Genomic DNA, 109858 nt, shown 5'->3' on the forward strand with positions numbered 1-109858 from the left:
CGTCCTTCGACCTCGAGCTGGCAGCCCGTGAAGATCGGACGACGGTCGCGCTGCTCCTCCTTGAGACAGGCAAAAGCAGATTTCTTGACAAGACGTGCAAGGACACGATCTTTGATGGTAAATTGCAGTGTTCCGTCCATACGCTGCAATACAGGAAAGTCCGTAACCTCCATGGTACGAAGGGTGAATCGTACCGTACCCGAGCGGATCTCGGCGAGCCCGTCGGAGCTCTCCGTGTTGATCGAGACCTCCTCAGCGGGCAGTTTGCGTGCGAACTCTGTGAGATACTTTCCGGGGAGAACGGCGGTGCCGGTGCCGTGAATCTCGGCCGGGATGGTCATGATAAAGCCCAGCTCATAGTTCGTGGTCTGGAGTTCGAGCTGTCCTTCTCTGGCGTTCATGTAGACACCGGAGAGAATCGGGGTCTGGGGCTTGGTCGAGAGGCCTTTGCTGACGATCTGCAGCGCGGCGATCAGGTCGCTCTTGGGCAGGGTGATGTTCATGATGAGTCCTTTCGCTTTCTGTGCGGCGTGGGGTTTTCGATGGCCACGTGGTGTATATAAATATAGTAACGGTAGTAGTAGGCGCTGTGGATATGTGGAAAATGGGAAAATCTCTAGTTGTGGCGGGCCTGTGGCTGTGGATTATTGAGGTCGAGTTATGCCTGACTTATCCACAGTTTACACAGATCGGTAGTGGATGAGTCATTTTTCCACAGTACGTCCACATGTCATGAGACGTCTCCTGCACAGTGTTGTCCACAGGGGGACGTACGGTCGATGGGGTAGAAGGAGCACGGATCGATTCGGCGCGACGGATCAGCGATTCGTTAAATCCCGCGGACCTGGATGGAGAGCGACTTGATGAGTGCATCGGTGGCAGGATCGCTCTCTGTGAGACTCTGGATCTTCTTGTGCGCGTGGATGACCGTCGAGTGGTCGCGGTTGAAGAATCCACCGATCGTCGGCCACGATACCTCCGTCATCTCGTGACAGAGATACATGGCGATCTGGCGTGGATAGGCGATGTCGTTGCTGCGCTTCGAGGAGCGGATGTCCTCGCTCGTCACTTTGAAATGCGTGCAGACGATGCGCTCGATCATCTCCATCGTGATGCGGCGCCCCTTCTCCCCGCGCAGATAGTTGCCGAGCGCGGCGACGCAGGTCGTCTCGTTGATCGGCATACGCATCATGGAGGCGTATTTGATGAGGCGCGTGAGGGCACCCTCGAGCTCGCGGATGTTGCTGTCCACGCGGCTCGCGATATAGGTCACCACATCGGCGGGGATATCGACGTCCTCGCTCTGTGCTTTTTTCTGGAGGATCGCGACGCGTGTCTCGAACTCCGGCGGCTGGATATCGACGGGCGCACCGCCTGCGAAGCGCGAGATCAGACGATCCTCGAGCCCCTTGACATCCTGCGGCTGGCGATCCGAGGTCAGGATGATCTGGCTGCCGTTGTCGCGCAGCTTGTTGAACGTCTGGAAAAACTCCGTCTGCGTCTGCTCCTGCCCCGCAAAGAACTGGATATCGTCGATCAGCAGCACGTCGATATGGTAGTATTTCTCGCGGAATGCGTCCATGTTCTTCTCGCGGATGGAGCGGATGAATTCATTCGTAAAGTCCGTGCTCGCGATATAGAGGACGCGTTTTTTTGGATCGTCGGCGAGGATCTTGTGGCCGACCGCGTGCATGAGATGCGTCTTGCCGAGCCCCACGCCGCCGTAGATGAAGAGCGGGTTGTGCGAGGGGAGCCCCGGCGCGTCAGCGACGGCCTTTGCCATGGCGTAGGGGAACTGGTTCGAGCGACCCGTGACGAACGCCTCAAAGGTATACTTCGGGTTGAGCGTCGTCGCGTCGTCCGGCGCCGGCGCGTGCGTTTCGGGCGGCGTGAGCGGGAGACTGCCCTGCGTGGGGTATGTCGCCTGCTCGTCCGCGGCGATATGCCCGGCGGCGGCCTCCTCTGCCATGGCGGGTTCCACCGGGATTTCCTTCGCCGCAGGCGGCTCTTTCTGGGATGCTGCCGCCGGATCAATAACGATCCGGAACGTATAGCCGGCACCGAGCGCCTTTTGTATGACATCACCGAACAGTGCACCCAGACGTGATTCTACGTATTGCTTCTGGATATCTTCGCCAACGGCAAGCAGCAGTTCCTTATCGTTGAGTGAAACGGGCACAATGGGCAAAATCCACTTCTTTACTGCGTCTTCGTGAATGATTCCGCTGGTCTTATCCAGCACTTTTTGCCACAGGTCGGCGAGGTTCTTTTCTTCGGACATACAATTTTGTCCCTTCGTAAAAATTTGTTATCAACAGAGTTATTCACACTTGTGGATAACTCTTCCGATGTGAAACGCTAGGTAATCCGTGAAGATCGAAAATTATGCACGATGTTTTCACAGGTTTTCCACAATGAACCAAGAGATATTTTATCAAAAAAAAGCGGACTTATCAACAGGTGCTTTGGTCTTATCCACCAAAAAAAGGGCGAAATCATGCCCGTGTGCCTTGACATACGCGCGTTTTTTCGTCTATAATGTGACCTGATTCACACGCGAGACTACCTGCGCGGCGGTATGTGCCGCGCGTTGCAGCAGAAAAGGAGGTGACGAGAGGTGAAGAGAACATTTCAGCCGAACAATCATTGGAGAAAAAAGACGCATGGATTCCGTGAGCGCATGAAGACGAAAGGCGGCCGCCTCGTACTCAAGAGAAGGCGTCAGCGCGGAAGAAAGAAACTTTCGGCGTAATATCGCTGGACTTTGGGCAGGAGGTCACCGCAGGTGGCCTCTTTTTTACGAATATGGAACAGAAAAGATATACACTGCCGCGCAGCAGGATGATCAAGCGCCGCAGCGACTTTCAGTGCGTCTATCAAAAGGGGCGCTCGGTCGCGGGGCGGAGCATGATCCTCTATGTCCTGCGCGACCCGCGTGTCGCGGGAAAGGTCGGCTTTGCCGCCGGGAAAAAACTGGGCTGTGCCGCCGTGCGCAGCCGCACGAAGCGCCTCCTGCGCGAGGCGTACCGCTGTCTGCAGCATGAGCTGCGCGGCGATGTGGGGATCCTCCTCATCGGGCGCGCGGGACTCGCGGACGGCAAGATGCAGGACGCCGCCGAGGACCTGCGCCGCCTCATCCGTCGTGCGGGGATCTTTGCTGACGGCGCATCGGAAAAACATCGGAGGGAGCACGGATGAAACGCCTGCTGCTCTTCCTCATCCGCTTTTATCGCGCGGCGATTTCGCCGCTCTTTCTGCCGCATTGCCGCTACTACCCGACCTGCTCAGCGTATGCCTTGGAGGCGGTCACGCGCTACGGCGCATGGCGCGGCGGGTGGATGGCACTGCGGCGCATCCTGCGCTGTCACCCCTTTCATCGGGGCGGCTATGACCCCGTACCGTAACGAAACGATTCCGAACATCCGAAATACAGACGACTTCGACTACCAAACGTCCCAATCGTAGGAGGAACTATCCTTGATCGAATTTTTCAGCAATCTGTTTGCGCCCATCATCCATATATTGCAGACGATCCTCGGCGCATTCTACTCCGTTACCAGTGCCGCCGGCCTTGAGAGCTACGGCTTTCCCATCATCCTGCTCACCATCCTCATCAAGCTCGTGACCTACCCGCTCACCGTCAAGCAGGTCAAATCCATGAAGGCGATGCAGGACATCCAGCCGAAGATGAAGAAAATCCAAGAAAAATACAAGCACGACCCGCAGATGCTCCAGCAGAAGACGGGCGAGCTCTTCCGCGAGGCGGGCGTCAACCCGCTCGCCGGCTGTCTGCCGCTCCTCGTACAGATGCCGATCCTCATGGGCATGTACTACGCGCTCTTTAACTTTACCTTCCCGAGCGCGGAGGCGGCGGCGTTCTTCTGGCTGCCGAGCATGAGCGAGCCGGATCCTTACTACATCCTCCCCGTCCTCTCGGCGGCGACGACCTTCCTCCAGCAGAAAATGACCTCCAGTGAGATGACGGGTCAGATGAAGATCATGATGACCGTCATGCCGCTCTTCATCGGCTGGATCAGCCTCACCTTCCCATCGGGACTCGTCCTCTACTGGGTCACGATGAACATAGTCCAGATCGCCCAGCAGTGGTGGATGTACCGCGGTGAGGACAAGACGGCAAAGGGGGCGGCGTAATGGCGGAGATCATCGAGACGACAGGCAAGACCGTCGAGGATGCCCTCGCAGCAGCACTGGAAAAACTCGGCTGCGGCCGCGAGGAGGTCACCTACGAGGTGATTCAGGAGCCGTCAGGCGGCTTCCTCGGGCTCTGGGGCAAACGCGAGGCGCGCATCCGCGTCACGACGCGTCCCATCATCCGTCCGCATCATCAGGAGATCCCGACCCCGCCGTCGCCGACCATCACCGCTGCACCGCGCGAGGAGAGTGCGCCCGCGCGCAGCGAGGACGACGGCTTCGACCCGCGCGCCAAGCGCTACCACACTGATCTGCGCTCCTCCGCACGCCGCGCTGCGGCAGGCGATGGATCGCGCATGGAGACCGAGCGGCGCGAACCTGCCCCGCGGCGAGAGCGTCCTGCACGGGACGACGCGCCGCGCGGCTACGGCAATGCGCGTCCGCGCTACGAGGGGCCGCGCGAGCATGAGGGCGGCTATCCGCCGCGCCCGCGCCGCGAGCGCAGTGACGTACCGCTCCTCCCGCTCACCGATGAGATGGCGGCGGCAGCAGAGGGCTTCCTCGGCAAGATCTTTGCCGCGATGGGACTCTCCGTCACACTGAACCGCGCGGATACGCCCACGGGCACGATCTTCAACATGCACGGGGAGAACCTCGGCATCCTCATCGGCAAGCATGGTGCGACGCTCGACGCGCTCCAGTACCTCACGAACCTCGTCGTGAATAAAATCCCGGAGACGGGCTTTGCGCGCATCATCCTCGACGTGGAGGACTACCGCGCCCGCCGCGAGGAGACGCTCATCCGCCTCGCGGGACATCTCGCGGACAAGGCGTGCCGCATCGGCGAGGAAATTCATCTCGAGCCGATGAGCCGCCACGAGCGCAAGATCATCCACATGGCACTGCAGGACAATCGCCGTGTCACGACCTACAGCGCGGGCGAGAATCCGCGCCGCTACGTTGTTATCGTCCCGAAGCGCCGCCGCTACGGCCGCAATGAGGACGGCTATGAGCCGTACGAGCAGTGACTGCCTCGCTCCACTGAGAAATGGGGACGGCAATACTCCTAGGGAATCGCTGATCATAAGCGTACAAGCGCACGCCCGCTTGTGCAACAAGGTGTTTGCGTGGAGTATGCAGTCTTGATATTTTGATGCAGATACTTATAGGGTTGTTATACGGAGGGAACTTCGTGCAGCAGCCTTTTTTTGCACAGTGCACCAAACAACGACAGAAAGGACGCGTGTCATGACCGAGGACACCATCAGCCAGATCGCGACCCCGCACGGCGCGGGCGGCATCGGCATCATCCGCGTGAGCGGAGAGGATGCGCTCGGCGTTGCGCGCCGCGTCTTTCGGCCTGCGGCGGGCGGCACGCTCGGTGACATCGCGCCCTATACGGCGCGCTATGGACACATCGTCGCGGCGGACGGCACGGTGATCGACGAGTGCATCCTCCTCTATATGCGTGCGCCGCACTCCTATACGGGCGAGGATACGGCAGAGCTGCAGTGTCACGGCGGCGCGGTCGTCCTGCGCGAGGTGCTCCTCAGGACATGGGAGGCGGGCGCGCGTCCCGCAGAGGCGGGAGAGTTCACGAAGCGCGCCTTTCTCCATGGGCGGCTTGACCTCGCGCGCGCCGAGAGCGTCATGGAGCTGATCGCGGCAAAGAGCACACGCGCCGCGCATGCCGCACGGGAGCGGCTCGCAGGTGCATTCTCCCATGCAGTGACGGACATCCGCACACAGATTCTCAGTGCCGTCGCGCACATCGAGGCAGGGATCGACTTCCCCGAGGACGACATTCCCGCTGCGTCCGCCGAACGCCTTGCCGCGGAGATCGACGCCGCCTCTGCCGCCGTCCGCCGTCTGCTTGCGGGCGCGGATACGGGACGCGTCCTGCGCGATGGGGTCAAGACCGTCATCGTCGGCCGTCCGAACGTCGGCAAATCGAGCCTCCTCAACGCCCTCCTCGGCATGGAGCGCGCCATTGTTACCGATGTGCCGGGCACGACGCGTGACGTCATCGAGGAGGAGATCAGCGTGGCGGGCATCCCCCTGCGGCTTCTCGATACGGCAGGACTGCGCGCGGCAGAGGACGCCGTCGAGCAGATCGGCGTCGCACGCACCGAGCAGCACCTCATGGATGCAGAGCTGATCCTTGCCGTCTTTGACGCGTCAGAGCCGCTGACCGCGGAGGATCACGCGCTCCTTGCGCGCCTTTCGGCGGCAGCGGCAGATACCATCATCCTCTGCAGCAAAGAGGATCGCCCCTCCGTACTGAGTGCGGCGGACTTTGCCGCCGTCGCTGCGCCCGTCCTCCGCATCTCGGCGCAGGAGGGCACGGGGCTCGATGCCCTGCGGGAGGAGATCGCCGCGCACATCGTTCAGCGGGAGGGCGACCTCAGCGATGGGGCGCTCCCAAACAAGGAGCGCGAGACCGAGGCACTGCGCCGTGCGGAGGCGCATCTCGCGGCGGCGGCAGAGACCCTCGCCGCAGGTCTTGGGACGGACTTCGTCTCCATCGACCTGCGTGCCGCCTACGACGCGCTCGGCGAGATCCTCGGCGAGACCGTCGATACCGACCTGATCGACCGCATCTTCAGCGAGTTCTGCATCGGGAAGTAAACATAACACGAATAAAATCAGGTTTATGTTATAAAAATAGGGGAAAATATATACGTGAACAGCAGTACAAACTACGACATCATCGTCATCGGCGCAGGCCATGCGGGCATCGAGGCGGCGCTTGCCGCGGCACGTATGGGACAGCGTACACTCATTGTCACACTGTCGCTGGACAATATCGCCATGATGCCGTGCAATCCGTCGGTCGGCGGCCCCGGCAAGAGCCACCTCGTCCGCGAGATTGACGCGCTCGGCGGCGAGATGGGGATTGCGGCGGACCGGGCGAGCATCCAGCGGCGCCTGCTGAACACGGGCAAGGGACCTGCCGTCCATGCCCTGCGCATGCAGGCGGACAAGTTCCTCTATCAGCGCATCATGAAGGAGACGCTCGAGAACACGGAAAACCTCGACGTGCGCCAGCTGCTCGTAACGGAGCTCATCACGGAGGAGAGCACGGGAGAAAAGCGTGTGACCGGCGTCGTCTGCGAGACGGGGGAACGCCTGACGGCACACGCCGTCATCCTCGCGACGGGGACCTATCTGCGCGGGCGCATCATCCTCGGCGAGACGATCTATGACGGCGGCCCGAACGGCCAGCGCCCGGCGATGTCGCTCTCGGACTCTCTGCGTGCTGTCGGACTGAAGCTGATGCGGTTCAAGACGGGGACGCCCGCGCGCGTTGACCGCCGCACACTCGACCTCGCGGAGACGGCACTGCAGGAGGGTGACACTGATGCACCTGCCTTCTCCTTCCTGACGGATACGATGCCCGACGCGCAGACCCCCTGCTACCTTACCTACACGAACGAGGCGACCCATGCCGTCATCCGTGCGAACCTCCACCGCGCGCCGATGGCGAACGGCGTCATCGAGGGCATCGGTCCGCGCTACTGCCCCTCGATCGAGACGAAGATCGCGCGTTTCCCCGACAAGGAGCGGCATCAGCTCTTTCTTGAGCCGGAGGGACTGCATACCAATGAAATATATGTACAGGGTATGTCTACCAGTCTGCCGACAGATGTGCAGGAGGCGTTTCTCACGACGATTCCAGGCCTCGAGCATGCACGCATCATGCGCCCCGGCTATGCCATCGAGTACGACTGCCTCGACCCGCTGCAGCTGGAGGCGAGTCTCGCTGTCAAAGAGATCGCAGGGCTTTACTCTGCGGGACAGGCGAACGGGACGAGCGGCTACGAGGAGGCGGCGGCACAGGGCCTCGTCGCGGGCATCAACGCTGCGCGTGCCTGCATGGGAGAGGAGCCGCTCATCCTGCGGCGCAGCGACGGCTACATCGGCGTTCTCATCGATGACCTCGTGACGAAGGGAACAGAGGAGCCGTACCGCATGATGACGAGCCGCGCCGAGTACCGTCTCGTCCTGCGGCAGGACAACGCCGACCTGCGGCTGACGCCCATCGGACGCCGCATCGGACTCGTCTCGGATGCGCGCTGGACGCGCTTTACGGCAAAGCGCGTCGCGATCGATGCGGCGCTCCGTCTCCTGCGGGAGCGGCGGCTCAGCCCGAGCGCCGAGACGGAGGCGCTGCTCGCAGGCGCGGGCATCTCTCCGCTGCGGACACCCATGACCCTCTTTGCCCTGCTTGCACGCGAGGGCGACTACCGTGCACTCGCCGCCGTCTTTGACCTCCCGCCGCTTGCCGACGACGTGCGCGAGGAGGTCGAGATCACGGCGCGCTACGACGGCTACATACGGAAACAGGAGGAGCAGATTGCGCGCATGGAGCGGCTTGAGGCACGGCGCATCCCCGCCGATACAGACTACGCGGCAATCGGCAGCCTGCGCCTCGAGGCGGCAGAGAAACTCTCCGCCGTCCGCCCGCGCTCCATCGGACAGGCGTCGCGCATCAGCGGCGTTTCGCCGGCCGACATCTCCGTCTTGCTCGTATACCTCGAGAGGGCGCGGCGCACATCGTAATTTCAGATCAAAAGAAAGAGCCTGTCTGCGGATAGGCTCTTTTTGAGTGAAACTATGTTTGTATTCGAATCACAGGAGACAAAATTGAAGACCCTGCGGAGCACCAGACCATTTTAATCTCATATCAATTCCTCTGAGCGCACGCCAATGATATACTGTATAAGATTATATGATTTTGCGGAAAGGAGAGCGCTGCATGAAGATGAAGATGGCACGGATCGTTCTGCTCCTTCTCGCGCTTATCCTGCTCGCTGTATTTGCCTACCGCGAATACGCGGCGCAGGAGCTGCGCGCGCAGCTCCTCACGGGGACGGTCGAGGCGACGCGGGTGGAGGTCAGCACGAAGGAGAGCGGCTGCATCGAGGAGCTCTTTCTGCAGGAGGGGATGACGGTGCGTGCCGGCGATCCAGCGGCACGCATCGGCCGGCGTGATCTGGACGCCGCAGTTCTGCGCGATGAGGCGGCGCTCGCTCATGCCGAGACGAGCCTCCAGCGGACGCAGAGCGGCAACCGTGCGGAAGAGATTCGCGCAGCGGCGGAGCGGACGAATGCCGCACGCGCTGCCGCGGAGAAAGCAGATGCCGACTATGCGCGCGGCGCGGAGCTCATCGCGGGCGGAGCAATCTCCCAACAGGCATTTGACGGACTGCGCGAGGCGCGCGACGCGGCGAATGCGAACCTGCGTGCGGCACAGCAGGAACAGGCGCTCACGGAGAGCGGCAGCCGTCCCGAGGATATCCGCATGGCGGAGGAGGATGTGCGGCGCCAGCAGGCAATCCTCGAAATCGACGCCTCTGCGGTCAGCGATCTCACGGTCCGCGTGCCGAAAGACGGCATCGTCCTGTCAAAGAACTATGAACGGGGTGAGTTTGTCCGCGCGGGCATGCCGATTGCAACGCTCATCGATCCGCAGGACGTTTGGGTCAAGGTCTATGTGCCGACCGACGTGCTCGGCGATCTGCGCATCGGGGATCCGGCGAAAGTCTACATTGACGGACAGGCGGATCCTTTGGACGGCACGATCAAGGAGATCAGCGATGCGGCAGAGTTTACCCTGCGCCAGAGCATCACGAAGAACGAGCGCGCGAACCTCGTCTTTGGCGTAAAGGTCGCGGTGGATAATGCCGCGGGTATTCTAAAGCCCGGCATGCCCGCGGATGTGGACTTGGAGCCCCGGAATGGAACGTGAGCCGCGCGCGGACGACGCGCCCGTGATCGAGACGCACGACCTCACGCGCGTATTCGGCAGCTACACTGCGGTGGACCGGCTGAATCTCTCCGTGCCGCGCGGGGCGATCTACGGCTTCATCGGCTCGAACGGCTCGGGGAAGTCCACGGCCATCCGCATGATCTGCGGTCTCCTCCCGCCGACGAGCGGCACGGCATTTGTGCTCGGCTGCAATACCGCCGTGCATCCGGAGCGCGCGCGGCAGGCGCTCGGCTACATGTCGCAGCGGTTCAGCCTCTATACGAATATGACCGTTCGTGAAAACATGATGTTCTACGGCGGTCTCTATGGTCTGTCGCGGGAGGAGCGGCGCACGCGCGTCGCGGAGGTGATCGCACGGATGCAGCTCACGGACCGCGCCGACGTGCTCGCGGGCGGCCTCTCGGGCGGGCAGAAGCAGCGCCTTGCGCTCGGCTGCGCCATTCTCCACCGTCCCGCGCTCCTCGTGCTCGACGAGCCGACCTCCGCCGTTGACCCGACCTCGCGGCGGCTCTTTTGGAACCTGCTCTCGGAGATGGCGGGGACGGAGCGGACGACGATCTTTGTCACGACGCATTTTATGGATGAGGCGGAGCACTGCGACGAGATTGCCTTCCTGCAGCGCGGAAAGAAGATCGCCTCCGGTTCCCCGTCTGCGCTCAAGGAGGAGCTGCCCGCGCGGCTCTACGTCCTGCCGCAGGACAGTGCGGAGGAGGGGGAGGCGGCGCTGCGGGCGGCGGGTGTGCCCTGCGATGAGGTCTATGTATTCGGACGGCAGGTGCGTGCACTCGTTCCGCGGGATACTGTGCTGCCGGAGCAGCTGCACGCGGCACCGTGGGATCTCACGATGGAGGACGTCTTTATCTACTACGACCGGCGGCAGAGGGAGGCACAGGGATGACGCGCATTCTTGCACTGCTCGCGAAGGAGCTCATTCAGATGCGGCGCGACCCGATCACGATCGGCGTGACCTTCCTCCTGCCCGTCATCTACCTCGTCGTGTTCGGCTTTGCCATCAGCACCGACGTGCGGCACCAGTCCACGGTCGTGTTTGATCAGTCGCGGAGCGAGGAGAGCCGCAGCTTCCTTGCGGCGATGACGGCGAGCGGCTATTTTGACCTGCGCTATATCGCGTGGAGCTACGATGAGCTGAACGAGCGGATCGAGCGCGGCGATGCAAAGATCGGCGTCGTCTTTCCGCCCAATCTCGTGCAGGAGGCGAATGCCGGACGCACCGTGCCGATCCAGATGATCGTTGACGCCTCAGACTCCATCGCCTCGACCTCCGCCATCGCGGCGGCAACAGGGCTCGGAATGCAGGTCCGTCCCACGGCCGCACACGGCGCATCTGCCGCGGCGCCGGCCTATGACGTGCGCATCCGCGCGTGGTACAACCCCGACGCCGTCACCTCGTACTACATGCTGCCCGCGCTCATGGGCATCATTCTCTCGATCACCATGGTGGTCATGGTCTCCATGTCCATCGTGCGCGAGCGCGAGGCGGGCACACTTGAGCAGCTTCTTGTAACGCCGCTGCATGTATGGGAACTGCTCATCGGCAAGATCCTGCCCTACATCATCCTCGGCTACATTCAGACGACGATCTGCGTCCTCATCGCCCTTGCGGTCTTCGGCGTGCCCCTGCGCGGGAGCATCCTGCTCCTCTACGGACTCACGACCCTCTTCCTCCTCGCCTCGCTCACGATGGGGCTTATGATCGCATCGCTCGCACAGAACCAGCTGCAGGCGGGGCTCATGAGCATCGCGACCCTCCTGCCGGGCTTCCTCCTCTCGGGCTTCATGTTTCCGCGCGAGGCGATGCCCACATTCTTTCAATACCTCAGCCTTGCCATCCCCATGACGCACTACATCGAGATCCTGCGCATGATCTTCCTCAAGGGCGGCGGCCTCACGGCGCTCTATCAGCAGACCGCCTTTCTCGCCCTCTTTATCCTCGTCTTCTTCGGCACCGCTGTGCGGAAATTCAAGCGGTCGGTGATATAAAAAAGCCCTTGGGCGTGATGCATCCAAAGGCGAGAATACGTTTGTATTTTAAATTCGACTGTGTTGCCATGTACTTGAACATCCGGGGCGGGAGCAATCCCGCGGCGGTGTCTTTCCCCCGAAAGGGGGTGAGCGGATATGTCTGAAATCGGTGCGATTCTCTTGTTGGTCGCTGCCACAGGCTATATTTTAGCGATAAAAAAACCGCCCAGCTTTTGACCGAGTGAGCGGTTATTCGAAAGGATATTAAGCAATCTTGGAAAGATGCCGTCAAGGACGTTTCTTTCTATGCTTACTATAACAGCCCGCCTGCCCCGATGCAGGCGGATTTTTTCTTTATAACACCGCAGTCAGCCGCTCCACGTCCCGCGTGCGTTCCCTCCATATAGCCCGAGGCAAAGGAAAGCCGTTCGCCCATTTCATCGGCTCCTTTTTTGCACGATTCTATACCATCGGACAGCATACGGGGATTCAAGGAGATTTGTTAAGAAAGGGAATTTTTTTCCGATAGAAATGGTAAGGACAATCGTACAGCACAGGATGCAAGAAGGGAGAGATTGAAATGGAACTTGAGAAAATCTATGGCAGCGGCGGAGCAGTGCCCGCATCATCTGCGCGGCGCACCCATGCGAAGGAGGACACCTCCGGCACATTTGCACGGATGCTGCAGAACATGCGCGAGGCCAAGCCCGTCAACAGCTATGGACGTGAGGACCTTGAGGGCGATACCGTCGTCACGCGCGTGCTCGCGGACGGCTCGGTCATCACACAGATCTATAAGGGAACGACGCTGATCTCTGAGACGACGACGCCCGGGACGAACCCCGAGGCGGGCAAGGCACTCATCTCCGAGCGTGTCGAGCAGCTGAAGCTTGACGAGGATGCGGCGCAGAACCCCCTGCTTGACTCGCACGCAGCGCAGGGTGCACAGGGCATCGCGGCACTCATTGGCACTGCGGTATCATCCGACTGATCCATGCAGCTGACCTCCTATCCTATGCGGACGGGAGGTCGCTGTGTCTCCCCGCCCCACTTCTCTGTTTTCCATCTGTGAAACAATACGCGTTTTGTTACATGGACGTGACAATTCCTTAGAATTTAACTAAAGTTTCTGAATCTACTTAAGAATCTCTGCGTCATTCCGATAACAGTGATAGGAGGTTACTATCTCGCAGGGAGCGCGAAAGGAGGGAAGAATATGAAATTCGATAAAATATATGTCGGGCGAGGTATTGCAGCACCGACTCCTGTGCGCCGCACCACGCATCTCGGCGAGGATACGGGCGACACTTTTGCGCGTATCCTGCAGGAAGAACGCGACGCGGCAGAAGCGGAACTCCAAAACCCCGAGAACAGCGAGCCGGATACGATTGTCACGCGTGTGCTCGCGGATGGGTCCGTTGTTACCCGCGCCTACAAGGGCGCGCGTCTCATTTCTGAGACAACGACACATGGCAATCGTCTCACTCCGAGCAAGGCGCTCATCGCGGAGCAGGCGACCTATCTGTCCGGTGCAGCACAGTCCGCCGCTGCGATGCTCGCATCGTTGACACCGCAGGGGGCGGCCGAACACACGGAACACATCAGCAATACGTTATAACATATAACATTGCCAAAACGACCTCTCACCCAGTGGAATGTGTGAGAGGCCGTTTTGTGTATGGGGGAGCATGGATCAGTCAGATCAGATCAAGACTTCTGCATCCCTGCCGTGTGTTTTATCCGCTGTAGTACGTTGACGATCCCATCATCCACAACACGTCGTATCGCAGTACCGCACTATACTGTGGGGAGACGACAATGCTGCCGCTTCGATCAATGAATCCCCACTTGCCGTCCTTTATGATCGGTGCAATTCCGGCGGAGAAATGCCACGGGAACTCCAGCCCTGCAGGGAGATGAAAGGCGATCTGTCCGGTCTTGTCAATGATGAGGACATCGTCTGCCGCACGTACGCGCGTGAGCCCCTCATGGAAATCATCTGCTTCATCGTAGGCAGGAGGGATGTGCATGATGCCGTCCCTGCCGACGTAGCCCCACTTCCTGCCGTCGCACACAGCGGCTAGATCATCGCAGAAATAGTGCATTTTGCTGTACTGCGGATGGACGATATAGGTACCGCTTCGATCAACAGCCCCCCATTGTCCATGCACCTTGACGAGGGCGATGCCGTCCTTGAACATGGTGGTATAGTCGTTCGTGGATGGGATAACCTCCGTGCCGGAGGTATTGATGTACCCGCGTCGAGCCCCATCGTCGATGATGCTGCCGTCATCTTCATAGAGCGGCGCTCCTGCGGCAAGAGAGAGCGCGCTTGTCACTGCTGAACCCAAATTGGCCAGTGTTCTTGTACCACGGGAATGGGACACTTCGGCAAGCCCGTCATAGAAGGAGCAGGCGGTGGACCACTGCATTTTGAACGGCGTCTTTCCTGCCTTGTCGATGAAGGTGATCTTTTTTCCTTTCATGACCAAGGCATACCCCTCATGAAATCCTTTCGGATGGCCCAGTTTGCGAAACTGCGGCGCGATCACCATTGCACCGCTCCTGTCGATAAAGCCCCATTTCTTGTCGATATTGACGGCGGCACGATCCTCGTGGAACGGCTCTGCGCGATCGTACGATGGGGGGATGACCATATTACCCGTCTCGTCGATGTAGCCGTATTGCTCCCCTTTCTTTCGGATGACAGCGGCACGCCCCTCGGAGAATGGCTCGACGCTGTAGAATATCTCATCCGTCAGGCGGCTCCCGTCACGGCGGCAGAGACGGTATTGATGATATTCTTCACCGATGCAGAGAATGCCGTGCCCCATCGGCTGGATTGACGCGTATGCGGCCGGCAGCAGCAGTGCTCCGCTGAGGTCGTATGCACCGACCTTGCCCTTCTCGTCGCGTACGACGATGATGTCATCCATGAGTGGCTTGATATTCACGTAGGCCGTGGGGACGATCTGCGTTCCATCCGCACGGATGATGCCCAGTCTGCCGTTCTTCTGGACGATGAGATAACCCTCTGCATAGGTAAAGATGCTGTCATACACAAGGGGGACGACCTCCGTTCCATCGGTAGCGACGGCACTCCATTTTCCGTTTTTCTGTACTTGGAATACGGTACGTGCGGTGTTCGGCATGATGACGGCGGAGGACAGCTCCTCCTGCGGTTTTTCTGCCGCCTGTCCGATGCCTGTGCTGAGGAGGAGGGCGGTGCTGAGCGCGGCGACGGCGGTGCACAGGCGTGTCATGTTCATCCGTGTCATTTCGTTCTCCTTTGTCATGGCGCAATCGTTTCATTTTGTTCTATTTCGCGGAAAAGATGCGCTTTCCTGCATAGGGCACAGGGGGGCTTCTCCAGTTTTTCCTGCGATCCTCCACAGCGCTTCACGCATCACTTTTCCATCGGCGCGATGAACGGCGGCGGTTGGATTCATCAAAAAAGCACGGCAGATGGCAAGGCCGTGCTTTTTCATTAGACGAATCTAATCCGTCGATGCTATCATGATGGTCAAAGCAATTCGGTCACAGGTATTCCCTAGGAGGTATGGCGAAAGATGATGACATCGATGATTGTCCTGATCCTGTTTGGCGTGGTGGCATGCGGCGCAGCGCTGTGGTCGATGTACTGCGGATTGCGCGGCGGAGCGACCAAAAAATTCCTCCATTTTGAGAACGGACGCCTGACCGTATACTATTACTCCTTCCCGGGGATGCACGAGAAGACATACGCGCTCGATCAGATCCGTGAGGTGCGCTTTACCCATCACTGGGTGCGCAGCCCTGTCTCGCATACGGGCAAGATGCAGATCGTATTGCACGACGGGACGGAGAGCCGGTCGTTCTTCTACGACGGAAGTGTCCACATGAAAAAGATGGTGCTCGCCACCTCGCTGGCGCTGATGAGCCTCACAACGAAGGAACTCGCCGAGGAGTTCCGCCGGCATGGCGTGCGCCGCATTATCATCGATCCGCACCTTTTGGAGTGAGGCAGGGCGGCGGAGACAATCAAAAAGCACGGCTTAGCGATAAAGCCGTGCTTTTTTAGCAGGGAGTCTGTGTATTTGAGGAAAGTTGCAATATGGGGACAATCAAATCTCGATCCGCTTATCCGTTGATTTGCTTTAAGATGCGCTGGTCTGCAACGGCATCTGGGAGAAATCGGTAGATGACGATGTAGACGATAAAGGAGACAATCATCGCAAAGACACCGGATGGGAACTCGCCGGGCAGCGTTACGCCATATGAGCAGTAGAGGGCGATTGCGGCACCGATGGCAAAGGACAGGAGGCCTGCCCAACGGATGGCGGGCTGGTATGCCAGTGCTGCGGCATTGTATTTCCGATGGCGTCCGGATACGAAGTAATCCGCCAGAATCGGAGATGCAATGGGCGGGCCCATAATGCCGAGCACATTGATGAAGTCTGCGAAGAAGAGCTGATAGAATGCAAGACTGCCGAGAATCGACCCGAGGACACCGATGACAATAACGACCTGCTTGCGCTCCACGTTGAACCCATATGAGCGGAGCACCGGCCCCGTATAGAGTGCATTGCAGTAGAGCTCGCCGTTGTCCGTCGTCCAGAGTGCGGATGTCCATACAATGACGCCAAGAATTGCTACCGGAATGCTGACCTGCAGCATATACATCACATAGTTAAAGTCGCCCGTCTGAACGGCGCCAATATAGCCGACGACGTTCAGAATCGGATTGGTGAAGATAAAGCATGCTGCTGCGCACCACCAAACGGCGCGGATGTTCTTATTGAAGCGGAAGAGCTCGGTTCCCATGATGGCACCCGCAATCCAGCTTCCGACGACCGCCGTAATCGCAGTACCCATGCTCATGCCGCTGAGCATGCCCGCCTTGCTGAGGAATGGAGACAGCCCGCCCGCCTGCGAGATATAGACGAACCCCATGACGATGGCGACGATCATGATGAACGGTGCGAAGATGTTCGCGACCTTCTCTATTGCGCCCATTCCGCGGACAGCCGTATAAGTAAATATGAGACCCCAGACGAATGTAGAGAGGAACTCCTCCAGTGTAATTGCTGCAACCCCGTGAAAGCCGTGGGCGTTCGGGTCAAAGACAACCACGCCGGACGGATTCCCGATCCATGCGCCCCAAATCTGCCCGATCATCCCCGCGATGCTTGCGAACCAGCCGAGTGTCATCAGCGACATCATGGCGAGCGGCAGGTTAGAACCGCGTTCACCATAGCTGAAGCGGCAGAGCAGGGACAGATTGTATCCGGTCTTTTGCGAGGCGATCCCGAGGAAGGAGGTCAGGAAAAACAGAAAGCCCATCCCCAGTGCAACGGAAAGAAATGCCGTGAGCGGAGGCAGTCCCGCACCACCCTGTCCTCCAATCTGTCCGCCGACGACGAGACCTGTTACAACGTAGCCGAATCCAATCCAGACCATGATCTGATCTTTGGTTGAATGCCGCTTATCCATCGGAACGGGTTCAGACATGAACTCCTGATCGTCCGGAACATTGTGCGGGTCATTCTCTTTTACAGAGGATTGTTTGTCCATCATTGTACCTCCTTATTCTGTCTTTCTGAGAGATGTCGTTCAGAGGATCGGTGATCCCGAGCGATCAATATCTCCTGAGTATACGAAAAATATTTTAGTGGTATATTTTTCGTAATATTTATGATACGTAAAAATTACATGAATGTCAATAAGAGAATGGCAAATCGTTTGAAGAATTTGTTAAATATACGAGAGATATTTTATACTTGCAAATCGACGAGAATCAGGGTATACTGAAAAACAAAAAGATTCGATTATTCTGAATGCGAGCGAGAAGGTGTGGTATGGCGATGGATGCTGAACAATCAGGGAAACACTCTATTACATCGACTGTACTGAGAGCGCTGCGCAAGGAGATCTGTGCCAGTGCATATGCGGACGGGCAATTCATTACGGAGGCTGAGGTCTCGCAGAAGTATCGGGTCAGCAAAACGCCGGCACGCGAGGCGCTTACCATCCTCTGTGAGGAGAAGCTGCTGTGTAAAATACCGCGCAAGGGATACATGGTAAAGAAGCTGTCGCTGGAGGAGCTGCGCAAACTCTATCAATTTCGCAACATCTTGGAACGGGCAATCGTGGAGCACGCGGTTCGCTATGCCGACGAGGAGGATCTCCGGAATCTCGACGTGCTTGCGAGCGCCCAGGTGGATACGTCGCATCCAGAGTGGATTCAGGAATACCATAGGGTGAACAGTGCGTTTCACATCGGGCTTGCTGCATTGACACGGAATAATTACCTTATCGATGCCCTCCGCGGGGTGCTGAACATTCTGCAGCGAGATCTGATTGAGGATATGAAATACATCGGGGTCGAAAAGACACTGGGCGAGCACAGGCGCATTGTGGAGGCAGTCCGAAGGCGTGACCTCACAGAGGCGCTCTCCATCACCTCGCAGCAAATCAATATCATCGAGCGCAAAGAGCATATGTCCTAAATGCTGTGACACAACGGGTTATCTGATGACGCGCGGATGCGCTCGCTGCCGTATTCGGATGATCGGCGGCATGTGTGCAGATCACCGTGCCGCCTGCATGATAAAGGAATCGCTGAATTTATCAGTATTTCCCAAAGACAAAGGAGGAAATGTCATGTTGAATGAACTGTGGAGAATGACTGCCCATCAGGTAAAAGAAGGGAACTTTAAAAAGGCCGTGCTTGCTGTTGGCGCCTGTGAAGCACATGGACAGCATCTGGCAGAGGGATGCGATACGATCGTTTCCTATAAGCTGGGCAAAGCGATTGCAGATGAATTGGGCGATATGCTGGTACTTCCGCCGATCCCCGTCGGGTACAGCGGACATTATGATTCATTCCCCTTTACGTTGACCCTGCAGTATGATACGGTGACGCAGGTTATCTACGATATTGTGGAGTCGGTACTTCGTAATGGCATAGATACCATTCTTATCATTAACGGACACGATGGCAACATCGCACCGATTGAGGTGGCCTCACGTAAGATCAAGGAAAAATATCCAAGTGCACGCATTGCAGCACTGGATCAGTGGTGGGTTACGGCTGGTGAACTCCTGCCTAAAGGCACATTCGAGGTCTGGAATGGCCTTGGGCATGCAGGTGAAGGCGAGACCTCAATTGCCTACTATCTGTTCCCCGAATGGTGCGAGCCAGAGCAGGCAACCTGCCGCGTACCGAAGAATCTCCCTGAGCTTATGGGGATCAAGTGGGACTTCTCCGAGCTCACCAACACGGCGCAGACTGGTGATGCGACCAAGGGGACAGCGGAGAAAGGCGAAAAGATGTTCAAGGTGCTGATTGAGTACTGCACGAAGACGATTAAGGCTCTCGATGCGGTAGATTGGCAATTTGAAGCGGATCAAAAGTAGTCGGCATAACGAAAACCCCCGTCACCATTATTGGTGAACGGGGGTTTTACGCATCTCATCTACATACAGCCCGTGGGAAAAAAGAGCCTGTTGTGCTCTTATTTCTTCGTCTGACCGACCAAGAACATGCTCGCATCCTCATACTGCGGTGCGATCACCATATTGCCGCTGTGGTCGATGTACCCCCACTTGTCGCCGACCTTGGCGGGCGCAAGCCCCGCGGCGAAGCTGCCGAGCTCTGTCACCGTGCTCGGCGTGAGGAAGGGGACGCGCCCCGTTTTGTCGATGAAGAAGGCCTTTCCGCCCTTGACGACGGCGGCCAGTCCCTCGTGAAAGTCCTGCACGGCATTGTACGTGGGCGCGATGGCAACACTGCCGTCCTTTGCCGCGTAGCCCCACAGTTCCGCCGTATCCTGTACGGCGGCGCGGTCCTCGGAGAAGCGGCGCATCATGCGGTAGTTTGCGGGAACGAGATATGCCCCCGTGCGGTCAACGCAGCCCCAGCGGCTCTTTACCTTGACGAGTGCCGTGCCGTCAACGAAGGTGCTGTTGTAGTCGTTTTTGATCGAGACGATCATCGCGCCCGTCTTGTCGATGTAGCCGCGCTTCACATTCTCATCGTCGAGCATGAGCGGGTCATAGATGAACTGGCCTGCTGTGCCGGCAACGATGGTGAACACCGCGCCGAGGAAGTTCGTTGACTTCACCTTGCGCCGTACCTCGGCAAGACCATCGTGAAAGGGGAGCGCATAGTCATACGGTGCGGTAAAGACCTGCGTGCCCGTCTTGTCGATGTAGGCGAGCCCCTTTTTCCCGCGCACGGCGGCCAGCCCCTCGCTGAATCCCATGGGGATGTCCCGATACTGCGGTGCGATCACCATCGTGCCCGTCTTGTCGATAAAGCCCCACTTGCCCCCAACCTCGACGGCGGCCAGTCCCTCGGAGAAAATGCCCGCCGAGGCGTACTGCGGCGCGATCACCTGTGCGCCCGTCTTGTCGATGAAGCCGACGTGTTTCTTGTCCTCCATGATGCTCGCCAGCCCCTCGGAGAAGATCCCCGCGTAGGCGTACGTCTTTTCCGTCAGGCGCGAGCCGTCCGCGCGGTAAAAGCTCCATCGCTTGTCCGCGCCCTGCACGAGGGCAGCGCCGTCATGATAGGGGACGACGTCGCGCTGCGTGACGGGGAGGATCAGCGTGCCGTCCGTCCCATAGCAGCCCCATTTCTTGTCCGCATCCTGTACGACGATGCGATCCTCCGTCAGCTCCTCGATGTGGCGGTAGGTGGCGGGGACGACCTGCTTGCCGTCCGCGCGGAACACGCCCCATTTCTTCCCCTGACGCACGAGAAGATAGCCCTCGGCGTAGGGGCGTATCTCGTCGTACTCCGCTGCGATCACGGCGGTGCCCGTCGTCGTGACGGCGCCCCATTTCCCTGCGGTCTTGACGAGGGCGAGCGGTGCCGCATGGACGGCGGCGGACGGCTCCTGCCCGCGGTCGACCAGGATGCCCATCCCCGTGTAGAGCGGGTTGTCGTGGATGGATTCGGCGGCGGCGTGAGGCATCTGTGCCGCGATCAGGCCTGCGGCGGCGAACACGGCGATGGCGGTGCGCAGACGCGACGTCTTTTTCTGTGTCATATTCATTCCCCTTTATTCTTGAAAACTCCATACTTCTGCTATTATTCGCGCAGAATTCGTGCTTTCCCTGCCATGAAAATGGATAAAATGAAAATCTTTGTTGCAAAAAACCCGCACACCATGGGGCGGTGTACGGGTTTTTGTGTTCCTTCGAACATTGTGCGCCGCAGGCACTCAGCAGTTCCCACGGTGGACATAGCGCAGATGACGCGCGGCGACGGCGGTGAGTGTGTCGATGTCCGCAATTGGTGTCGGCGGCGTGTGCATGCGGTGGCGCGGGAAATAGCGGCTGATGTGGAGCGGGAGGTCGGGCGAGAGAGCGGCGAGCCAGCGTGCCTCGGCGTCCATGTCGGCGAGGCTGTCGTTCATGGCGGGAATGATGAGGGTCGTCACCTCGACGTGGACGCCTGCGCGGACGGCGTGCGTGATGGTCCCGCGCACGGTCATGAGGTCGCCGCCGAGCCGTCGGTAGAAGTCCTCGCGCCAGCCCTTGAGGTCGATGTTCATCGCGTCGACGTGCGGGAGGAGGCGTGCGAGCGGCTCCGCACAGATCATGCCGTTTGTGACGAGGACGACGGCGAGCCCCGCCGCGTGGAGGAGCGGCGCCGTATCCATGATGTACTCATAGCTGATGAGCGGCTCGTTGTAGGTGAACGCGACGCCGAGACTGCCGTGCGGGGCGGCGCTCAGCTCCTGTGCGAGGGCGGCCAGACGCGCGGGCAGTACGTTCTCCGTCGGTATGGAGGCATCTGCTGCCGCGATGTCCGCATTTTGGCAGAACGGGCAGGCGAGATTGCAGCCATAGCTGCCGACGGAGAGGATCGCGCGGCCGGGGTGGAAGTGATAGAGCGGCTTTTTCTCGATGGGGTCGAGCGCGAGCGCGGTCAGCCGCCCGTAGTTCGTCGGACGGATGACGCCGCCGACGTTCGTGCGGGCCCGGCAGAAGCCCGTCTCATCCTCCCGCAGGCGGCAGGCGTGGGGACAGAGACTGCATACTGCCGTCACGCGTGACGCTCCGACGTGAACCGCCAGATGCGGATCTCGGCGTCCTCGGGGATGCCGCCCTTTTTGCGGGCGGCGCGCAGCTGCTCCTCGGCCGTCTCTGTGCCGGGGGCAGCGGGGAGCATGACGCCCTTGCGCCCGCGCGACTCGGCGATGATGCCGTAGGTTTTCGGGTCGAGCGCATCTGCGCCGTCCACGAGTTCCGGCTCGCTGAGCACATCGACCGTGATGTCGAGCGCGTCCAGCTCCTCCTCTGTCACGGGGGCGACGTGGGTGTCGTTTCGTGCGGCGTGCGCGGCATTGCGCGTGATCTCGTCGGCGATGCTCTTTGCCGACGGCTCGAACGTGCCGTACGTCCCGCGCGGCGTGCCGTCCCGCGTGAGCGTCACGTAGACCCCCGCGCGCCCCGTCATCTCCTCCGGGAGCTCTGCGGGCACGGGCGGCAGTTTCCCCGTGCGGACGATCGTCTCCACGGCGCGGCGGGCGAGCCGCACGTAGTCGTCCTCTGCCGCGCGGCGTTCCTCGCGGGCGCGCCGCTCCAGCATCTCATAGCGCTCCACGAAGCTGCGGCGCGGATCCTCGCGCGTCACCTTGAACGACACGAGCCCGTAGCCGATGCCCGTCGTCCCCTGATAGGAGAGCTTTTTGATCTTCAGTGCACGCGCGTCGAGCACACCCGCCAGCATCCACAGCCCGCGCAGGGCGCACTCCGCCGCCGGCTGATAGATCGCGGGATCCATGCGCAGGAGTTTTAGAAAGTCGCCCTCCTCCAGATACTTCATGCACGCCTTGTCAAACCGCGGCCCCTCGGGCGCAAAGCCGCGCGGCGCGTCGGGCGTCAGACGGTGGGAGAGATCGCCGCTTGCGAAAAAGACCGCCCGCCGTCCGAGCTCCTCCGCCACGCGGGCGATGCACCGGCCGAACACATAGTGCTCCTTGGGCGAGAGCCCCGAGACCCCGACGCGCACGAGACGAAAGTCCGTCGTGTGTGGCTCAAGGAAGGAGAGCGGCACCATCACCCCGTGATCGAGCGCGGCACCCCGTCCGCCGACGCCGCCCGCCGCGATCCCCTCGACGGATGCCGCTTTTGCGAGCTCCTTGGCAAAGGGCCCATCGTAGTCCGCCATGACGCGCAGATCGGGCGCACCGAACGCGGCGAAGTCCCCCGATGCCATCTCGCCCGGCGCGATGTGGAAGTAGTCTGCGTACATCACCGTGTGCGGGCTCGCGACGATCACCGTCTCGGGCGCGAGCTCTGCCGCCTCCTTCATCGCGCGTTCATAAGCGTTAAGTGTCAGTTGGAGCTTTCGCTCCTCGCCCTGCCCGACCTCCGGCAGGAGGAGCGGCGGGTGCGGTACGGCATATGCGGCAACGATGGACATGGAAAGACCTCCTCTTTGGTATATTATTATATGGATTCGACGCGCGGGGCGAAAGCCCTGCATTTTTCATTGATCCGATGCGTGCAGCACGGTATGCTGGGAGGGGTGAAGGAAGCACGAAGAGATAAAAAACCGCGATGCTTTGGAGGCGGACGGGACATGGTGTATAAGCATCTCTCTCGCCTCAATATAGGGATGAGGTGCGCTGGAAAGAGGAGTACGTGCGGCGGCGCAGAAGGTGCGATAAAAGGGCCTTATCACTTCGATTGGAATTGTCGGATCGGAGTGATTCGGCCGATGTGTCGACGTATGTATGAAAACAACCTTCTGTATCGATCATGATGCAGAAGGCTGTTTTTCACTCACCCCATCCCCCGGAGAGCGGCGATGACGAGGGCAGGGAGGAAATTCGCGACGCGGATGTTCGGCAGGCCGAGGAGATTCGTCCCGATGGCAAAGATGAGGATGTTGCCGACGCAGCTGAGCCCGGCGAGGGCGCTGTCCGTCATGTAGGGGGCGAGCAGCCCCGCGAGGGCGAAGATCGCGCCCTGAAAGAGCCCGACGGAGACGGAGGAGAAGATGCAGCCCTTGCCGAGGGTCGCCGTAAGAAGCATGATGATGACGCCGTCGAGGACGCTCTTTGTAAAGAGGACGGACGGGTCACCGAGCAGGCGGTCATTGATCGAGCCGATGACCGCCATGGCGCCGATGCAGACCGTGAGCGAGGCGGTGACGAAGCCGTCGATAAACCGCGTGTCGCCCGCGCTGCCCGAGACGCGCTTCAGCCATGCGCCGAACGCAGTCATGCGCGCCTCGATGTTCAGCAGCTCGCCGACGAGGCCGCCGACGATGAGGCTCGTGATCATCATGTAGATGCCGCCGAGCGCGAGCTGTCCGTCCGCATTGACACTGAGCATCGTGCGCAGCGTGCCGCCGAGCCCGAGAAACATCACGGAGAGCGCACAGGCGCGCATCAGCGTCTCCTGCACGCGCTCCGCGATAAAGCGGCCGCAGCCGAGCCCCAGAACGCCGCCGAGCGCGATGGCGGCGACGTTGGCGATGATTCCGATACCGGGGAGCATCGTCCCACCCCTTTTCCCATTTCGTAATGGCATATTATACGCCATTTCACGGTGGATGTAAAATGAAAGAATCGCTGCTCACATGAGGCCCGCTGGATATTCTAAGAGGCGGGCGCTGCATTGATCAGCGATTCCTAAAAGTGATTTACGCTCTGCGCAGGTGGATGGAGAAACCACCGACCTTTTCTTTTAGATAGGCGAGGCGTACGGCTCCGTTTTCATCACGGAAAGTATACTCAGGATCCAGCGCGATGCCGCGGCGCGCGTAGTAGGCGAGAGCACGCGGCATATCGTCGGTATCGATGCAGAGATGACCATAGTCGCCCGGTGTCGGCTCTGCACAGATCTCGGCAATCGTACCGGCAAAGAAGCCGCCGCCTGCCGCAATTTTCGTTTCGCCGGTCAGACGGCAGAGCGCATCGGTGAGTTCCTCTGCTTCCGCACGGCCTGCCGTATGGATGCCAACGTGACCGATACGCAGACCTAGCATTTTTTGTACGGCATCGCGGCAGACGGCAGCGATGCCGTCCCAATCCTGCTCTTTGACCAGTTTCCCCGGCGTCATGAAGCTGCCGCCGACCGCTGCCACGTTCGGCAGGTTGAGGTAGTCACGCATGTTGTCAAGACTGACACCGCCCGTCGGCAGGAACTGCACATCCGCGAACGGACCTGCGAGTGATTTGAGAGTTGCTGTTCCGCCGTATGCTGCGGCAGGGAAAAATTTGCAAAACTTGATGCCGCGTGCGCGGACGGCTTCAATTTCACCAGGGGATACCGTCCCCGGGACAATGTCAACCTCATGTGCGGTACACCAGTCGATGACGTCAGGATTGTATGCAGGAGTCACAATGAATGTTGCCCCTGCTGCGACTGCCGCCTCTGCCTGCTTGACCGTATGTACCGTGCCTGCGCCGACGATGAGTGTCGGGATCTCCTTCATTGTACGGATGATATCGAGACAAGCATCCGTGCGGAACGTGACCTCCGCGACGGGAATACCGCCTGCGGCGAGTGCCTCGCCGAGCGGCTTTGCACACGCAGCGTCTTCGAGCACAACGAGCGGCACAAGACCGATCTCGGACATTTTCTGCAGCTGCTTACTCATCAGTGGAATCTGCCTCCTTCATAAAACGTTCAAGTTCCGCAGGGGTCGGGAGTCCCTCGTTGTCGCCGCGGCTCATCACCTGGATGGCACCAATGGCAGCCGCACGCCGTACAGCATCGCGCATGGGAAGCCCTTCCATCAGCCCCGTGAGGATGCCTGCCGCAAAACCATCGCCTGCGCCAACGGTATCGACGACCTCGCGCACGCGGAATCCTGTGACCTTGTAGTGCTCCGCGCCATCGGCGACGTAGGCTCCTGCCGCGCCGCATTTCGTGATGACGGTCGTTGCTCCGAGCTCTTGATAGAAAGCGCAAATGGCGGCAGGATCATCGCTCCCCATGAGGATTTTTCCCTCTGCCGTGCCCGGCAGGACGATATCTGCGCGGGCTGCGAGGTCATTGATGGTCTTGCGCATAGTGTGCTCATCCGGCCAGAGTTGAGGGCGCAGGTTCGGGTCGAACGAGATCGTCAGTCCGGCCGCCCGTGCGCGCTCGAACATGAGGAGCGTCGCTGTACATGTTGACTCCGTGAGAGCGGGGAGGATCCCCGTCAGATGGATATGACTGTAGACAGAAAAATTGACGTTTTCTACGTCCTGCGGCGAAAGCGTTGACGCAGCAGACCCTGCACGGAAGTAAAAGATCGGGGGATCTCCTGCGTGGACACGGCCTTTCAGCATGAATCCCGTGCGCTTTTCATCGCTCCATGAGACGAACTCATTCCCGATGCCGTTCTCGTTCAGCACATGGATGATGCGCTCGCCGAACGGATCCTTTCCCAGTTTCGTCAGGTAGGTCACGCGGTGCCCCAGCCGCGCAGCACCAATGGCGACGTTGAACTCTGCGCCGGCGACAGCGAGATCGTAGCCCGAGACACCGGAGAGATCGCCTTCACTCTGCGCGATCAGGAGCCCCATCGGCTCCCCTGCGAGAATCAGACCTTTCTTCATAATGTGACCGCTCCTTTCAAAGCGTGATAATGATGTATGGCAGAACCTGTGAGAGAGCTTCTTGTGTGTGACCGGCTAACAGGCGATGTGCCAGATTTGTATTGTTGACAGTCGAAGAAGATTCACAGGAGGTATCAATCACCTTTGTGAATGAATATTGTTGAGAATTATTGGATTAATAAAAAACTAATAAACTATTATTGACATAATAAACCGAAAAGACTAGTATGTAAATACGATTATATAAAAAATTCATGCATGGATAAAAACTATTTTTAGTCTTGAAGTCGAGGTGGACGGAATGGATGTAAGATATTCAGCACATCCAAGAGATGTCAAGCGTTACACCACAGAAGAGCTTCGCCGTGAGTTTTTGATCCAAGGGCTCTTCCAGGCAGATCAGGTATCTGCGACGTACTCTCATGTTGATCGAATGCTGGTGTTTGGCTGCATGCCGATCTCGCGTCATGTTTCCCTTGATCAAGGGATTGACGTGTGGAAAAATTTTGGAACGGCGTATATTTTGGAGCGCCGTGAAATAGGTATTTTCAATGTTGGTCAGACAGGCAGAATCACGGCGGACGGCGTATCATATACACTGCATCATAGAGACTGTCTCTATATCTCTATGGGGACAAAGGACGTGAATTTTGAAAGCGTGAATGAGGCAGAACCTGCAAAGTTCTATATGGTCTCTGCTCCGGCACATAAGGCCTGTAAGACGACGTTCCTCTCTATGGAACAGGCAAAGAAGGTACCGGCAGGAGCATTGGAGTTTGGAAATTGTCGAACAATTAACCAGTATATTCATCCAGATGTATTGGAGACCTGCCAGCTGTCTATGGGACTGACTGTGCTGGATCCCGGCAGTGTTTGGAACACGATGCCTGCTCATACACACGAGCGCCGTATGGAAGTATATTTTTATTTTGATTTTTCACCGGATGATATTGTCTTTCACATGATGGGAGAGCCGACAGAGACTCGGCATCTCATAATGCACTGCGATGAGGCGGTTATCGGACCATCGTGGAGTATTCATTCCGGCTGTGGTACATCGAATTATGCCTTTATTTGGGCGATGGGCGGTGAAAATAAAGTCTTTCAGGACATGGACACCGTAGCCAATCGTGATCTTCGATGAAGGAGGTGAGAGAATGACCACACAGAATCGATTTGCTCTAAACGGTAAGGTCGCCCTTGTGACGGGAGCGGCATATGGCATCGGATATGCGATAGCAGCAGCTTTTGCACGGGCAGGGGCGAAAATTGCATTCAACTGCCGTAGCAAGGAGCATTTGCAGACGGCTCTGGGTACATTTCGCGACGATGGTATTGATGCTCTTGGATACCTTTGCGACGTACGTGATGAGAATTCCGTTGCGGAGATGGTGCAGGATATTGAGAAGAGGTGTGGTGTAATTGACATCCTTGTCAATAATGCGGGGATTATCAAGCGGATTCCGATGTGCGAGATGACGGCAGAAGAGTTTCGTGAGGTGGTTGATATAGATCTGAATGCACCGTTTATCGTATCAAAGGCAGTTCTTCCACAGATGATTGAAAAGGGGCATGGTAAGATCATCAATATCTGCTCCATGATGAGCGAATTGGGACGGGAGACAGTTTCAGCATACGCAGCGGCGAAGGGCGGGCTGAAAATGCTTACCCGCAATATTGCTGCCGAGTATGGCAGATATAATATCCAGTGCAATGGGCTTGGTCCAGGGTACATTGCTACGCCGCAGACAGCACCCCTGCGCGAACATGGCCATCCATTCAATGATTTTATCTTGGCGAAGACACCGGCGAATCGATGGGGAACCCCGGAAGATCTTGCTGGTCCTGCAATTTTTTTGGCATCAGATGCCTCGAATTTTGTGAACGGACAAATTCTGTATGCCGATGGCGGAATCTTGGCATATATTGGAAAACAGCCATGAGTTCTGTGAAAATTGGGAGTGGTAGTTTATGAAAATCAAACAGTCCATTGAACGCATTCCTGGGGGCTTGATGCTTGTTCCATTGTTCTTAGGGGCGCTGTGTCATACGTTTGCTCCATGGGCAGGAAAATATTTTGGTTCGTTTACCAATGGCTTGATCTCCGGCACGGTTCCTATTCTGTCGGTATGGTTTTTCTGTATGGGCGCAGGGATCGACCTGCGTTCTACAGGAACGGTGCTGAGGAAGTCTGGAACAATTGTCGTTACTAAAATCCTCGTTGCGTGGATCATTGGAATGATTTGCGTGAAGTTTATGCCGCCCGGCATGATTCAGACCGGATTCTTTGCGGGGCTTTCGACGCTTGCTATTGTTGCCTCCATGGATATGACGAATGGCGGCCTGTATGCTTCCATTATGCAGCAGTATGGTACAAAGGAAGAGGCTGGTGCGTTCGTTCTGACGAGTATTGAGTCTGGCCCATTGGTGACGATGTTCATCCTTGGCAGTACAGGAGCTGCGTACTTTGAGCCGCGTCTTTTCGTCGGGGCGGTACTTCCCTTTGTTATAGGATTTATCCTTGGCAATCTGGATAAGGAACTTCGTACATTCTTTGGCAGTGCATCTATGACGATGATTCCGTTTTTTGGCTTTGCTCTTGGAAACACAATAGATCTGGCGGTAATTGGTCAGACAGGGCTTCTCGGGATTCTCATGGGACTTTCGGTTATCGTTGTTACGGGTATTCCTTTGTTCTTTGCCGATCGCTGGATCGCCGGAGGGCATGGCGGAGCAGGGCTTGCTGCCTCGAGTACGGCAGGTGCTGCGGTAACGAATCCGATTATTATCGCACAGATGATACCGGAGTTTGAGCCAATCGCCCCTGCGGCAACGGCATTGGTCGCTACCTGCGTCATTGTGACAGCGCTTCTCGTTCCTGTCATTACAGCATCGTGGTGTAACTATATGAAACGTAAAACAGAGGCACAGGTATAATTATTTCTGTACAGAAAGCCCATGGAAGAAGAAAAACAGTTTCTTCTTCCGTGGGCTTTTTTGAGGAGCTCTTGCCTTTCTGCATGAATTTTCGTGATGGTTTATTGTACGCCATTTCGCGGCGGATGTAAAATCCCCTGTATACATACAGATTCCATAGACATTTAGCGCTTTATCATGGTAAAATGTGCGCATATTTTTATTTTCGGAGGGATCTTGTATGGAATCGTTTCTTCCCGTACTGAATGCGGTGGACACCTTCCTTTGGGGGGCGCCGCTCATCGTTCTGCTCGTAGGAACGGGCATCATGCTGACGCTGCGTCTCTCGCTGATCCAGGTGCGCCGCCTGCCGCGTGCCCTCGCACTCATCCTGCGCGCGAAAAACCGCGGAGAGGGCGACGTGTCGAGCTTTAAGGCACTCTGCGTCGCGCTTGCCGCGACCATCGGCACGGGCAATATCGTCGGCGTCGCGACGGCGGTCAAGGTCGGCGGCCCCGGTGCGATTTTCTGGATGTGGATGGCGGCGTTCTTCGGCATGGCGACGAAGTACGCGGAGGGGCTGCTCGCCGTGAAGTATCGTACGACGGATGAGCGCGGCGAGATCGCAGGCGGCCCGATGTACTACATCCGTCACGGCATGGGGGAGAAATATCGCCCGCTTGCGGGATTTTTCGCGTGTGCGGCGGTGCTCGTTGCCTTCTTTGGCATCGGGACGTTCCCGCAGGTCAACGCCATTGTGGACTCGGCGGAGCTGTCCTTCGGCGTGCCGCGTCTCGTGACGGATATTGCCCTCACGGTGCTGATCGCGGCGATCACCATCGGCGGCCTTCGGAGCATCGCTGAGGTGGCTTCGCGCATCATCCCTTTTATGGCGGTTCTCTACATAGTCATCAGCCTCGGCATCATTGCGATGCACATCGACGGCATCCCTGCGGCGATCGGCCTGATCCTCGACGGGGCGTTCACCGGCACGGCGGCAGCGGGCGGCTTTGCGGGCTCCACGATCATGATGGCGATGCAGAACGGTATCGCGCGCGGTGTCTTCTCCAATGAGTCCGGTCTCGGTTCCGCGCCGATTGCTGCAGCGGCGGCAAAGACGAAGGAGCCTGCCGAGCAGGGGCTGATCTCCATGACGGGCACCTTCATCGACACGATCATCATCTGCACCATGACGGGGCTCGTCCTCGTCCTCACGGGCGCATGGCAGAGTGACACGGCGGGCGCGGCAATGACGGGTGCGGCGTTCACGGGCGCGTACGGACACATCGGCGGCGCACTGCTCACCATCTCGCTCGCTCTCTTCGCCTTTACGACCATCCTCGGGTGGAACTACTACGGCGAGCGCGCCATCCTCTACCTTGCGGGCGTGCGTGCGATCCTGCCGTACCGCCTCGTCTTTATCGCGCTCATCGCCTGCGGTGCCTTCCTGAAGCTCGAGGCGATCTGGGTGCTCGCCGACATCGTCAACGGCCTCATGGCAATCCCGAACCTCATCGCGCTCATCGCGCTCTCGGGCATTGTCGTCCACGAGACGCGCCGGTATCTCGACAAAGTGAAGCGTAGCAAGCGGATGCGGCGGTAGGCAAGTATTTCTTGCGTGGCTGGATATTGCTATGCGATTCTATAGGAGAAAACTGCACCCCGTAAGGGGCAGGAATGATCACTTTCTTATGTGCAGAGTGATATCATGGACATTGAGATGTATGGTAAAGCGCGGCATGACGATACGCTGCGAAAAAGGGAGTATTACACGCTGATTGACGTGCAATACTCCCTTTTTAATTGTGTCGAAAGAACGGCTTCAGCCTTTTGGGCATCAGTGATAAATACATCGTGATCATCGCGGCGTATCTTTTTGTCCGAACTTCGTCGGAAAATCCTTCACAGAGAACTACTCTGTCTTCGGGGTGCTTCCTCGTTCAGACGAAAAGTCTACGCCCCAATCTGAAGACCTATTTTATCGGTGATTCCTTAAGTTTCGAGGTAAGACCGGTAAGGTTGAAGCATGCAACGTAGTGATCGACACTCGCTTGAATCTTGTAGATAACGTATTTCTCGCCGTCGATGCCGCTGACCGCCAGATTCTGATAGAGCCTTGCGATCTCCTCTTTGACACGCGGGAGATCGAAGGTGTAGTGACCGCTGATCTCTATGATCAATTGCGTCAGTTTCTCGTCCTTGAAGATATCCTCGGGTAAGAGCTGATCCTTGCCGTCGACCATCCATTTCTTCCAGCGGCCGCTCTGCACGGATTCCTCACGAAGCGCTGCGCCGAGCCCCGAGGCTTCCTTGATGAGTCCCTGTTTTACCAGACGTTCCTCGGTCTCGATGAGCTTTAGATACGCCTGCGTCTCGACTGTGCCGAACTCAGGCGCGACGTTCATTGCGGTGACGCCCAGTGCGGGATGCTCAAGAAGTGTTGCGTCGTCCAGATAATCGCCGTTGTGCTCCTTGAGGCCGACGCCGTACTTTTTTGCGACCGCAGAAAGCTCTTTGCAGGACGTGCTGTCGACATGACCAACATTTTCTGTCAGGCGCGTGAGTGTACCCGTATTGCCGACGATGAAAGCGGGGTGCGGCAGCCCCTTCGCGTCCAGCTGTGCGTGCAGCTTCTCGATGAATTTTTCGTAGTTCTCCGGTGATGTGAGGCCGCCGTTCGTCTCCTCCGTGCCTACCTCATAACTAACGGGCGGCAGATTGCGCTTTTTGCGCTCCGTCTCGACGTAGTCGATGAGCTCCACCGTGCGACGGATGTTTACGTCCATATCAATGACCTTGCCGACGACGTAGGGATCCTTGGTCGGGTCGATATGCAGGAGATCGAACCCGTTCTCGAGATCGACGAGGTAGGACTGCTTGCCGAGGCGCATCGCCTCATCCTCTGGCAGATGAGCGTTCCGCTCATTGTCGCGCTGCCACGGCCCGCCGTGATCGCGGCAGAGGTAGTAAAGCCCCTCGTAGCCGACCGCCTTTGCCGTTTCTTGGATTGCTTTGTGGAAACGCGCCTGATCCCAGTGGCAGACGTAACCGCCGCCCAGTTCATCCGCATCCACCTGATTGCGGCTCGCAATGAACATGAGGGGGAAATCCTTTTGCTTGGCGAGCAACATGGTTGCCTTGATGAGTGTTGGACTCATGGGTCCGATACCGACCATTGTCGCTTTTGCACTGCCTTCGAGCCGCAGCATTTTCTGAACGACTTCATGCAGGGTCATCTTTGACATGTGTAAGATCCTCCTTAGATGTATATATTATTTCTCTGACGACGTTATGTCCTTGCGCAGTATATGCAGGCAGAGCGCCGTAACCAAGACACCGATCAGCATATCAATCGCGTACCACAGCGCACCATGAGTCACGGCGGGCAGTACGATCAGTCCGCCGTGCGGAACCATGCACTGAACGCCGTGGATCATGCCAAGTCCTGCGCCGACTGCACTGCCGATGATAATCGATGGAAGTACAGTCCGCAGGCTCTTGACCGCGAAGGGGATAGCGCCCTCAGTGATGCCGATCAGCCCCATGAAGATTGCGGAGATGCCCATCTGCCGATCTGCTTCCTCCCATTTCTTTCGCGAAAGGTAAGTAGAGAGACCGACCCCGAGCGGAGGTATAGCGACGGCGATACGATAGGCTCCGTTCGGCTCATAGATGCCCTCTGCCATCAGTGCGAGTGTGAAGGCTGTTGCCGTTTTATTGACGGGACCGCCCATATCAAAGGCCGCCATCGCACCGACGATCAGACCGAGGATGAGTGCGCTGCCGCCCTGCATCCCTGACAGCATGGAGATCAGCTCACGCATGACCCAGCCGATCGGTTCGACAAGAATATAAATATAGGCAAATCCGACGATGAGTGTTGTGACGATCGGGATGATCAGGATGGGCATGATGGGCTTCAGTGTATTGCCGACATTCCATTTCTTTACCCATTGACCGATGTAGCCGACCATGATGCCCATCAGCATTGCACCGAGGAAGCCTGTCTGTACGTGGTTATCACCGAACGGTGTGTTGGCGAGATAGCCCGTGATCATGCCGGGGGCAATACCGGGCTTGCCGCAGAGCGCGTAGGCGATATAGCCTGAGAGGACGGGGATCATCATCGCAAAGCCTGCCATGCCGAGCGTTCCGAGGTTTTTCAGTACAGGGTTCGTGACCACCATGCCTTCACCGGCTGTCGCGTCTCCGCTGGCGAGCGACAGGGCTAAACAGATACCGCCGACCACGACGACCGGCATCATGTAGCTGACGCCAGTGTTAAAGGCTTTTGTCAAGTCAGCTAGGATGGATTTTGCTTCTGCCATTTTCTTTTTCCTCCTCTTCTATTTTACAAGTGCGATCGCCTTGTCCACTGTCGCGGCGGGGTCACGGATGAGATCAGCGGGGTTCAGGGTCAATACGCGTCCTGCTTCGTCCTTCTCCTCGAAGCGATCCTCGCCCTCAATGCCGATGGCGACCGCCATGACAACAACATCCGCGTCGTCGATTTCATCCTGTTCAAGCTCGTTTTCGATGCCCATGCCGCCTTGTGTCTCCACCTTGCAGTCAAAGCCGCGTTTTTTGCACTCCTTTTCCAGTGCTTCCTGCGCCATGTAGGTGTGGGCAATGCCCGTGATACATGCTGCTACACCGACGATTTTCATATGAAACCCTCCTAAAATAAAATACTTATCGAATGCTCTGGTCGATCTCGCTCAGGAGAGCGTATGCTTCCCGCTGTGATCGACAGGCATAGAGTTTCTCCCTAAAGTCGTCATCGAGGAGCCTCTTGCTGATGGCGGCGATCGCCTTTAGATGCAGCATCTCTGTATTCGTCTCCGGCACGCCGATGAGGAATGCTGCCTTGACCTCGTCTCCCGTCTCTTGGTCCCAGATGAACGGTGTCTCGAAGCTCATAAAGGAGATGAATGGTTCTTTTACCGCGTCTGTCTTTCCGTGTGGGATCGCAATACCGTATCCGATGGATGTTGAAACCTCTTCTTCCCGTTGCAGCACCGCTTCCATGAATTCCTCCGGATCTCTCAGCACCCCCTCTTCTTTTGCCGCCCCTGCGATTTGGCGGATAACATCCTCCTTGTTCTTGAGGGCTTCTTTGGCAAAGATCAGTGGCTCACGAATCATTTTTTATAGATCCCCCTTTCTGTTCCTTATTCACAGAATAGCAAAACAATGCGTGGAGTAAAACACAGCGTATTTTCTTCTGCGTGCAAATCCTTGTGTGAAAATAGGAGCAACTGTATGAAGGTACAGTTGCTCCTATTATGGATATTAGGTGATGATTTCATCCGGCGATAAGATGCGCCAGCTCGAGCCGGAACTCCTGTACAGGCAGTGCCTGCATTTCCGGCAGCGCACGGCGGAGCTCCTCGCTGACCAAACGTTTGTAGAAACTCGAGATGAGTGGGAGGCGGCGGCCCATGTCTACGCGGCTGACGGCGAAAATAAATACATAGGAAATATCCGAGACCCGCCAACGGAGCGGCTGTTTCAGACGGATGATGAGGAGTGCGGTCTCACGGACGAGGTCGGGATTTCCATGTGGTACGGCGATTGTGCCGAGATCTGTCGAGGAGATATATTCCCTCTCCAATAGGCTGCCAAGATAGTCTCCCGTAACCGCCCCTGCCTCCTCGAGTTTTCGCGCAGCAAGTGTGAGCACCTCCTCCGCATTGTCTGCCCGTTCCATATCCATGACATGTGCGCGCATCAGGTAGAGCAGCAGGACGTTCCTCTGCCCTTGCGTCTCCACGAATTGGCGCACGGCAGCTAGTTCCTGCGCTGGCAGCGTCGGCGAGACATAGAGAACGGGCGGCAGACCCTCTGTATTCGCAATAGCCTCCGTGCTCACGACAAGATCGGCTTCCGCTGCATCATGTGCGAGGAAACTTTGCATCGAGGTGCTGCCGATGATGAAGATGCCCGCGTGCAGATGCGTAAGGCGCTCGGCGATGAGGTTTGCCGCCGCCATGCCATAGTGGCAGACGACCAGCACACGTACGCGCTGGCCTGTGCTCCTGAGACGTTCAAGTGCCGCTTGGAAATGCAGCGTCAGGTAGAGAAGTTCCTCCTCCAAGACCTGATAGTCATACATCTCTGCTAAAACTTGTGCTGCGATCACCGCCATTTCGAAGCCGATCGGGTACTCGATGCGGATCCCTTGTCCCTCGTGCTCTTGAAAGGTCGTCTTGAGGAGGTCGCGCCGGATCACTGTCGTATAGAGGTGTACGGCGAGTCCTGAGAGCAATGCCTCATCTCCTGAGAGATCGAGTACAAGACGCCCCTCGATGCGTGTGAGAATCTCATTTAATGCGCCCTGCATTTCCTCACGATAAAATGCACTATCCTCCATCTTTTGCTTGCGCAGACTTAGGAAGAGATAGCGAAAATATGCCCGCTCGTCGACAGGCAGCCCGAGTGCATGCACGACATCCTGCGCAAGTTCCTGACAAAGCGCCTCCCCTTTCATGCCTGTGGAAAGCTCGCCGGCCAAGGGCCCTGGTGATGCCATACGGAAGGCCCGATGCACATAGGTGATGTAGACCATCTGGAGATATGCCAACCGCTGTGATTCATCCGTGAAACTAAACGCGCGCTGCGCACGGAGCAGACCGACCGCTTTGGCGGCTCGTGCCGCTTCCTCCTCCGTCACGAAATCCAGCAACGGGAAATGATCCCTGTGGAAGAGGCGTATTTCCGCCTTGAAGTCGATCCCCTTGAAGTACGGCAACAGGAGTTCTGCAAACAGATTGCGCCGCTCGAACTGGGTGCTTGTCATGCGTATACCATGCCGACGCATGGATATTATCTCGTCGTCGTACTTTTGAAGCAAGATACTCATAACCTTTTCCAGCAGGGATTTCGAAATGAAGAGTGCGTCTGCCATATCTTGGAGCACCATGAAATCATCGCTCATCAAGAGGAGTAGGCGTACCTGGCTTTCGAGGGAGAATTCCTGCATTGTTTGGGCGGTCTTGCGCAGATAACTCAAGTTTTCCCGTCCGATCAGGCGGATTCCTCCGCCCGAGCGTATGGAGATCTCCACACCATGCTCTCTGAGCAGGGGCGTGAGCTGCAGGAGGTCGTTTTTTACCGTTGCCGCTGAGACATGCAGCGCCGCTGCAAGCTCTCGCTGTCCCCACTGCGGCTGCTTTTGCAAATAGCGTAAGAGCGTCAGCTGCCGTCGGATCAGTTTCATGTCCTGCACCTCCTTTGTACCCCGCTTCCCTACGCGATGCATTCATCATAGCAAAGAGGGGAGACAGATAATACACATATTTTTTCTGTGTACAATAAAATTTGTGGGGCTGTTTGACTTTGTATGGAAAATTTACCCCCACGGCACTCTCCTTTTCTCGTTTCACAGCAACTACTCTCGATAGAGGTACATGTGAGACAGGAAAGGAGAATTTTTTATGCGAAACTATTTGCCGCGTGTGGACTGGATGGTCGGGACGGGGCTGGTCGTCGTTGCGATTCTCTCCGTGTTCTATGGGAGCGCGGAGCTGACGAGCAACATCGCCTCGGGGCTGATCGGCTTTCTCGGGCGCACGGTTATGATGCGCGGGGAAAAGGAGGGGACGCGATGAGTGCGGTGCTTCCTGCGTCTGCCATGCGGCGCGTGACCTGCCGTGAGCTGCGCCTTCTCGGGGCGGCGTACCGCCTGCCGCTCGCCTATGCCGCCGCGCGCTGCACACGCGAGACGAATGTTTAACCTTCCTTACATGGGACATTTTGCTATAAAAAAGTAACCCGATAAGGGATATAGGCACCCTTACCACGGGTATCAGGAGTATCATCGAACGTAATCGAGGCGATAATGGACTTCCAAAAGCGCTGCTTGTTCTCTCGCGTGAGACTTTCATAGGTGCTGCGAAAATCCCTATCATCGGCAACCTCGCGAAGGGCAGAGGGGATAGACAGCGAACGAGCGACGAGCGTTGAGAGCTCCGATATCTCCTGTGTGATCTCCTTGTATGTTTTTGTATATTTGTCCTTATCCATTAAGCCTGCGATATATATATCCTCAAGCCGTGAGAGCTTCGCCTTGAGCGCGTCTATCTTTGATTCCGGGCGTTCCCTTCCTTGCTGACCACAGAATGACTCCATCGTGATGATATGCTCTCGAATCAATGATTGAATATTATCGAGCAGATATTGCTCTATCTTATCCTCGTACATACCGCGCGCAAAATGACAGCCGGGCATTGAGCGATTGACACGGTAGCCGCACTGATATTGAAAACGCCGCTCCCCGTCGCTATTCACACGTCGCCCGCGATATGCCGCTAAATTCCTGCCGCAGTCAGGACACCGGAGGAGTCCGGAGAATAAATAGATCCTGCCGCTGCGCGTATACTTTGTATTACGCGAAAGAATCTCCTGTACCCGAAAGAAAACGTCATGAGGAATCAGCGAAAACATATAATCAGGAATGCCGTACACCTCACCGATATAAGAACGATTACGCAGAAGGTCAAACAGCCCCGCCTTGGTGATCTTGTGCCCGAACTTATCATAAAGAACCTGCACCAAAGAGCGCGTAGATCCGCCGTTCAAAATATGATTGAACGCACATTCAACAATCGGCGCAGTTTTATCATCCCGCGCGAAATAGCCATCTGCAACCTTTAGCCCTAGGGGAATTAGACCTGTTACAAACTGCCTGCGTGCGCGTTTTCCTTCGAAAACATACCGGATGCGCTCGCCCGTCTGATCGCTCTCATGCTGTGCGATTGAGAGCTTGAGATTCAGCATAAGAATCCCGTTCGGCGTCGTCGTATTATAGTCCTCACGACTGCATACCCAATCGACCCCGCATGCGTCCAGACGTTCTTTGACCTTGTAGAAATCCGCGACATTGCGAAACCAACGGTCAAGACACTTGATGATGATAATGTCGATACATCCAGCCTCAACATCGGCAAGCATCCGCTGCAGCTCCTTGCGGCGGGACATCGCCTTGCGTGCGCTCACACCTTCATCGGCATAGATCCCAACCACCGAATAACCATGTTCCTTCGCATAGTTCAGCAGATCGGCGCGCTGCTCGCCGAGGGAAAGCCCGTGTCGCGCCTGTTCCTCGGAGGAGACGCGGATATAGAGAGCCGCACGTTTCGGCATAAAAATACACCTCCAAAATTGCGTATGGAAAATACGCCATGAAGGTGCTATAATGAAATTGCGTATGGAAGCATCTTCATGGTGTTTCAGTGGGCGGGTGGTATTGTCAGTACCGCCTGCCGAGCCTAGAGCCGTTCGTGTTGTCAGCACGGGCGGCTTTTGTTTTGTTTGAGAAATAGAAAGAACCCAGTCAAACTTGACTGGGTTCTCCTGTGTCCTAGCGGTCAAATGACCGAGCCCGCGAAGGGCATGTGTACTATTATAATACACGAACAGAGAGAATCCGTCAAGTAAAAAGAAATCCTAGTTGGGTGGAAACAGAAATATCTTCAGAACTGAGTCGATCTGATCCATCGCCTCAGTATCAAGCCGGATGCCGGAAAGTGGCGAATTTCCTTGCACGGGATCCGTAATCCGAACCTTACTGATTGTGACAATTTGATTCGTCAGTGCGATACTGCCTAAACTCAGTCGACTGACCTCCCTTTGCAGTGCCGGAGTCGGAGATTGATTCAGCTTGTCATTCAACTTTTGAATCAATTTGTCCGCTAGATCAACTTCGCCAAAATGAAGACGGTTACGCTGTGCCTCTGATTTTAAGGATGTAAGAGGGATAACTGTAACGACAGGTGCACGTTGGGAATCATTTGAGTTTAGAATAACTGCATAATGAAGACCGCCGTGTTCCGAGCCAATGCGAAAGCCGAAATCCACCTTCACAACGTCGCCACGCTGAAAACGGCGGTAGGATTGCGGGCGTTCGTGGCGTAACATTTGAATGTAGTTCTTAATCCAATAAGAGAGCAGGAAAGCCCTCTTATTTTTCCGCATGTCATTTGAGGACAAGCAATCATTCAGAAAAGAACGGAGTGATCGGAAAGCATCCGCTATCAATTGTTGTATATTCAAAACATCATACCTTTCTGCCGCCTAGGTGCGGTCTTTTTTTATGCCATTTTTGCGGCGGAGCTTCCAGAGGTAGAGGCTGATTGCCCTTTTTGCTCTGCATCCAGTTCCGCATCCAGCATCCGATGCGCCTGATCGCGCTTTTCGACCTCGGCTTTTTTGGCATCATCATTCTGCATTCCTCGGATCAGTAAACCGAGATAATGAGAGATTTGCTGACGTTCCTCACTGGAGAGTGAGAGCAGATAGCGTGCCGCTTGTTGCTCTTTTTCAGTGAGTCCATACTGGCGGGCAAAGTTGGCAAATAGTGTTTCCCCCTCATCTTTATACATTTCGCCTTCACCCGTGCGTAGCCAGTCCTCCGAAATGTTGAACTTCGTACAGAGCAGTTGGATGAATGTGTCGGTTGGGATAACTCGACCGCCTTCATAATTTGCAATGGTGTCGCGTTTTGTTCCGAGAGCTTCGGCGAATACCGTCTGTGACATCTTCGGCGTCAGGCTCTTGCGAACGGCTTTGATGCGTTCGTGAAGCCCATTTGATTCCATTTCCTCAACCCCTTTCGTTTCTTGACTAGAGCATATCACAAAAAAATGCGTAAATCAACACATAAAATAAAATAAAAAGTGTTGACTAGCACGGTAATGTGTGTTACATTGTGTATAACAACACGAAAAGAAACAGATGAACTTGAAACCGCCATACAGGGCAAGGAGAAAACAAAATGAAAAACACAGGCGTAAACGAAAAAGCTCTGGACGAGTTCTGCGGGACAATCGCAGAACTTGAGAAGAAACTGGACGCGCTGAAAGCTCACGTCGAGAATCGGCTGGACTTGATACCAGAGGAGATTAACTGGGAGCGTGTCAGGGAGACGAAGCGCGTTCTGTGGCTGGTCAATGAAGCAAGCAAACTCGCAGGAGTTAGGATTCCGGGATGAGCCGAAACGCCCCGCGTGGGCGTCCGCAGGGAATGACCTCCCTGCGCTGGTGATGGCAGGTCACGAAAAAGCCCGCATAAGCGGGCGCATAAGGGAGGTGAATGAAATGAATGAGAATACAGCAATCATGCAGGCACTCAAAAGCGAGCAGGCACGCATGGAAGTCATGAAGATCATCGAAAAAATCCGTGCAGCGGGCGGGACAGACACGATCCTGCGACTGGCAGGATACATCCTGACTGCGCCCGCAGAGCCGCGCATCGAGAAGAAGAGCGCCTAGGGGCGGGAGCAACAAATTTATACGCCGCCGATGGCGGCAAAGAAAAACAGCCAGCATAAGGAGGTGAGGGTTATGTGGAGCACACGAGAGGTTATTCAGCTGCTCACATTGATTTTGGTCATGGCAACTTTCTTATTAAATGTTTTTGGAAACACAAAATAAGAAGTTCAAAAGTGCGATGACAAAAGTCGCATATGTTATGAAATTGTGTCTTTGCTTTGCGCTGTGAGATTCGAGTACTTCTCGCCCGCGCGGCGTGATTGAAAAATGCAAAGTATCGTTGAAGCGAGAATCGATACAGATGAGAGATTCTCCCTCAAGCCTACAAAATTAAAGAGAAGCGGAGAGTGGGACACGGCAGAAAGATTCTATCTCGTTTGCGGTTCGGTAGTCTACCACTTCCATGTATTTCAACAGGCATAGGCTATTTTTATCCATAAAATCATCTCCTTGAAGGAGATATTCGACACAAATTTGATTTATCCTATTTGTTCAAGCGCGACGTGGTGAACGCCGCGATGACCGCCGCCGATGGCGGCAAAGAAAAACAGCCCGCATAGGCGGGCGAGGGAGGTGAGCATATGGAGCGGTTTGACTGGGGAACAGTGCTTTTCTACATATTAGGAGGAGTGACAGGGTATCTAATTATTGAAGCCATTGAACGAGCATTCTAGCTAGTACGGTTGAAGCAACCCCGGCAATAAAACCATAGATGCGGTTTTCCCACTTTTCCCTCTGTTTTAGGTGTTTGAGCTCCTTCAGATTGAGAAGATATGCCGAGGCAGAAGGGGCGATCGAGAAGGAATAAAACTTATCATCGCTGCTATGGGAAAAGGACACAAGACCTTCCTCCTGCAACTCGTGCAGGCAGGAAGTCACTATATCAGCTGATTGATTTGGAAACATCTCAACAAGAACCGTCGATTCGAATCGGGGAAGCGTTTTCTTTCCAACGTGTTCAATGAGTGCCTTTAGGACTTGATAGCGGAACCGCATAAAATCATCTCCTTAAAGGAGATATTCGATACAAATTTGATTTATCCTATTTGTTCAAGCGCGACGTGGTGAACGCCGCGATGACCGCCGCCGATGGCGGCAAAGAAAAACAGCCCGCATAAGGAGGTGAGGAGATGGAAGAGATCAAGCGGAGTTCGTTCAGAGGACTAACTGAGATTGTATTTGAGATCAATTCATCTGATGGACGTATGGAAACCGTGCAGGAGATTATCGAAAAAATACGCGAAGCGAACAAAGAATGTAGGCTTCGCGTGGAGGTCAAAGGAATCACTAGAGTTTGCTAATTGAGATGCAGAAGATGTCTACGCCGGCGATGATGATTGTCTCGTCAGACCCTACAAAGGAATAAGAGGCGTTAGGGTCAAGGGGGATTTTATCAAATTCGCCTTCAGCGAAAGACTTTTCCGTATTGATTGGGAACACGTTGATGGCAGTCACATGTTCCATCGGGATAACAGTGCGGTCTTTCAGCGTCAACTTTATCTTAGCCATGAAATCACCTCCTTTCCGTACTCATTATAGCACGGCGAGGAGGCAGAGAAAACGCCCGCGTGAGCGGGCGCATAAGGGAGGTGAGGAGATGGAGGAAGCGGCAATGCTTATAGTTTTTAGGGATTTGGTGATTCAGAGCATGATACAGGCGAAAAAAGGAAGCATAACGGTCGAAATGCTGTCCGAGTTCCGTGAAAATATCAAGTTCATTCAAGAATGTCACCAGCCAAGAAACTTCAAGGCACTGGAAACGAGTTTGTCGGCGATGCCGGCTTTTAAGGAATCCCGCAAGAATGGGGAGGCATCGGATAGGATACGGGATATGGTGATCGCGGATGAAACGGTATGAGGTCGCTGTGTGAGTAAGTCGGGGAATAGTTCGTTCACGCGCTCGATTTCATTTGCTGACAATTCTTCTGACATTGAAATCAGGAGATTTGCTTCGTCTAGGGTTGACTTTATCCAAGGGTATGGATGTCCACAGTTATAGCAATAGGCAGGAACAACGTAGGAAGCGTCTATGTTGGCGCACTCGTTTATGTTGGTATATTCGGGGTAGGTTTCATAAAGATCGAGGGAATCCAACGGCCTTGCAAGGTTGGGGACTTGGTATGACGTATGCAGACAACCTTGTATGCTCTTATGACAGTTTGGGCATTCGTGGATGGTAGGCGATGCGCAGGTTGGGCAAAAATCTTTTCGCTCGACGGGATAGAGATCATAGTGTTTGGTGATCAAATGTCCGGATTGGCAGATTTGTGCGGTTTCGTAGTAGTTCTGTGATGGCATTGTATCACGCACCTTTCCGCGCTCATTATAGCACGGAGGGGCGGGAGTAACAAATTTATACGCCGCCGCTAGCGCACAACAGACTGCATAGGGCGAGGGAAAACTTATGCATGGAAGGGAGGTGAGGAGATGAAACGAGGCATTTGGATTGAAATCGATGACAAAGAGTTGGAATCCATCTTCAAGGAACTGGATGAACTGCGGAATAAGATCTATGACTGCTGCGACAAGTTACGGCTGATTCCGATTGTCACCGTCAAAAAAGCGTCGCCCGATGAGACGACGCCGTGTGAAAAGGATTAATGGGATTCTTGCTCGTCAAGGGCATCGATGATTTGATTCAGAACTTTGCCGGTTTCCTTTATCAAATTTCTGATGTCCTTGACGGTGGCGGGATCGCTCCCATTCGAGGAAGATGGACGGCTATTGTATTTGAAATTCTCAACAGCTTGCCTAAGACTTGCGGTATCCGTCATTACATTACCTCCTTTCCGCGCTCGTTATAGCACGGAGGGGATGGAGCAACAACTATGACGGATGATACCGCCGCCGATGGCGGCAAAGAAAAACAGCCCGCATGAGCGGGCTGTGGATTGAGATATGGAGGTAACCTCATGGAGATGGAACATTATGTATTTCTCGTATTGATGTTTTTGGTGTCTACGTTTATCAATGTCACGGCGGCAGGGTGGCTTGCCTTGCAGATGGGGCTGTTCATGTGGAAGAGGTTGCAAGAGGATCCGCGATTTACAAGCAAATCCCACGAAAAGCAAATGCCATAGGGGTTAGATATGCGTCATAGGTTGTCACCCGGATTTCGTCGGGTGGGCAGTATGACTGGGTCTTTTGCGCTATCTCCCTATAAAGCGACGTTCTCTTAAACCGTTCAATCATATCAAGTTGATTGCCGCCGACACGCACGCTGCCAAGATTCCTTGTTGGTATATCCAGCAGACCAAGGCGGGTGAGATTTCCTATAGCAAGGGATACGTTCTGTTTGTATTCGGGGAAGGTGTCAGAGATACATATATCAGATACTAGCTGAGGCTTATCGAGACGATCTTTCGATGGATATATACAATGCAGCAGGGTTATTGAATTATGCAAGGAGGACAAAACCCTTGCATCCAAAGGGTTCATCTGTTTGATGATCTCTACAAATGCGTGATGAACTTGATCTGATTTGGTCGCGTCCATCTCTGCGGCAATTAGCTTGGCAAACATTCCACGCGCTTTTTCTTTTGCTACATAGTATTTTGAAGCCTCTAGTGCAGGACCGATGAGGCTGATATCTGGGTCACTGTTGATGTTCTCTGGAGGGATTTTGTTGAGTTCGTTGTCGATGTCCTTGGCATACCTCTCTACGTTTTCTCTGATTTGGTGTTCCATCAGTGGATCCCATCGCCCCCATGTTACTTTCCACAAAAGATTTAACGTGTGAGCCGGAGCCTCTGCGCTTTTTTTAGCTACAGTAGCAGCAAATACTGCGAGGGCAGGGACAGCAACTTCTTCTATCATAGGAAACATCCTTTCCATGTAAATAAGAAAGCGACTACAAAATATTATATCACAATTGAGGAAGTGAGGAGATGACGGGATAGCCAGAATAACTTGAAACAAAAGGAGGGAGCACATGAACGCAAATCTCATCAACGCGAATCCAGCAACGATCATGACGCGGCTCTATCAACTCAAGGCGGAACAGGACGGAAAGAATATCACCATCGTTGCTCACGCCGAGCGACGCGAGCCGCCAAGCCCTAACGTGGTGAATATGGCAGAGCGGCGGCAGTCGGTCGCCGGGTGAGCAGAATAGGAGGGACGAGATGAAGGATTTCAGCTACAAAATCACAAGGCGTCTTGCAATCATCAGTCAGAGCGCGGATGGGGGGGGGGAACACACTCGAACTCAACCGCATCAGCTACAACGGCCGCCAGGCAAAGCTCGACCTTCGCCGTTGGCCGCACGAACCGGGCGAAGAGCCGCGTATGCATAAGGGCATCACACTCACCGATGAGGAAGCCGCCGAACTTGGCAGCGTACTCGTAGAGAATCGCATCATCTGAGGAGGCACGATCATGGGAATCTACAAGCGGATCGCGAGCTTTCGCACGCCGCTGCTCTATCCGTGGGGATGGGCGTTCGTACTCGGTGCGGCACTCGGCATCGGATACGCCATCGGTGTGGCGATCGAGCTGCGCCGATGCACGGGGGTCTGATCTGCCATGCAAATCACCGTCAAGACGGCACTCCTACGAGAGCGCGAGCAGATGCGAAAGCGGCGGTACATGGAGGAGTTTCGGACGATCTACGCCGACAACCTATGCCCGGTCTGCCAGCACAGACACATGACGGGCATTGTGTGTCGCCGTCATCGTGGAAGCGTCTGCGAGAGACACTGCCTCGAATGCGAGTATCATCAGCCCGCATTTTGGCGGTGCAGCTACAAGGAAACGGAGCAAATTGACATGAAGCAGTGGCGGCTCATCTACAGTCACACCGATAAGGAAAACCTATGGCGGGGAATCTACCGCCGCGAACTCATCCGACATGACGAGACGATCGGCGCGGGCGGATTGAAATCGGACGATCCTGCGTGGGTGGAAGCTGTCACCCGCGCAACGGAGACCGTCATGGAGCGCGACGAGCCGAAATACATCATCGCGGACACGCAGGATGAAAACGGGGACTATGCACTGCTCGATGCCGACACAGGCGAAGTCATGCCGTTCGTAGTCAAGCACCTTGCGGGCGCAGATGCGTGGGCGTGCGTCCAGTACGTCGATGTAGGGGCATAAGAAAAACCCCTTCCTTTTTCCAGAAAGGAAGGGGCAGCTCCAACGAGTGGAAACTATGTAAATCGTACATAAATATTATAGCATTTCCGCTCAAAAAACACAAGACACGCCATACAACGAAATGAACAGGAGAATGGGAAATGAAAGACCATACGATATGGGAACGCGCTAACGAAGCCGACGCCCGAAAATACAGAGCGGCAATGAGTAACGGGCGCGGCCGGCTGCATGAGCAGATGATCCTTGCCGCGTGCCGCCCCTATCACGATCAAGGCCGCGCGAACATAATCAAGGTACCGGAGCCGTTCCGCGTGCTGACAAAGAACCGCACGAAGGGAATTGCGACGGTACGATTCACCGCTCACGCGCAGCCGGACTTCATCGGCTGTCTCCCCGGCGGCAAGATGATCGCATTTGAGGCAAAGCACACGGACACCGACCGACTGCAATTCAAAGTGATCACACCGACACAGGCGCAGGCACTTCAGGACTTTCACAAGATGGGCGCATTCTCTGCCGTCTGCGCAGGAATCGGTGATCAGTATTTCATGATCCCGTGGGTCGCATTCGCCGGAATGAAAACGATATTCGGCAAACAGTACATTCGCGCCGAGGATGTTCAGAAATACCGCGTGAAATTTGACGGCGTGATCTGGTTCTTGGACTACATGGCGAATCCGTATGAAGATGGTCCATTCTAACAACGGAGAGGAGCGAAAAATGAGGGTACTCAATATCTGCAACCTCAAGGGCGGTGTTGGCAAGACCATCACGAGCGTCAACCTTGCCTATGTGATTGCACACGTTCATAAAATGCGCGTCCTTGTCATCGACAATGACAAGCAGGGCAATACGAGCAAGTTTTTCGGCGTGCACAGCTACGACCATCCGAGCGTCGCCGATCTCATGACAGGCGAAAAGACCGCCGAGGAGGTCATTCGGCATACGGGCATCGCGGGGATTGACTGCATCCCTGCCAATATGACCCTGCTCAGCGCAAATAAGGCAGTCCTCATGGACACCATGCACCCGCAGCAGACGCGCCTCAAAAGTGCGATTGTGGCAGTCGCGGAGAAATATGACTACTGCATCATCGACAACGCCCCCGACGAGAACATGAGCGTGATCAACGCCCTTGCCGCAGGTGATGATGTCATCATTCCTGTCAAGGTGGATCAGTTCACCTTTGACGGCGTGGATGAGATGATTCAGTGCGTGCGGCAGGTACGGGATAATTTCAACGTGCGACTGACATTTCGGGGATGCGTTATCACAAGCTATCGCGGCAACGAAGTCAACGAGCAGGGAGCGGCGTACCTGCAGATGATGGAGAAATATAGGCTCATGAATACGCGCATCCACTGGACGGCGAAAGTGGACGAATCCACATTTGCATCTGCGCCGATCATGCAGCACAGTCCGCGATGCCGTGCGGCGCGGAACTATAAGAGCCTCGCGTGGGAGTATTTGACACAAATTATCGGATTCCCTCTGGATGCGGATGAAGAGGAGGCATAACGATGGCGGGATTTAACATGATGGCGCTCATGAATACCGCTTCGCAGTCCGAGGCGGCAAAGCATCCCTACGAGCTGAAAACGCTACCCATCGACGTGATCATCCCGAATCCTGCGAATCACTACAGTATGGCGGGCATTGACGAGCTTGCAGACTCCATCCTGATTGCGGGACGCGTCCTACAGAACATCGTCGTCAAAGCCGCTGACGCAGACGGGCGTTACATGATTATCAGCGGACACCGTCGGCATCTCGCCTGTCAGAAACTCGTCGCAGATGGACACGCGGAGTTCGCAAATATCGCCGCGCTCATCGAGAATGAGGCAGACGAAAATATGCGCGAACTCATGCTGATCTACACAAACAGCACCGCGCGCGAGCTGACGGATGCGGAGAAAATGCGACAAGCGCAGCGGACGACCGACATCCTAAAGCAGATCAAAGCCGACGGAAAATTGGATGCGCCGATTCGCGAGACCGTCGCGCGGATGCTGAACACCACATCAGGACAGCTCGCCCGCTATGCGGCGATTGCAAACAACCTCACGAATCCAGACCTCAAAGAGGCATTCGAGCAGGAGAAAATCGGCGTGAGTGTTGCATACGAATCCTCACGGCTCTCGGAGGATGAACAGACGAAGATCGCGGACAGGCTTCACACAGAGGGAGCGGTCACCATCCGCGATGTGGAAGAAGTCAAGGAGCGGGAAACGCCGAAACAGGAGCGGACAACACAGTCCACTACAGAAACGCCGTCAATAGCGCAGCCGCCGCCCGAAGAATCAGAGACGGCGAAATATCCGCGCGAGAATGCGGCAGCGCAGGAGCAGGACGCAGATTTCCCATACACAACGAAAAGCCCGGAGGCATACGCCGTCATGGCGGTCTACGGAGAGCTGAAAGCACTCAGAGAGAGCTATCAGGGAGCGGCGCAGCGTGCGATCGCCGTTGCGGACAACACGCGCGGCGCGGCAAATTTCACCGCCGCCGCTGAATATGTGGAGACGCTCATGGAGATTGTCGCGCAGGAGATGGCGGATATTGAAGCAGAGGAGGGAGCAACATGACGGAACGCAAAAAGCGCATCACGAAGATCAAAGCGAAGAAAGGCGAGTATTTCTTCGGGTGGGAAGTCTATCAGGAAGCCACTAAAAGCTGGGATGCGTACACAATGACCTGCAAAGACCCGCCGCGCGTGGAACTGAAAGAGCGGATGCTTGCGATGGTCGCGCACGTTATCGACATCTGCGAATTTGACAAGCGGGACGCGAAGAGGATCAAGGTCAGCGGGATCACCGAATCACATACCGATGATAACAGATACATCACCATCACGGCGCAAAAAGAACTCGAACACAGCAAGGCACCGCTCATCATCAACACGCCCGCGCGTCCGGAACTGCCGCAAAACGAAGCGGACAGCGAGGATTACTGCATCAGCCTTGACCTTGCGAACGACCTGAAGGAACTTGAGATCGAGGCGTGGCGGTACATCGACGGCGAGCGCGCACAGCAGAGCCTTGATTTTGACGGCGGCGATGGCGGCGGGGATGATGGCGGTGATGATGCCGATGAGCCGGAGCTGATGGGAGCGTGACGGGGTGGAAAAAGGGAACTATCACCAAAAGAGAAACTGCAACATCTACGCCGCCTATCGCGGGGATGATTACATCGGCGAGGGAACACTGGACGATATCGCCGCGCTTGCGGGCGTGAACAGGAAAACCGCGCAATGGTGCGCCCGTCCCGCCGCACTTCGCAGAATTGAGGAGCGCAGCAAAGCGTGGGATGCGGGGGGGCGGCGACTGAAAACACGCGGATCGCTCGTGCTGGTATTGGTGGAGGAAGTGGATGAGAGTCGGACTGGTTGACGTAGACGGGCATAACTTCCCGAATCTCGTCTTGATGAAGCTGTCTGCATGGCACAAACGTCAAGGCGATAGCGTCCGCCTTCTACACCCCGATGACGTTCTCCTCGGCGGCAACCTGTTCGGCGGCTATGACAAGCTCTATGCGGCGTGCGTGTTTTCTGAGAGTAGGGAAATCGCACGGCGACTGATCACCATCGGCGTAGAAGTCGGAGGAACAGGATCGGGAGAGGCTCGTGTACTGCCACCAGAGATCGAAAACATCCGCCCTGACTATTCACTCTATGGAATCCGAAACATAGCATACGGATTCTTGACCCGCGGATGCCCGCGTGCGTGCCCATTCTGTATTGTGGCAGATAAAGAGGGGAGGACAAGCCGTAAAGTGGCGGACTTGAGATCCTTTTGGGACGGAGAGCGGCACATTAAACTGCTTGACCCGAACCTACTCGCCGCATCGGAGCACATGGAACTGCTCGGACAGCTCGCTGCAAGCGGTGCATGGGTGGACTTTACACAGGGAGGACTGGATGCGCGACTCCTCACAGAGGAGAATATCGACCTGCTGAATGCGTGCAAGGTCAAAATGCTCCATTTCGCATGGGACAATCCACGTGACGAATCCATCCCACGACAATTACAGTTTTTTGCAGAGCGAACGTCAATCTGGGATTATCGCCGCCGCCGCGTATATCTGCTCACGAACTATTGGAGCACGCACGCGGAGGATCTGCATCGCGTCTACTGGCTGCGCGAGCATGGATACGATCCATACGTCATGATCTACGACAAGCCGAATGCGCCGAAAGAGACACGCCGATTGCAGCGATGGGTAAACAACAAGATCATATTCCGATCTTGTGAGAGGTTTGAGGACTATATAAGGATGAGGCGGTGGAGACGATGACACTCGGCAGTTTGTTTGACGGCATCGGCGGTTGGCTTCTTGCAGCACGTCATGCAGGTGTAACACCCGTATGGGCGAGTGAGATCGAACCGTTCCCGCAATCCGTGACGGCGTGGCACTTCCCCGATGTGCGACAGCTCGGGGACATTACGCAGATTGACCCCGACGAGATCGAGCCTGTGGACATCGTATGCGCGGGCAGTCCGTGTCAAGACCTATCCATCGCAGGAAAAAGAAAGGGGCTGGATGGTGCACGAAGCGGCTTATTCCGCAAAGCAGTTGACATTGTTCGGAGAATACGAGCGTCCACGGGGGGGGGAGATACCCGCGCTTCTTTGTCTGGGAGAACGTCCCCGGGGCATTCTCAAGCAATAAAGGGGCTGATTTTAGAGCCGTGCTTGAGGAAATCGGACAGACCGAAATTCCAATACCTCAACATGGCAAATGGGCAAACGCCGGAATGGTTGAATGCGACGAGTGTCAAATCGCATGGCGCGTCCTCGACGCGCAATATTGGGGAGTGCCCCAACGTCGCCGTAGAATCTTTCTTGTCACGGATTTTGCAGCCGATGACCGACGTGCTGGAGAAATACTATTTGAGCGCGAAGGCGTGTCTGGGAATCCTGCGGAGAGCAAAAGAGCGGGGGAAGGAGCTGCCGGAAGAACTGCGGATTGCGCTCGAACGTCAGGCGAATATATCCCCAAGACAGCAAGGACCCTGACCGCACGTATGGATGGAAGCCCGTGCATCGACCGTGACCCGCAGATCGTCGCGACAAGCGCGCTGGCACCGTGGGACGTGCAAAGCAGACGAATCTATGACGAAAACGGGAAAATGGCGGCACTCTATAGCGGTGAAGGGCGAGGAACGAATAATGGAGCGGTTTTTGTCAGATCCGCAGGATTTATCAGGAAAGCTGCGCCGACCGCAGGGAACATCGGATACGCCGAAGAGGTTGCACCAACCATCATCGCAGAGAAAGAGATGCACGTAGCGATCTATGACATGACACACGCCGATGAAGTCATGCGACCGGTAAAAGACGGCATCGTCCCGACACTCAACGCCCGTATGGGCACGGGCGGGAATCAAGTACCCATAGTACACAGCTACTGCATCGCGGGCAATACGATTGACCGCAAAATCGAGAATGGCGGCAACGGGAAAGGCGTGCTCGAGGAAACATCCTATACGCTGAACACGATTGACCGTCATGCGGCAGTCATGCACTCCATTGTGCGCCGCCTCACGCCAACCGAGTGCGAGCGACTGCAAGGATTGCCTGACGGCTACACCGAGGGCGGGAGCGACACGGCGCGTTATAAGGCGCTGGGGAACGGAATGGCGCAGCCCTGCGCGGACTATGTGATAAGGCGGATTGTGGAGAACACGCAAACAGAGAGGACAAATTATCATGATGGATAATTACGAGGAGTTCCTACGACGGAAAGAGATCACCGTGCCCACCGCAGGAATCAACGTCGAGAACATCGCCATAAGTGACAAGCTATTTGATTTTCAGCGCGACATTGTACTCTGGGCACTGAAAAAAGGGAAAGCGGCGATATTTGCAGGAACGGGACTCGGAAAGACACTCATGCAGCTTGAATGGGCGCGTCACATCGGAGGCACAGTTCTCATCCTTGCGCCGCTCGCCGTGAGCAAGCAGACCATATCCGAGGGGGGGAAGTTCGGGATCACCGTCCATCATTGCCGCTCGCAGGAAGATGTCATAGATGGCGGGATCAACATCACGAACTATGAGCGCATGGATCGTTTCGACTTCTCTCAATTTCTGGGCGTGGTACTGGATGAATCGTCCATCCTCAAGGCACAGGCGGGGAAAATCCGCGCACAGCTCATCGAGTGCTGTCAACAGATTCCATACCGACTCGCGTGCACGGCGACACCCGCGCCAAACGACCTCATGGAGCTATGCAATCACAGCGAGTTCTTGGGGGTTATGTCCTCGAACGAGATGCTTGCCACATTCTTTGTTCATGATGGCGGAGATACAAGCAAATGGAGACTGAAATGCCATGCAGTACAGGGCTTTTGGAGGTGGGTAGCAAGCTGGAGTGTTATGCTCACGAACCCCGCCGATCTCGGATATGATGGCGGACGCTATAACCTCCCGCCGCTGCACATATCACAGCATACCGTTCACACAAAGAGACAACCCGAAGCCCTTTTTGCGATTGAGGCACTGACACTGCAGGAGCGTCAACAGGCGCGGCGGGACAGTGTGCAGGATCGGGCGCAGGAATGCGCCGCGCTTGTAAATGTGGACATGGATCAATGGCTCGTATGGTGCAATCTCAACAGCGAAGCCGATGCACTGAAAGCACTCATCCCCGATGCCGTCGAAATCAGCGGGAGCGATCAGCCGGACGTAAAAGAGCGGGCGGCGGTGGACTTTGCCGCTGGGAGGATTCGCGTCCTCATCAGTAAGCCGCTTATTTTCGGCATGGGACTCAATTTTCAGCGTTGCCATAAAATGGCGTTTGTTGGACTATCGGACAGCTTCGAGCAGTATTATCAATCCGTGCGCCGATGTTGGCGATTCGGGCAGGAGCATCCCGTCGACGTACGCATCATCACAGCGGATACAGAGGGCGCGGTCGTCGAAAACATTCAGCGCAAAGAAAAACAGTTCAAGGAGATGCTGAGTGGAATGATCGCCGTGACGCAGAACATTACGAAGGACAATATCCGATCGACCGCACGGCAGACCATAAAATATAACCCACGGGAGATCATGATACTACCGACATGGCTGATTCCATCAGCGGCATAAGGAGGATAACGTGGAAAATGTAAAAGTACTAGGGCAAGATGCAGGGGAAATGTGGCACATCTATCACGGGGATTGTGTGGAGGTGACGCGAGGATTGCCGGAAAACAGCGTGGACTTCATCGTTTTCTCGCCACCGTTTGAAAGCCTGTATACCTACAGCAACAGCGACAGAGATATGGGAAACTGTCGCAGCAGCTTGGAGTTTGCACGCCATTTCCGTTTTTTAGCAAAGGAACTCTATCGCATCCTCACGCCGGGGCGCTGTATGAGTGTTCACTGTATGGATTTGCCACTCAGCAAGCAACGGGACGGCGTGATCGGACTCCGCGACTTTTCGGGGGCGCTTGTACGCATCTTCGAGCGGGCAGGATTTGTCATGCACACGCCGCGTGTCACTATCCGTAAAGACCCTGTGACCGCCATGCAGCGGACGAAGGCGATCGGACTTTTGTGGAAGCAAGTCAAGAAGGATTCATGCCTTTCACGCATGGGGATTCCGGACTACCTGCTGACATTCCGCAAACCGGGTGACAATCCGAAGCCCGTCCATCATACGAGTGAGGAGTTCCCCGTCAAGCAGTGGCAGCAGTGGGCGGAGTGCGTATGGCATGACATCAATCCATCAAACACGCTGCAGCGGGCGAGTGCGCGGGACGAAGAGGATGAACGGCACATTGCACCGCTTCAGCTGCAGGTCATCGAGCGCGCCGTCACGATGTGGACCAATCCAGGGGATGTTGTATTCACCCCGTTCATGGGCATCGGATCGGAGGCGTATCAGGCGGTCAAGATGGGGCGGCGCGCCATCGGGATTGAGCTGAAGGACTCCTACTACACGCAGAGCGTGAAGAACCTAAAGCGAGCGGAAGCGCAGCAGGTTTCAGAGCAGGCATTATTTGCATAAGGAGGGCATCATGAAGCGTTACTATATATCTCACCCGTTCACGGGAAACGAGGAAGCGAACCTCGCGGACGCAGAGCGCATCCGCGCTGAACTGAAAGCCAGCTATCCGAATATCTGCTTTATGAATCCGCTCGGAATGTTCGGCGATGGCGGCACCACGGACTATTGTACGGCACTCGCTGACGCCATGGAACTCCTATCATGCTGTGAGGCAATCATTCTTTGCCCGGGATGGGAGCGATCCATAGGATGCAGGGCAGAAAAGGCATATGCCATCCACAAGGGCATCAAAATCACATACCTCAATGAGTTCAATGCAGAAACAGCAAAGGAGAAGAATGATGAATGCGGGGCTGACAAACGATGAATTTCGCCGATTACTCAAAAGCGGAGACAAAAGCCGCATGGCGAGTGTAATTGTGACCGTGTATGACCATCCGCAGGATTTCCCGCATGGATACGTCGCTAGAGCGCACATCATCGCGCATGGTGGAAAATCGGCGTATGTGTCGCCGATGATCTACATCGGACGAGAGACGCTTGACGAAGTGCGCGCGGCGATTCCACCGGATATGGTCAAAATGATTCGTCATCCGCAGGATGATCCCGCTATCCTTGAGACGTATATATAAATAGAAAACAAAGCGAGGGAACTTCTCGATATCACGATCAGATTTCTTCTATATAATAGATAAATTTCAATCAAGGGGGCGCAGTCCCCTTTTCCCCTTGATTAAGGAATTAAAACACCGACATATTTATGCAGCAGAGAGGAACGGGGCGGCGTATGTACATGAAATCGAGCTGGATGTCACAGAACAGACGATTTGGCATCATCAAGAAATACTATTCGCATCGTGCGCTTCCCCTTCATCCGGCAACGAGAGAAAAGCGGGCAAAAAAGCAGAACGTCACGAAAGAGACACAAGCTGCCGTGAATCGTCGTCTGCGTGCAGAAAAACTTTCCCGTCTCATCATCGATAATTTTGAAACAGGTGACCTATACATAACGTTGACGTGCCGTGAATTCATGGATGCGGAAATGATCACGAAAGCATTCAATGACGGATTCAAGAGGAGGATCCGCGACATCTACAAAAAAGCGGGCGTTCCTGCCAAGTACATCTCGGTGCTGGAGAATCTAAACGGCGGCGGCCGTCCCCATGCGCATATCCTCTTGCCGGCTGTGCCGATGAAGTGGATAGAGAAAATCAAGGCAGCGTGGCCGCATGGCAACGTGGAAATCAAACTGTTCGGCGGGCATCTGCGGGATGCGGAAAAGATGGCGGATTATTTCACGAAGGAAAAAATCGCAGACCAATCGGGGCGCATTCAACCGAGCAGAAACCTCGTGCGGCGCGAGCCGAAAAAAGAACGGGTGACGCGGGCGGATGCGTATAACCCCGAGCTTGTCGCGCCGAAAGGCTACCGCATCATCAAAGACCTATCCTATCGCACCTATACGGCGGAGGGGTATCCGATATCCATTGCCTACATTGAGCGGATAGAACAGAAAACGCCTTATGGGAATAGACGAGAGGGAAAGGGGTGAGAGCGTGACAGCAAAAGAATATCTCTGGCGCGTTCGTGACGCAGAGCGGGAGCTGAGACAACTGGAGCGGGAATATGCACAAGCGCGTGCGGATATCTTGAACTTGAAAGGGATAGCGTATGACAAAGACAAGGTCGCCGGCGGAAAGCTCGGCGACCTATCGGATGCCGTCGCCGCACTTGACGGATATGCGCAGCGGCTTAATGCGAAATGGGATGCGCTTGTCGCACTGCGTGAAGAAGCGCGAGCACTGATTGAACGAATCACAGATGGGCGTTATCGGCAGGTGCTGATACTGCGCTATCTGGACGGGCTGTCGTGGGAGCAAGTCGCCGTGAACATGGACTATGATTATTATCATGTGCATAAGCTTCACGGCAGAGCACTAAAGATTTTCTCCAAAATTCAAAGTGGATAAAAAAAGACAAACGCATCTGTGCTATAGTATAAGCTGAGAAAAGAGAAGATGCTGAGGCGGATTCTCGGAGGGCACAGCTGCGGCGGTGTCCTTTTTGATTGGTATTTCGTAGAGGTGGGATACATGACGCTGAAGGACTATCTGCGCTGTCGTGCGGCATGGAGCAGGAAGAAAACACAGGCACAGACACAGCATACGCGCAGAGTACGGCAAGGGAGCAGGCCAAAGGAGCAGAGAGGAAGAGGCTGAGGCATCCGCGCTATGCGGGCGAATGTATCAAGCCCCCCCGGTATCACAGGTACTACGGAGAGCCGCGCGTGATACGGGTCTGCGAGTTTCGGGCCTTCTCTGCGTGAAATTGAAAAAAAGGGGTTGACAACGTGACAACATAGGAGGAGGAAGGAGGCGTGTCCAGAGAGAAGCTCTCGCGCGTGCGCGTGACAGAAGAAACTAAATTTATTTTCACCACCGCTGACATCTGCGAGCTCTTTGAAATTTCGCGGGAGACTTTGTCACGTTGGGAGAAAAAAGGCGCGCCGAAAGCAGGGCGCGGGAAATGGAATATCAAGGCACTGATCGAATGGCGATTTGACGGCAAGCATACGGATAGCCCGGAAGTCCGCAAACTCAAAGCAGAAGCGGATTTGAAGGAACTCAAGGCAGCGCAGGAAAAAATAAAACTTGGCGTTACGCAGGATGAATTTGTGCACGTTTTGACTGTGCGAAAAGAACTCACGCGTCTGCTGGCAAATCTCAAGAAAAATTTACTTGCGATGGGGCATCATGTCGCGTCAAATCTGGCATCGCTCGATATGGAGGCGGCAGAAACCGCAAAAAATGAGGTTGACAAACGTGTCAATGAGGCACTGACGGAGATGGCGGAGGGGCGGCTTTACCGTGGCAGAACGAAGAAAAAAACGGAATGAGCTTGCCTATCCTCCGTGGATTATGGACGCGCTCGGCATATTGAAGCCGCCCGAAAGACTCACCGTATCCGAATGGGCGGACAAATACCGCATCCTGTCCGAATTGGACAGCGCCGCGCCGGGGCGGTGGCACACATCGAAAACGCCATATCTCAAGGCGGTCATGGATGCGTTCAACGATGACTTTATCCACGAAATCACATTCTGCGCAGGGACGCAGCTGGGCAAGACCGCCGCTGAGCAGAACATGATCGGCTACGCAATCGCCCAAGACCCCGCGCCAATGCTTGTTGTCTATCCATCGGAGAAGCTCGCGAAATTTACCAGCGAGAAACGCCTGCAGCCGATGATAAAACTATCGCCTGCACTCGCGGAAAAGTTCGATGAGCGCGGGAGCAAAGATCTCGAACTCTCGCTTGGCAATATGTATATTGCCCTCGTCGGCGCAAACAGCCCGTCCGAACTCTCAAGCCGTCCCGTGCGCTATATCTTCTTCGATGAGATCGACAAGTTCCCGAAATGGACAGGCGCGGAGGCGGGGCCGTTGGAACTTGCCGCCGAACGTACAAAGACGTTCTACAACCGCAAGATCGTCAAGGTTTCGACACCGACACTCAAGACGGGGAATATATGGCAGGGGTGGGAGACGGCAGATATCCAATACCGCTATTTTGTCCCGTGCCCGCATTGCGGGGAGATGCAGACGCTCGAATTTTCTCAGATCAAATGGTCGGAGGGCGCGGATGAGACCGAGGCGCGTATGGCGGCGTACTACGAATGCAGGCACTGTCATGAGACGATTGACGATCGTCACAAGCCCGCAATGCTCCGCATGGGGGAATGGCGGGGCGAGACGAAGGCTAAGGGGCGCGCACACAAGGTCGCCTATCATCTCAACTCTATCTATTCACCGTGGCTGACTTTCGGAGACATTGCGGCGAAATTCATATCCAGCAAGGATGAGCCCGCACTGCTCATGAACTTTATCAACTCGTGGCTCGCCGAGCCGTGGGAGGACAAGAGCAGCAAGCTAAAATCCGATGTGGTCATGGAAAAGGCTCTGCCATACGAGCGCGGGCAAATGCCCGAGGAGGCGCAGCTGCTCACCTGCGGGATTGACGTGCAGCTCGATCATTTCTATTTTGCCGTGCGGGCATGGGGCGCGCACATGACATCGTGGCTGGTCGACTGGGGGCGCGTGGAGACATGGGCGGATCTTGAGACGGTCATTAACCGCAACTACGCCGATGTGAACGGCGTCGTACGAAATGTCAATCTTGCGTGTATCGACTCGGGCTATAACACGGACGATGTGTATACGTTCTGCGCCCGGCACATGGACGTGCTTGTGCCGTCGAAAGGATCCAGTCTGCCGATGAAGTCTCGCTATTCGGTGACGATACTGGATAAACAGGCGGCGGGATTCGGTCTGCGTCTCTACGTCATGGACACGAATCAGATGAAAAACTTCATCGCTTCGCGCATGACGATTGACGCGGGGGCGCATGGAAGCTGGAACGTCTACAAGGGCATTGAGCGCGAATACGCAGATCAGATTTGCGCCGAGCAGAGAGTAGAGCAGAAAGACAAGAAGGGGCGCGTCTCCGTGGTCTGGGAAAAGATCAGCTCGCATGCGGCGAATCATCTCCTCGACTGTGAGACGAACAACGCGCTTGCCGCCGAGATCATCGGCGTGCGGTACCTCATGGAAGAGGAACAGGAAAACAGATCGCCGGAGCAGGAAGAAAAAGACAACGACTGGCTTGGCGTGGGGCGGCAGTGGATTTGACGATAGAGCACTTTGCAAATGGCGCAAGGTGCTTTTTTGATGCACCTTTTGAAGGGAGGTGAAACCATTTGGACACACTTGAAACACAGCTTGAGCAGGTACGGGCGGCCATTGCCGAGATTGAGGGCGGGGCGCAGGAGTACAGCATCGCGAATCGGCGGATCACAAAGGCGAATCTTGCGACGCTCTACGCGCGGGAAAATGCCCTAAAGGCGGAGATTGCGCGCAGGGATGGCGGGGATGTGCTCTTTGCCCAAATGGGACGGCTATGATTCCACTGATTGAAAAAGCGATTGCGGCAATCTCGCCGCGCTGGGCGTGCAGTCGCGCCTTTTACGCCGAGAGCCTGCGCGCCTACGAGGCGGGTGAGGTGACGCGGTTCAATGACGGATGGATTCCGATCAACGAGGACACAGAAAACACCGATAAGACGCAGCGCGACCTCATCAAGGCACGGGCGCGGTACCTGGAGCGCAACAGTGACATTGCGGGCGCGGCCGTCGGCGGTATCGTGCGCAACGTGGTCGGGACGGGCATCAAGCCGCAGGCACGCACGGGAGATGAGGCACTCAATCGGCGCATCGAAACGCTATGGCGCGAGTGGACGGCGGCGGAGAACTGCGACATTACCGGACAGCAGACCTTTGAAGAGCTGCAGGCGATGCTTCTTCGGCGAAAGATCGTTGACGGGGAAATCCTCATCAAGAAGGTGGTCGCGCGCAAGAGGCGGCATCCGCTGAAACTACAGGTCATTAAGTCTGACCTGCTCAGCAGCTTTATGATCTACGCGCCAAAGACGAACAATGTCATTCGCTCGGGCGTGGAGCTGGATGATTATTTGCGCCCGCTTGCCTATTGGATTGACCGCAAAAGCCCCGATGGCTATGTGGAGTATAACCCCGACCGCGTTCCCGCTGCGCAGGTCATACACCTCTGGTCGCGCAGTCAGCCTGACCAGATACGCGGCATCTCTGACCTTGCGCCGATCATCAAGCGTCTCAAGGACACGCAGGACTATCTTGATGCGGAGACCATTACTGCGCGCATTGCGGCGTGCTTTTCCGTGTTCGTCACAACGCAGACGGGCGCGCCGAATATGCCGGGGCGCATCGGGGCGAATCGCGGCGATCCGGAGGGGAAACGCCTGAAGAGCATCCGCCCGGGCATGGTGAATTATCTTGCCCCGGGGGAGAGCATCGAGACGGCGAATCCGTCGCGTGGCCTTGCCAATGCGCGGGACTATGTAGCGATACAGGAACGGCTCGCAGGGGCGGGACTAGGGCTTTCCTACGAACTCATGAGCCGCGACTTCAATACGTCGAGCTTTTCAAGTGCGCGTCAGGGGATGCTTGAGGATCGCAAGACCTTTGAGCCGATGCAGGAGTTCATGGCAGCGCATCTTTGTGACCCGATTTATCGGGAATGGATGGATCTCTGCGTCATGGCGGGCAGTCTTGATATCCCCGACTATTTCGAGCACAGGGAAACATATCAGGCGGTTGAGTGGGTTACGCCCGGTTGGTCGTGGATTGATCCGCAAAAGGAAGTGCAGGCAGATATCGCAGCAATCCAAAACGGCGGCAAGACACTCGCGCAATGGTGCGCAGAGCGCGGCTATGACTGGCGCGAACAACTTGAGCAGATGGCACTGGAGAAGGAGACCGCCGAGGCGATGGGACTGAAACTCTCGGTGCATACGCCGATCACGGTGCAGGCGGCGCAGAGCAATCATGTCAATAACACAGATGATGAAAAGGAGGATGCAGATGGGAGTAAGGAACAAGAATGAGCCGCAGCGGCGTGATATCTACACGAACGCTATTGCCATTCGTGAGAAAGAGGATGGCGGCGATGTGAGGCAGGCGGAGCTTTCACTTTCGAGTGAAGAGCCGTGCCGTCGGTGGTTCGGGAACGAGATTCTATCGCACGATGCGGAGGCGGTTGACCTCAGCAGACTGCAGGAGATCGGCGTTGTCCTCTTCAACCATGACCGTGACCGTGTGATCGGGCGCGTGCTTGATGTTCGGCTGGATGAGGTGGCGCGCAAGCTGCGCGCCACGATCCAGTTTGACGAGGACGAAGAGAGCGAGCGCATCTACCAGAAGGTGTGCTCGGGAACGCTGAGGGGGTATCTGTCGGCTATGCAGTCGACGTGTGGGAGAGCGTCGAGGCGGGAGCAAAGAGCAGTAACGGGCGGTTTACGGGGCCGTGTGAGGTGGCGACGCGATGGACGCCATACGAGCTTTCGATTGTGTCCGTACCCGCCGATGCGACGGTAGGAGTTGGACGTAGTTATGTTGAGAATGGAGATGGAAACATGGACGAGCAGAAGAATGAGATTGATGTCAAGGATCAGGAGCGCGAAGTAACGCAGCCTGCGCCCGTGGTAAACGCTGAGGCAGAGCGTCAGGCGGCCGTCGCCGAGGAGCGCGCCCGCGTGCGTGAGATCGGGACGATGTGCCGTCAGTTCGGTGTGGACGATGTGCCATACATCAATGACGGTATGAGCGTCGAGGCTGTTCGCGCAGCAATCCTCGACAAACTGGCACAGGAGCGCAAGGCACAGCCGGTGACGGTGCAGATAGACGAAATGGACAAGTTCCGCGCGGCGGCGACGGATGGGCTTGCTATGCGTGCGGGGATGGCGGTCGAAAACAGCGCGCCGGGGGCGGAGGAGTTCCGTGGAAAGCGCATGATGCGCCTCGCCGCTGAGTGCGTGGAGCGTGAGCTTGGCAAATCGACACACGCCATGGATGACGAAACGATTGTTCGTGAAGCACTGACGGGTACGGGGGCATTCCCAGGGATCCTCTCGAACGTCGCGCATAAGAGTATGGCGCAGGCGTATCAGAGCGCACCGACGACGTATCAGCTCTGGACGGCGCAGGGGAGCAATTCGGACTTCAAGGATGCGACGCGCTACCGTCTGAGTGAAGCGGACACGCTGGAGAAGCTGAACGAGAGCGGTGGGTTTAAGGCGGGCGGCGTCACCGAGGGCGCGGCAAAGACGAGCATCGCAACCTACGGGCGCATGTTTTCCCTGACGCGTCAGGCGATTATCAATGACGACATGGGCGCACTGCAGCAGCTTCCTGCCATTTACGGCGCGGCGGCACGGCGCATGATCAACAAGATGGTCTATAAGATGCTGCAGAGCAATCCGAAAGTGGAGGGCGCGCAGCTCTTCCATGCGGATCACAAGAACCTCTGCGCGGAAGATATCTCAATCGAGGGACTTGCCAAGATGAAAGCGGCGATGGCGAAGCAGAAGAATATCAAGGGGGCAGAGTACCTCAACATTCAGCCTGCCTTCCTCATCTGCCCCGTGGAGCTTGAGGTGCAGGCGGCGCAGCTGATCAGCTCGGTGGTTGACCCGACGAAGGCAAACGCAACGCCGAACCCGTTTGCGAATAAGATGACGGTCATTTCTGAGCCGGAGCTTGAGGATGCGAAAGCGTTCTATCTCGCCGCGGCGGCAGGCATTGCGCCGACGATTGAGGTCACGAGCCTTAACGGCAACCTCACACCGACGATGGAGCGCGCGGAGCAGTTCGACACGCTCGGCATCAAGTGGCGCATCTACATGGATGTCGGCGTCAATCTGCTGGACTATCGCGGCGTTCAGAAGAGCACAGGCAAATAAGGAGGACATGAACCATGGCAAAAGCAGAGTACATCCAGCGCGGTGATAACATCGACTATACGGTGACGGCAAACGTCGCCTATATGGAGATCGTCCCGCTCGTATCGCGCATCGGCGTCGCGCTCGCGGAGATTCCGGAGGGAGAGACGGGGACGTTGACAATCGTCGGGGCGTTTCGGCTCCCTGCATTGACGGAAAAGCTGGACGTCGGTCAGGCGGCCTACTGGGACAAGACGCAGAATGCCGTCACAGGCACATCGGGGGCGAACACCGTTCCCGCCGGCACGGTGATCGCGGCAAAAGAACAGGCGGGCACGTCGGCGCTTGTCCGCATCGGCTGATGGGCTTTAAGGAGCAGGTCGCCGCCGATCTCACGCGCGTCTTTATGAACCCTGAGGAATTTGGCGAACACCATGATCTGGATGGGACGGCGTGCATCTGCGTCGTCTCGGGGGATATGACCGAAAAGCGAAACGCCGTGCTGCATGACGGACGGCGTACGCCTGACGGCCTGCATGGCGACTATTTGACTGTCTGCGTCGAGACGGGCGATTTGCCGCGCATTCCAAAGCAGGGGACAAATTTCAAGGTGGACGGCAAACGCTATACGGTGGATACGTGCACGGAGGATATGGGGATGCTGACCATTACCCTGGGTGCGTTTCGTGCGGGAGGTGGATTCCCATGATTATGGTCGATGACCGTGACTTGCAGAGGGCGGCGAATATGCTCCGGGAGTTCCCCGGGGCGGTCGACCGCGTTTCAAAACGGGCGGTGCGTGCGTCCGTCAAAGATGTGAAGCGAGAAGCCATCGAAAAAGCTACGCAGATATATACGATTTCAAAAGGGCGGCTTTCTGGGACGATGAAAGTCACCTACACGAGCTTTGGACACGGTGCAATTTTCTCGTCGAAGGGGCGTTTGCAAGACCTCATCTATTACAAGCACAACCCAAGCGGGAGGCGCGTGCCGAAGAAACGGCCACCAAAAGGGAGATACCTTTATAGCGAGGTTATTCGGGGACAGGGCGGGACACTTGCACATGGTTTTCTTGCACGAATGAAGAGCGGACATGTCGGTATATTTGAGCGTGAAGACGGTAACAAGTCAATGCCGATTAAGCAGTATAAATCGCCATCTGTACCGCATATGCTTGAAAATAGATATGTGAGAAACTATGTAGAGGAGCATATCCGTGACCGTCTTTCGGGCGCAGTCGATCGCGAGGTCAATAGCTTCTTGGCGAGGTATGGACGATGATACCTGCAATGCTTGTGAGTGCCGTCTGCCGTGAGGTCGAAGCGGCGACGGCGAATTATCGGATGAAAGCAGAGGGACAGGCAGATAAGAAAGTCTCCGTCTATGCGCAGCACATTCCGGATGATGAATTTAAGGACGACACGTACTATCCGCTCGTTGTTGTCAGCTGGCAGAAGACGGAGGATGTGACAGAGCCCGATAAACTCGGTGCAGAGGCAGTGATCGGGCTGACGTTCGGCGTATACGGCGAGGATAAAGAGGCGTGGCGTGACCTGCTCTCCATCATGGAGCGGGTGCGCCAACGCCTTTTGATCTTCCGCAAGCTCGACAATAGATTCCGCATCGTACTGCCGACGAAGTTTGAGACGATTGAAAATCAACCGTATCCGTATTGGTTTGGCTATGCGACGCTCACCTATACCGTTGCACAGCCGAATGAACAGATGGCGGCGGATTGGCATCGGATAGAAAGGGATGAATGACATGAGTGATGAGGATAAGAAGATCACGGGAGAACTGCCGGCGGCAAAGCCCGTGAAAGCCGAAAAGCAGAATCCACCGATTCTGACGAAAGAGGAGACAAAGGAGGACAAAGCAGAGTGTTATGTCTACATCGGCGCGAACCGCCTCACCGACGGGCTGAAATGCAACACAGTCTATCGGGGGTATCCGAAAGAGCTGGTGGAACAGGCGGGAGCAAAGTACGCGAACATTGCGCGGCTCTTTGTCCCTATAGAGCAGCTGGAAAAGGCACGGGGAGAGGTCAGGCGCAAGGGCACACCGCTGTACTTGGCATGGGCTGAGATGGAAAAGGAGGTCTAAGCATGGAATATAAACATGGCGTATATACGAGAGAACAGGCAACGAGCCTCGTTCCCATGACCGCGACAAGCGGCGGGCTGGTCGTCGCGTTCGGCACGGCACCGATTCATCTGACACAGACTGCGGCAGCGGTGAATACGCCCGTTCTCTGCTATTCCTACAAGGAAGCAGTCGCAGTGTTCGGGTATTCGGAGGACTGGGAGAACTACACGCTCGCCGAGGTGATCAAAACGCATTTCGCGCTCTTCAACATGGCACCGCTTGTGCTGGTCAATGTCCTTGACCCCGAAAAGCACAAAAAGAGCGTGAAGGATAAGCAGGTGGATGTGAAAGGCGGCATCGTCACGGTGGCGGATCCTGTTGTGCTCTCCACGCTTGAGGTAAAACTCACGGCGGAACATCAAAAGCTCGTGCTGAATACGGATTATACGGCGGCATACGATGCGGCGGGGCAGGTCGTCATTACGCCGATGGATGGCGGCGGTATTCCGAGCGGGACGGCGAATCTCTGTCTCAGCTACACGGCTCTTAATCCGGCAGCGGTGAAGGCAGTGGATATCATCGGCGGCGTGAATGCAGCGACGAACCGCACCGAGGGGCTTGAGCTGATCGATGAGGTGTTCCCGCGCTTTGGGCTTGTCCCCGGCATCATCATCGCGCCGGGCTGGTCGCATGATGTGAATGTGGCGGCGGTCATGCGGGCGAAGGAACACAACATCTGTGGACATTTCAACGCTATTTCCATCTGCGACATTCCGTCGGATGAGGTCAAAACATACACCGCTGCGAGCAAGTGGAAGAACGAGAAGAGCACTGCGGATAAGGACTGCATTCTCTGTTGGCCGTTGGTAAAGCAGGGCAAGGAGAAATATCACCTCTCCGCGCAGATTGCTTCTCTCATGAACCGCATTGACAGCGAGCATGACGATATCCCGTATTATTCGCCGTCGAATAAGTCCATTCAGGCGGATGGCGCGTGCCTTGCCGACGGGACGGAGGTTTTCCTGAACGCTGCGCAGGCGGCATATCTCAACGGGCAGGGCGTTGTGACAGCACTCAACTATATCGGAGGATGGAAGAGCTGGGGCAACCGCACGGCGGCGTACCCGTCGAATACGGACGTGAAGGACAACTTCATCAACAACCGCCGCATGTTCAACTGGGTGGGGAATACCCTTGTCACGACATTCTGGAGCAAGATTGATGAGCCGACGAATAAGCGTCTCATTGAGACGGTCGTTGACAGCGCAAACATCTGGCTGAATGGTCTCACGGCAAAAGGAGCGCTCCTTGGCGGCCGCGTGGAGTTCCGCGAAGATGAGAATACGACGACGGAGCTCATGGATGGGATCATCCGCTTCCACGTCTATCTTACGCCTGCTGCGCCCGCGCGAGATATTGAGTTCGTCATGGAATACGACCCGGGCTACATCTCGGCGCTGTTTTCCTAAGGGGAGGGGATAGCACATGAAGAAAAAGAAGTTTTCGTTTGACCTGCAGCGTTTCGCAGGCGTGAACACCGTTCGCGACAAGCTCGTCAACTTCGAGGTGTTCAAGGGCGGCAATCGCAAGCTCGGCATGGCGGATGTGACGCTGCCGGAAATCAACTATAAGACCGCGACCATCTCCGGCGCGGGCATCGGCGGCGAGATCGAGATGCCAACGCCGGGGCAGACGGAGAGCATGGAGACGGAGATCAGCTGGCGCACCATCAACGAGGACGTGACCGAGCTCCTCGCCATGCGCTCGCATGACCTTGAGTTTCGCGGGGCGAACGAGCAGTATGACGCTGCGACAGGCGAGATCAAGGTACAGGCGGTCAAGGTCAACATTCGCGGACTGCCGAAAAAGGGAAGTCTCGGCGCACTCAAGCCCGCCGATCATACAGACAGTAAGAACACGCTCGAAGTGACCTATCTCAAGATCACCATCGACGGCAAGCGCAAGGTCGAGATCGACAAGCTCAACTATATCCACTTCGTCGACGGCGTGGACTATCTCGCCGACGTGCGCAAGGCTCTGGGACTGTAAACGAGAAAAGCACCTTCCATGTGACGAAGGTGCTTTTTCTATACGTTTTTAGGAGGATATGACATGGACAAGAAAGAGAATATAGAGGTCATCGAGGAGAAGAAGGAACTCGATTTCACGGAGCTCGAAAACCGTCTGGATGAGCTGGATTCCAATGCGTTCATCAACGCAGAACGCGCCTGCCGCATGACGGGTGATCCGACGCCCGACATCGTCTATAGCGCGAATTTCCGCGCGCGGCTCGCGGCGACGGCGATGGGTGTTCCGTTCGAGGAGATCCGCAAGCTGAAGCTGCGCACCTATACGGCGGTCATTACAAGGACGCTGAATTTTTTATTGCAGTCTTTGGGCGAGGAGCTGACCCGGCGCAACAGCTGAGGGAGATCATCTTTGCCCTGCGCAAGGCGGGCTCTCTGGACTACTGGCAGAGGCAGACACTCAGAGAGCTGCGTCGCTGGATGGATGTGATCGAGGAGGAGAAACGACGCAAATAAAAAGGCAGCGACATAAGCCGCTGCCTCTGCGTTGCTATGGGGAGCTTGTCATCTTTTAAGGACGCCGCGAACGGCAAAGGGAATATTGAGAAGCCGAAGGAGAAAATCAAGAAGAACGATGAATACTTCAACAGCCGCAAGTAAGAGATGAACGAAAACGAATACTGCTAATGCAATGATGACCATACAAATGAAAAAGACAATGGGATTTTCAAGCATTGGGATCACTCTCCTTGTCGTATTTGATAAATCTATTATAGCAGAAAGGGGGGGATTTTGTGGCAGCGGGGAAAATATTTGCTATCTCGTTTGCGATCGGCGCGGTGATGAACGCATCGTTTGGGACGGCGATGAATCGCAGTTCTCTTGCCATGCAGCAGCTGAGCGACAACACACGCTTTCTGAATGCAGAGCAGCAACGTCTCGAGCGGGCTTGGCAGGCATCACAGGGACAGGTAAAGGCATACGCACGCGAGATTGACCGTATCCGGCAGCAATACGACGCGGGAAAAATCTCACAGAGTCAGTATCAATCGGCGATGGAACGCGCACAGCAGGGAATGCGCACAGCGGGCATGAGTGCTGATGAGTACCGCTCGCATCTCGCCCGTCTACGTCAAGAGATGGCGCAGACGAAAGCATCTGCCGATCAGCTGCGGAATGCGCAGGCAGCGAAAGCGGCGGCAGGGGAGAATTTCGCCAATGCAAAAGCGGGATTCGGGAATGCCGTTGCTATGGCGGGGATGGTAGCCGCACCGATCTATGGCGTTGTTGAGACGGCGGCAAAGTTCGAGGCCGCTATGTCGAAAGTGCAGGCAATCACGCGCGCCAATACAGATGAGATCGGGCGACTCACAGCAGAGGCACGCCGCCTCGGTGAGACGACGCAGTTCACGGCGCAGCAGTCGGCGGAGGCGATGAGCTATCTCGGTATGGCCGGATGGAATACAGAGCAGATCATCGCAGGTATGCCCGGACTGCTCGCCCTCGCCGCCGCCGGAGGAACAGACCTCGCACGCACGGCGGATATCGTCTCCGACGACCTCACGGCGTTCGGCCTTGCGGCGGATCAGGCATCGCACATGGCGGATGTGTTCGCCGTCACGGCGACGCGCACGAATACTAATGTCGAGATGATCGGCGAGACGATGAAATATGCCGCACCTGTTGCGCGCGCCTATGGTGCGACGATGGAGGAGACGGCGGCGCTCACGGGCATCATGGCGAATGCGGGCGTCAAGGCGTCGCAGGCAGGTACCGCCTTGCGTGCGGGATTCATGCGACTTGCGGGCCCGCCGAAGAAGGCAAGCAAGGCAATGCAGGAGCTCGGCATATCGCTGTCGGACGTATCCGCGCAGCATCAGGAGGCATCGGCGGCATTAGCCTCGCTCGGCATCAACATGGACAACATCGCCGGGGAAGGCTCGCACAAAATGGTTGCCGTATTACAGGAACTGCGTACGAAAATGCAGGGGCTGACCAGTGAAGAGAAACTTGCCTATATGCAGATGATCTTCGGCACAGAGGCGGCGACGGGCTGGCTGAATGTGCTGGATGCGGGTCCCGAGGTGTTTAATGACCTCGTATCGCAGATGGAACACTGCGACGGCGAAGCCGAAAAGATGGCGGCGGTCATGATGGATAATGCGAAGGGTGCCATTGTCCAGCTCCAATCCGCCGTAGAGGGCGCTGCAATCTCCATTGGGACGCTCTTTCTGCCTTATGTTGCTGATGCGGCGAAATGGGGTGCAAATGCGGCGGCGGGCCTCTCCGCATGGGTCAAAGAACATGAGGGGCTGACGAAAGCTGCTGTTGAGACAGGGGCGGCAATTGCCGCTCTTATTGTAGCGGTGAAGGGATTTCAACTCGCCTCGGCAGTGTATAACTATGCGGCGGCATCCATGCGGCTCTATCTGTTGACAACGAGGGAGACAGCTATAGCGCAGCGGCTATTGACCATGGCAACGTGGGCACAGGCGCGGGCGATGGCGGCAGTCAATGCGGCGTCCAGTGCAGGAACGTATCGTGCGCTTGGCGCGCAGATTGCGGCAACCTATACAAGGCTGCGGGCGATTACGTGGGCGAATGTCGGGAATGCCATACGTACGGGGGTAATGATCGGTGTCAATGGCGCACAGGTTGCGTTTGCCCGTATCGTCGTATTCGCACAGGCGGCACGCACGGTAACGATGAGCGCAACGCTGGCAATCGTTGAGAGCGCAAAAGCGGCGGGTCTTGCCATGCTGAACATGATACGGAATTTCAGTATGACTGCCGTACTTGGAAAGGCAGGAGCGGCATTCCGCATGCTCGGGACGGCGATCCTATCCGTTGGCAGAGCGTCGATGGCGATGATGTTTTCCCCGTTGGGCGTCGCCCTTATGGCGATTGCGGCGGCCGCGTATCTCATCTACGCCAATTGGGATAAGGTGGGGCCGTTCTTCGTGCAGCTATGGACACGGATCCAGACGGCGTGTGCGAGTGCATGGGCATCGATGCAGCCGGTATTTGACCGCCTGAGGGCGGCACTTTCCACGCTTGCGGATACAGTGGCACCGCGCATCATGGCAATCGGCGCAGCGTTTATGGCGGCGTTCGCTCAGGTGAGTGCAGCATTTGCAGAGCACAGTGAGACGTTTGACACGATCATCAGCATTGGCATGATGGTCGCAGAGATTTTTGGCAGTGTTATTATCGCCGCAATTATCACGTTTGCGAATATAGCCGTCGGTGTCATCACAACGACGATTGGTATCATCGTAGATATCATCAACGGGCTTGTCGGCGTGCTTACGGGGATTATCACCTTTATCACGGGCGTGTTCGCGGGGGATTGGACAACCGCATGGACGGGCATCGTGGAGATATTCAGCAGTATCTTTGGGACACTGGCGAATGTCGCGGGCAGGATCCTCGGCGGAATAAAGAACACTGTGACGGGCATCATCAAGGATGTGAAAGACTTCGTCAGCAGTGATGGTGGAGGCGGCGGACAGGAAATCGCCGCGAATGCGCGCGGCGGTATCTATCGCAAGGGCGCGTTCCTTACGACCTTCGCAGAGGACAGCGCCGAGGCGGCGATTCCGCTGGACGGCTCGCCGCGTGCGATCGGGCTTTGGCGCAAGGCGGGCGAAATCCTCGGTGTCGGAAAAGACGCGGGCGACATATCTCTTTCCATTGTCGGGCGCGGCGGGGGAGAACCTGCCATGAGTGTGCCGCCGATTTCGATTACACTGAATTTCAACGGGGATACTGCGCCGGAGAAGGTCAAACAAGCGGTGATGGATGCAGGACGGCAGGTACAGCGCACGTTTGCCGAGCAGATGGAAAACTATCGACGTGAGAGGGGGCGTCTGGCTTTTGGTTGACACATATACAACGCGCAGCGGCGATACATGGGATCTTATCGCCTACGAACAGATGGGGGATTGTCGCTATGTTGACCTGCTGATAGACGCCAATCGCGCCCATGTGCATACGGGGATTTTTGCGGCAGGGACGGTGCTGGCTATTCCGCCAATTCCGATAGACGGGCGCACAAAGAATCTGCCGCCGTGGAGGAGGTAGAGTATGAAGGCGCGGCGGGCAAAGGTCAAATGTACCTATGACAATGTGGACATATCACGGGATATCGCAGCATTCCTCAAGTCGTTTTCTGTGCGCGAGGTGCTGGGCGGGGAAGCGGACAGCGCGGAGATCACGTTGGAAGATCGGGAAGAGCTCTGGCAGGGAGACTGGCTGCCGGAGCGCGGGGCAATCATGGACATCGGCATCACGGTGTCGGACTGGGAATATGAGGGGGATAACCGTGAACTGCCGTTCGGAAAGTTCGAGGTCGATGAGATCACGAATACGGGTCCACCGAATGAAGCGAAGATAAAGCTGATCTCGGTGCCGAATAATACCGACCTGCGCGGCGTAGAGCGCACGCGCGCATGGGAGAAGGCGAATCTCTCCCGTATCGTGCAGGACATAGCGGAGGGGGCATCGATGCAGCACTACTATGACGCCCCCGACGATCCGATCATTGACCGCGCGGAGCAGTCGGAGGAGACAGACCTCGCATTTCTGCAAAAGATATGCAAGGATGCGGGGCTTGCCCTCAAGGTCACGAATGAGACGGTTGTCGTGTTCGACATCTCAAAATATGAGAACGCCGACCCTGTCATGGCGATCACAAAGGGGCGGGACAATATCGCGTCGTTCGATTGTCGGATGACGATCCATAACATCTACCGCGCATGCCATGTGAAATACAAGAACGGCAGCAAGGGAGAGCTCATCGAGTACACATTTACAGATCCGCATCGTGAGAAGGGGCGAACGCTGGAAGTCAATGAAAAGGTGGAGAGCATCGACGAGGCGGAAAAGCTTGCAAAAAAGAAGCTGCATGAAAAGAACCTTGAGGAAGTCGCGGTATCCCTCGGTATGACGGGCGATTTTGCCTTGCTTGCATCCAACACAGTCATGCTCAAAGGATTCCATGTCTACGATGGAAAGTATATCATCATGCGCAGTTCACATGAGATCGGAAGCGGGTACACATCGAAAATCGAGCTGAGGAGGGTGATTGATGGATACTAAGGCGATGCGAAACATCGTGCGCGTCGGTGTTGTGAGTGAAGTGATTCCTGCCGACTGTGCAGCGCGCGTGGTGTTTGAGGAAAAGGACAATACGCCGTCACCTGTTCTGCCGATTCTCACGCGCGGCGGAAAGGTCAATCGTGATTTCTGGCTGCCGGATATCGGCGAGCAGGTCGTGTGCCTCTTTGCCTGCAACGACAAGAATTTCTCAACGGGATGGATCCTCGGCACGCATTACGCAATAGGCGCGGGAAATGCTGACAGCGCAGATAAACGCCGCATTGATTTTGCCGACGGCTCATTTGTAGAGTTCGACCGCGCGACGGGCGGGCTGACGATCCAGTGTACGGGTGACGTAGTAATCAACGGGCGGACAATTTCGCTGAATTAGGGAGGTGTAACATGCCATCGGCGGTAAGAGGCGGCGATGCGACGACGGGCACCTGCGATAAAGGCCTGCCATGCTGCCCGCACGGAAGGTCGGGGACGGTGACCGTAACCAGCGGCAATGTGTTTGTCAATGGACGGGGATTGCATCGGCTGAATGATACGGGACCAACGAACTGCCCGCATAGTGGGACATTCGCGAGCGTTGCAGGTAGCGCGAGTGTATTTTGCAATGGGCGGCCTGTGATCCGCATCGGAGATGCGACGATGTGTCAGTCATGTGGGCAGTCGGGCACGCACACAACGGGGAGTGGGAACGTATTTGTAGGAGGGTAGTATGTCATTTCTGGATAACGCGATAGGCTCGTATAAGAAGCAGACGGAAAAACGACTGCTGAATCTGCGAAATAACATTCTCTCTGATCTCAGCAGCCGCTTTTCGTGGCTCTCTCAGGGCGTGCAGATCGGCTCGCTCGGAGACATCGTTTTTACGGTATCCACGGATGAGGTGCGCACCTTTCGTGACTATCGGCGTTCGACCAAGGCGCGTTTCGCATTGCATGAGAGAATCGGGGAAAAGCCGATTTTGGAGTACATTGCCCCGGACGGGGAAGAGATCACATTTTCCATGACCTTTCATGTGGAGCTCGGTGTGTCACCCGCAAAGGAGACAGAGCGGCTGCGGGAACTCTGTGAGAAGGGGGAAGCGATGTATCTCGTCTTTGGCAGTGCGCCGATCGGCGCACACATGTGGGTGATTGAGAGCGTCGGGGAGAGTGCGGAACGCATTGACCATGGCGGTCGGATCCTCGTATCGCAGGTGGAAGTGACACTGAAAGAATACGTTCCTGTCATATATGACGCAGCGCAGGAAGGAGGGACGGCAACGTGACCTATGATGTAATGCAGGAAGTCGGCGCAATAGACTTTGCGCCATCGTCCAGAACGGCGGAAATTCTTCAAAATGTGCGGACGGTACTCACTACGCTCAAAAAGTCCGTCCCGATGGATCGAGATTTTGGCATCTCAGGAGAGCTGGTCGATCTGCCGATACCTGCGGCGCAGGCACGCTATACGAGTATGATCGTCGCTGCTGTGCACCGTTATGAACCACGGGCGCAGGTTGTCAGCGTGAACTATCACGGCGACGGCAAAGAGGGCGTGCTGACGCCTATTGTGAAAGTGAGGCTGAGAGATGAAACTGCGTGATTTGCCGGATGTGTCCTTTGCAGAGAGAGCTCCTGACCTGATCGAATCCAATATCATCGGAACCGTTGAGCGACTGCTGCAGCGAAAACTTGCGCGCGCAGATCCCCTCCGATTGATTCTGCTCGGCGTGGCGGCAATCATCGTGCAGGAGCGCGGTCTTATCGACGATACGGCAAAGATGAATCTGCTTGCCTATACAAGAGGAGACTACCTTGAGCATAAAGGCGCACTTGTTGGAACGGAGCGGATCGCGGCATCAGCGGCACATACAACGCTGAAACTCATCCTATCTGCGCCACGTGAGATGGCGACGAGCATCCCGCAAGGGCTACGTGTCACAGCAGGGGACGGCGTGCTGTTCGCACTGGATGCTCCGGTTATCATCCCAAAAGGCGAAACATCGGCGCTTGGTGCTGCAACGTGTACGGTTACGGGAAAACTCGGGAATGGATACGCGGCGGGCGAACTCAAGACGATTGTGGATCCTGTGCCGTTTCTTGTCTCGGCGGCGAATACGACGATGACAGAGGGCGGCGCGGATGTGGAGAGCGATGACAGCTATCGCGAGCGCATTCATGAGGCACCGGAGCAGTTTTCAACGGCGGGGCCAACGGGAGCCTATGCGTATTTTGCGAAGAAAGCAAGCGCTCTGATCAGTGATGTGAGTGTTGAGAATGGTGGTCCCGGTGTGGTCCTGATTCGTCCGCTTCTCAAAGGCGGTGCCCTACCGGGGGCTGAGATACTGAAAGCCGTGCGGGATACGCTCAATGATGACAAGGTGCGCCCGCTGACCGACATGATAAAAGTGGAAGCGCCGACGGTTATCAAATACAACATTCGCATGCGGTACTGGATTGACCGTAGCGACGCTGTGGCGTCTGCTGCCATTGAAAAACGCGTGAATGAGGCAGTGACAGACTTTGCGGCATGGCAGAAAGAAAAGCTCGGGCGGGATATCAACCCGACGGAGCTATACTACCGCATACGCGCGGCAGGAGCAAAGCGTGCAGAGATTACAGAGCCGATATTTACGCCCGTAGGGATCGGAGCTGTAGCTATTGCTGACGTTCGGACGGTCACATTGGAGGGACTGGAAGATGGCTGATATCAAAATAATTGACCATTTGTCCCTGCTGGATATTCTGCCGGAAAATTTGCTGGCAGATGAAAAGGTATACGCTGCAGCAAAGGCAGTGGATGATGAACTGCAGCGGCTTATTGCATCGTGTGTTGAGGTGCTGCACTTGCCACGTTTCGACGAGCTGCCGGAGGAGGTCGTTGACCTCCTTGCTTGGGAGTGGCATGTCGATTTTTATGAGCCGTCTGCCGACATCGCAACAAAACGTCAGCTCGTGCGTGAGTCTATCGCATGGCATCGTATCAAAGGGACAAAAGCCGCCGTTGAGAAAATGGCGCAGACCGTTTTCAAGGGTGGTGTTGTAACGGAATGGTTCGAGTATGGCGGCGAGCCGTATCATTTCCGCATTGACCTTTTGACCGCGCCAAATATAACACAGGATGATACGGCACATTTGCTTGCAGTCGTCAATGCGTCAAAGAATGTGCGCTCCGTGTTGGACGAACTTAGATTCCGACGCGAAGCACAGAATGATATGTATTACGCCTCCGCACCAACCATCCACACAACCTACGAGATACGCCCGGCGGAGATCACGGACGCGACGGCCGAGGCGCGGCACTATATCGGCGCAGCAGTCTCCACGCACACGGCATACGAGGTCTATCCCGACACAGTGCAGGACGCGGCGATCGGCAGCACGCTCTATGCGGGCGGTGCAGGAAGCATACACAAGGTGCTTGAGGTCACACAGACCTAGAAAGGAGCAGTTATGGCAAACTGGACAGGCGGACGCCTCACGAAAGCGGGGCGCGACTTGCAAATCAAAGTGGAGGCGGGACAATGCAAGCTTGAACTGACGAAAATCAAACTCGGGGACGGGACGGAGGGACTCGACGCAATCGAGACCATGACTGATCTTGTCGGACCCAAAGCCGTCTTCGGTATCAGCAGCGTTGTGGCGAAGGACGGCTTATGCACCGTCACGGGCGTCATCTCATCGTCACAGGTCACAGCAGCATTCTACGCGCGCGAGTGGGGACTTTTCGCGAAAGACCCCGACAAAGGCGAAATCCTCTACATGATCTCTCTTGACCCGAATCCAGAGAGCATCCCGCCGAAGACCGCCGCCCTCAAACAGGCGGCGACGTACGCCATGAACATCGCCGTCTCCAATGCGGCGAACATCGAGGTGCGCATCGACCCGGCGGGACTGGTCAACACAGAGATGCTCGCAAACGGCGCCGGACTTGTGCGGCGAAGTACGCGCTATGAGGCGGGGGACATCCTCTACGACACGCAGCTCACGCGACACGACCTTCGCCTTGAATGTGTGCGGGCGGGGACAACGGCGGCGACGCTGCAAGACCTGAGCGACGTCCATCTCGGAGTCAGCGTTACAGACGGTACCGTTATTTGGCGGGTCAAACGACTCTACACCATCGACGGCGACATGTTCGAGATTGACGAGGGCGGCGGCATTATGCCGACGGCAGAGCCGCATTACAGCGTCAATTACGATCTGGACGAGGACGGCAACATCATGCCGAAAGTAATGTAAAGAAAGGATTGGTGACACATGGCGACAAGAAACTACGTCCCACGTGCGAATGGGGAAGGCAGCATCGGGACGGAAAAGAAGCATTGGAGCGGGGGATATTTTGACAAAATTGCCGTTAAAGAGATTGAAGTGCTTGCCGGAGCAGTGGAAAACGATGCACCTGCGACAATGGGATGGGTGAGACGCGCTCTATCAACAGTTTTGAAGGATGCTATCAAGCAGACGGGGTTTTCTGCCAGTTTTGGCATAAACGGATTCACTGTGTTCGGCAGCGCGTTTGATAAACTTAAGATGCAGTGGGGGAGAGTCTCCTTGGCTATGCTTTCTAAGGAAGCGGGCGACGAAAGCGTGCGGAATATAACGCTGCCAATCAGTTTTGAGGAAAACACCTATACGGTGCTTGTGTGGGATAACAATCCGAGTAACAACTCTTTCAGGGTGTATAAAGCTTGCCCAAAGGATCAAAACAGTTTCCAAGTGAAGATACTGACGTACAACGGTGTAGGAATAGAGGCAACACCGGAAGAGTTCTCGATGGCGTATCTTGCAATAGGGAGGTAATAGCATGACTGAACTGTTATCCAAGTTTGACGTTACAGGACGACGCGAATCCTCAGTCGTCAGGGGCATCCACTACACCACCGACGAGGAGCGTCAAGTATATATCAACGACGGTTATATTCCCATCTCGGATGAGGACTACCAGCACTACATCGGCAATCGCGGTGCAGGTGACAACGGCACGGGCTACATCCGTGACCAACAGACGGGTAAGCCCGTATCTGCCCCCCCTGCTCCGCCCGTAGAGACAACAGAAGAGCCAACAGCAAACGTACCAGAAACAGAGCTTGCCGTCATGGAGGGCATGGTAGATATGCAGGGCCGCATCGCGGCGCTTGAGGCAGAACTTGCAAAACTCAAAGGAGGGAAATAACAATGGCAGCAACAATCTATAGCTACATCGTCGTCGCTTATGGCGTCCTCGTGCAGGGGGGGAAATTTGCACTGTCCCCGGAGGACAACCCGAAGAACCTGCGCGTTGTACCGGAGACGTACCGCGAGAAGGTCGCAGAGTGGATCGTCGAGCACCCCGTAGGATGATGAGAAGCGCAGAATAGCCGTCATAACGCGTGGCGGCTTTTTCTGTGCAGAGAAAGGGGACGGAATGAAGAAACTAATCGCAACAGCAATATTTATCGGCATCCTTATGAGTACTCCTACGACGATGGCACAGCACCGCCTCGTTGACAGCGTAGGAGTTGACCGCATCGCGCACGCGGGAGTCAGCTATCTCATCTGCGATCAGCTGAGGCGCAACGCAGGGATGAATAGCTTTTGGGCAGCGACGACGACGCTCGCGATCGGCGCACTGAAGGAGTGGTCAGACGGGCACTGGGACGGAAAGGACTTCGCTGCCGACTGCGCGGGCGTGCTGATGTATCAGGTGCGCTTTTAAGGGAGGGTAACATGCAGGATGTAATGATTTTTTTGAAAGGGATGATCCCAACGGAAATGCAGGCGATATGGGGGGCAGGGTGTTCCGTCGCGGGCGGAATTACAGGGTATTTGCTTGGGTGGAATAGCCTCGTTGAGGCGCTCGTTGTAGCGATGGCCATCGACTATGTGACAGGTGTCCTTGCCGCGTACCGCTACAAGAGAAAGCACCCAGACAGCAAAAAAGGCCCGAGCAGCCGCGTGGGGGCGCTGGGCATCGTCCGCAAAGTGTCGATTCTGTGTATCGTGGCACTGGCGCATTACATCGATACGGCGATGGGGACATCCGCCGTGCATACGATGATCGTGTGGTTCTATATCGGAAACGAAGGACTGAGCATCATTGAGAACGCAGGAAATGCGGGCGCGCCCATTCCAAAGCGACTGACCGAGACCCTCGAACAGATCGCAAAGGAAAAGGACGAGAAGAGCGCGGCGATGGTGCAGAAAAATAGAGGAGGGAGGAGCGATGCATGACAAGAAAAGTTATGTGCTCGTTGGTGCTCTTGTACTTGCTGTTCTTGGCATCGCCGGGCTGTGGTATCTGCTCGGCGACCGAGAACCAGCAGGAGGCGGCAGTGTCAATGTCGAGCGCGGACTTGATGCGACTGAAAGAGAACAACGTGATGCAGGAGCAAGCATTGAGCGAATCCGCGCGGGACTTGGAGAAAGCGCGCGCAGCCTTGACCGAATCGAACAAGGCGCTGAGCGAAGCGCGGAGGGAGCTGACCGCATCCGAGGAGCAAGTGAGAGCGCTGCAGGAGCAATCGGCGACGCTGAAAGAACAGCTGAGAGTATCGCAAGAGGCACTGACGATCTCGCAGAACGAAGCCGTGCAGCTATCGAGCGCATTGACCGCGCAGAGGAGCGAAATTGCACAGCTGAAAGAACGATTGACGGGACTGGGGAGCGAATCCGAGAATGCCGCGAGCGCATTGCAGAGAGCGAACAAATCCTTGCAAAATACGCGCCTTGAATTCCAGAAAAACGAGCAGAAGCACGCTCGCCGGGAAAAACGGCTGAACAATAAGATCACCGTATGGCAGATCATCGCTGTTATTCTGGGCGGCGTTGCTCTCAGCAAATAACACCGCCGTCCGGCGGAAAGGTGAAAGGAGAAGAACGTGGAAAGAGTCAACATCAAGGAGACGAATCTGAATTTCGGGGAGCTGTCGAAGCGAACGAAAACAAACATGATCGTCATCCACCACACGGGACAGGCAGACATCGATGCATCTGCAGAGCAAATCCACGAGTGGCATCAAAATCAGGGATGGTCGGGGATCGGCTACCATTTCGTCGTCCGCAAAGACGGGGCGATCGAGCGAGGCCGCCCCGTCTGGGCAATCGGAGCACACGCGCAGGGGGATAACGCGCACACCATCGGCATCCATCTGTCTGGTGATTTTTCGCACGCACAGCCGACGACTGCACAGATCGAGCGGACGGCGATGCTCATCGCGAATCTCTGCGAGGACTACGACATTCCGATTGACCGCGCGCACGTCGTCGGCCACGGAGAACTGATGCCGACCGAATGCCCCGGCGCGAATCTGCAAGCACTCCTAGACGATGAAACGATCACGGGGAAAGCGAACTACTACCGCTACGGCGCACCATCAGAAAATCCGCCGTCAAGCGGCGATCAGCATGAGGAGGAAGTCACGCGGATGCGCCAGGAGCTGAATCAGGACGACATCAAGAAAATCTCCGTGCTTGCGCATAAATATGAGAGCAGCGGCGACCCCGCATGCGTATCACCCGGAAACGGCGACCTCGGCGGCGTGAGCTACGGGCTCTATCAGTTATCAAGTGCGCAGGGGAGCGTGAAAGAATTTCTCGCGTGGCTCTGCGACTATCCCGTGGACGAGTTTGCCAACTACGGGCGTGTCTTATCTGAGCTTGAGATCAACAGCGAGGAGTTTAAGCGTCAGTGGCAGGAGATCGGAACGATTGACCCCGGCAACTTTGGAATGCTCCAAGACGCATACATCAAGGAGCGATACTACGAACGCGCCTCCGATCTGCTCTGCAAGGAGAACTACTGCGCCGACAAGCACACAACGGCGATGCGTGCCGTCATCCTGTCGCGTGCGGTGCAGAACGGTCCGAGTGGATGCGTCGAACTCATGCAGACGGCGTGCGAGAAACTCGGGCATCCGAACCTCTCATATGTGGATGACGCATATTTTGACCATGATCTCATTATAGCGACCTATGACTTCCTCATCGCCGAATGTGATTCCGTACGGCTTCACGGCGGCGTATGGAGAAGCGCAAACGGATTCTGTAATGGAAGCGCCGGAGTGATTGGCGGGCTGCGCAGTCGCTTTGTGAGAGAAAAAGCGGAAGCACTCGCCATGTTGACAGTAGGAGGAACAAAGAAATGAAGAACATCAAAATTCTTAGCGCCGAGCCGATCACCGAGGATATCATCAGTAAGATTCGCGACATCTTTGCGGAGTCGGAGTGTCCAAACGAATCCATGATGGCGTCCATTCCAAGCTTTTCCTCGTTTGACAAGAGCGCGAGCATTGTTCGCCTTGTAGACGGGCAGCGCTTGCATGAGGAGATCATCACATTGGAGTAGATCGCGCATAAGCAGAGAGAAAACAACACAGCCCCGGAGCTTCGGCTCTGGGGCTTATTTTTATATTGACAAATGTCCCATGTAACAAGAAGTAAACTAAGATCTACCTCCACTGGACGGCGGGGCACTACGGGCAGTTCTTCGCGGACTACCATGTGCAGGTCGATGCGGACGGCGGCATCTACGTCATCGGGGACGGCGTACTCGATGATGTACTTGCCGCGACCTATCGGCGCAATAGCGGGAGCGTCAGCATCGCCCTCCTCGGCTGCGTCGATGCGACGACGGACGACCTCGGGGGCGAGCCGCCGACGGCCGCGCAGATCGAGGGGCTGGCGATGGCGGCCGCGGCACTCGCTGACGGCCTCTGGCTGACGATCGATAAGGAGCGCGTCCTGACGCACGGCGAGGCCGCCGATAACGAGGACGGTGTGTGCGCTCATGCGCCCTATGGACCGCGCACGACATGCGAGCGCTGGGACCTCGAGTACCTCGGTACAGCGGAGAGCCCCGCGTTTCACCCATGGGCGAAGGACGGCACGCGCGGCGGCGACGTGATTCGAGGAAAGGCGGAGTGGTATCGTCAGCACAAGTAGACCGCCCTGCCAAGGCTGGGAGGACGCTCATATACGATCACGGTACCCCACAAATTCCGATCCATAAAAATAACCGTCAGTCATATAATGCATTCAGCAAATATGACCGGCGGTCATTTTATTGGGGAAATCAAGGGATGATCATGGAACGAACAAAACGCAGGCATTCCTTCCTCGTCATACTGAGCACAGTTGTGGCGTTCGCCTTGCTCTCAACGGACATCTTCCTGCCCACTCTGATCGATCCCTTTCTGGCTGCGAGTGACACGATGAACTGACGCCGTATCTTTCCGTCATTTTATGCAGCCATAAAAATTAGCAGTAAGTCCTAACAGAACTTAAATTCATTTTATATCCATTTCCCATATGCGCATCGTATTCTATCCCCAGAAACCGTGATAGGTTGACGGCAGCGCCGTCTGAAAGGATGTGGTTCACATGATGACAACAAAGATGATGAAGCGGACTGCGATCGCCGCGATCGTCGGCGCCATGAGCTACGGTGCCGCAGGCGTGGCCGAGGTATCCGCGCACGCGCTCAGTGTACCGGCAGAGCGCGCGTCGTACACGAGCTTTGACGGACGCGATGATGTTCAGCAGCTCGCATGGGGCGGACGGCGCAAGAGCGGCAGCAAGCGCTACTCGAAGGGAAGCATGACTACGGCCGCCATCGCAGGCGCTGTCGTTGGCGCGATCATTGCGAAGAATACCTGATATTCGGAGATCATAGGGCACCCACTCCTACGGGGGCGGGTGTTTTTTTGTGCTATAATATCTGCAAAGGAGGAAATCGAATGATATATTCCACTTTTGCCGGGGCAATGCGCACATGTGCCCTGATCGGGGCACTGCTCGGTCTTATGCCGTTCTCTGCCGCCGCACATCCCGTGGACGATCCGGCGGATCCTGTCTATCGGGCGCGGACGGTTCTGCCCGACGCGGCAAAGGCGCGCCGCGACGCACCGGCACTCGAGACGCTCCGCGCCGCTGCTCCACGTACGGTGCATCTCGCCGATGCGGCGGCGACGGCGGAGACGCGGCAGCTCTATGCGTATCTTACGGCGCTCGGGCGCCTGCAGTACACAATCTACGGACATCAGAACGACGCGCATCATAAATTTTTTCGCATTGCGGACGGCACGAACTCCGATACGAAGGATATGACGGGGGCGCTCGCAGGGATCGTCGGGCTCGACGCGCTCTCGCTGACGGGTGAGGAGCTGGAGCTGACCGATGCGGAGCGCGCAGCGGGCATGAGCTGTGCGGACAAACTCGAGCGGATCGCGGCGGAGGCGTCGAATGAGGGCGCGATCCTGACGCTCTCTATGCACATCCCCAACCTCGCGCGCGCGGCAAAGCGTCCGCAGGCGGACGGCGGCTATGACTTTTCGGGATATTCGCCGGACGATCTCTCGGGGCATGTTCTGCACCGCGCCGCTCCGGGCGGCGATCTGCATCCGGTCTATACGGCCTACCTTGATATGGTCGCGGATTTTCTGCTGCGCATGCAGAGGCGCGGCATCCCCGTGCTCTTTCGCCCGCTCCATGAGCACAACGGAGACTGGTTCTGGTGGGGCGCAGCGGGGACGGACGGCGCGGACTATACTGCGCTCTGGCAGTACACGGTCCACTATCTGCGCGATGTGCGCGGCGTGCACAATGCGCTCTACGTCTATGCGCCGAACGCGCCGTTCTCATCGACGGAGGACTATCTCGACCGCTATCCGGGCGATGCGTATGTGGACGTATTCGGCTTTGACTTCTACGACGATGACGACGATACGCCCGCCTTTTTGAAGCGGCTTGAGCATGCGGCGGCGCTGGTTGTGTCCGCGGCGGATGCGCACGGCAAACTCCCCGCGCTCACCGAGGTCGGCGTTCATAAAAACGGCGGCGGGCTCGCGCTCACGGGCAATGACGATCCGCATTGGACGAGTGCGGCGGCAGTCGCCGCGCGGCGTCATCATATCCCGTATCTCATGACGTGGGCGAACTTTGAGCAGGAGGAGAAGAACTTCTACCAGCCCTTCATGGTCAGCGATACGCGCGGGCATGAACTCGTCGACGGATTCATCGACTACTATAATGAGGAGACCTCGCTCTTCGCCGACGGTCTCGGAGACTGGCGGGGATTGCCTGTGCCTGTGCAAAGATGATGTATAGAAACGCCATCGATTCGCACTAGTCCAGTGCGTATACACCGACGGCTACGACATGTTCGTCCATTCGGTGTGACATCGTGTAAATGTCTTTCCGTGTTTTTTTGCAGTACACCCGTCCGAGCTGCGTTTTGTCATCGACTTTTTGACGCTGAAAGAGCTTCATCATTTCGTCCGGGGTCAGCCCGTTTGTGAGACAGATTGCGGTGATGAGCTTGGTTGCATCTGCCGTCATCTCTTTGTTGTCCGGTCGGTAGAGCGTCACTGCGCGGTACAGGAGACCATCTCTTGTATAAAATGCGACTTGCGTGGTGCTGGGTGTAGAGGCGAGATAGGCCGTAAAGCCATCCTCAGAGATCTCTGCAGTGTATTCAGGCGCGGACAGATCAATGTGAAATTCCTCTCTGGAAAGCCAGCTGTTTAGCTCCATGAGAAAGGCGTCATAGCTGATGTCATTGCGCAGGGGGATGGGGGCGGATTTTTGCGGCGCCGCCAGCGCCGTTCCCGCAAAGAGGAATAAAGTAAGGGCGCAGACGAGTGGGACAAGCCATTGCCTTTTCATGTGTTTTCCTCCGAAATCTTCTCATTTCACTGATGGACGGCATAGATACTCATCGTTACAAATGGGCCAACGCGGAGATAGTCGGAGCCCATCATCTGTTGCCGCGCATTGCAGTAAACGCGACTGACCTTGAACGTCGTTTCCGGCGTGACCCATTTCAGCTCGTCTGGGGCGTATACCTCCTCTGCGGGCTTCCATAGGAACAGTTCGGACATTTCATCGTGTGTCATACCGCTGGCGAGAGCAACGGCGGCAATCACTGCGATCGCTTCGTTGAGACCCTGCACATCAATCACTTCGGTGTTTGCCGCTGCACGATGCACATAAGCGCGGTCGGGCGTCATATAGAGATCGACCGTGACACCGCTCGGCGTATGGGATGTATAGAGCGGTATCATTAAATCGGATTTTGCTTTGTCGTATGCGGGCGGAGTCAGGACGACAGGGGAGTCCTCCCCATGCAGAACCTCGTTCACTCGGTTGACAAAGACCGCGGCATCCGCATTCTCGATCAGCGGGAATTCCTTCTCGACAGCATGCACAGTTCCCCATATAGGAGCAGCACTGCGGCGAAGAAGATGGAACATAAAAGATTCTTGTACATAATGTGTTCTCCTTCGTTGAATTCAAAATCTAAAGAATAATTCTCTGAACATGCTGAAAATCCTTTTGGAGAGAACTTTATGTATGGGCGGCAGCAGAGCATGTGCAAGCGCTTATTTTGCGTACTGGAGAGGAAGCCGTGCGTAGCATAAATATGGTATAATAGGCGCAATCACCATGGATACGCACAGTGTAGACTGCCTCGCGACGCAGGAGGGGAAAAGCTCCTCGTCGAGTACTGCATCCGAGTGACAGCGGGCTGACAGATCGCCGATGTGCTCCAGCCGTTTGCGCGCGGGGCGGCGGCCATCCTCGAAAAGTCTGCTTTCACTGCGGAGCCGTTTCTCTGCATTGCCGTTCGACGCTCGTTCGGCGTTGGCTGCGCGTGCCATAATCTTCCTCATATTGACAGGGGCGCGGGATTTTAGAGACGCAGGAAATATTTTCGTCTTTATTATTGGAAAAGTTTGATAACGGGTTTATAATAAAGCGTCTTCAATTTTTTATGATTGCCTTTGGGAGGCGTGTCCAATGAATTCATTCTTTGAGCGGCAGTTTCGGCTGCAGGAGAATCACACAACGGCGACAACGGAGGTCATCGCAGGGCTCACGACATTTGCAACGATGGGCTATGTGCTCGCCGTTGTCCCGCACATGATGGGTGAGGCAGGCGTTCCGACGGGAGCGATGCTCACGGGCATGGTGCTTATGATCTTCGCTGCGACGATGGCAATGGGGCTGTATACGAACCGTCCCTTTGCCCTCGCGCCCGGCATGGGCAGTGTCGCGATTTTTTCGATTACGATGGTGCAGCTGCAGAATGTACCGATTGGTGTGGCGAGTGCGATCGTTTTTCTGAGCGGATTGCTTTTTATCATCGTGACAGTGCTTGGCATACGAAAGGCTATTGTCATGACAATCCCGCGCGGCATCAAGATCTCGATCGGTGCGGGTGTGGGCATCTTCCTCGCGGTTATCGGCATGCGCAATGCCAAGCTGCTGGCGGTCAACGCGAAAAAGGTCGCGCTCTCGTTCGGCGACCTCACACAGCCGGTTGTCCTCCTCGCGGCGATCACGTTCATCATTCTGCTGGTTTTCTCTGCACGTAAGGTGCGCGGTGGAGCGCTCATCAGTATTCTCGCGGGAACGGTGATCGGTATCCCCATGGGCGTCACCAAGCTCCCCGAGAGCATCTTCCGTATCCCGGACAGCATCGCCCCCATTTTCTTCAACGTTGACCTTGGTGGTGCGCTCAATCTCGCGTATCTGCCGTTCCTCTTTGCGTTCTTCCTGCCGGACTTCTTTTCCAGCTTCGGCACGGCGATCGGCATCGGGGGCAAGGCAGGTTTCCTCGACAAAAATGGCGATCTGCCGGGGCTTGACAAGGTCTTTCACGTGGACTCCATCGCCGCGACGATCGGCTCACTCTTTACGATCCCCGTGCTCATTACCTATCTCGAGTCCGGCGCGGGGGTCGAGGCGGGCGGCCGCACGGGACTGACGGCGTGCACGACGGCAGCTGCGTTTCTTCTCATCCTCGCCGTGACGCCGCTTGCGCTCATGATCCCCGCAGCGGCGACGGCGCCTGTCCTTATCTACGTCGGCGTCAGCATGATGGCGGGTATGCGCAATCTTGACTATACGGATATCGCCGAGTATATCCCTGCATTTCTCTGCGTTGCGTTCACCGCGTTCACGTTCAACATCGCGAACGGCATCTCCGTCGCCTTTATCTCGTTCGTTATTATCAAGCTTGCCATGGGGCGCACGGCGGAGCTGCACAAGGGACACTATCTGCTTGTCCTCCTGCTCGCGTATTATTTCTACGCCATTGCAGGGGTAAAATAGGAGTATGGTATGGATATTGACATCCTTTTGACTGATGGAAAGATATACAACAGCTATCTCAAAAAATTCATCCCGGGCAATATTGCTGTCAGCGGCGATCGCTTCACCTATGTCGGCATGGACGAACTGCCGCTCACACCGCAGTGTACGGTCGATCTCGCGGGGCAGTACGTCATCCCTGGGCTGATCGACTGCCATATGCACATTGAAAGTACGATGTGTGCGCCGCGTACGTTTATGAACGGCGCGGCACGCAGCGGTGTGACGACGCTCATCGCGGAGCCGCATGAGATCGCAAATGTATTCGGTCTCGCAGGCATCCGCGCGCTGATGCAGAGTGCGCAGGACGGCCCCTGCGACGTCCGCATCGCCATCCCCTCGTCCGTTCCGTCGACGAATGACGCGCTCGAGACGGCGGGTGCTGCGATCGAGAACGATGATGTCGAGGCGCTCATGCACATGGATCAGGTGATCTGCCTCGGCGAGGTGATGAACTGCCGCGAGGTCATTGCAGACGCGCACTCCAAGACGAATCGTCTGATCCGCCAGATTCAGCACGGCCGGCCGGATTTCTCCATCGAGGGGCACTGCCCGCGTTTTGTCGGTTGGGAACTGGCGCAGCTCCTCTATCGCGGCATCCGCTCCGATCACACGGATCAGTCGCTCGAGGGTCTCGCGCAGCGCGCGGCGAACGGGATGTTCATTCAGCTGCAGGAAAAGACGCTGAAGAAGGAGTTCCTCGACTACCTCATGGAGAACCGTCTGTCGGGGCGTTTTGCCCTCGTTACGGATGATACAATGCCCGACGACTTCATGCGGCGCGGACAGCTGAACCATCTCGTTCGGCGGAGCATGGAGCTCGGCCTTGCGCCCGAGGAGGCGGTCTATGCGGCGACCTATGCACCCGCGCAGCACATGGGGCTGCGGGACAAGGGCGCGATTGCCCCCGGCCGCATCGCCGACTTCGTCGTGCTCTCGGATCTGCGGGCCTTTGAGATCGAGCGTGTCTGGCGCGCGGGACGGCAGGTCTTTGCGTGCGGCGAGGCGTGGGAGGAGCCGGAACGTGACACGTCGTTCCCCGCGCATTTTTACCGCAGCGTGCATCTGGCGCCGCGCAGTGCCGAGGACTTCGTTCTGCGTGCGCCGATTGCGGAGGGGACGGTGCTCTGCCGCATCCTCGAGGTACAGGAGCATACGACCTTTGTTGCGGAGGGGCGGGCAGAGCTGCCCGTGCGCGGCGGCGTGATCGACTGGGAGAGCAGCCCCTACAACCTTGCCTGTGTCTTTGAGCGGCACGGCAAAAATGGCGGCTGCGGCATGGCGCTCGTCGGCGGGACAGCGCTCACGCGCGGCGCGGCGGCGACCACCTATGCGCACGACAGCCACAACCTGCTTGTCCTCGGACAGACCGCGGCGGATATGCAGGCGGCGGCGAACGCCGTCATTGAGGCGCAGGGCGGCTTTGCCGCGGTGCGGGACGGCCGCATGCAGGCCTTTGCGCCGCTGCCGATCGCGGGCATCCTCTCTGACCGCCCGCTCCCGGTTCTCGGCGAGCAGATCGCGCACGTTCGCCGCGCCCTCACGGAAAACGGCTATCGGCATGATAATGCCATCATGTCCTTTGCGACACTTGCACTCCCCGTCAGCCCCGATATCAAGCTGACGGATAAAGGCATCGTCGATGTGCGGCGGGGGGAGATCGTGTCGCTGATCGTAGAGCTGCGGACAGCAGAGAGAATATGATTTCACTGATAAAAAGGGACGACGGAGCGAATCTGCTCTGTCGTCCTTTTAATAGAAGATCGGACACTATGGCCCTTGCTACGTGTCCGGCTTGTTTCCTTTGTAGATAAAAAGATAGAAACTCTACATCAATGGCGGACTTCATTGTATCAATAATTCCGTAAAATGATTGATTTCCTCCTTCTAGTCCAATATGATTGAACTAGGAGGAGCAGATATGATAGAAACTACAAATATGATATTAGCGGAGCTGAGCTCCTATGCAAATCCTAAAGCAAAACTATCCCGCCTCGTCAAAAAGGGAATATATATCCAGATCGTAAGAGAGCGCTATGAAACAGATCGAGATGTCCCGAGGCATCTTCTTGCCGGAAGCATTTATGGACCCTCTTACATTTCTTTTGCGTATGCGTTGGGATTCTATGGTATGATCCCTGAGGCTGTTTATGCGGTTACAAGTGCTACATTTGAAAAGAGAAAGAATAAGAAATATCAAACGCCTTTTGGCGTGTTCCTTTATCGAGATGTTCCATTCGCCGTATTCCCTTTGGGCATCAGACTCTTGCAGGAGGGGGACTATTTTTATCGTATCGCAGAACCCGAGAAGGCACTTTGCGATCAGCTTTATACCATGCCGCCGACCGCAAACACAAGGGAACTGTCTGCACTCATATTTGACGATCTCCGCGTGGAAGAGACGGCGTTTCAGAGTTTAAGTGCAGAGAAAGTTTCATTTCTCGCGCAGTTTTATCGATCGACGAATATCAGACGGCTAGTCACATTATTGCAAAGGAGGCAGAGAGGATGAATGCAGGGATCGAGCAGATACTGCATTCGACCTTGCGGCGTACTTTCCTGCACTGGAAAAAGAAGTGCGGTCATTCGGGCTGAATCTCACCCGACCCCCCTGTGATCCCCCCAAGATCAAACGGATGCTGTGCGAGCGGTTTGACGCCATTGATTTTGCACAGGCGCGACAGGATGTCGAACCGTTCATTCGTAACAGATCGAGTCTGAATCTATGGAGTGCAGATTTTTTCAAGCAAATCACGGAGAGGCTGAGGGGGCGGTAGGGAAAACGTTTTCAAGATATTGGATATTATACAATATGAAAGATATGGGAATATATGAGCAGATTATCGTATAAAGCATTGACACCAACGGATTCTGCGGAACAGGTGGAGGAATATCTACACGCACTCACATGGGCGTTTCAGCAGAAAGATATCCATAACATTGCTCTTGCGGGGGCATATGGCTCCGGAAAAAGTAGTATCATTGAAACCTTTTTACGAAGAGAACGTGAGAGAAAACACATTATTTTCGATCACCTTTGTAGTAAAAATCGCATCATATCAGACGTATCAATGAAGGTCTCGATGGCGGAGTTTGAAATTTGTAAGGGAGATACTGACAGACAGGAAAAACGCGTCGACATGATGATTCGTCTCAAACGTTGGACGAAGTATCTGAGTGGATCCTTAAGCAGATTTTCTACAAGGTGAAATCAAATGAGATTCCACAGAGCCGCTATCATAAACTCTGCGATAGATCCTTTTGGAATGACTATTGCAGTGCCGTTCTTGTTCTCTTTCTGAGCATTTCACTTGTTTTTCTGTTTGTTCCTTTTACCCTCGATCGAGTGGTGGCTCTCGTTGACTGGATGGCGTTGGGATGGGGGGTTTCGACTGTGACAGGGGCGGTAATATTATGTCTTTTTGTAGCACTCGTTCTTGGAGGCGCTGTTTACAAATGGAGATTTCTGTTCTCCAATTTCAAGCTAAAAGTGCTGAAGCTACCCGCAGGCACCGGAATCGAATCAGAAAGGGAATCAGATTCCGTTTTTAACAGGAATTTGGATGAAATTGTCTATTTCTTTGAAGCAACAAAATACCGTATTGTATTTTTCGAGGATTTGGATCGACTGGATGAGCCAAATATCTTTGTACGCCTGCGCGAACTCAATACCCTTTTGAACAATAGCGATGCAATATCGAAGAAACCTATTGTCTTTGTTTACGCTGTTCGTGACGATTTGTTTGGTAAGGAAGACCAAACAAAGTTCTTTGATTTTATCATTCCTGTGATTCCAATCATCAACACGACCAACTCCAGAGAGGCGTTGTTGGCATGGCTAGGAGAGATACGGAGAAATAATCCGTATGAATGTGAAATTCCAGAGCAGTTTATGATGGACATCGCGCCATATATTGACAATATGCGAATTCTTTACAATATATGCAATAACTATCTGACTTATAGAAGAACCCTGAAGAAAAGAGCAACGATTACACTTGCGGATCATAAGATTTTCGCGATGATGCTCTTCAAGAACCTCTATCCACAGGACTTCGCTGAGATGCAATCAGGGCAGGGGGTTATTAAGGAAGTATTTACTACGGGTAAGCCTACATATAGAAAACAAAAAGAGGAGGAACTGCGCCAGTGGCTGAACACACATAGCGGTGAAGAGGCATCAGCCAAGGAAAAGGAATTGCGAGCCCTTCAGCGAGCCCCTCTTCGTGCAATTATGAACGAACATAATATCTCGTTGGTATATTTCTTCTTCGTCGGGGCTATATTGATGAAACCTATGCGGACTACATCAACTACTTTAAAGGGGTGAGTTATCCAGAGAGTGATCGAAACTTTATACGGGCAGTCAAGGAACAAAGAGAAACAGAATTCTTTTATAAGATACATAAACCATTTGCCGTTATTCAAGAGTTAAGTGTAGAGGATTTTGGACAAAAGGGAATTTATAACTGCGATCTTGTGGATGCACTTCTTTCTCAATGTGGAGAGGATGAGAAAAAAGAGGCGCTGTATACCAGGCTGAAGGATTCAGACAAAATAAGCTGGGAATTCCTTTGCTCTTATCTGGAAAGAGAAGAGTCATCCGGAAGACTCGTCGCAGCATTAGCAAAGCGTTGGACGAATATGTGGTGCCGGATGGAAGATCATATGTGGATATCCTATGATCAACAGGTTGTGTTACTTATGCGGATTTTGGAAAATGTTCCAAAGGAAAGAATTGCTGAACTTAATGTTAATAGTACATTAACTGACGTTTTTGAGCGGAATGCAAATATCCTGCAACGGTTAAAGGGGGTAAGACCAAGCGAAATATGTGAGGCGTTGGATGTCCTTTCGGTTCAGTTTCATCATCTTGATACTGCGGGCGTGCCGAGAAAAGTGTTGGACGATATATTCACGAATAATCGTTATGTCCTGAATGTGGATATGGTACAAAATGTAATTGCACATGTTGCCCCTCATTTGACGAATGACTTCCCCGAAAAGAGTTATACGGTCATTCGGAAGACCGGTTACGCACCTCTCGTGGAACGTGTGCATGACAATTTGATTTCCTATACAAAGGAAGTTATGCTCCAACAAGAGCATCTTGCGGACGATGAAGCTGACATTTCTGCACTGTTGGATCAGTTGATCGGGGAGGTGGAGCTTTGTCAAAGCCTTATTGAAAAAGAGGACTTCTGTGCATTTAGCTTGCGGGATTACTGCTATGTCCATCTCCAAAACTACGAGGAAAATGTTCGTCGGATATGGGATACGATTTTATCGACGAAAAAACTAGCAGCAACGTGGGAAAATATCTATGCATATTGGTCACAGTTCCATATAACACAGGAATTGCGGATATTTATAGAGGCGTACAGCGATTCTTTACGTGAGTCAGGCACGGAGTGTCTGGATGACGATTTTATCCGTGCATTTGTCAATGGCGGATTCGACATGTCGATCCTGCGTATACTTTTGCCTCTGGTACGGGAAGAGCATATCAATGCAAATACGGTCACGAAGGACTTTCTGGAACAGATCTTTTTTGCGCCGGAGTCAAGTCCTGCTCTAAGAGAGGAACTCCTTCAACAGTATGGAATTGGGTATATGACGAAGCAGATTGCAAAGAGTCTGTATAGCCTACAGCTGCCGATGACGAAGGAAATCTTCTTTGCCGCGTGGAACGATCTTAATCACTCCGAGCGATTGGATCTCATGGCGGCGTATGCGGATCTTTTGGAGAGTGAAGATTTTGAGCGGTGTTTTGATGATATGGATGAGCCGCATCACGATTTTGCTCCTCGTACAAAGCGTAAGGTGCGAATTCCGAAGACGGAAGTCAATGAGAAGATTGTGAAACGATTAGAAAACATAGATTATATTACCAGTCTTACAGAAGAGTCTATCGCTTCAACGAAACAAGATCGGAAAGAGGCGACTGTCTTTGTGTGCTGGGTAAAGGCTGTTCCATAAGGTTTTGGGATATGATGTTATAATAAACAAAATGTGATTTTGATGTGAGCGGAATAGGAGAGAGCACATGGGGCGAATGAAGATGCATAGCAGGGATAATATGGTGCAGAATATCGAGGCGGTGGGGTGGTCGTTCCAGAATGCGGTGACGGGGAGGTATCGAGGGGGATAATCTGGATGTGTTGAAGCTGCTCAAAGAAGACCTCTCGGCAGGGGGAGCATCATCATTTCTTGGTGTCTACAGTGTTTTCCTGCGCTGTTTTGTTCCGCAGACCTTCCTTGCCATCATGTACGCGGGGATGCGAACGATACGATTTTGAACGAATAGAGAGAGGACATCATGAGTGTATATAGAAAATTTTTTGGTACGATGCTTCTCATCGCAGTTCTGCTCGTGGGACTCTTTGCCCCACAGCCCGCCCATGCCGTGCGGATGGAGCAGCAGTATGTGACGAAGGCGCTGAACCTGATGGAGGGCGACTGGTACGATGCGGACGGCAATCGGGTTCTTCAGATCGGGGGCGGCTATATCAACGGCTGCCGTGTGCTCGCGGCGTATGACTTTGCAGGGGGCAGTTCACACGGAGCGGGACGGTTTGACATCCTTGAGAGCACGGGAAGCCGCGGTCTCTATCTCACATGGGATATCCGTCACTCGGACACGGACAGCATTAAGCTGAACGACCATCAGATGCTGCACCGTACGGCAAAGTCTCCATTCAACGAATCGATTGCGGGGATCCACCTTGGTATGATCTCGGCGGAGGTGACGGCGGTGCTCGGCGCGCCCCCGCAGACGGGGAATCTGAGACCCTATGTGAACACATACGGATGGTATTAGCCCAATCTGCGCATCGCCATCACATTTGACGCGGATACCGTCGACCGCATTCTCCTGCTGCGGGGCAGCCGTGCGGTGCTGGAGCATTCGGGACTGAACTGCGAGAACGCGCCGTATGAGTTCGCACAGGCGTATCAGATGAAGCGTGTCCCCAAAATCAACTATGATGACAGATACTCAGGCAGTGGATGTTATGACATCGGCGGCGAGGAATACCTCTCATTCGGCAATCGCATGGAGTACGTCATGCTGAGTAAGTATTGGAATTAGGGGGATAGCAAAGCCTGCCTCTGCAGATGCTGGTGTGGATCTTTACTTTCTTGAAATATGCTATAATAAATGATGGGTATGGTATTAGGAGGTACCAGTATGATTGGATCAATCATTGATGACATCATAGAGACTATGTACAATGGCAGAGAACGCAGGGGTAAGCGATGATGAAATTTCTTGTTTCCGACATCCTGCCGTTCGGAATCTCGAGCGGTCAGCAAACGGTGGCAGACTGTATTAAAGAGCAGCTTGCTCTGGCAGACCGCGTCGATATTGCTGTTGGCTATGTGTCGCGGGCTGCGCTCATGGAGTTGGATCAGCTTGTCTCGGCCGGGAAGATACGGCACATCTGCCTCACAATCGGTATGTACTACATCGAAGGAATGCCGGAGCGTTCGTATCATACCGCGATGCAGATTAACCAACGCTGGCAGGAGGCGGGAATTGGCGAGATTCGCATCGTAAAGCCCTTCAAATATCATGGAAAAATATATGTGTTCTGCCACGGAAAACAGCCAGCTGCCGCCATAGTCGGGTCGGCAAATCTGGGTGTACTGAAACCAGAGGCATCGAATCGCCGTCAATATGAGAGTGCACTTTTTCTGACGGAGTCCGAACCGTTGGCAGAGTTTGCCGCGCATATTGCTCTGCTGAATGAGCCGCGTTGCTCTGATAACATTGCGGCAATCACGGATATGCCTCTCGTGCGGGAGATGAATACAGCACTCAGCGGGCTGGAACTCGTGGCACAGCTTCCACCATCGAATGTAGAGTTCTACAAATCCTGCCCCTCGATTTTTTCCTTTGTTCTTCCGCTGAAAGTCCCTTGTGCTGCGGAGCGGCATATGGATGATGGAAAGCACTACACAAAATCCAATATCAATGTATGCTATGCTGCCCCGCGCAATAAACGCAAGTCGAGGGACTGGTACGAAACTCAGCTGACTGTTGGTGCAGATGTGTATCGAAGGGAGGGGTATCCGGCAAAAAATCAACCCTTTTTTGTCATCACAGATGACGGATACTACTTTAAGGCGCATACCACGAGTGACAACAACAAGCAGTTCAGTGCGGTTGGGGATGAGCTGATTATGGGGCGCTGGCTGAAAGGGCGTCTTGCAGCGGCGGGGCTTGTGTGCCCCGTGAATGATACGCAGAGAGATACGGAACGAGCGGGGATGATTACGCAGGAGATGCTGTGGGAATACGGATGCAATGCACTCATCTTTAAGAATACCGGTCAAACTGCTCTGGATGCGGATGGAATACCGCTGCCCGTCTGGTTCTTGTCGTTTGCCCAGCAGGAGGATGAATAGGAGGCAAAAAAGTGCAGTATTTGCAAACCTATTTGAGCAGAATTATCGAGCGTGGGAATGTTAAGCTGGCGGAGTCTATCTTACAAACTGCAGATGATATTGGTGAGCGGCAGTTGAAAAAATTTTCTTTTACCACGCACGAAATAGGACTTTTGTTTGGCAATGTCCAGTCCGGCAAGACGGGACAGATGTTTGGGATCATGTGCAAGGCGGCGGATCTTGGATTTCCTGCATTTGTTCTCCTCACAACAGACAATGTTGTGCTTCAGCAGCAGACGCTTGCGCGTGTGCACGCGGATCTGGACGGGTTCTGTATCTGCGGCGAGAATGATGTGCAGCTCTTTGTGGACAACAGCCTTATTCAGCCTGTGATCGTCGTGTTGAAAAAGAATGCGCGCGTTTTGAAATTATGGTCGAATGTGCTTGCTTCCTCTGGTTTTATGAAAGGGAACCCTCTGTTTGTCGTTGATGATGAGGCAGATGCGGCATCACTCAATACGCTGGTGAATCGACAGCGTCAATCATCCATTAACAAATATCTGGATGCAATCAAAAACGAGACATCGAGCAGCTTGTATCTGCAAGTGACGGGAACCCCCCAGGCGATCCTTCTTCAGACAGCTGTTTCCGGATGGCGTCCGCGTTTTGTCGGCTATTTTAAGCCCGGAGACGGTTATCTGGGCGGTGATTTTTTCTTTCCGGTCGGAGAGGAGACGGCACCGTGTGTGTCCTTCTTAGAGACGATGGAAATGCCGATGCGGACGTTTGTCGTTCGTCACATCGTCGTATCGGCACAGATTTTTCTTGCAGGTGGGCGCGTGTCCAACGCTCTGATTCATCCGAGCGTGCGCCAGTCGCAGCATACGCAGTATGCTGATGCTGCAGCACAGGAGATTGCGTGGTGCAAAGAACATAGCGAGACCGCTTTTGTGGAGGCGGTGCGGGCGGTCTATGAGGATATGAACCCGCAGAAAAGTGAGAAACAAGCACTTTCTTTGATCCTTGCGGAGGCACAGCGGCTCATTCGAGAGGATTCCATACATATCATTATCATGAATGGCGCGCACGAAGTAGACAGTGGCTCATATGCACAGGGCTGCAATCTCATCATTGGCGGAAATACGTTGGGGCGCGGCGTCACTTTTCCTGCACTCCACAGTATTTACTACACGCGAACGAGTAAGAAACCGCAGGCAGATACAATCTGGCAGCACAGCCGCATGTTTGGATACGACCGCGATCCGGGATTGGTTCACATTTATATGGATCGCCATTTGTATAAGCTCTTTGCAGATATTAACGCATCAAACAATGCAATTGCCGCACAGATCGAACGCGGGATAGAGAATATCCGCCTGTATTATCCACAAGGGATACGTCCAACGCGTGCGAATGTTCTGGATCAGAAGCGTGTGGAGATGATTGTGGGCGGTACGAATTATTATCCGTATCGCCCGAATAACGACAGCATTGAGGGCTTGTCTGCGTTGCTTGCAAGATTCGCGAATGATGAGCCATACTATCAGATCAATCTGCGATTTATGCAGGAGCTTTTATCGCATATCATTCCAAGTGCCGATTTCAAACTGGATGCATTTCAATCCATACTGCGTGCCATGCTGTCGGAGAGACCCACAGCGCAGGGGATTCTGATTGTACGTCGGGGGCGTGATGTTGCACAGGGGACAGGTGCATTGCTCTCACCAAATGACTGGAAACTGGGTGCATCCTTCTCAGAGCAAGCAGTTCTCACGATGTATCAGGTCACAGGAACGAAGGGCTGGGGCGGCAGGCAGCTCTGGATTCCGAATATTCGCCTGCCGGATGGTATGGCATACTATAATGTTCATGAGGACATAACGGGAGAATAAGGGGGCCGTGATGGCGGATAATCACTCCAAAGAGGTGCGCAGCCGGAACATGGCACATATCCACAGCGTGAACTCAAAACCCGAGGAAATGGTACGCAAATATTTATTCTCTCATGGCTTGCGCTATCGAAAAAATGTGCGAAGCCTTCCCGGCTGTCCCGATATTGTCCTGCGGAAATACCGTACCGTCATTTTTGTACACGGCTGCTTCTGGCACCATCATGATTGTGGTCGTTTTGTTTGGCCAAAGACCAATGAGGCATATTGGCGTGCAAAGATTGCGCGCAATGTGGAACGTGATGAGGAGAATACTCGTCTGCTTTCCTATGTGGGCTGGCGCGTCTTTGTGATCTGGGAGTGCCAGCTGAAAAAAGCAGTCGTGGAGGAGAATCTGCAGAAACTATATGAAGGAATTATCAGACTTAATAAAATTTGAAAGATTACGATATTATTGTTATCATAACGGCCATTATTGATTGGAGGGAAAGATTATGCCGCAACGGGGAGATTCATACCAAGTTAAATTAAAGGAAACACATCTTAATTGGGGGACGTATCGAAATCCAACGAATCGCGATCCTGTTGAAGGAGAAGGTTATATCAAAATACCGAGAGAATATGCGATTCGATATTCGATCTATAATAGCCCTGAAGGGTTTGGCAGTAATCTTTTTACTGTGAGTTCTCGTGATGGATTTTTGCACAACGAAGTACTTCGTGCACAGGGAAATAGCGGCGCAGGTGATACTTATGCAAAACAGTTTGCTATAGATAAAGATCTTAGGCGGATTGGAGCTTGGTATCGAAGTCAAAATGCTCAGGTTGGGGATGTCGTTCAAGTTACATGGAAAAGCCCAACAGAGATTTTAGTGGAGATTTTATAATAGACCGTATTGAAAGCAGTAAGACCGAAAGTGAAGGTCTGCCCCTTTGCTTTCGGTCTTCTTGTATAACATTAGATGTTTGGTTCTGCTGCATCATATTTAATTCCTGCAAAGGAGCGGAGTACCGCCTCGAATATAATGCGGGCTCCTTCGCATGGAACTGCCATGCCGATTTGTTTTCGCACACTCTCCTTGCTTCCCATAAATTCATAGTTATCGGGGAAAGTCTGCAGCCGTGCCCGCTCGCGATTTGTAAGCGCGCGCGGTTCTGCCCAATGATAGATGTGTGTCCCGCCGCCGCCGCTGCCCGTCACGGTGTAGGCGGGCTTTTTGGGGTCTAGGCGCTTGTAGATTTGGCTGATTTGTGCTCCTTTGATGTTCAACTGCAGTTCTTCGGGCAAATCTGCTGTAAAGGCATTCTGACCGGGCTTGATGTAACTAAGACGCTGAACGACGATGGGGGCATGTTTGGTAGGTTCGTTGTTGTGTGCATTCTTAGGAATCGGCGGAACTTCAAGTGCCGTTTTGCTTGTATTATCTTTGTAGGCGTATGGAGCAGGAGAGGGAACACGAAAGACAACATCGAGATCACTGCGTATTCCAATGATGATAATGCGATGACGCGCCTGCGGAATGCCGTACTCCTCGAATTTATAGAGATGAGGCGTGATGGTATACCCAGCTTCACGCAGCTCTGACAGAATTTTTTTGAACGCCGATCCTTCGTTGGCGTTTTGCAGCCCGCTGACATTTTCCGCAAGGAAAAACTGCGGGCGGAATTGCCGTAATGCTTTTACCCCATAGGAATATAGAGGTCCATAGATGCCGTTGATTCCCTTTTGCTCGCCCACAACGGAATAATCATTGCACGGGAAACCAAATGCCAGTGCGTCGATGGCGGGCAAAGACGTGAGATCAAATGTGCGTATATCTGCATGGTGAACGGAGGACGGTTCGTTTGGACAAATGTTGTGCCGATAGGTGCTGCAGGTGTCGGCATCGTAATCGTTGGCCCAAGTGTGTATGATTTTGTAGTTTGGATCACCAATATCTGCATGGGCGGCGCCCCACGCAATCCCGCCGGGGCCGCAAAAGAGTTCACCTAGTCTGAAGTGCATTCTGTACCCCCTTTTTGCAGTCTTTTTCGATGGATTAGAAAGTCAACAAATAACTGAAGTTCATTTAAGTCATCATCAGATAGAGCGGAAAGACCATGAATATTCTGGGGTGGAGCAATGTCCTCTTCCGTCACATAACCAGCAAGTTTCAGCAGATAAAAACGGCGAATATGGAGCGCATCCGCAATTTTGCGAAGATGACGGCAGTCAGGACTGTCTATAAGACCTCCTTCAAGACGTTGTATGGTTGCATCGCTTAGACCAGAGCGTTTCCCTAACTCTTTTTGCGAAAGCCCCTGTTGTTTTCGCTGTGCTCTAATATATTCTCTAAAATTTGGCATTGTGTCACCTCATTTTGTTAGTATACAATAATCGCTGCGTTTTAGCAATATAATGCTGCATAAACGCAGCGATTATTTGAAATATATTGATTTCATCGTTGGAAACATAAATAAGTTGTAACTTTTTCCTTTGTTTTGTCTCTATATGCTTTAATATCTACTAAAGATACAGAGTGTTTCTCATACCGCACACGGCAAAGGAGGTGCATCATGCAGCGGCGATATATGTTTGTGGGACTGGTGCTTGCTTTGTTGGTCGGTGTATTCGTCTACCTCCGCGTCGAGCAGCGGACACAGATCGACTTCGAGCAGGTGGAGCCGATCCCGGGGTACAAGATGGAGATGCGGGAGCCGCCGTTACGGCGTCGTCGACTGGGCGCCGACATATCTCGCGGCGGTCAAGGGCTTCTCCAAAGAGAGCTCGCGCTGGGCATACTTCCTCTATGAGTGGGCGGGCATCCCGGGCATGCTCGTGAGCGGCTACCTCAGTGACCGCGTATTCCGCGGACGGCGTGCGCCCGCAACGATGATCTTTATGACGTTCGTCATCGTCGCGATCCTTGTCTACTGGTTCAACCCGCCCGGCAATGTCCTCGTGGACAACCTCGCGCTGATTGCCATTGGCTTCCTCATCTACGGGCCGGTCATGATGATCGGACTGCAGGCGGCGGACATGGTGCCGCGTGTCGCAACGGGCGGCGCGACCGGTCTCACGGGTCTCATGGGCTACATCGTCGGCTCTGCGTTCGCGGGTGTCTACATGGGCTTCGTCGTCGACCACTTCGGCTGGACGGGCGGCTTCATCAGCCTCCTCGCCTCCTGCGTCCTCTCGATCTTCTTCCTCTTCATGACTATGGGCGGGAAGAAAGCAGCGGAATAAAGGAATCGTTGGATTCCCACAAAAAAATCCCGTCGCGTTCGGTATGTTCCGAATGCGGCGGGATTTTGTGTGCATTTAGGAACCGCTGATAAAATGAAGTCCGTCAGATTGGTGCAGATTTTTGTCCTGTCAGGGAAGCTGCTGCCGGTGCAGCGGCAGCGATGACAGTGACTGACTTGTCGGGACGCTGCTCAATGATAAGAGATTACATTTCCATGAATAAGGTGATGGGGAAAAAAGGGATACCGCGTCGCTCAAGCTGCTGCGTCATGTCCCTTATGTATGCTTTATCCGTGCTTTTCTAGCTCACCGCAGATTCCTGTGATGCACCTCCACCGCCGGCAGGTAGACCTTCCGGCAGAGCAGGGCGGCGACGAGTGCGATGGCCGCGCCGATGTAGCCGATATGGGCGATGTGGTCAGCCCCCGCTGCCAGCCCGCCGATATACGTTCCGCTGCCGATGCCGAGGTTGAAGATGCCCGAGTAGATCGCCGTCGCGACCGTCGATGCGTCGCGCGGAACCGTGGCGAGCACCTCCGCCTGGAACATCGTATTGTAGAGCGTTGCGAGCACGCCGAGCACCATCGTCAGCACAATCATCGTGCCGACGGAGATGGATGCCGCCTGCCAGAGAAAGAGCATGGCGGCAACCCCGACCAGACACCAGCGCAGCAGGGAGAAACGGCACCTGCCGTACATGCGCGAGAACACGAGGCTCGCGATGATGCCGCTCACCCCGAGCAGCATGAGTGCCGCCGTAATGAGATCGGGCGAGAACGACGCGACTGTGTGCAGGAAGGGCTCGATGTAGCTGTACATCGTGAAATACGCCGTCGCAAAGAGCGCCGTCATGACGTAGATGCACGCGAGCGCAGGCTGACGCACGAGCGACGGCAGCTCGCGGACACTGACCCCCGCCCCCGGCGTGCGCTGCGGCAGGAGAATCGCGAGATAGACGAACGCGGCAGCGGCGACCACGGCGAGCAGGAGGAACGTCATGCGCCACCCTGCGGCGAGCCCGATCACGCGGCCGAGCGGGAGCCCGACAATCGTCGCGACCGAGCTGCCCGTCACGATCATACCGAGTGCCGTCGGCTGATGCTCGCGCGTCACGAGACGCGTCGCGAGCGGCGCGGCGATCGACCAGAAAATCGAGTGCGCGCAGGCGACAACGATACGCGCCCCGAGCAGCATATCATAGCTCGTCGCGATCCCCGAGATCATCTGCCCGATGCCAAAGAGTGCCACCATCAGGAGCAGCAGCTTCTTCAGCTCCATGCGGCAGGTCAGTAGCATCAGCGGCAGCGACAGCAGGGCCACCACCCACGCGTAGATCGTGATCATCTGACCCGTCGCCGCCTCCGTCATGGAGAACGACTCGGAGATATCGATGAGCAGTGCGATCGGCATGAACTCCGACGTGTTGAAGATAAACGCCGTAATCGTGATTCCAAACAGCATCATGTACTGGCGCGGCAGCATCGTCATAGTGCATCCCTCCCTATCTGTGTTTTCCTGGTGTGACAGTATCCACATTGTAGAGAAAAATAAAAAAAATGCAAGGGGGGGGAAACGCCCTTTTTTTCAGATTTTCCGCGATCTGTATAAAGCTGTAAAATTGTGATAATGGCGCGCGTATTTTACCTGTGTTATAATTAGAAGCAATGAAGTAAAATACGCACAGAATAAGAAGAGAGCGTGATGGAGTATAAGGAGGTGCACACGGCAGGGGCGGTGTGGTGATTGTGCCGGCTTTGTGCGTACGGTAAGAGCGCTGTGCTGAACGCTTTCTCAGCAGGGGGCTGTGCCTTCCTGCCGAGCATCGCACACAGGAGATGGCACAACGAGATTGCTCCTGTGAGAAAAGGAAAAGAAATAGAATAACCTGTGTGATTCCTTTAAGGAGGCCATACGATGCTGGGGGCAATCATTGGCGATATTGTCGGCTCGCGGTTTGAGTTCGACAATCACCGCAGCAAGGATTTTGCGCTTTTTGCGGAGGGCTGTTTTGCGACGGATGACAGCATTATGACGCTGTCCGTGGCGAAGGCGATCATGGAGACGCAGAGGGAGGCAGCGGACGCACCTGCGGCGGATGCCGCGGGGCTCTCGGATGCACGCAGCAGGAGATCGCCGCCCATATCGTGGCGCACTACTACGCGCTCGACTTTACCATTGACGGGATTCGCGAGGACTATATTTTTAACGAGACCTGCCAGCATACTGTGCCGCAGGCGATTGAGTGCTTCCTCGAGTCGTGCTCCTTTGAGGATGCCGTCCGCACGGCGATCTCGCTCGGCGGTGACAGTGACACCATTGCTGCGATCACGGGCGCGATCGCTGAGGCGTACTATGGCATACCCGACGCGATCCGCGCACAGGCACTCTCCTATCTCGACGACCGCCTCCGTCCCATCTATGATGAATGGGAGGCGCGCTATGGGATGGGGCAGAGAGCGCACTGAGAGAGCTGAGCGAACAGAAAAACTCCCGCGCGCCGACAGCGCGGGAGCATCGGCAAAATGGAGGGCATACAATGAAGAAGGCAATCGTCGTTGTGGATATGCAGAACGACTTCGTGGACGGAGCACTCGGCACGGCGGAGGCGCAGTCGATGCTGCCGCGTATGGTGGAGAAACTGACGGCGGCACGTTCGGCGGGGACGGCACTCGTCTTTACCATGGATACGCACGGCGCGGACTATCTCACGACGCAGGAGGGGGAGCATCTGCCCGTCCCGCACTGCATTCGCGGCACGGCGGGCTGGGCGATCGTGGAGGCACTCCGCCCCTTTGCCGATGCGGCGGCCGCCGTGATCGAAAAGCCCACGTTCGGCGCGACGGCACTCCCCGCCGCCCTCGCGGACTACGATGCGATCGAGTTCGTCGGGCTCTGCACGGATATCTGCGTCATCTCGAACGCGCTCCTCGTGAAGGCGTTCTATCCCGAAAAGCGCATCAGTGTCGACGCCGCCTGCTGCGCGGGCGTCACGCCCGAGAGCCACACGACCGCACTCAACGCGATGCGAGCATGCCAGATCGAGGTGCGCGGGTAGGATGAAGCGTGTGTTTTGGAAAATGATGGCGAGCCGACAGGAAGAAATTTGTTTGCCGGCGTTGATTTACAGCGTTTGGTCGGTTAAAATACGGGAAAGGAGGCGCTTGGATGAAGGACTGGAAAGACCTGACGATCAGTGACGACTATATGTTCAAGTTGATTATCAAACGGAAACGCATCTGCAAGCAAATGCTTGAGCGCATCCTGCACATCGAGATTGAAGATCTGTCCTATGTCGGCACGGAGAAGGTACTCATTCCCGTTTACGGGAGCAAGGGCGTCCGCATGGATGTCTACGTGAAGGACGGAAAGGGCACAGTCTACAACATCGAGATGCAGGTGAGAAAGCCTGAGGGGGACGGTCTCGCAAAGCGTACGCGCTGCTATCAGGCGATGATGGACGCTGACCTGCTTGCTGCAGGGGCGGACTACGATCGTCTGAACCCGACGATTATTATTTTTATCTGTTCCTTCGATCCATTTGATGCCGGTCGGTACATCTATACATTTGAGAATCAATGTCTGGAGGATAATCACATCCAGCTGAAGGACGGCACGCGAAAGATCTTTCTCAACACCAAGGGAGAGACGGGCGAAATCGACGCATCCATCAAGGCGTTTCTCCGCTACGTCGACGGCGCGGTGACGACAGATCACTTTGTGCAGGAGATCGACAGGGAGATTCATGCGATCAAATCTACCGCAGAAGAGGAGGCGAGTTATATGAGCTACGCGATTAGTCTTGCAGAGGAGAGAAAAGAAGGACGAAGAGAGGGGCAGAGGGAAGAGCGCCTCGCCATCCTCCGTCGACTCGTCTTTATGTCGGGGATGTCGACCGATGAGGCACTCTCGTTGATTGGTGTCCCTGCCGATGAATGGGCGCAGTATCGGCAGGAACTGGAAGAGATAAGATAAAGGAAAAACGTATATTACACAAAAAAAGCACCATCTTTTGGATGGTGCTATATTTTCGCTGGAGCGGGCGATGGGAGTCGAACCCACCTCTAAAGCTTGGGAAGCTTTCATTCTACCGATGAACTACGCCCGCAGTGATTGCTATGATAGCAGATTCTCCCGCGTTTGTCAAACGCGCTCACTCCTCGGGCAGGAGCATGGCGAGGTCGGGCATGAGCTTCGTGATGTCGCGGATGAAGACGCGCAGGACGCTCGTCATGACCTCGGGGTCAAACGCCACGGGGTTATGCGGGACGACGACGTCGGCGTGGATGGCGGTATCGGAGGTGAGGTAGAACTTGATGAGGCGGCTGTCCTGGTTCTGCCGCATGAGCCAGCCCGTGAGCAGCATGGCGTTCGTGTCGTCGACGGCGTTCTGCGCAAGACGGACGCGGATGGTCGCATAGGCGGTGCTGTCGATGACGACGGCGATGGGCAGCCGCCGCTCGCCTGCCTCGATCTCGCTCTCAAAGACGGTGGTGTCGCGGTCGTCGCCCACCTCGCGGATGGCAAAACCGGTGATGTTTTCCTTTTCAATATACTCCTCGAATGTTTTGGCCGCCTCGATCACGACCAACCACCTCCTCGTGCTTATTCCTCTTCGTATGTAAACTGATCTGTGTCCGCATGATAGTCGAGCCGATATCGCACGGCAGGCCTGGCCGTGTCGGTATAGAGCTCGCGGCCGAATGCGAGCGCGATGTACGGATGGTCTGCGCTGTGCTGCACGGATCCGATATAGACCTGAAAATCGTCAGGCACCGGATTGTAGTAGTCGCTGCTGTCGACGTAGATGCGCCAGGCACCGTCCACCGGCGATTTTCCGACGATGACTGCACGTCCTGAGGCGGGCGGAGCGCCCGGCGGACGCCAGCCGGCACGTGTGTTGATGTTGCAGTAAAAGAACAAATGCCCGTCGCTCATAAACGCGCCTGCAGAGCCGAGCCCCAGACGCGATGCCGGTGCACTAAAGTGAAAGACGTTCTGCTTGCCCTCCCACAGGGTAAAATGCAGCTGCGTACCCATCTGTGCGAGCGTTGCCTTGATCTCCGTTGCGCCGACCTGATAGTAGGAACGGCGCACGTCGCTGCCCTGCTCCGTGCGCACAGGCTTTATGATCAGCTGGGCGCCGGAGACGGGCGGCAGTGCCGCGGATGCGGTCACAGCAACAGTGAGCACGGCGATGGATAGGATCAGCAGGAGGGACATCTGATATTTTTTCATAACCGTTCTCCGCCATCTTCTAACGATATTTTATTATAGCATAGCGTGCGGAAAAGGGAAAGAGAAAAGAAGTGCCCGCCAGGAGACCTATTGTGTGAATCTCCACAGAAAACAAAAGTTTTATAAAAAGAGGATTTTTGCCGCAGCGCGCGAACTTCTAATATAAGGGACACACGAGAGAGAAAGGGCTGTAAAAATGAAATCTTTGCGGAGTAAATTCATGCTGGCGTTGATGGCGCCGGTGATTGCGCTGTCGGTGCTCATCATCGCGCTGCTGCTCATCATGGCAGATATGCGTGATCGCCATACGCAGGAGCAATTCCGTACGATGCTGTACACGGACTACGACAATATGATCGGTGTCGCGACGGAGCTCGCACGCAGTGAGGTGCAGAGCGCCTACGATATGTACCGGGACGGACGGCTGACGGAGGATGAGGCAAAGGCAGAGGCGATTGCCCGTGTGAAAAAGCTGCGCTATGGAGCAGACGGCAGCGGATACTTCTGGATTGATGACACAGACTGCCGGCTGATCGCGCATCCATTTTTGGAAAACAAGGAGGGCACGGACCGCAGAGACGACCGTGACCCCGACGGCAACTATGTCATCCGCAATCTCATCGCAGCGGCGAACGACGGAAGTGGGTACAGTAATTTCATGTGGGAAAAGCCGGAGAACGTCGGGACGGGGCAGCTCTCGCCGAAACGTGCCTACTCGCTGAAATTCGCTCCGTGGAACTGGGTGATCTCGACGGGCAACTACGTGGACAACATCGACGCCTATCTCGCCGCGCGCAGCGATGAGAGCCGCGCAGCAATGTATGAGGAGCTGCAGCTCTCCATCCTGTGCATCGTGATCGCCCTCGCTCTCTGTGCGGTACTGGCACGTAAGGTCAGCGGCGGCGTGACGCGCCCTGTCATCGATATGGCACGCGCCTTCTCGAAGAACGAGGCAGGCAAGATCAAGATCCATCCCGTGGAGAGCAGCAGTGCCGATGAGGTGGGCGTCCTCTCACGCACGATGAACGACTTCGGCGCACAGATCAAAACGATGGTCGCTGCCCTCGGAAAGCGTGCCTCTGACTTGGGCACGATGTCGGGGACGCTCAGTACATCGAGTACGAATGTACTGAGTGCCGGTGAGGAGCTGAGCCGCACCATCGAGAACATTGCGAACGGCTCGACGGATCAGGCGATGCACACGCAGACGATCAATGACAACATTCAGTCGATCGAGCGCTCCCTGCAGAAAAATGAAGGGCTGCTCCGTGATCTGAAAGAGGTGAGCGCGCGCGTCGCCGACGAAAAGGAGCACGGTACGGCAGTGGTGCATGACCTCCTGGAGGAGACGGAGCAGGCAAACGCCAACATCGCGGCAATTACACGCCTCGTCAACGAAAACAACGAGAGTGCCGGCAAGATCGACGAGGCGAGTACGATGATCGAGTCCATTGCCGAGCAGACGCGCCTGCTTGCACTGAACGCTGCCATCGAGGCGGCGCGTGCCGGAGAGACGGGGCGCGGATTTGCCGTGGTTGCGGATGAGATCCGCAAGCTCGCCGACCAGTCGAGTAGCTTTACCAAGGATATCAAGGAGATCATCGCGGAGCTGACACACAACTCGGAGAACGCCGTTGCAGGGATTCAGGATGTGGAGCGCACCGTGACGGTGCAGACGGAGGCCATCGGCTCGACGCGCAGCAACTATATGAGCATCGCGGCCTCCATTGAGAGACTCGAACACGCGACGGCGGCACTCGAGTCGTCGATGTCGGCCATCTTTGCCAATGTCAAGGAGATTACGCCGCTCGTCTCCTCACTCGCGGACGGGGCGCAGAACAGTGCCGCAAGCACGCAGGAAATGGCGGCAAGCATCCAGCAGCAGACAAGCGATATCAACGGCATGGCAGATGTGGCACGTGAGCTCGCTGAGGCGGTGCGCGCCATCCAGGAACAGATTGAGGCATTCGACGTGTAGCGATACCATTTGCTCATGACAAACGGGACTGCAGTACGACATTTTCGAATTCGTACTGCAGTCCCGTCTGTATTTCAGTTCCGTGGAGCGTTCCTCCTCAGTGATGGAAGAGGCGGATGTGGGTCATCGCCATAGCGATGCCGTACTTGTCGCAGGTGGCGATGACGTTGTCGTCGCGGATCGAGCCGCCGCTCTGCGCGATGTAGGAGACGCCGCTCTGATGGGCACGCTCCACGTTGTCGCCGAACGGGAAGAACGCATCTGAGCCGAGGGCGACACCCGTGACCGTGCGGAGGTAGGCGCGTTTCTCCTCGCGTGTAAAGGGGGCGGGCTTTTCCGTAAAGAGCCGCTGCCAGTCCGCCGCGAGCAGGGCGTAGTCGTCCTCGTCGCCCGCGACGTAGACGTCGATCGCGTTGTCGCGGTCGGGGCGGCGCACATCGTTACGGAACGGGAGCGCGAGCACCTGCGGGCTCTGGCGCAGCTGCCAGATATCCGCCTTGTTCCCTGCAAGGCGCGTGCAGTGGACGCGCGACTGCTGTCCAGCGCCGACGCCGATCGCCTGTCCGTCCATCGTGTAGCAGACGGAGTTTGACTGCGTGTATTTCAGCGTGATGAGCGCGAGCAGGAGGTCGCGGCGGGCGGCAGCGGGGATGTCCTTGTTCGCCGTCGGGCGATCCGTGAGGCAGTCCTGTGTGATCTTCACATCGTTGCGCTGCTGCTCGAACGTGACGCCGTACACGTCCTTGCGCTCGATGGCGGGCGGCGTATAGTTTTCATCCATCTGAAGAACGAGATAGCTGCCCTTGCGCTTGGACTTCAGAATCTCCAGTGCCTTCTCCGTGTAGCCCGGCGCGATGATGCCGTCGGAGACCTCGCCGCGCAGGAACTCTGCAAGACTCTCGTCGCAGACATCGGAGACGGCGGCAAAGTCGCCGTAGGAGCTCATGCGGTCCGCGCCGCGCGCCCGCACATAGGCACACGCCACAGGTGAGAGCGCGCGCCCCGCCGCATGTGTCGCGCGCGCCAATGTCTCGCTGAGCGGCAGACCGAGTGCCGCACCCGCCGGGCTGACATGCTTGAAGGACGCCGCTGCGGGGAGCCCCGCCATCTCCTTCAGCTCGCGCACGAGCTGCCAGCTGTTCAGTGCGTCGAGCAGATTGATGTAGCCCGGCCGTCCGTTCAGCACAGTAAAGGGCAGCCCGCCGTCGGCAAAGACGCGTGCGGGCACCTGGTTCGGATTGCAGCCGTATTTGAGGGTGAGTTCTTCCATGTGAGCACTCCTTTTTGCTGATGAAGGAATCGCTGAATTTATCAGTGCTTCCTATATTCTCCTTTTATTATAGCGGGAGGGGGGCATTTTTTCAACTGGCGCACAGCGGAGACCGGAAAGCAGTGCGGCGGATCGTTTGCCTGTGAATTTTCTTTGACAGTGCTGCAAAAGCAACGTAATATGTAGGTGAAAGAAGTTGTAAAAACACTATATTCTGCCATCCGCGAGGGAGGTACCATGGAAAACGAAAACAAACAGCGGTTCATTCAGTTCCCCGAGACGTATGACCGGAGACGCCTGAACAAGATGTACCGTGCGGCAGGAGTGCCCGACCGCAAGTCGTACCTGCTCCGCAACTATTTCTGCGCGATGGCGAATCTCTACGGTACGATTTCGCTGGCGGAGGCATGGAAGCTGATTCATGCGTATCATCCGCGTGGCGCGATTACGGAGGAGCAGTTCTGGACGTTTGCCGCGCTGGCACGCCATGAGGATGAGGGCTATGACATCATGGGGCTGGACGAGTGCTTTGCGGATGAACCGCCGCACACGCCGCAGGAGCGCAGCATCATCAGCGGTATCCTGTTCGATACGGACGAGGGGTATGCCGATATGCTCAACCGGCAGCGGGGAAAGCCGCTCTACGTGCCTGCGACACAGGAAGAGATGCTGTACTATGCGGATTGGCGGTACGTCGAGGCGACGCCGTGGCAGCAAAAACTCGCTGCCTTTCTGATGAAACGGATGCCGAAGAACTGGTACCTAGGCGAGCGAGAGCGCGCACTCTGGGAGGCCTTTTTCGACGTGCGCGTCGACGGCGATGTTCATCTCCTCCTTGGCGCGGCGGAGGAGTGGGGGCTTGTCATGAAGCGTGACAGCGAGGTCGAGGAATTTGTTGCGCTTTGCGTGGACTACACCAACCACGCGCGTCTGTTTTCCAATCGCGGCCATACGCCGGCCGAGCTTTCCGCCTTGATGCCGCATGACTTCACGCAGCGGCAGACGGCGAGCATCGGCCCGCGGATGCGCGAAGCACTCGCGCGCGGGACCATGACGGTGGAGGAGCTGCGCGAGCAGTTCCGCACGCAGGAGTTCCCCCATGAGAGCGTGCGCACGGCATTTTTGGAGGAGCTGGAGCGTGTCGCGGCAGAGCTTGGGCTCCCCGCAGGGCAGGAGAAGGTCGGCCGCAACGATCCCTGCCCCTGTGGGAGCGGGAAGAAATATAAGAAGTGCTGCGGACGGTGAGCTGAAAAAACTTTTCGTATCGACAGGAGGAACACATGGACGTTGCAACAATGATCGATCACACGCTGCTGAAAACGGATGCGACGAGAGCCGGTATCGACCAGCTGCTCAGCGAGGCAAAACAGTATCATTTCGCCTCCGTCTGCGTCAGCCCGATTTGGGTGTCCTATGCAGCGGCGCAGCTGCGCGGTACGGGCGTCAAGACCTGCACGGTCATCGGCTTTCCGCAGGGCGCAACGCCAACAGCGGTGAAGGTATTCGAGACGCAGCAGGCGATCGCGGACGGCGCGGAGGAGGTGGACATGGTGATCCCCGTCGGCCGCTTGAAGGACGGGGACTGCGACTATGTGCGTGCGGATATTGCGGGCGTCGTCGCTGCGGCAAAAGGAAAAGCCCTGACGAAGGTCATCATCGAGACGTGCCTTCTGACCAACGCGGAGAAGCGCACGGCCTGCCGTCTCGCGCAGGAGGCGGGGGCAGACTTCGTCAAGACCTCGACGGGGTTCTCCACGGGCGGTGCGATGGCGGCAGATGTCGCACTGATGCGCGAGACCGTGGGCCCCGCGATGGGGGTCAAGGCGTCGGGCGGCGTCCGCAGTCGTGCGGATGCTGAGGCGATGATCGCCGCAGGGGCAACGCGCCTCGGGACGAGCAGCGGCGTCAAGATCGTCAGCGGAGAGGGCTGAGTGCCATGAAAATCGCTGTTGTCGAAGTCGATCTGACCAATCTGATCACGCATATTTCTCATATACATACACCGACAGCGTGTTCTCCCAATTGGGCATGAAAGCGTGGTTAAGCGCAGGAAATCGTTTTCCTGCGCTTTTTATGTACCTATGAGGGGCATCGCCTTTGCGTTATGGCTGGTGTTTCAGTTCAATCATACAAAAGAACTGTATCCATATGGTGAATTCTATTTTATTGATGATTTCCTAACGCACCATATATTTTGTATTCTTGCACAAATCTGCAGATGATCTTGTGTTTTTCTTTGTTAATGATATAATAAACGCCGTAAACAATATGGTTTGATTGGGAGTGGTATGAATGGCATTGCTGCACGAGGATCTTGTTTTATTTGATGTGGAGGCGGCTGATCGGGAAGAGCTTTTAACGAAGCTGGCCAATGTACTGCGGGAGAAAGGGTATGTAAAAGATTCCTATCCGCAGGCGATTTTGGAACGTGAAGCTGCCTATCCGACGGGCCTTAATACCAAGGGGGTTGCAATAGCGATGCCGCA

131 protein-coding genes, 1 tRNA gene, 1 other RNA gene and 4 pseudogenes (2 of these 137 running past the window's edge) are annotated in these 109858 nt (G+C 55.5%); 102 read left to right on the forward strand and 35 right to left on the reverse strand.

What is annotated here, in order from left to right:
* Positions 1–503, reverse strand: the 5' portion of a protein-coding gene (gene dnaN, locus AXE86_RS05695; protein ID WP_061945466.1) for a DNA polymerase III subunit beta. It extends 640 nt beyond the left edge of the window; only the first 503 of its 1143 coding nucleotides appear in the window; the start codon lies at positions 501–503; its stop codon lies off the left edge, out of view.
* Positions 504–829: 326 nt separating this feature from the next.
* Complete coding sequence (gene dnaA / locus AXE86_RS05700) at positions 830–2281, reverse strand: chromosomal replication initiator protein DnaA (RefSeq protein ID WP_061945468.1); 1452 nt, start codon at positions 2279–2281, stop codon at positions 830–832.
* A gap of 336 nt (positions 2282–2617) precedes the next feature.
* Between dnaA and rpmH the strand changes: the two genes are divergently transcribed.
* The 10 genes from rpmH to AXE86_RS05750 all read left to right on the forward strand — a co-directional run bounded on the left by rpmH (position 2618) and on the right by AXE86_RS05750 (position 11926).
* The gene (rpmH, locus tag AXE86_RS05705) at positions 2618–2752 is read left to right on the forward strand and encodes a 50S ribosomal protein L34 (protein WP_006305399.1); all 135 of its coding nucleotides are present in this window, start codon (positions 2618–2620) and stop codon (positions 2750–2752) included.
* Between the two features lie 53 nt (positions 2753–2805).
* On the forward strand, positions 2806–3198 hold the full coding sequence (gene rnpA / locus AXE86_RS05710; RefSeq protein ID WP_009753473.1) for a ribonuclease P protein component: 393 nt from the start codon (positions 2806–2808) through the stop codon (positions 3196–3198).
* On the forward strand, positions 3195–3404 hold the full coding sequence (gene yidD / locus AXE86_RS05715) for a membrane protein insertion efficiency factor YidD (RefSeq protein WP_009753474.1): 210 nt from the start codon (positions 3195–3197) through the stop codon (positions 3402–3404). The genes rnpA and yidD overlap by 4 nt, the downstream gene beginning before the upstream one ends.
* Positions 3405–3477: 73 nt before the next feature.
* Entirely contained in the window at positions 3478–4152 is a 675-nt protein-coding gene (locus tag AXE86_RS05720; protein ID WP_061945470.1) for a YidC/Oxa1 family membrane protein insertase, read from the forward strand.
* Positions 4152–5180: an RNA-binding cell elongation regulator Jag/EloR gene (gene jag / locus AXE86_RS05725; RefSeq protein ID WP_061945472.1), complete on the forward strand. Its 1029-nt coding sequence runs from the start codon at positions 4152–4154 to the stop codon at positions 5178–5180. The genes AXE86_RS05720 and jag overlap by 1 nt, the downstream gene beginning before the upstream one ends.
* Before the next feature lie 220 nt (positions 5181–5400).
* Complete coding sequence (gene mnmE, locus AXE86_RS05730; RefSeq protein WP_061945474.1) at positions 5401–6780, forward strand: tRNA uridine-5-carboxymethylaminomethyl(34) synthesis GTPase MnmE; 1380 nt, start codon at positions 5401–5403, stop codon at positions 6778–6780.
* A 54-nt stretch (positions 6781–6834) separates the two neighbouring features.
* Complete coding sequence (mnmG, locus tag AXE86_RS05735; protein WP_061945476.1) at positions 6835–8715, forward strand: tRNA uridine-5-carboxymethylaminomethyl(34) synthesis enzyme MnmG; 1881 nt, start codon at positions 6835–6837, stop codon at positions 8713–8715.
* Positions 8716–8911: 196 nt separating this feature from the next.
* Positions 8912–9904, forward strand: a complete 993-nt coding sequence (locus tag AXE86_RS05740; protein ID WP_232294934.1) for an HlyD family secretion protein — start codon at positions 8912–8914, stop codon at positions 9902–9904.
* Complete coding sequence (locus tag AXE86_RS05745) at positions 9894–10823, forward strand: ABC transporter ATP-binding protein (protein ID WP_061945480.1); 930 nt, start codon at positions 9894–9896, stop codon at positions 10821–10823. Before AXE86_RS05740 ends, AXE86_RS05745 begins: the two co-directional genes overlap by 11 nt.
* Positions 10820–11926 carry an ABC transporter permease gene (locus AXE86_RS05750; RefSeq protein WP_061945482.1) on the forward strand — a complete coding sequence of 369 codons (1107 nt, stop codon included), beginning with the start codon at positions 10820–10822 and terminating at the stop codon, positions 11924–11926. Before AXE86_RS05745 ends, AXE86_RS05750 begins: the two co-directional genes overlap by 4 nt.
* Positions 11927–12221: 295 nt before the next feature.
* Here AXE86_RS05750 and AXE86_RS13480 read toward each other — a convergent pair whose 3' ends face one another.
* Positions 12222–12344 carry a hypothetical protein gene (locus tag AXE86_RS13480; protein WP_009753482.1) on the reverse strand — a complete coding sequence of 41 codons (123 nt, stop codon included), beginning with the start codon at positions 12342–12344 and terminating at the stop codon, positions 12222–12224.
* Between the two features lie 144 nt (positions 12345–12488).
* Between AXE86_RS13480 and AXE86_RS05755 the strand changes: the two genes are divergently transcribed.
* Both AXE86_RS05755 and AXE86_RS05760 read left to right on the forward strand, forming a co-directional pair.
* A complete protein-coding gene (locus tag AXE86_RS05755) occupies positions 12489–12899 on the forward strand; it encodes a hypothetical protein (RefSeq protein ID WP_061945484.1) in 411 nt (136 codons plus the stop codon).
* Between the two features lie 225 nt (positions 12900–13124).
* Positions 13125–13526, forward strand: a complete 402-nt coding sequence (locus tag AXE86_RS05760; protein WP_061945486.1) for a hypothetical protein — start codon at positions 13125–13127, stop codon at positions 13524–13526.
* 118 nt (positions 13527–13644) lie between these two features.
* Here the strand turns inward: AXE86_RS05760 and AXE86_RS05765 are convergent, their stop codons facing one another.
* On the reverse strand, positions 13645–15186 hold the full coding sequence (locus AXE86_RS05765) for a WG repeat-containing protein (RefSeq protein ID WP_232294935.1): 1542 nt from the start codon (positions 15184–15186) through the stop codon (positions 13645–13647).
* A gap of 291 nt (positions 15187–15477) precedes the next feature.
* Here AXE86_RS05765 and AXE86_RS05770 point away from each other — a divergent pair, with 291 nt between their 5' ends.
* Positions 15478–15909 (forward strand): hypothetical protein, encoded by a 432-nt coding sequence (locus AXE86_RS05770; protein ID WP_061945490.1) that lies wholly within the window; start codon positions 15478–15480, stop codon positions 15907–15909.
* 118 nt (positions 15910–16027) lie between these two features.
* Here AXE86_RS05770 and AXE86_RS05775 read toward each other — a convergent pair whose 3' ends face one another.
* Positions 16028–17464, reverse strand: a complete 1437-nt coding sequence (locus AXE86_RS05775; RefSeq protein WP_061945492.1) for a purine-cytosine permease family protein — start codon at positions 17462–17464, stop codon at positions 16028–16030.
* Between the two features lie 281 nt (positions 17465–17745).
* Between AXE86_RS05775 and AXE86_RS05780 the strand changes: the two genes are divergently transcribed.
* Together AXE86_RS05780 and AXE86_RS05785 are read left to right on the forward strand one after the other, a co-directional pair.
* The gene (locus AXE86_RS05780) at positions 17746–18396 is read left to right on the forward strand and encodes a GntR family transcriptional regulator (RefSeq protein WP_061945494.1); all 651 of its coding nucleotides are present in this window, start codon (positions 17746–17748) and stop codon (positions 18394–18396) included.
* Between the two features lie 154 nt (positions 18397–18550).
* Positions 18551–19306, forward strand: a complete 756-nt coding sequence (locus tag AXE86_RS05785; RefSeq protein ID WP_061945496.1) for a creatininase family protein — start codon at positions 18551–18553, stop codon at positions 19304–19306.
* Between the two features lie 98 nt (positions 19307–19404).
* Here the strand turns inward: AXE86_RS05785 and AXE86_RS05790 are convergent, their stop codons facing one another.
* From AXE86_RS05790 to AXE86_RS05815, 6 genes are all read right to left on the reverse strand, one after another.
* Positions 19405–20943, reverse strand: a complete 1539-nt coding sequence (locus AXE86_RS05790; protein ID WP_232294936.1) for a WG repeat-containing protein — start codon at positions 20941–20943, stop codon at positions 19405–19407.
* 174 nt (positions 20944–21117) lie between these two features.
* Entirely contained in the window at positions 21118–21948 is an 831-nt protein-coding gene (gene amrS, locus AXE86_RS05795) for an AmmeMemoRadiSam system radical SAM enzyme (RefSeq protein WP_061945500.1), read from the reverse strand.
* The gene (locus tag AXE86_RS05800; RefSeq protein ID WP_061945502.1) at positions 21945–23327 is read right to left on the reverse strand and encodes a class III extradiol ring-cleavage dioxygenase family protein; all 1383 of its coding nucleotides are present in this window, start codon (positions 23325–23327) and stop codon (positions 21945–21947) included. Before AXE86_RS05800 ends, amrS begins: the two co-directional genes overlap by 4 nt.
* A gap of 362 nt (positions 23328–23689) precedes the next feature.
* Positions 23690–24409: a DUF554 domain-containing protein gene (locus AXE86_RS05805; RefSeq protein ID WP_198145296.1), complete on the reverse strand. Its 720-nt coding sequence runs from the start codon at positions 24407–24409 to the stop codon at positions 23690–23692.
* Between the two features lie 145 nt (positions 24410–24554).
* Positions 24555–25514: a bifunctional 4-hydroxy-2-oxoglutarate aldolase/2-dehydro-3-deoxy-phosphogluconate aldolase gene (gene eda, locus AXE86_RS05810; RefSeq protein ID WP_071884693.1), complete on the reverse strand. Its 960-nt coding sequence runs from the start codon at positions 25512–25514 to the stop codon at positions 24555–24557.
* The gene (locus tag AXE86_RS05815) at positions 25507–26463 is read right to left on the reverse strand and encodes a sugar kinase (protein WP_061945506.1); all 957 of its coding nucleotides are present in this window, start codon (positions 26461–26463) and stop codon (positions 25507–25509) included. The genes eda and AXE86_RS05815 overlap by 8 nt, the downstream gene beginning before the upstream one ends.
* A gap of 301 nt (positions 26464–26764) precedes the next feature.
* On the opposite strand from AXE86_RS05815, the gene kduI reads away from it, so the two are divergent.
* The 4 genes from kduI (at position 26765) to AXE86_RS05835 (ending at position 30982) form a co-directional block, all read left to right on the forward strand.
* Positions 26765–27607, forward strand: coding sequence for a 5-dehydro-4-deoxy-D-glucuronate isomerase (gene kduI, locus AXE86_RS05820; RefSeq protein WP_061945508.1), 843 nt, complete (start codon positions 26765–26767; stop codon positions 27605–27607).
* A gap of 13 nt (positions 27608–27620) precedes the next feature.
* Complete coding sequence (locus AXE86_RS05825; RefSeq protein ID WP_061945510.1) at positions 27621–28406, forward strand: gluconate 5-dehydrogenase; 786 nt, start codon at positions 27621–27623, stop codon at positions 28404–28406.
* A gap of 28 nt (positions 28407–28434) precedes the next feature.
* Positions 28435–29400 (forward strand): 2-keto-3-deoxygluconate transporter, encoded by a 966-nt coding sequence (kdgT, locus tag AXE86_RS05830; protein ID WP_061945512.1) that lies wholly within the window; start codon positions 28435–28437, stop codon positions 29398–29400.
* A 220-nt stretch (positions 29401–29620) separates the two neighbouring features.
* Positions 29621–30982 (forward strand): alanine/glycine:cation symporter family protein, encoded by a 1362-nt coding sequence (locus tag AXE86_RS05835; RefSeq protein WP_061945514.1) that lies wholly within the window; start codon positions 29621–29623, stop codon positions 30980–30982.
* Positions 30983–31352: 370 nt separating this feature from the next.
* Here the strand turns inward: AXE86_RS05835 and AXE86_RS05840 are convergent, their stop codons facing one another.
* The 5 genes from AXE86_RS05840 to AXE86_RS05860 form a co-directional block, all read right to left on the reverse strand.
* Complete coding sequence (locus AXE86_RS05840; protein WP_061945516.1) at positions 31353–32624, reverse strand: class II D-tagatose-bisphosphate aldolase non-catalytic subunit; 1272 nt, start codon at positions 32622–32624, stop codon at positions 31353–31355.
* A 27-nt stretch (positions 32625–32651) separates the two neighbouring features.
* A complete protein-coding gene (locus AXE86_RS05845; protein ID WP_061945518.1) occupies positions 32652–33707 on the reverse strand; it encodes a PTS fructose transporter subunit IIC in 1056 nt (351 codons plus the stop codon).
* Positions 33708–33725: 18 nt separating this feature from the next.
* Positions 33726–34046: a PTS fructose transporter subunit IIB gene (locus tag AXE86_RS05850; RefSeq protein ID WP_061945524.1), complete on the reverse strand. Its 321-nt coding sequence runs from the start codon at positions 34044–34046 to the stop codon at positions 33726–33728.
* A 25-nt stretch (positions 34047–34071) separates the two neighbouring features.
* Positions 34072–34524, reverse strand: a complete 453-nt coding sequence (locus AXE86_RS05855; protein WP_071884694.1) for a PTS sugar transporter subunit IIA — start codon at positions 34522–34524, stop codon at positions 34072–34074.
* 160 nt (positions 34525–34684) lie between these two features.
* Positions 34685–36598, reverse strand: coding sequence for a BglG family transcription antiterminator (locus tag AXE86_RS05860; protein ID WP_061945526.1), 1914 nt, complete (start codon positions 36596–36598; stop codon positions 34685–34687).
* A 217-nt stretch (positions 36599–36815) separates the two neighbouring features.
* Between AXE86_RS05860 and AXE86_RS12880 the strand changes: the two genes are divergently transcribed.
* Positions 36816–36989 (forward strand): hypothetical protein, encoded by a 174-nt coding sequence (locus tag AXE86_RS12880; protein ID WP_009753497.1) that lies wholly within the window; start codon positions 36816–36818, stop codon positions 36987–36989.
* Entirely contained in the window at positions 36986–37114 is a 129-nt protein-coding gene (locus AXE86_RS12670; RefSeq protein ID WP_442983606.1) for a hypothetical protein, read from the forward strand. Before AXE86_RS12880 ends, AXE86_RS12670 begins: the two co-directional genes overlap by 4 nt.
* Positions 37115–37137: 23 nt before the next feature.
* Here the strand turns inward: AXE86_RS12670 and AXE86_RS05865 are convergent, their stop codons facing one another.
* The 3 genes from AXE86_RS05865 to AXE86_RS05875 are packed head-to-tail and all read right to left on the reverse strand — an operon-like array spanning position 37138 to position 39977.
* The gene (locus AXE86_RS05865; protein ID WP_157064412.1) at positions 37138–38793 is read right to left on the reverse strand and encodes a recombinase family protein; all 1656 of its coding nucleotides are present in this window, start codon (positions 38791–38793) and stop codon (positions 37138–37140) included.
* Positions 38794–38826: 33 nt separating this feature from the next.
* Entirely contained in the window at positions 38827–39432 is a 606-nt protein-coding gene (locus AXE86_RS12105; RefSeq protein WP_157064413.1) for a type II toxin-antitoxin system PemK/MazF family toxin, read from the reverse strand.
* A gap of 38 nt (positions 39433–39470) precedes the next feature.
* The gene (locus AXE86_RS05875) at positions 39471–39977 is read right to left on the reverse strand and encodes a helix-turn-helix domain-containing protein (protein WP_061945530.1); all 507 of its coding nucleotides are present in this window, start codon (positions 39975–39977) and stop codon (positions 39471–39473) included.
* Positions 39978–40153: 176 nt separating this feature from the next.
* On the opposite strand from AXE86_RS05875, the gene AXE86_RS05880 reads away from it, so the two are divergent.
* From AXE86_RS05880 to AXE86_RS12675, 3 genes are all read left to right on the forward strand, one after another.
* Positions 40154–40369: a hypothetical protein gene (locus AXE86_RS05880; protein WP_061945533.1), complete on the forward strand. Its 216-nt coding sequence runs from the start codon at positions 40154–40156 to the stop codon at positions 40367–40369.
* An RNA gene (locus tag AXE86_RS05885) (hammerhead ribozyme type II) lies at positions 40369–40434 on the forward strand. The genes AXE86_RS05880 and AXE86_RS05885 overlap by 1 nt, the downstream gene beginning before the upstream one ends.
* Positions 40435–40475: 41 nt before the next feature.
* The gene (locus AXE86_RS12675; RefSeq protein ID WP_157064414.1) at positions 40476–40649 is read left to right on the forward strand and encodes a hypothetical protein; all 174 of its coding nucleotides are present in this window, start codon (positions 40476–40478) and stop codon (positions 40647–40649) included.
* A gap of 645 nt (positions 40650–41294) precedes the next feature.
* Here AXE86_RS12675 and AXE86_RS05890 read toward each other — a convergent pair.
* Positions 41295–41645, reverse strand: a complete 351-nt coding sequence (locus AXE86_RS05890) for a hypothetical protein (protein ID WP_061945535.1) — start codon at positions 41643–41645, stop codon at positions 41295–41297.
* A gap of 134 nt (positions 41646–41779) precedes the next feature.
* Between AXE86_RS05890 and AXE86_RS12680 the strand changes: the two genes are divergently transcribed.
* Positions 41780–41950 (forward strand): hypothetical protein, encoded by a 171-nt coding sequence (locus tag AXE86_RS12680; protein ID WP_157064415.1) that lies wholly within the window; start codon positions 41780–41782, stop codon positions 41948–41950.
* Here AXE86_RS12680 and AXE86_RS05895 read toward each other — a convergent pair.
* Together AXE86_RS05895 and AXE86_RS13575 are read right to left on the reverse strand one after the other, a co-directional pair.
* Positions 41937–42158, reverse strand: coding sequence for a hypothetical protein (locus tag AXE86_RS05895; protein ID WP_061945537.1), 222 nt, complete (start codon positions 42156–42158; stop codon positions 41937–41939). The genes AXE86_RS12680 and AXE86_RS05895 overlap by 14 nt on opposite strands.
* Before the next feature lie 219 nt (positions 42159–42377).
* Positions 42378–42947 (reverse strand): DUF2321 domain-containing protein, encoded by a 570-nt coding sequence (locus AXE86_RS13575; RefSeq protein ID WP_071884695.1) that lies wholly within the window; start codon positions 42945–42947, stop codon positions 42378–42380.
* Positions 42948–43076: 129 nt separating this feature from the next.
* On the opposite strand from AXE86_RS13575, the gene AXE86_RS12685 reads away from it, so the two are divergent.
* The gene (locus tag AXE86_RS12685) at positions 43077–43250 is read left to right on the forward strand and encodes a hypothetical protein (protein WP_157064416.1); all 174 of its coding nucleotides are present in this window, start codon (positions 43077–43079) and stop codon (positions 43248–43250) included.
* On the opposite strand, the gene AXE86_RS12690 is transcribed toward AXE86_RS12685, so the two are convergent.
* Both AXE86_RS12690 and AXE86_RS05905 read right to left on the reverse strand, forming a co-directional pair.
* A complete protein-coding gene (locus AXE86_RS12690) occupies positions 43247–43423 on the reverse strand; it encodes a hypothetical protein (protein WP_157064417.1) in 177 nt (58 codons plus the stop codon). The two genes, AXE86_RS12685 and AXE86_RS12690, sit on opposite strands and share 4 nt — an antisense overlap.
* Positions 43424–43694: 271 nt before the next feature.
* A complete protein-coding gene (locus AXE86_RS05905; RefSeq protein ID WP_198145239.1) occupies positions 43695–44465 on the reverse strand; it encodes a DUF4393 domain-containing protein in 771 nt (256 codons plus the stop codon).
* Between the two features lie 115 nt (positions 44466–44580).
* On the opposite strand from AXE86_RS05905, the gene AXE86_RS12695 reads away from it, so the two are divergent.
* The 55 genes and pseudogenes from AXE86_RS12695 to AXE86_RS06150 all read left to right on the forward strand — a co-directional run bounded on the left by AXE86_RS12695 (position 44581) and on the right by AXE86_RS06150 (position 82331).
* A complete protein-coding gene (locus AXE86_RS12695) occupies positions 44581–44754 on the forward strand; it encodes a hypothetical protein (RefSeq protein WP_157064418.1) in 174 nt (57 codons plus the stop codon).
* 77 nt (positions 44755–44831) lie between these two features.
* Positions 44832–45014 (forward strand): PC4/YdbC family ssDNA-binding protein, encoded by a 183-nt coding sequence (locus tag AXE86_RS05910; RefSeq protein WP_061945543.1) that lies wholly within the window; start codon positions 44832–44834, stop codon positions 45012–45014.
* A 12-nt stretch (positions 45015–45026) separates the two neighbouring features.
* The gene (locus AXE86_RS12700) at positions 45027–45167 is read left to right on the forward strand and encodes a hypothetical protein (protein ID WP_157064419.1); all 141 of its coding nucleotides are present in this window, start codon (positions 45027–45029) and stop codon (positions 45165–45167) included.
* Positions 45168–45173: 6 nt separating this feature from the next.
* Complete coding sequence (locus AXE86_RS05915; RefSeq protein ID WP_061945545.1) at positions 45174–45746, forward strand: hypothetical protein; 573 nt, start codon at positions 45174–45176, stop codon at positions 45744–45746.
* Positions 45747–45949: 203 nt separating this feature from the next.
* Positions 45950–46447: a Holliday junction resolvase RecU gene (locus AXE86_RS05920; RefSeq protein ID WP_198145240.1), complete on the forward strand. Its 498-nt coding sequence runs from the start codon at positions 45950–45952 to the stop codon at positions 46445–46447.
* A 19-nt stretch (positions 46448–46466) separates the two neighbouring features.
* On the forward strand, positions 46467–47264 hold the full coding sequence (locus AXE86_RS05925; protein ID WP_061945549.1) for a ParA family protein: 798 nt from the start codon (positions 46467–46469) through the stop codon (positions 47262–47264).
* A gap of 2 nt (positions 47265–47266) precedes the next feature.
* Positions 47267–48331 (forward strand): ParB/RepB/Spo0J family partition protein, encoded by a 1065-nt coding sequence (locus AXE86_RS05930; protein WP_061945551.1) that lies wholly within the window; start codon positions 47267–47269, stop codon positions 48329–48331.
* Positions 48328–48861, forward strand: a complete 534-nt coding sequence (locus tag AXE86_RS05935; protein WP_061945553.1) for a hypothetical protein — start codon at positions 48328–48330, stop codon at positions 48859–48861. The genes AXE86_RS05930 and AXE86_RS05935 overlap by 4 nt, the downstream gene beginning before the upstream one ends.
* A 4-nt stretch (positions 48862–48865) precedes the next feature.
* A complete protein-coding gene (locus AXE86_RS05940) occupies positions 48866–49135 on the forward strand; it encodes a hypothetical protein (protein WP_061945555.1) in 270 nt (89 codons plus the stop codon).
* Complete coding sequence (locus tag AXE86_RS05945) at positions 49116–50039, forward strand: hypothetical protein (protein WP_061945557.1); 924 nt, start codon at positions 49116–49118, stop codon at positions 50037–50039. The genes AXE86_RS05940 and AXE86_RS05945 overlap by 20 nt, the downstream gene beginning before the upstream one ends.
* Positions 50036–50278, forward strand: a pseudogene (locus tag AXE86_RS13460) (DNA cytosine methyltransferase); the annotation flags it as partial. The gene AXE86_RS05945 and the pseudogene AXE86_RS13460, both read left to right, overlap by 4 nt.
* A 146-nt stretch (positions 50279–50424) precedes the next feature.
* Positions 50425–50532 (forward strand): annotated as a pseudogene (locus AXE86_RS13465) (hypothetical protein); the annotation flags it as partial.
* Between the two features lie 237 nt (positions 50533–50769).
* The gene (locus AXE86_RS13225) at positions 50770–51465 is read left to right on the forward strand and encodes a DNA cytosine methyltransferase (protein WP_061945561.1); all 696 of its coding nucleotides are present in this window, start codon (positions 50770–50772) and stop codon (positions 51463–51465) included.
* The gene (locus AXE86_RS05960) at positions 51455–52837 is read left to right on the forward strand and encodes a helicase-related protein (protein WP_198145241.1); all 1383 of its coding nucleotides are present in this window, start codon (positions 51455–51457) and stop codon (positions 52835–52837) included. The genes AXE86_RS13225 and AXE86_RS05960 overlap by 11 nt, the downstream gene beginning before the upstream one ends.
* Before the next feature lie 10 nt (positions 52838–52847).
* The gene (locus AXE86_RS05965) at positions 52848–53741 is read left to right on the forward strand and encodes a DNA-methyltransferase (RefSeq protein WP_232294842.1); all 894 of its coding nucleotides are present in this window, start codon (positions 52848–52850) and stop codon (positions 53739–53741) included.
* A 10-nt stretch (positions 53742–53751) separates the two neighbouring features.
* A complete protein-coding gene (locus AXE86_RS05970) occupies positions 53752–54108 on the forward strand; it encodes a DUF4406 domain-containing protein (RefSeq protein ID WP_061945565.1) in 357 nt (118 codons plus the stop codon).
* Positions 54109–54145: 37 nt separating this feature from the next.
* A complete protein-coding gene (locus AXE86_RS05975; RefSeq protein ID WP_157064421.1) occupies positions 54146–54373 on the forward strand; it encodes a hypothetical protein in 228 nt (75 codons plus the stop codon).
* A gap of 176 nt (positions 54374–54549) precedes the next feature.
* A complete protein-coding gene (locus AXE86_RS05980; RefSeq protein WP_198145242.1) occupies positions 54550–55293 on the forward strand; it encodes a rolling circle replication-associated protein in 744 nt (247 codons plus the stop codon).
* A 4-nt stretch (positions 55294–55297) separates the two neighbouring features.
* On the forward strand, positions 55298–55711 hold the full coding sequence (locus tag AXE86_RS05985) for a DUF1492 domain-containing protein (protein WP_061946956.1): 414 nt from the start codon (positions 55298–55300) through the stop codon (positions 55709–55711).
* Positions 55712–55759: 48 nt separating this feature from the next.
* The gene (locus AXE86_RS12710) at positions 55760–55960 is read left to right on the forward strand and encodes a hypothetical protein (protein ID WP_157064423.1); all 201 of its coding nucleotides are present in this window, start codon (positions 55760–55762) and stop codon (positions 55958–55960) included.
* Positions 55961–56118: 158 nt separating this feature from the next.
* Positions 56119–56637, forward strand: a complete 519-nt coding sequence (locus AXE86_RS05990) for a hypothetical protein (protein ID WP_061945571.1) — start codon at positions 56119–56121, stop codon at positions 56635–56637.
* Complete coding sequence (locus tag AXE86_RS05995; RefSeq protein ID WP_157064424.1) at positions 56609–58426, forward strand: phage terminase large subunit family protein; 1818 nt, start codon at positions 56609–56611, stop codon at positions 58424–58426. Before AXE86_RS05990 ends, AXE86_RS05995 begins: the two co-directional genes overlap by 29 nt.
* Before the next feature lie 68 nt (positions 58427–58494).
* Positions 58495–58698 carry a hypothetical protein gene (locus tag AXE86_RS06000; RefSeq protein ID WP_061945575.1) on the forward strand — a complete coding sequence of 68 codons (204 nt, stop codon included), beginning with the start codon at positions 58495–58497 and terminating at the stop codon, positions 58696–58698.
* Positions 58695–60215 (forward strand): phage portal protein, encoded by a 1521-nt coding sequence (locus AXE86_RS06005; protein WP_061945577.1) that lies wholly within the window; start codon positions 58695–58697, stop codon positions 60213–60215. The genes AXE86_RS06000 and AXE86_RS06005 overlap by 4 nt, the downstream gene beginning before the upstream one ends.
* A 363-nt stretch (positions 60216–60578) precedes the next feature.
* The gene (locus AXE86_RS06015) at positions 60579–62069 is read left to right on the forward strand and encodes a phage major capsid protein (RefSeq protein WP_335338512.1); all 1491 of its coding nucleotides are present in this window, start codon (positions 60579–60581) and stop codon (positions 62067–62069) included.
* Positions 62070–62083: 14 nt separating this feature from the next.
* Positions 62084–62410 (forward strand): DUF2190 family protein, encoded by a 327-nt coding sequence (locus AXE86_RS06020; protein ID WP_061945583.1) that lies wholly within the window; start codon positions 62084–62086, stop codon positions 62408–62410.
* Positions 62410–62757 (forward strand): hypothetical protein, encoded by a 348-nt coding sequence (locus AXE86_RS06025; RefSeq protein ID WP_061945585.1) that lies wholly within the window; start codon positions 62410–62412, stop codon positions 62755–62757. Before AXE86_RS06020 ends, AXE86_RS06025 begins: the two co-directional genes overlap by 1 nt.
* On the forward strand, positions 62754–63329 hold the full coding sequence (locus AXE86_RS06030; RefSeq protein ID WP_061945586.1) for a phage tail protein: 576 nt from the start codon (positions 62754–62756) through the stop codon (positions 63327–63329). The genes AXE86_RS06025 and AXE86_RS06030 overlap by 4 nt, the downstream gene beginning before the upstream one ends.
* The gene (locus tag AXE86_RS06035) at positions 63326–63811 is read left to right on the forward strand and encodes a hypothetical protein (RefSeq protein WP_061945588.1); all 486 of its coding nucleotides are present in this window, start codon (positions 63326–63328) and stop codon (positions 63809–63811) included. Before AXE86_RS06030 ends, AXE86_RS06035 begins: the two co-directional genes overlap by 4 nt.
* Position 63812: 1 nt before the next feature.
* Positions 63813–64151: a hypothetical protein gene (locus AXE86_RS06040; protein WP_039980878.1), complete on the forward strand. Its 339-nt coding sequence runs from the start codon at positions 63813–63815 to the stop codon at positions 64149–64151.
* A 2-nt stretch (positions 64152–64153) separates the two neighbouring features.
* Positions 64154–65602, forward strand: a complete 1449-nt coding sequence (locus AXE86_RS06045) for a phage tail sheath family protein (RefSeq protein WP_061945590.1) — start codon at positions 64154–64156, stop codon at positions 65600–65602.
* 16 nt (positions 65603–65618) lie between these two features.
* Positions 65619–66182, forward strand: a complete 564-nt coding sequence (locus AXE86_RS06050) for a phage major tail tube protein (protein WP_061945592.1) — start codon at positions 65619–65621, stop codon at positions 66180–66182.
* 63 nt (positions 66183–66245) lie between these two features.
* Positions 66246–66560: a hypothetical protein gene (locus AXE86_RS06055; RefSeq protein ID WP_061945594.1), complete on the forward strand. Its 315-nt coding sequence runs from the start codon at positions 66246–66248 to the stop codon at positions 66558–66560.
* A 394-nt stretch (positions 66561–66954) separates the two neighbouring features.
* Positions 66955–70044, forward strand: a complete 3090-nt coding sequence (locus AXE86_RS06060) for a phage tail tape measure protein (RefSeq protein WP_061945596.1) — start codon at positions 66955–66957, stop codon at positions 70042–70044.
* Positions 70037–70243: a tail protein X gene (locus tag AXE86_RS06065; protein ID WP_009442506.1), complete on the forward strand. Its 207-nt coding sequence runs from the start codon at positions 70037–70039 to the stop codon at positions 70241–70243. The genes AXE86_RS06060 and AXE86_RS06065 overlap by 8 nt, the downstream gene beginning before the upstream one ends.
* Before the next feature lie 3 nt (positions 70244–70246).
* The gene (locus tag AXE86_RS06070; protein ID WP_061945598.1) at positions 70247–71260 is read left to right on the forward strand and encodes a phage late control D family protein; all 1014 of its coding nucleotides are present in this window, start codon (positions 70247–70249) and stop codon (positions 71258–71260) included.
* Positions 71250–71651: a phage baseplate assembly protein V gene (locus AXE86_RS06075; RefSeq protein ID WP_061945601.1), complete on the forward strand. Its 402-nt coding sequence runs from the start codon at positions 71250–71252 to the stop codon at positions 71649–71651. Before AXE86_RS06070 ends, AXE86_RS06075 begins: the two co-directional genes overlap by 11 nt.
* 11 nt (positions 71652–71662) lie before the next feature.
* Positions 71663–71983 carry a PAAR domain-containing protein gene (locus AXE86_RS12120; RefSeq protein WP_071586069.1) on the forward strand — a complete coding sequence of 107 codons (321 nt, stop codon included), beginning with the start codon at positions 71663–71665 and terminating at the stop codon, positions 71981–71983.
* A gap of 1 nt (position 71984) precedes the next feature.
* Entirely contained in the window at positions 71985–72539 is a 555-nt protein-coding gene (locus AXE86_RS06080) for a phage tail protein (RefSeq protein WP_061945603.1), read from the forward strand.
* Positions 72536–72856 (forward strand): GPW/gp25 family protein, encoded by a 321-nt coding sequence (locus AXE86_RS06085; protein ID WP_061945605.1) that lies wholly within the window; start codon positions 72536–72538, stop codon positions 72854–72856. The genes AXE86_RS06080 and AXE86_RS06085 overlap by 4 nt, the downstream gene beginning before the upstream one ends.
* Positions 72843–73961, forward strand: coding sequence for a baseplate assembly protein (locus AXE86_RS06090; protein WP_061945607.1), 1119 nt, complete (start codon positions 72843–72845; stop codon positions 73959–73961). Before AXE86_RS06085 ends, AXE86_RS06090 begins: the two co-directional genes overlap by 14 nt.
* Entirely contained in the window at positions 73954–74694 is a 741-nt protein-coding gene (locus AXE86_RS06095; RefSeq protein WP_061945609.1) for a phage tail protein I, read from the forward strand. The genes AXE86_RS06090 and AXE86_RS06095 overlap by 8 nt, the downstream gene beginning before the upstream one ends.
* A 12-nt stretch (positions 74695–74706) precedes the next feature.
* Complete coding sequence (locus AXE86_RS06100) at positions 74707–75495, forward strand: phage tail-collar fiber domain-containing protein (RefSeq protein ID WP_061945611.1); 789 nt, start codon at positions 74707–74709, stop codon at positions 75493–75495.
* Between the two features lie 18 nt (positions 75496–75513).
* Positions 75514–76056 carry a gp53-like domain-containing protein gene (locus tag AXE86_RS06105; RefSeq protein ID WP_061945613.1) on the forward strand — a complete coding sequence of 181 codons (543 nt, stop codon included), beginning with the start codon at positions 75514–75516 and terminating at the stop codon, positions 76054–76056.
* A gap of 4 nt (positions 76057–76060) precedes the next feature.
* On the forward strand, positions 76061–76429 hold the full coding sequence (locus AXE86_RS06110; protein WP_061945615.1) for a hypothetical protein: 369 nt from the start codon (positions 76061–76063) through the stop codon (positions 76427–76429).
* A 2-nt stretch (positions 76430–76431) separates the two neighbouring features.
* The gene (locus AXE86_RS12715; RefSeq protein ID WP_157064400.1) at positions 76432–76596 is read left to right on the forward strand and encodes a CD1375 family protein; all 165 of its coding nucleotides are present in this window, start codon (positions 76432–76434) and stop codon (positions 76594–76596) included.
* 64 nt (positions 76597–76660) lie between these two features.
* Positions 76661–76951, forward strand: a complete 291-nt coding sequence (locus AXE86_RS06115; RefSeq protein WP_061945617.1) for a hypothetical protein — start codon at positions 76661–76663, stop codon at positions 76949–76951.
* Positions 76952–76962: 11 nt separating this feature from the next.
* Positions 76963–77466: a phage holin family protein gene (locus AXE86_RS06120; RefSeq protein WP_061945619.1), complete on the forward strand. Its 504-nt coding sequence runs from the start codon at positions 76963–76965 to the stop codon at positions 77464–77466.
* Entirely contained in the window at positions 77463–78077 is a 615-nt protein-coding gene (locus AXE86_RS06125) for a hypothetical protein (protein ID WP_061945621.1), read from the forward strand. The genes AXE86_RS06120 and AXE86_RS06125 overlap by 4 nt, the downstream gene beginning before the upstream one ends.
* A gap of 36 nt (positions 78078–78113) precedes the next feature.
* A complete protein-coding gene (locus tag AXE86_RS12125) occupies positions 78114–79379 on the forward strand; it encodes a peptidoglycan recognition protein family protein (protein WP_071884697.1) in 1266 nt (421 codons plus the stop codon).
* On the forward strand, positions 79376–79579 hold the full coding sequence (locus AXE86_RS06135) for a hypothetical protein (RefSeq protein WP_061945623.1): 204 nt from the start codon (positions 79376–79378) through the stop codon (positions 79577–79579). Before AXE86_RS12125 ends, AXE86_RS06135 begins: the two co-directional genes overlap by 4 nt.
* A gap of 95 nt (positions 79580–79674) precedes the next feature.
* Positions 79675–80175, forward strand: a pseudogene (locus tag AXE86_RS06140) (N-acetylmuramoyl-L-alanine amidase); the annotation flags it as partial.
* A 143-nt stretch (positions 80176–80318) separates the two neighbouring features.
* Positions 80319–80453, forward strand: a complete 135-nt coding sequence (locus AXE86_RS13485) for a hypothetical protein (RefSeq protein ID WP_257721065.1) — start codon at positions 80319–80321, stop codon at positions 80451–80453.
* Positions 80454–80613: 160 nt separating this feature from the next.
* Positions 80614–80889 carry a hypothetical protein gene (locus AXE86_RS06145; RefSeq protein WP_006690722.1) on the forward strand — a complete coding sequence of 92 codons (276 nt, stop codon included), beginning with the start codon at positions 80614–80616 and terminating at the stop codon, positions 80887–80889.
* Between the two features lie 80 nt (positions 80890–80969).
* Positions 80970–82331 (forward strand): glycoside hydrolase family 26 protein, encoded by a 1362-nt coding sequence (locus AXE86_RS06150; RefSeq protein WP_061945625.1) that lies wholly within the window; start codon positions 80970–80972, stop codon positions 82329–82331.
* Positions 82332–82356: 25 nt separating this feature from the next.
* On the opposite strand, the gene AXE86_RS06155 is transcribed toward AXE86_RS06150, so the two are convergent.
* From AXE86_RS06155 to AXE86_RS06165, 3 genes are all read right to left on the reverse strand, one after another.
* Positions 82357–82896 (reverse strand): hypothetical protein, encoded by a 540-nt coding sequence (locus AXE86_RS06155; protein WP_061945627.1) that lies wholly within the window; start codon positions 82894–82896, stop codon positions 82357–82359.
* A 26-nt stretch (positions 82897–82922) separates the two neighbouring features.
* Positions 82923–83483, reverse strand: coding sequence for a hypothetical protein (locus AXE86_RS06160; RefSeq protein WP_061945630.1), 561 nt, complete (start codon positions 83481–83483; stop codon positions 82923–82925).
* Positions 83484–83612: 129 nt separating this feature from the next.
* The gene (locus AXE86_RS06165) at positions 83613–83891 is read right to left on the reverse strand and encodes a hypothetical protein (protein WP_061945632.1); all 279 of its coding nucleotides are present in this window, start codon (positions 83889–83891) and stop codon (positions 83613–83615) included.
* Positions 83892–84030: 139 nt separating this feature from the next.
* Here AXE86_RS06165 and AXE86_RS06170 point away from each other — a divergent pair, with 139 nt between their 5' ends.
* From AXE86_RS06170 to AXE86_RS12130, 13 genes and pseudogenes are all read left to right on the forward strand, one after another.
* Positions 84031–85347, forward strand: a complete 1317-nt coding sequence (locus tag AXE86_RS06170; RefSeq protein ID WP_061945634.1) for an NCS2 family permease — start codon at positions 84031–84033, stop codon at positions 85345–85347.
* 9 nt (positions 85348–85356) lie between these two features.
* A complete protein-coding gene (locus AXE86_RS06175; RefSeq protein ID WP_061945636.1) occupies positions 85357–87090 on the forward strand; it encodes an adenine deaminase C-terminal domain-containing protein in 1734 nt (577 codons plus the stop codon).
* Between the two features lie 217 nt (positions 87091–87307).
* Positions 87308–87898, forward strand: coding sequence for a type IV toxin-antitoxin system AbiEi family antitoxin domain-containing protein (locus AXE86_RS06180; protein WP_061945638.1), 591 nt, complete (start codon positions 87308–87310; stop codon positions 87896–87898).
* Between the two features lie 319 nt (positions 87899–88217).
* A complete protein-coding gene (locus AXE86_RS13580) occupies positions 88218–88595 on the forward strand; it encodes a YobI family P-loop NTPase (protein ID WP_198145243.1) in 378 nt (125 codons plus the stop codon).
* Positions 88532–89716 (forward strand): annotated as a pseudogene (locus tag AXE86_RS06185) (YobI family P-loop NTPase); the annotation flags it as partial. The gene AXE86_RS13580 and the pseudogene AXE86_RS06185, both read left to right, overlap by 64 nt.
* Positions 89713–91365 carry a hypothetical protein gene (locus tag AXE86_RS06190; RefSeq protein ID WP_061945642.1) on the forward strand — a complete coding sequence of 551 codons (1653 nt, stop codon included), beginning with the start codon at positions 89713–89715 and terminating at the stop codon, positions 91363–91365. The pseudogene AXE86_RS06185 and the gene AXE86_RS06190, both read left to right, overlap by 4 nt.
* A 179-nt stretch (positions 91366–91544) precedes the next feature.
* Entirely contained in the window at positions 91545–91685 is a 141-nt protein-coding gene (locus AXE86_RS12720) for a hypothetical protein (protein WP_157064426.1), read from the forward strand.
* Positions 91686–91705: 20 nt separating this feature from the next.
* Entirely contained in the window at positions 91706–92206 is a 501-nt protein-coding gene (locus tag AXE86_RS13230; RefSeq protein ID WP_232294843.1) for a hypothetical protein, read from the forward strand.
* 75 nt (positions 92207–92281) lie between these two features.
* On the forward strand, positions 92282–92476 hold the full coding sequence (locus AXE86_RS13235; protein ID WP_232294844.1) for a hypothetical protein: 195 nt from the start codon (positions 92282–92284) through the stop codon (positions 92474–92476).
* A 167-nt stretch (positions 92477–92643) separates the two neighbouring features.
* A complete protein-coding gene (locus AXE86_RS06200) occupies positions 92644–93795 on the forward strand; it encodes a restriction endonuclease PLD domain-containing protein (RefSeq protein WP_232294845.1) in 1152 nt (383 codons plus the stop codon).
* Positions 93796–93947: 152 nt separating this feature from the next.
* Entirely contained in the window at positions 93948–95666 is a 1719-nt protein-coding gene (locus AXE86_RS06205; RefSeq protein WP_232294846.1) for a Z1 domain-containing protein, read from the forward strand.
* Between the two features lie 10 nt (positions 95667–95676).
* Positions 95677–96102, forward strand: coding sequence for a very short patch repair endonuclease (locus tag AXE86_RS06210; RefSeq protein WP_061945646.1), 426 nt, complete (start codon positions 95677–95679; stop codon positions 96100–96102).
* A 55-nt stretch (positions 96103–96157) separates the two neighbouring features.
* The gene (locus AXE86_RS12130; RefSeq protein ID WP_071884698.1) at positions 96158–96550 is read left to right on the forward strand and encodes a hypothetical protein; all 393 of its coding nucleotides are present in this window, start codon (positions 96158–96160) and stop codon (positions 96548–96550) included.
* A gap of 71 nt (positions 96551–96621) precedes the next feature.
* Here the strand turns inward: AXE86_RS12130 and AXE86_RS06215 are convergent, their stop codons facing one another.
* Complete coding sequence (locus tag AXE86_RS06215) at positions 96622–97668, reverse strand: DNA cytosine methyltransferase (RefSeq protein ID WP_061945648.1); 1047 nt, start codon at positions 97666–97668, stop codon at positions 96622–96624.
* Positions 97653–98009 carry a helix-turn-helix domain-containing protein gene (locus AXE86_RS12135; protein WP_071884699.1) on the reverse strand — a complete coding sequence of 119 codons (357 nt, stop codon included), beginning with the start codon at positions 98007–98009 and terminating at the stop codon, positions 97653–97655. Before AXE86_RS12135 ends, AXE86_RS06215 begins: the two co-directional genes overlap by 16 nt.
* Before the next feature lie 259 nt (positions 98010–98268).
* On the opposite strand from AXE86_RS12135, the gene AXE86_RS06220 reads away from it, so the two are divergent.
* Complete coding sequence (locus AXE86_RS06220; RefSeq protein WP_232294847.1) at positions 98269–98889, forward strand: MFS transporter; 621 nt, start codon at positions 98269–98271, stop codon at positions 98887–98889.
* Positions 98890–99195: 306 nt separating this feature from the next.
* On the opposite strand, the gene AXE86_RS06225 is transcribed toward AXE86_RS06220, so the two are convergent.
* Together AXE86_RS06225 and AXE86_RS13240 are read right to left on the reverse strand one after the other, a co-directional pair.
* Positions 99196–100377: an MFS transporter gene (locus AXE86_RS06225; protein WP_061945650.1), complete on the reverse strand. Its 1182-nt coding sequence runs from the start codon at positions 100375–100377 to the stop codon at positions 99196–99198.
* A gap of 479 nt (positions 100378–100856) precedes the next feature.
* Positions 100857–101030 (reverse strand): hypothetical protein, encoded by a 174-nt coding sequence (locus tag AXE86_RS13240; protein ID WP_232294848.1) that lies wholly within the window; start codon positions 101028–101030, stop codon positions 100857–100859.
* A gap of 3 nt (positions 101031–101033) precedes the next feature.
* Here AXE86_RS13240 and AXE86_RS13245 point away from each other — a divergent pair, with 3 nt between their 5' ends.
* From AXE86_RS13245 to AXE86_RS06240, 3 genes are all read left to right on the forward strand, one after another.
* Positions 101034–101354, forward strand: coding sequence for an ADP-ribosylglycohydrolase family protein (locus tag AXE86_RS13245; RefSeq protein ID WP_232294849.1), 321 nt, complete (start codon positions 101034–101036; stop codon positions 101352–101354).
* A 71-nt stretch (positions 101355–101425) separates the two neighbouring features.
* Complete coding sequence (locus AXE86_RS06235; protein WP_061945652.1) at positions 101426–101944, forward strand: cysteine hydrolase family protein; 519 nt, start codon at positions 101426–101428, stop codon at positions 101942–101944.
* Between the two features lie 110 nt (positions 101945–102054).
* Entirely contained in the window at positions 102055–102861 is an 807-nt protein-coding gene (locus AXE86_RS06240) for an Rpn family recombination-promoting nuclease/putative transposase (RefSeq protein ID WP_061945654.1), read from the forward strand.
* Positions 102862–102920: 59 nt separating this feature from the next.
* Here AXE86_RS06240 and AXE86_RS06245 read toward each other — a convergent pair.
* The 3 genes from AXE86_RS06245 to AXE86_RS06255 form a co-directional block, all read right to left on the reverse strand.
* Positions 102921–102994: transfer RNA gene (locus AXE86_RS06245), tRNA-Gly, on the reverse strand.
* Positions 102995–103039: 45 nt separating this feature from the next.
* Complete coding sequence (locus AXE86_RS06250; RefSeq protein ID WP_061945656.1) at positions 103040–103471, reverse strand: hypothetical protein; 432 nt, start codon at positions 103469–103471, stop codon at positions 103040–103042.
* Positions 103472–103491: 20 nt separating this feature from the next.
* Complete coding sequence (locus AXE86_RS06255) at positions 103492–104124, reverse strand: hypothetical protein (protein ID WP_061945658.1); 633 nt, start codon at positions 104122–104124, stop codon at positions 103492–103494.
* Positions 104125–104344: 220 nt separating this feature from the next.
* Here AXE86_RS06255 and AXE86_RS12145 point away from each other — a divergent pair, with 220 nt between their 5' ends.
* Positions 104345–106102 carry a methyl-accepting chemotaxis protein gene (locus AXE86_RS12145; protein WP_232294850.1) on the forward strand — a complete coding sequence of 586 codons (1758 nt, stop codon included), beginning with the start codon at positions 104345–104347 and terminating at the stop codon, positions 106100–106102.
* Between the two features lie 97 nt (positions 106103–106199).
* Here the strand turns inward: AXE86_RS12145 and AXE86_RS06265 are convergent, their stop codons facing one another.
* Positions 106200–107372, reverse strand: a complete 1173-nt coding sequence (locus tag AXE86_RS06265; RefSeq protein ID WP_061945660.1) for a phosphoribosylaminoimidazolecarboxamide formyltransferase — start codon at positions 107370–107372, stop codon at positions 106200–106202.
* Positions 107373–107609: 237 nt separating this feature from the next.
* On the opposite strand from AXE86_RS06265, the gene AXE86_RS13250 reads away from it, so the two are divergent.
* From AXE86_RS13250 to AXE86_RS06280, 3 genes are all read left to right on the forward strand, one after another.
* Positions 107610–108617, forward strand: a complete 1008-nt coding sequence (locus AXE86_RS13250) for an SEC-C metal-binding domain-containing protein (RefSeq protein WP_061945662.1) — start codon at positions 107610–107612, stop codon at positions 108615–108617.
* Positions 108618–108652: 35 nt separating this feature from the next.
* Positions 108653–109303, forward strand: coding sequence for a deoxyribose-phosphate aldolase (gene deoC, locus AXE86_RS06275; RefSeq protein ID WP_061945664.1), 651 nt, complete (start codon positions 108653–108655; stop codon positions 109301–109303).
* A gap of 361 nt (positions 109304–109664) precedes the next feature.
* Positions 109665–109858 carry the 5' portion of a PTS sugar transporter subunit IIA gene (locus AXE86_RS06280; RefSeq protein ID WP_061945666.1) on the forward strand. Its footprint extends 262 nt past the window's final position, so the window shows 194 of its 456 coding nt (coding positions 1–194); the start codon lies at positions 109665–109667; its stop codon lies off the right edge, out of view.

It is taken from the genome of Selenomonas sp. oral taxon 136 (assembly GCF_001554015.1).
Lineage (GTDB): Bacteria > Bacillota > Negativicutes > Selenomonadales > Selenomonadaceae > Centipeda > Centipeda felix.

What these genes read in the sequence shown, in the direction of transcription:
- dnaA (WP_061945468.1), bottom strand. Translation starts at nt 2,281, where the DNA reads ATGTCCGAAGAAAAGAACCTCGCCGACCTGTGGCAAAAAGTGCTGGAT.
- rnpA (WP_009753473.1), top strand. Translation starts at nt 2,806, where the DNA reads ATGGAACAGAAAAGATATACACTGCCGCGCAGCAGGATGATCAAGCGC.
- yidD (WP_009753474.1), top strand. Translation starts at nt 3,195, where the DNA reads ATGAAACGCCTGCTGCTCTTCCTCATCCGCTTTTATCGCGCGGCGATT.
- jag (WP_061945472.1), top strand. Translation starts at nt 4,152, where the DNA reads ATGGCGGAGATCATCGAGACGACAGGCAAGACCGTCGAGGATGCCCTC.
- mnmE (WP_061945474.1), top strand. Translation starts at nt 5,401, where the DNA reads ATGACCGAGGACACCATCAGCCAGATCGCGACCCCGCACGGCGCGGGC.
- AXE86_RS05740 (WP_232294934.1), top strand. Translation starts at nt 8,912, where the DNA reads ATGAAGATGAAGATGGCACGGATCGTTCTGCTCCTTCTCGCGCTTATC.
- AXE86_RS05745 (WP_061945480.1), top strand. Translation starts at nt 9,894, where the DNA reads ATGGAACGTGAGCCGCGCGCGGACGACGCGCCCGTGATCGAGACGCAC.
- AXE86_RS05750 (WP_061945482.1), top strand. Translation starts at nt 10,820, where the DNA reads ATGACGCGCATTCTTGCACTGCTCGCGAAGGAGCTCATTCAGATGCGG.
- AXE86_RS13480 (WP_009753482.1), bottom strand. Translation starts at nt 12,344, where the DNA reads ATGGGCGAACGGCTTTCCTTTGCCTCGGGCTATATGGAGGGAACGCAC.
- AXE86_RS05755 (WP_061945484.1), top strand. Translation starts at nt 12,489, where the DNA reads ATGGAACTTGAGAAAATCTATGGCAGCGGCGGAGCAGTGCCCGCATCA.
- AXE86_RS05760 (WP_061945486.1), top strand. Translation starts at nt 13,125, where the DNA reads ATGAAATTCGATAAAATATATGTCGGGCGAGGTATTGCAGCACCGACT.
- AXE86_RS05765 (WP_232294935.1), bottom strand. Translation starts at nt 15,186, where the DNA reads ATGACACGGATGAACATGACACGCCTGTGCACCGCCGTCGCCGCGCTC.
- AXE86_RS05770 (WP_061945490.1), top strand. Translation starts at nt 15,478, where the DNA reads ATGATGACATCGATGATTGTCCTGATCCTGTTTGGCGTGGTGGCATGC.
- AXE86_RS05775 (WP_061945492.1), bottom strand. Translation starts at nt 17,464, where the DNA reads ATGATGGACAAACAATCCTCTGTAAAAGAGAATGACCCGCACAATGTT.
- AXE86_RS05780 (WP_061945494.1), top strand. Translation starts at nt 17,746, where the DNA reads ATGGCGATGGATGCTGAACAATCAGGGAAACACTCTATTACATCGACT.
- AXE86_RS05785 (WP_061945496.1), top strand. Translation starts at nt 18,551, where the DNA reads ATGTTGAATGAACTGTGGAGAATGACTGCCCATCAGGTAAAAGAAGGG.
- AXE86_RS05790 (WP_232294936.1), bottom strand. Translation starts at nt 20,943, where the DNA reads ATGACACAGAAAAAGACGTCGCGTCTGCGCACCGCCATCGCCGTGTTC.
- AXE86_RS05800 (WP_061945502.1), bottom strand. Translation starts at nt 23,327, where the DNA reads ATGTCCATCGTTGCCGCATATGCCGTACCGCACCCGCCGCTCCTCCTG.
- AXE86_RS05805 (WP_198145296.1), bottom strand. Translation starts at nt 24,409, where the DNA reads ATGCTCCCCGGTATCGGAATCATCGCCAACGTCGCCGCCATCGCGCTC.
- eda (WP_071884693.1), bottom strand. Translation starts at nt 25,514, where the DNA reads ATGAGTAAGCAGCTGCAGAAAATGTCCGAGATCGGTCTTGTGCCGCTC.
- AXE86_RS05815 (WP_061945506.1), bottom strand. Translation starts at nt 26,463, where the DNA reads ATGAAGAAAGGTCTGATTCTCGCAGGGGAGCCGATGGGGCTCCTGATC.
- kduI (WP_061945508.1), top strand. Translation starts at nt 26,765, where the DNA reads ATGGATGTAAGATATTCAGCACATCCAAGAGATGTCAAGCGTTACACC.
- AXE86_RS05825 (WP_061945510.1), top strand. Translation starts at nt 27,621, where the DNA reads ATGACCACACAGAATCGATTTGCTCTAAACGGTAAGGTCGCCCTTGTG.
- kdgT (WP_061945512.1), top strand. Translation starts at nt 28,435, where the DNA reads ATGAAAATCAAACAGTCCATTGAACGCATTCCTGGGGGCTTGATGCTT.
- AXE86_RS05835 (WP_061945514.1), top strand. Translation starts at nt 29,621, where the DNA reads ATGGAATCGTTTCTTCCCGTACTGAATGCGGTGGACACCTTCCTTTGG.
- AXE86_RS05840 (WP_061945516.1), bottom strand. Translation starts at nt 32,624, where the DNA reads ATGTCAAAGATGACCCTGCATGAAGTCGTTCAGAAAATGCTGCGGCTC.
- AXE86_RS05845 (WP_061945518.1), bottom strand. Translation starts at nt 33,707, where the DNA reads ATGGCAGAAGCAAAATCCATCCTAGCTGACTTGACAAAAGCCTTTAAC.
- AXE86_RS05850 (WP_061945524.1), bottom strand. Translation starts at nt 34,046, where the DNA reads ATGAAAATCGTCGGTGTAGCAGCATGTATCACGGGCATTGCCCACACC.
- AXE86_RS05855 (WP_071884694.1), bottom strand. Translation starts at nt 34,524, where the DNA reads ATGATTCGTGAGCCACTGATCTTTGCCAAAGAAGCCCTCAAGAACAAG.
- AXE86_RS05860 (WP_061945526.1), bottom strand. Translation starts at nt 36,598, where the DNA reads ATGAAACTGATCCGACGGCAGCTGACGCTCTTACGCTATTTGCAAAAG.
- AXE86_RS12880 (WP_009753497.1), top strand. Translation starts at nt 36,816, where the DNA reads ATGCGAAACTATTTGCCGCGTGTGGACTGGATGGTCGGGACGGGGCTG.
- AXE86_RS12670 (WP_442983606.1), top strand. Translation starts at nt 36,986, where the DNA reads ATGAGTGCGGTGCTTCCTGCGTCTGCCATGCGGCGCGTGACCTGCCGT.
- AXE86_RS05875 (WP_061945530.1), bottom strand. Translation starts at nt 39,977, where the DNA reads ATGGAATCAAATGGGCTTCACGAACGCATCAAAGCCGTTCGCAAGAGC.
- AXE86_RS05880 (WP_061945533.1), top strand. Translation starts at nt 40,154, where the DNA reads ATGAAAAACACAGGCGTAAACGAAAAAGCTCTGGACGAGTTCTGCGGG.
- AXE86_RS12675 (WP_157064414.1), top strand. Translation starts at nt 40,476, where the DNA reads ATGAATGAGAATACAGCAATCATGCAGGCACTCAAAAGCGAGCAGGCA.
- AXE86_RS05890 (WP_061945535.1), bottom strand. Translation starts at nt 41,645, where the DNA reads ATGCGGTTCCGCTATCAAGTCCTAAAGGCACTCATTGAACACGTTGGA.
- AXE86_RS12680 (WP_157064415.1), top strand. Translation starts at nt 41,780, where the DNA reads ATGGAAGAGATCAAGCGGAGTTCGTTCAGAGGACTAACTGAGATTGTA.
- AXE86_RS05895 (WP_061945537.1), bottom strand. Translation starts at nt 42,158, where the DNA reads ATGGCTAAGATAAAGTTGACGCTGAAAGACCGCACTGTTATCCCGATG.
- AXE86_RS13575 (WP_071884695.1), bottom strand. Translation starts at nt 42,947, where the DNA reads ATGCCATCACAGAACTACTACGAAACCGCACAAATCTGCCAATCCGGA.
- AXE86_RS12685 (WP_157064416.1), top strand. Translation starts at nt 43,077, where the DNA reads ATGAAACGAGGCATTTGGATTGAAATCGATGACAAAGAGTTGGAATCC.
- AXE86_RS12690 (WP_157064417.1), bottom strand. Translation starts at nt 43,423, where the DNA reads ATGACGGATACCGCAAGTCTTAGGCAAGCTGTTGAGAATTTCAAATAC.
- AXE86_RS05905 (WP_198145239.1), bottom strand. Translation starts at nt 44,465, where the DNA reads ATGATAGAAGAAGTTGCTGTCCCTGCCCTCGCAGTATTTGCTGCTACT.
- AXE86_RS12695 (WP_157064418.1), top strand. Translation starts at nt 44,581, where the DNA reads ATGAACGCAAATCTCATCAACGCGAATCCAGCAACGATCATGACGCGG.
- AXE86_RS05910 (WP_061945543.1), top strand. Translation starts at nt 44,832, where the DNA reads ATGGGGGGGGGGAACACACTCGAACTCAACCGCATCAGCTACAACGGC.
- AXE86_RS12700 (WP_157064419.1), top strand. Translation starts at nt 45,027, where the DNA reads ATGGGAATCTACAAGCGGATCGCGAGCTTTCGCACGCCGCTGCTCTAT.
- AXE86_RS05915 (WP_061945545.1), top strand. Translation starts at nt 45,174, where the DNA reads ATGCAAATCACCGTCAAGACGGCACTCCTACGAGAGCGCGAGCAGATG.
- AXE86_RS05920 (WP_198145240.1), top strand. Translation starts at nt 45,950, where the DNA reads ATGAGTAACGGGCGCGGCCGGCTGCATGAGCAGATGATCCTTGCCGCG.
- AXE86_RS05925 (WP_061945549.1), top strand. Translation starts at nt 46,467, where the DNA reads ATGAGGGTACTCAATATCTGCAACCTCAAGGGCGGTGTTGGCAAGACC.
- AXE86_RS05930 (WP_061945551.1), top strand. Translation starts at nt 47,267, where the DNA reads ATGGCGGGATTTAACATGATGGCGCTCATGAATACCGCTTCGCAGTCC.
- AXE86_RS05935 (WP_061945553.1), top strand. Translation starts at nt 48,328, where the DNA reads ATGACGGAACGCAAAAAGCGCATCACGAAGATCAAAGCGAAGAAAGGC.
- AXE86_RS05945 (WP_061945557.1), top strand. Translation starts at nt 49,116, where the DNA reads ATGAGAGTCGGACTGGTTGACGTAGACGGGCATAACTTCCCGAATCTC.
- AXE86_RS13225 (WP_061945561.1), top strand. Translation starts at nt 50,770, where the DNA reads ATGGATGGAAGCCCGTGCATCGACCGTGACCCGCAGATCGTCGCGACA.
- AXE86_RS05960 (WP_198145241.1), top strand. Translation starts at nt 51,455, where the DNA reads ATGATGGATAATTACGAGGAGTTCCTACGACGGAAAGAGATCACCGTG.
- AXE86_RS05970 (WP_061945565.1), top strand. Translation starts at nt 53,752, where the DNA reads ATGAAGCGTTACTATATATCTCACCCGTTCACGGGAAACGAGGAAGCG.
- AXE86_RS05975 (WP_157064421.1), top strand. Translation starts at nt 54,146, where the DNA reads ATGGCGAGTGTAATTGTGACCGTGTATGACCATCCGCAGGATTTCCCG.
- AXE86_RS05980 (WP_198145242.1), top strand. Translation starts at nt 54,550, where the DNA reads ATGTCACAGAACAGACGATTTGGCATCATCAAGAAATACTATTCGCAT.
- AXE86_RS12710 (WP_157064423.1), top strand. Translation starts at nt 55,760, where the DNA reads ATGCTGAGGCGGATTCTCGGAGGGCACAGCTGCGGCGGTGTCCTTTTT.
- AXE86_RS06005 (WP_061945577.1), top strand. Translation starts at nt 58,695, where the DNA reads ATGATTCCACTGATTGAAAAAGCGATTGCGGCAATCTCGCCGCGCTGG.
- AXE86_RS06020 (WP_061945583.1), top strand. Translation starts at nt 62,084, where the DNA reads ATGGCAAAAGCAGAGTACATCCAGCGCGGTGATAACATCGACTATACG.
- AXE86_RS06025 (WP_061945585.1), top strand. Translation starts at nt 62,410, where the DNA reads ATGGGCTTTAAGGAGCAGGTCGCCGCCGATCTCACGCGCGTCTTTATG.
- AXE86_RS06030 (WP_061945586.1), top strand. Translation starts at nt 62,754, where the DNA reads ATGATTATGGTCGATGACCGTGACTTGCAGAGGGCGGCGAATATGCTC.
- AXE86_RS06035 (WP_061945588.1), top strand. Translation starts at nt 63,326, where the DNA reads ATGATACCTGCAATGCTTGTGAGTGCCGTCTGCCGTGAGGTCGAAGCG.
- AXE86_RS06040 (WP_039980878.1), top strand. Translation starts at nt 63,813, where the DNA reads ATGAGTGATGAGGATAAGAAGATCACGGGAGAACTGCCGGCGGCAAAG.
- AXE86_RS06045 (WP_061945590.1), top strand. Translation starts at nt 64,154, where the DNA reads ATGGAATATAAACATGGCGTATATACGAGAGAACAGGCAACGAGCCTC.
- AXE86_RS06050 (WP_061945592.1), top strand. Translation starts at nt 65,619, where the DNA reads ATGAAGAAAAAGAAGTTTTCGTTTGACCTGCAGCGTTTCGCAGGCGTG.
- AXE86_RS06055 (WP_061945594.1), top strand. Translation starts at nt 66,246, where the DNA reads ATGGACAAGAAAGAGAATATAGAGGTCATCGAGGAGAAGAAGGAACTC.
- AXE86_RS06070 (WP_061945598.1), top strand. Translation starts at nt 70,247, where the DNA reads ATGAAGGCGCGGCGGGCAAAGGTCAAATGTACCTATGACAATGTGGAC.
- AXE86_RS06075 (WP_061945601.1), top strand. Translation starts at nt 71,250, where the DNA reads ATGGATACTAAGGCGATGCGAAACATCGTGCGCGTCGGTGTTGTGAGT.
- AXE86_RS12120 (WP_071586069.1), top strand. Translation starts at nt 71,663, where the DNA reads ATGCCATCGGCGGTAAGAGGCGGCGATGCGACGACGGGCACCTGCGAT.
- AXE86_RS06080 (WP_061945603.1), top strand. Translation starts at nt 71,985, where the DNA reads ATGTCATTTCTGGATAACGCGATAGGCTCGTATAAGAAGCAGACGGAA.
- AXE86_RS06090 (WP_061945607.1), top strand. Translation starts at nt 72,843, where the DNA reads ATGAAACTGCGTGATTTGCCGGATGTGTCCTTTGCAGAGAGAGCTCCT.
- AXE86_RS06095 (WP_061945609.1), top strand. Translation starts at nt 73,954, where the DNA reads ATGGCTGATATCAAAATAATTGACCATTTGTCCCTGCTGGATATTCTG.
- AXE86_RS06100 (WP_061945611.1), top strand. Translation starts at nt 74,707, where the DNA reads ATGGCAAACTGGACAGGCGGACGCCTCACGAAAGCGGGGCGCGACTTG.
- AXE86_RS06105 (WP_061945613.1), top strand. Translation starts at nt 75,514, where the DNA reads ATGGCGACAAGAAACTACGTCCCACGTGCGAATGGGGAAGGCAGCATC.
- AXE86_RS06110 (WP_061945615.1), top strand. Translation starts at nt 76,061, where the DNA reads ATGACTGAACTGTTATCCAAGTTTGACGTTACAGGACGACGCGAATCC.
- AXE86_RS12715 (WP_157064400.1), top strand. Translation starts at nt 76,432, where the DNA reads ATGGCAGCAACAATCTATAGCTACATCGTCGTCGCTTATGGCGTCCTC.
- AXE86_RS06115 (WP_061945617.1), top strand. Translation starts at nt 76,661, where the DNA reads ATGAAGAAACTAATCGCAACAGCAATATTTATCGGCATCCTTATGAGT.
- AXE86_RS06120 (WP_061945619.1), top strand. Translation starts at nt 76,963, where the DNA reads ATGCAGGATGTAATGATTTTTTTGAAAGGGATGATCCCAACGGAAATG.
- AXE86_RS06125 (WP_061945621.1), top strand. Translation starts at nt 77,463, where the DNA reads ATGACAAGAAAAGTTATGTGCTCGTTGGTGCTCTTGTACTTGCTGTTC.
- AXE86_RS06135 (WP_061945623.1), top strand. Translation starts at nt 79,376, where the DNA reads ATGAAGAACATCAAAATTCTTAGCGCCGAGCCGATCACCGAGGATATC.
- AXE86_RS13485 (WP_257721065.1), top strand. Translation starts at nt 80,319, where the DNA reads ATGGAACGAACAAAACGCAGGCATTCCTTCCTCGTCATACTGAGCACA.
- AXE86_RS06145 (WP_006690722.1), top strand. Translation starts at nt 80,614, where the DNA reads ATGATGACAACAAAGATGATGAAGCGGACTGCGATCGCCGCGATCGTC.
- AXE86_RS06150 (WP_061945625.1), top strand. Translation starts at nt 80,970, where the DNA reads ATGATATATTCCACTTTTGCCGGGGCAATGCGCACATGTGCCCTGATC.
- AXE86_RS06155 (WP_061945627.1), bottom strand. Translation starts at nt 82,896, where the DNA reads ATGAAAAGGCAATGGCTTGTCCCACTCGTCTGCGCCCTTACTTTATTC.
- AXE86_RS06160 (WP_061945630.1), bottom strand. Translation starts at nt 83,483, where the DNA reads ATGTTCCATCTTCTTCGCCGCAGTGCTGCTCCTATATGGGGAACTGTG.
- AXE86_RS06165 (WP_061945632.1), bottom strand. Translation starts at nt 83,891, where the DNA reads ATGGCACGCGCAGCCAACGCCGAACGAGCGTCGAACGGCAATGCAGAG.
- AXE86_RS06170 (WP_061945634.1), top strand. Translation starts at nt 84,031, where the DNA reads ATGAATTCATTCTTTGAGCGGCAGTTTCGGCTGCAGGAGAATCACACA.
- AXE86_RS06175 (WP_061945636.1), top strand. Translation starts at nt 85,357, where the DNA reads ATGGATATTGACATCCTTTTGACTGATGGAAAGATATACAACAGCTAT.
- AXE86_RS06180 (WP_061945638.1), top strand. Translation starts at nt 87,308, where the DNA reads ATGATAGAAACTACAAATATGATATTAGCGGAGCTGAGCTCCTATGCA.
- AXE86_RS13580 (WP_198145243.1), top strand. Translation starts at nt 88,218, where the DNA reads ATGAGCAGATTATCGTATAAAGCATTGACACCAACGGATTCTGCGGAA.
- AXE86_RS13230 (WP_232294843.1), top strand. Translation starts at nt 91,706, where the DNA reads ATGAGTGTATATAGAAAATTTTTTGGTACGATGCTTCTCATCGCAGTT.
- AXE86_RS06200 (WP_232294845.1), top strand. Translation starts at nt 92,644, where the DNA reads ATGATGAAATTTCTTGTTTCCGACATCCTGCCGTTCGGAATCTCGAGC.
- AXE86_RS06210 (WP_061945646.1), top strand. Translation starts at nt 95,677, where the DNA reads ATGGCGGATAATCACTCCAAAGAGGTGCGCAGCCGGAACATGGCACAT.
- AXE86_RS12130 (WP_071884698.1), top strand. Translation starts at nt 96,158, where the DNA reads ATGCCGCAACGGGGAGATTCATACCAAGTTAAATTAAAGGAAACACAT.
- AXE86_RS06215 (WP_061945648.1), bottom strand. Translation starts at nt 97,668, where the DNA reads ATGCACTTCAGACTAGGTGAACTCTTTTGCGGCCCCGGCGGGATTGCG.
- AXE86_RS12135 (WP_071884699.1), bottom strand. Translation starts at nt 98,009, where the DNA reads ATGCCAAATTTTAGAGAATATATTAGAGCACAGCGAAAACAACAGGGG.
- AXE86_RS06225 (WP_061945650.1), bottom strand. Translation starts at nt 100,377, where the DNA reads ATGACGATGCTGCCGCGCCAGTACATGATGCTGTTTGGAATCACGATT.
- AXE86_RS13240 (WP_232294848.1), bottom strand. Translation starts at nt 101,030, where the DNA reads ATGGGCGGCGATCTCCTGCTGCGTGCATCCGAGAGCCCCGCGGCATCC.
- AXE86_RS06235 (WP_061945652.1), top strand. Translation starts at nt 101,426, where the DNA reads ATGAAGAAGGCAATCGTCGTTGTGGATATGCAGAACGACTTCGTGGAC.
- AXE86_RS06240 (WP_061945654.1), top strand. Translation starts at nt 102,055, where the DNA reads ATGAAGGACTGGAAAGACCTGACGATCAGTGACGACTATATGTTCAAG.
- AXE86_RS06255 (WP_061945658.1), bottom strand. Translation starts at nt 104,124, where the DNA reads ATGAAAAAATATCAGATGTCCCTCCTGCTGATCCTATCCATCGCCGTG.
- AXE86_RS12145 (WP_232294850.1), top strand. Translation starts at nt 104,345, where the DNA reads ATGCTGGCGTTGATGGCGCCGGTGATTGCGCTGTCGGTGCTCATCATC.
- AXE86_RS06265 (WP_061945660.1), bottom strand. Translation starts at nt 107,372, where the DNA reads ATGGAAGAACTCACCCTCAAATACGGCTGCAATCCGAACCAGGTGCCC.
- AXE86_RS13250 (WP_061945662.1), top strand. Translation starts at nt 107,610, where the DNA reads ATGGAAAACGAAAACAAACAGCGGTTCATTCAGTTCCCCGAGACGTAT.
- deoC (WP_061945664.1), top strand. Translation starts at nt 108,653, where the DNA reads ATGGACGTTGCAACAATGATCGATCACACGCTGCTGAAAACGGATGCG.